Source organism: Actinomycetospora atypica (genome assembly GCF_042653685.1).
GTDB lineage: Bacteria > Actinomycetota > Actinomycetes > Mycobacteriales > Pseudonocardiaceae > Actinomycetospora > Actinomycetospora atypica.
Genome location: NZ_JBHSIV010000002.1, coordinates 55889 through 167376 on the forward strand (window position 1 = coordinate 55889; position 111488 = coordinate 167376).

Below are 111488 nucleotides of genomic sequence, written 5' to 3' on the forward strand. Positions count from 1 at the left end.
GGAACTCCATCCGGCAGCTCGTGGTGTCGATGTAGTCGAGCATCGCCTGCTGCTCGGCGCGCCGGGCCTTCGCGAGCCCGGAGTAGCGGCGCCCGTCGTACTCCCAGGGCTCGCCCGTGGCCTCCCAGCCGCCCTTGACGCGCTTCACGGCGCCGTCGGTGTCGAGCACCTTGAGCATCATCTCGAGGCGCCCGCGCGACAGCTCGACGCGCGGCTCGAGCGCCGCGGTGGAGAGTGCGCGCCCCGCGGCCGTGCTGTCCCTGAGCACCGAGAGCGCCACCCGCACCTGCGGCTCGGCGGGGAAGGCGAGCGAGGCGAAGTAGGCCCAGATGTCGCGGTCCTCCGGGCCGGGGAGCAGCAGCACCTCGGCGCGCTCCACGCCACGGCCGGCACGGCCGATCTGCTGGTAGTAGGCCACCGGCGACTGCGGGGCCCCGAGGTGCACGACGAACCCGAGGTCGGGCTTGTCGAACCCCATGCCGAGCGCGGAGGTGGCCACGAGGGCCTTCACGCGGTTGGCCAGCAGGTCGTCCTCCGCGCGCTCGCGCTCCGCCGGGTCGGTCTTGCCGGTGTAGGCGGCGACGGCGTGGCCGCGCTCGCGCAGGAACGCCGCCAGCTCGTCGGCGGCCGACACCGTCAGCGTGTAGACGATGCCCGAGCCCGGCAGGTCGTCGAGGTGCTGGGCGAGCCAGGCGAACCGGTCGGCCCCCTTCCAGAGCGGGAGAACGTTGAGGCGCAGGGACTCGCGGTCGAGCTCGCCGCGCAGCACCAGGGCCTCGTCCTGCGCCGTCCCGACCCCGAGCTGCTCGGCCACGTCGCTGGTCACCCGGTCGTTCGCCGTGGCCGTGGTGGCGAGCACCGGTACGCCGTCGGGCAGCTCGGAGATCAGCGTGCGCAGCCGCCGGTAGTCGGGCCGGAAGTCGTGCCCCCAGTCGGAGATGCAGTGCGCCTCGTCGACCACGAGCAGCCCGGCGGTCCGCGAGAGCTCGGGGAGCACCTGGTCGCGGAACTCCGGGTTGTTCAGCCGCTCGGGGCTGACGAGCAGCACGTCGACCTCGCCCGCCCGGACCTGGGCGTAGACCTCCTGCCAGCCCTCGGTGTTCGCCGAGTTCACCGTGACGGCGTGGATGCCCGCCCGGCCCGCAGCCTCGATCTGGTTGCGCATCAGGGCCAGCAGCGGGCTGACGATCACGGTGGGCCCCTTGCCGCGGGCGCGGAGCAGCGCGGTGGCGACGAAGTACACGGCCGACTTGCCCCACCCGGTGCGCTGCACGACCAGCGCGCGCCGGCCGTGCGCCACGAGCGCCTCGATGGCGCGCCACTGGTCCTCGCGCAGCACGGCCTCGGGACCGGCCAGGCGCTGCAGGGTCGCCTCGGCGTCGGCGCGCAGGTCGGACACCACGGAAGTCATGGTGACCACGAAAGCACAGGGGTCCGACACCGTGGGCCGGGATGCGGGCCCTTGACACCGTCCGACGAGCTGCATGCAATATATCGCATGCCGAGGTCGTCGTGTCCGGGCGATCGGCTCATCCCGACCTGGAGGATCCGTGTCCCTCGACGACTTCGACCGCTACCCGCTGCTCTTCGGGCCGAGCCCGGTGCACCGGCTCGACCGGCTCACCGACCACCTCGGCGGCGCCGCGGTCTGGGCCAAGCGCGAGGACTGCAACTCCGGGCTCGCCTACGGCGGCAACAAGATGCGCAAGCTGGAGTACATCGTCCCCGACGTCCTCGCGAGCGGCGCGGACACGCTGGTCTCGATCGGCGGCGTGCAGTCCAACCACACCCGCCAGGTGGCCGCGGTCGCGGCGAAGCTCGGCCTCAAGGCCCGCCTGGTGCAGGAGCGGTGGGTCGACTGGCCCGACAGCGTCAACGACAAGGTCGGCAACATCCTGCTCTCGCGCATCCTCGGCGCGGACGTGCGCCTCGACCCGGCCGGCTTCGACATCGGCCTGCGGGACTCCTACGAGCGGGCCCTGCAGGAGGTGCGCGACGCCGGCGGCGTCCCCTACGGCATCCCCGCGGGCGCCTCCGAGCACCCGCTCGGGGGGCTCGGGTTCGCCCAGTGGGCCCGTGAGGTGGAGGCCCAGGAGGCCGAGCTCGGCGTCTTCTTCGACACGATCGTCGTCTGCACCGTCACCGGCTCCACCCACGCCGGGATGATCGCCGGGTTCGCGGCCTCCGACCGGCCGCGCCGCGTGATCGGCATCGACGCCTCGGCGACGCTGCAGAAGACCCGGGACCAGGTCGGGCGCATCGCCCGGCACACCGCGGAGCTCATCGGGCTCGGGCGCGACCTGCGCGACGACGAGATCACCGTGCTCGAGGGCTGGGCCGGCGAGGAGTACGGCATCCCGGTCCGCTCCACCCGCGACGCGATCGAGCTGACCGCCCGCCTCGAGGGCGTCATCCTCGACCCGGTCTACGAGGGCAAGTCCATGGCCGGGCTCGTCGACCTCGTGACCGGCGGCGGCATCGACCGCGACTCCACGGTCCTCTACGCCCACCTCGGCGGCCAGCCCGCCCTCAACGCCTACGCGGGCGCCTTCGCCTGACGCGTCAGGTGTGCCAGGACGCTCGCGACGAGCACCGTCGCGGTGACCACCAGCAGGTACGAGGCCAACCAGACGTGCTTGGCCAGCTCGACGTACCCGTCGCCCACCACCGCGAGCAGCACGGTGCCGAGGGCGGCCGCCGCGAGGGCCCCGGCGACGCGCAGCAGGCCGGGCGCGGGGGAGCGCCGCCGGGCGGGGCGGGGGACGAGCACCGTCGCCGCGGCGGCGAGCAGGGCCGTCCCGACGACCGCCGGCGGCACCCACCGCCCCGGGAGACCGTCGAGGTACCGGAACGTCACGCCCATGCGCTGCGCGGCCTCGGGGAACTCCGGCACCGGCAGCGTGCCGCTCACGGTCCGCGGCCCGGCGGTGACGGAGACCAGGTAGGGGATCTGCGGGCGCAGGGTCGCGACGAGGCCCCGGTGCACCATCCGGGCGAGGACGACGGGGTGCTCCGCGAGCCAGGCCCGGGCCAGGGCCCGGGTCTCGACCGGCCGGGCCCCGATCGTGGTCTCCCAGCCCGGGACGCCCCGGCCCAGGTCGAGGTAGAAGTGCTCGCCGGAGTGCCGCCACGCCTCCGGGGGCAGGCCGACCGCGGGGAGGGCGCCCGGCCCGGCCTCGGGCAGGATCGCGGTGAAGATCAGGTCGTGGGTGTTGGGCGACGCGTAGAGCTCGTCCTGGTAGCGGATCCCCGCGAGCACCGGGGACGCGGCGAGCGCCACCACGACGACCGCCGCGACCAGGCCCGGCAGCCGCCGCCACGCCCGTCGGACCCCGACGGTGACGACCGCGCACGCCACGACCGCCGCCATCCCGACGGGCAGGAAGCCCGGCTTGGCGGTGGCCACGACGACGGCGCCGGCGGCGAGGAGGCCGAGCGCCGTCCCGCGGGCCGCGCGGTCGTCCGGACGGGTCACGGCGACCGCGAGCAGCCCCCAGGCGACCCACGCGGTGCCGAGGAGCCCGGCGGGCTCGCCGTAGGTCGACACCAGGAACCGGGTCCACCAGGGCACGACGAGCAGGGGGAGCAGCGGCGGGAGCACGACGAGCGCCGCCGCGGGGCCTCGTCGTCGGGACCCCGCCAGGGCCGCGGCGGCCGCGACCCCGGCGCCGAGGCCGAACAGGACGGCGTAGACCCCGGCGAGCCACTCGAGGCTGACGCGGGTGCTGCCGTCCGGGGCCGGTGCCGAGCGGTCGAGCCGGGCGGCGAGGGCGACGGTCGCCTCCAGGACCACGCCGCCGGAGGTGACCGGGGCGGGGACGCGGCACGGCGGGCCGCCGGTGCGGAACTCGGTGACGACGACGCCGTGCCCGCCCGCGCGACCGTCGGTGGCGTCGGGGGTGAGCCCGACGACGCAGAACAGGCGGGCGCCGTCGGCGTTGTCGGCCGCGCCGACGGCGTCGCCGCCCACGAGCCCGAGCCGCCCGACGAGCCCGGCGACGACCAGGAGGGCGACCCCGGCGGCGAGCACGAGGCGCAGGACCGGGCGCAGCGGGCGCGGCGTGGGAGCGGGCACGTCCGGCACCGACCGGACCTCGACGTCGGTGTCCCTCGCCGTCACCGGCGACAGGGTGCCAGGTGCGGCCTCCCGGTCAGCCGACCTCCTCCATCGCCTCGCCGGTCTCCCGGACGTCCGGCCGGCTCCGGTCGGAGGCGAGCACGTGTCCGGCGCCGAGGACGAGGGCGACCGGCCACTCCAGGAAGCCGAGCACGCCGAGGGCGGCGACCCCGCCGACGAAGGCCAGTTCGGGGCGCGACATCCGGATCGTCCCGAGCCAGGGCAGCGTGATGGTGGTGACGGGCGGGTCGACGGTCGCGGGGGTCATCCCCGGGGGATGGGCGTTCGCCGGCCCGCGCACACCCGCCATCGTCGGGAACGGGCGCAGTGGTGCCGCCCGCGATGCCGGGACAAGCGGACGATCAGCGGGCAGGATGCGGACCGTGGGCAGTGAAGCGACCAGGTGGGACTCGACCGGACGGGCGACCCTCTTCGACTCCGTCGACGACGTCGTGACGCGTCTCGCCGGCGTCGGCTACCTCGCCTCCACCGCGGTGGCGACGACGGTGTTCCTCGCCGACCGCCTCGGGAAGCCGCTGCTCGTCGAGGGTCCGGCCGGGGTGGGCAAGACCGAGCTCGCGCGGGCCGTCGCCGACGCGACGGGCGCGGGGCTCGTCCGGCTCCAGTGCTACGAGGGCATCGACGAGGCCCGCGCGCTCTACGAGTGGAACCACGCCAAGCAGCTGCTGCGCATCCAGGCGAGCCAGGGCGAGGCGTGGGACGACGCCCGCGACGACGTGTTCTCCGAGGAGTTCCTCCTCACCCGCCCGCTGCTCACCGCGATCCGGCGCGACGAGCCCACGGTGCTGCTCGTCGACGAGACCGACAAGGCCGACGTCGAGGTGGAGGGCCTGCTCCTCGAGGTGCTCGGCGACTTCCAGGTGACCGTCCCCGAGCTCGGCACGATCGTCGCCACCCAGCGCCCGTTCACGCTGCTGACCTCCAACGCCACCCGCGAGCTCTCCGAGGCCCTCAAGCGGCGCTGCCTGTTCCTGCACCTCGACTTCCCCGACGCCGAGCTCGAACGGAAGATCGTCGCGAGCCGGGTCCCGCAGCTCCCCGAGGCGCTCGCCGAGGAGCTCGTCCGGATCGTCGGGGTGCTCCGCGGGCTCGACCTGCGCAAGGCCCCCTCGGTGGCCGAGACGATCGACTGGGCGCGGACCGTGCTCGCGCTCGGCCTCGACACCGTCGACGACGACGCCGTCCGCCAGAGCCTCGGCGTGGTCCTCAAGCACCGCGCCGACCTGGTGAAGGCGTCCGCGGAACTGCGGCTCAACTGATGACCACCCCCGCCCGGGGCCTCCCGGCCCACCTCGTCGACTTCGTGCAGGCGCTGCGCCACCACCACGTCGACGTGGGGCCGGGGGAGACCGTCGACGCCGCGGCGGTGCTCGCCGAGCTCGACCTGCTGCGCCGAGACCAGCTGCGCGAGGGCCTGGCCGCCGCGCTGCTGCGCCGCTCCGGGCAGCGCCAGACGTTCGACGCGCTCTTCGAGCTGTGGTGGCCCCTCGGGCAGGGCGCCGCGCTGGGGGAGGTCGCGCTGCCCTACGCCGAGGACGGGTCGGTCGACGTGGACGCCCTGCGCGACCTGCTCGCCCAGCTCCTCGCCGACGGCGACACCGCGGCGCTCTCCGAACTGGCCCGGGCCGTCGTCGACGGGCTCGGCGCCCTCGGGGCCGGCCAGGGCAGCGGCAGCGGGGGACAGGGCAGCGGCGGGTCCGGCAGCGGGCAGGACGGGCGGAGCGGCTCCCCGAGCGGGTTCTCGTCCTACCAGGCGCTGAACAAGGTGCGACCCGAGACGCTGCTGGCGCGGGTGCTCGCCGAGCTGCGCAGCCGCCGCGGGGAGCAGGACAGCCCCTTCGCCGAGGAGGTCGCGCGCCGCGAGACCCGGGCCCGCATCGCGGAGTTCCGGTCGATGGTGCAGGCCGAGACCACGCGGCGCGGCAGCGAGATCCGGGGCCGCGAGGCCGCCGCCCGCACCGGGGTGCGCCGCCAGGCCGAGCAGACCGACTTCCTCTCCGCGAGCGCCGACACCCTCGCCGACCTGCGCCGCCGGGTCGCGCCGCTGGGCCGCCACCTCGCGACGCGGCTGGCCGCGCGCCGGCGCCGCGCCCACCGCGGGCCCATCGACATGCGCCGCACCCTGCGCCGCTCGATGGGCACCGGCGGGGTCCCGGTGAACCTCGTGCACCGCCGGCCCCGGCCCGGACGCCCCGAGCTCGTGCTGCTCTGCGACGTCTCCGGCTCGGTCGCCGGGTTCAGCCAGTTCACGATGATGCTGGTCCAGGCGCTGCGCGAGCAGTTCTCGCGGGTCCGGGTCTTCTGCTTCGTCGACGGGTGCGTCGAGGTCAGCGACCTCTTCGTCCCCGGCGCCGACCTCGCGGGCATCCTCACCGAGGTCCACACCCGGCCCGGGATCGTGGCCTGGAGCGGGCACTCCGACTACGGCCGCGCGTTCGGCCGGTTCGCCGAGCACTGGCCCGAGGCCGTCACCGAGCGCACCTCGCTGCTCGTCCTCGGCGACGCCCGCACCAACCACCAGGACCCGAACACGCGGGTCCTCGCGGGCATCGTCGGGAAGGCCCGGCACGCCCACTGGCTCAACCCCGAGCCGCAGCGGCAGTGGGGGACCGGCGACTCGGCCGCGCCCGAGTACGGCAGGGTGCTGCCCATGCACGAGTGCCGCACCGCGGCGCAGCTGGCCGGTGTGGTCGGCGGACTGCTGCCGGTCTAGGAGCCGCATGGACCACGTGAGGCGTGTCGGCGTGATGGGCGGGACGTTCGACCCGATCCACCACGGCCACCTGGTCGCCGCCAGCGAGGCGGCCAGCCGGTTCTCGCTCGACGAGGTCGTGTTCGTCCCCACCGGGCAGCCGTGGCAGAAGTCGAAGACCGACGTCACCCCGGCCGAGGACCGCTACCTGATGACGGTGGTCGCCACGGCGTCGAACCCGCGGTTCACCGTCAGCCGCGTCGACGTCGACCGCGACGGACCGACCTACACCGTCGACACCCTGCGCGACCTCGCCGCGATCTTCCCCGGCGCCGAGCTCTACTTCATCACCGGCGCCGACGCGCTCGACCAGATCCTGTCCTGGCACCGCGCGCACGAGATGTTCGAGCTCGCGCACTTCGTCGGCGTGACCCGCCCGGGCTTCGAGCTCGCCTCCGACCACCTCCCCCGCGGCGCCGTGAGCCTCATCGAGGTGCCCGCGATGGCGATCTCGTCGACCGACTGCCGCGCGCGGGTCGAGGCGGGCGAGCCGGTCTGGTACCTGGTGCCCGACGGGGTGGTGCAGTACATCGTCAAGCGGGGCCTCTACCGCGACGGCGGGGTGCCGTCGCGGCTGGAGTACCTGGGCTGATGGTCGACCAGCCCGAGCTCGTCGTTCCCGACGAGGCCGCCTGGCGGACCTGGCTCCACGAGAACCACGCCGACCCCACCGGGGTGTGGCTGCTGCTCGCGAAGAAGGCCGCCCTGGCGGTGCCCGACCCGCCGACCACCCTGACCTACGCGCAGGCGCTCGACGAGGCCCTCTGCTTCGGCTGGATCGACGGGCAGGCGAAGCGGCGCGACGAGCTCACGACGTGGCAGCGGTTCACCCCGCGGCGGGCCCGCTCGATCTGGTCGGCGCGCAACGTCGGCCACATCGCGCGGCTGACCGACGAGGGCCGGATGCACCCGGCCGGGTTCGCGGAGGTGCAGCGGGCGCGCGCCGACGGCCGCTGGGACGCCGCCTACGCCGGCCCCGCGACGGCCACGGTTCCCGACGATCTCGCGGTCGCCCTGGCGGCCTCCCCGGCGGCCGCAGCCGCCTTCGAGGGTCTGACCAGCCAGAACCGGTACGCGATCCTGCACCGGCTCGGTCAGCTCAAGACCGCGGCGGCCCGGGCTCGGAACGTGGAGAAGTACGTGGCGATGCTCGAGCAAGGTGCCTTCGGCCTGTGAGCACTACTCCGTGCCGGGACACGGAAAAGTGCTCACAGGCCTCCGCACCTCTAGCCGAACGCCAGCACCGACGCGGTGAAGCCGTGCAGGTGGTTCTTCGAGCCGACCGGGCCGATCTCGCCGTCGGCGAAGAAGCCGGCGACGCGCGGGGCGAGGCCGCGGCGGACCGCGCGGACGTCGTGGCTCGCGCCGCCGGCGGGGGAGCCGGGCTCGCCGAACATGATCCGCCCACGGCCGGTGCAGCTGAACAGGAGCGCGCCGCCGACCGGGCCGTCGCCGGCCGAGGAGGCCATCAGCGCGTCGAGGTCCTCGCCCGCGGTCGTCGCGTCGCGGACCTGGAAGCGCACGCTGCGCCCGACCTCGACGACGTCGCCCACCGTCACGGTGCCCGCGTCCCCGTCGGCGCCGACCACGCCGCGGATGAGGAAGTCGCCGCGCCCGTGGGAGTCGGCGTACTCGTCGATGGCGATGCCGAGGTGCAGCCCGCGCATCGCGAGCGCGCGGTCGTCGGGCTCGAGGTCGCGGAGGATCTCCTCGAGCTTGCGGTAGGCCGGCATCCCGGCGAGGCCGGTGAGCTGCGAGCCCGAGGAGCCGGTGACGGTCATCGTCGGGCCGATCGGGCGGCAGCCCTGGCTGACCAGGGTGCGGACCGCGACGTCGCCGCCGAGCAGCACGCCGACGGCGCCGCGCTCGTGCACCTCGCCGTCGAGGAAGAGCCGGGCCCCGCCGGGAGCCGGGCGGGCGGGGCCGAGCGCCGAGGTCCCCACCGGCGCCGTCGCGAGGCCGCCGACCAGCGGCAGCCCGGGCAGCGCCGCGTCCGACTGCTCGACGAAGCCCTGGGCGGGGAAGGTGAACGGGTCGGCCAGCAGCACGGCGACGGCGTCGTCCTCGGCGGGCACGGGCATCCCGGTCACCGAGATGCCGGTCTCGTGCCGGGCGGCCTGCAGGCGGAACGGGGTGGCGCGCACCCCGGGCAGCGAGGCCGCCCACACCGCGATCGCGGGGGCGTCCTCCACGCCGCGGCCGTCACCGATGACGCCGGAGGCCCGGCAGCCGATGACGGTCGTCGCGCCCGCGATCTCCATGGCGCGGCGGGCGGCGGCGCCGGCGACGTCGGGGTCGGGGTGGGTGACGAAGACGGTCATGAGGTCGGGCCGGCGGCCGTGCAGCGGGGCGGTGGCCGCCGCGACGGCCGTCTCGGCGGCCTCGGCCAGGTCGGGCCCCTGGGCCAGGCCGTCGCCGAAGTCGGCCGCGGGCCGGGTGGTGTCTGGCATCGCTCCAGTGTGCCGACGCGTGGCGCGGGGCGCCGGGTAGGCTTTCCGGTAATGGCCGCAACCGATAGCGCGCGCCGCCTGGCCGAGGTCGCGGCCCTGGCCGCCGCCGACAAGCTCGCCCACGACGTGGTCGCCATCGACGTGTCCGAGCGCCTGCCCCTGACCGACTGCTTCGTCATCGCCTCCGCGCCCAACGAGCGCCAGGTGCAGGCGGTCGTCGACAACGTCGAGGAGAAGCTCCGCGGCGAGGAGGTCAAGCCGGTGCGCCGCGAGGGCCGCCAGGAGGCCCGCTGGGTGCTGCTCGACTTCGGCGACGTCGTGGTGCACGTCCTGCACACCGACGAGCGCGAGTTCTACGGGCTCGAGCGCCTGTGGAAGGACTGCCCGCGCATCGAGCTGCCGGCCGAGGTCACGGCGGCGCCCTCCTCCGCGGAGTGACCGCGCCCGGGGGTGAGCCGATCACCCGTGTCGTCCTGCTGCGCCACGGCCAGACCGCGTGGAACGCCGAGCGCCGCATGCAGGGCCGCCTCGACCCACCGCTCGACGAGACCGGCGAGGCGCAGGCCGCCGCGGTCGCGCCCGTCGTGCAGCGCTTCGAGCCCGTGGTCGTGGTGGCCTCCGACCAGACCCGGGCCTTCCAGACCGCGCTCGCCGTCACCGAGGGCACCGGGCTCGAGCCCCGCAAGGAGCCCCGGCTGCGCGAGACCGACGTCGGCGCCTGGTCCGGCCTGGTCCACACCGAGGTGCAGGCCGGCTGGCCCGGCGCCCTCGAGCGGTGGGGCAACGACGCGTCGTTCGCCCCGCCCGACGGCGAGTCCCGCGTCGACGTGGCCGCCCGCGGGCTGCCGGTGGTGCACGAGCTCGTCGGGACCCCGGAGCCCGACGCCGAGGGCGCGACCGCCCTCCTCGTCGCCCACGGCGGCACCATCACCGGGGTGACCTGCGGGTTCCTCGGCTGGCCGGTGGAGCTCTGGCCGTCGCTGCAGCCCCTGGGGAACTGTCGCTGGTCGGTGCTGCAGTTCCGGCGCGACCGTTGGCGGTTGGCCGAGTGGGGCGGCGGGGCCTGACGATGCGGCTGCTGGTCCTCGGCGATTCGCTGAGCTTCCACGGCCCGCGCACGGCCCACCCCGTCGACGAACCGCGCCTCTGGTCGCACGTCGCGGCCGCCGTCCTCGGCGGCACCGCCGACCTGCACGCGGGCCTCGGCTGGACCGCCCGCCACGCCTGGACCGCAGTGCGCACCGACCCGCGCGTGTGGGCGTCGGTACGGACCGCCGACGCCCTCGTCCTGGGGATCGGCGGCATGGACTCGCTGCCCTCGCCACTGCCGACCGCGGTGCGGGAGCTCATCCCGGTGCTGCGTCCCCGGTCGCTGCGCGCCCGCGCCCGGCGGGCCTACCGCGACGTGCACGCGTCCGCGGTCCGGCTCACCGGCGGCCGGCCCACCGCCCTGTCCGCCGCCGACACCGTCGCCTGCCTCGAGCAGTGCCGGCTGGCGGTGACCACGCTGCGCCCGCACGCCCCCGTGGTCCTGCTGCTGCCCTCGGTGCACCGCTCGGCCCTCTACGCGGGTGTGCACACCGCACGGGAGGGCCACGTGGCGGCGATGCGGGCGTGGGCGGAGTCGTCCGGGGTGGCGACGGTGGACGTGGCGTCGCTGGTGACCGAGCACGTCCTGCTGGGCCGCGGCAACCCCGACGGCATCCACTGGGGCTGGCCCGCGCACCGGGCGGTGGGGGAGGCGGTGGCGGCGCTGCTCCGGGCGGAGCAGCCGGGTGTCCCCACCGGCACCGCGGACCCGGGTAGTCCACAGGGCGAGGCGCTGAGCTGGGAGGACGCGGTCCCGCGCTCCTAGCGTCGCGGTGTGCCCGACGACGTCCGCCTGCGGCTGCAGGCCCTCTCCGCTCCGGCGGAGCCGCCGCCCCCGGAGCCGATGCCGTCGCGGCGCGGCTGGCCGAGTGCGCCGCCCGGGACCCCTGGTGCCTCGTTGGCCTACGACGAGGACTGGGAGCCCCGCGAGCCGCTGGTCCGGGCTGCCCCGGCGCCGTCGGCGTGGGACCCGCCGCGGGGGCTCGCGCGGTGGCTGCCGGCGTCGTGGGTGGCGGCGCGGTGGGACCCGGGCCGGTGGGGCGCGATCGGGCTCGGGGCGGTCGCGGCGCTGGCGGCCGTGATCGCGGCGGTGGGGGTGTGGTCGGGGCGCCCGGTGGCCGAGCCGGTCCCGGACCTCCCGGCGGTGGCCGCACCGGCCCCCGCGCCGTCGGCCGTGCCGGTCGCGGCGGTGCCGGCGGGCGGACCGGTGATCGTGAACGTGGCGGGCAAGGTGCGCCGGCCCGGGCTCGTGACGATGCGCGAGGGCGCGCGGGTGGGGGAGGCGGTCGAGGCCGCGGGCGGGGCCCTCCCGGCGGTCGACCTGACGCCGCTGAACCTCGCGGCGCGGGTGGTCGACGGGCAGCAGATCGTGGTCGGCGCGCCCGCCCCAGCCCCATCTGCTCCCGAGGCGGCGGCCGCTCCCGCGGGGGGTGCGCCCGTTGCTGGCGGGAAGCTCGATCTCAACGCGGCGTCGCTCGAGCAGCTCGACGCGCTGCCCGGGGTCGGGCCGGTGACAGCCAAGAAGATCCTCGACTGGCGCACCCAGAACGGCCGGTTCGCCGCGGTCGAGCAGCTGCGCGAGATCCCGGGCATCGGCGACGCCCGGTTCGGCACCCTGCGCGATCTGGTGCGGGTCTGACCATGCCCGACGACGAGCCCCGCCCGCCGCTCGACGCCCGGCTCGTCCCGGCCGCGCTCGCGGCGTGGGCGGTGGTACTGGTCGCCCTCAGCCTGGGCTGGGGTCCGGGGGCGCTGGTGGTGGTGCTCGCCCTGGTCGGGGTCGCGGTCGCCGTGGTGCGCCGCGACCGGCGGTGGGCGGCCGGGGTGCTCGCGGCCGGCGCCTGCCTGGTGGCGGTGGGGGTGCCGGCGGTGGTGGCGGCGCACCAGGTGGCGGGTCACCCGCTGCGGACCGCGGCCGCGGCCGGGTCGGCGGCCACGGTCGAGGTGGTCCTCACCGACGACCCGGCGCCCCTGCGGAGCTCCGGCCCGGGCGGGGCGCCGCGGGTGGTCGTGCGGGCGGAGCTGGTGTCGGCGCAGGGGGGCGGGGGTCGATGGGTGGGGTCCGGGCGGGTGGTGCTGCTCGCGCCGGCCGAGGGCTGGGCCGGGCTCCTGCCCGGTCAGCGGGCGACGGCGAGCGGCTCGCTCGGGTCCTCCACGCGCGCCGACCTCACCGTCGCCGTGCTGCGCACCCGCGGCCCGCCCCGGGAGGTCGGGCCGCCACCGGGCGCGCAGCTGGTCGCCGGGGACCTGCGCGCCGGCCTGCGCGACGCGGCCCGCGCGGTGCTCGCCGAGGACCCGGCCGGGCTGCTCCCGGGTCTCGTCGTCGGCGACACCTCGGGTCTGCGCCCCGACCTGACCGACGACTTCCGCACGGCCGGCCTCACCCACCTGACGGCGGTCTCGGGCTCGAACGTCGCCTTCGTGCTGGGGGCGGTGCTGCTGCTGGTGCGGCTCGTCCGGCTCGGTCCCCGCACGGGAGCGCTGCTGGCGGTGCTCGCGCTGGTCGGCTTCGTGGTGCTCGCGCGGCCCTCGCCGAGCGTGCTGCGCGCCGGAGCGATGGGGTCCGTGGTGATCCTGGCGCTCGCCCTGGGCCGGCGCCGCTCGGTGCTGCCCGCCCTGGCCGCGACCGTGGTGGTGCTGCTGCTCGCCGACCCGGCCCTGGCGACCGACGCCGGGTTCGCCCTGTCGGTGCTCGCCACCGGCGCGCTGGTGCTGCTCGCCCCGGTGATCGTCGGGAAGCTGCGGGCCCGCGGGGTGCCGCCGGGGTTCGCCGAGGCGCTCGCGGTGCCGGTGGCCGCGCACGTGGTCACCGCGCCGGTGGTGGCCGGCCTGTCGGGGGAGGTCAGCCTCGTCGCGGTGCTCGCCAACCTGCTGGCGGCGCCGGTCGTCGCGCCGGCCACCGTGCTCGGGGTGCTCGCCGCCCTGCTCGCGCCGTGGTGGACGGGCGGTGCTCACGCCGCGGTGTGGCTCGCCGGGCCGGAGGTGTCGTGGCTGGTGTGGGTCGCCCGGCGCTGCGCCGGGGTCGACGGCGCGACGATCGCCTGGCCGGGCGGCGTCCTCGGCGGGCTCGTGCTCGCGGGGCTGGTGGTCCTGGGCCTCGTCGCGCTGCGATGGCGGCGGGTCCGGCTCGTGTCCCTGGCCGTCGCGGTGGGGCTGCTGCTCGTGCTGGTGCCGACCCGGGTGGTGCCGGTCGGCTGGCCGCCGCCGGGGTGGGCGGTGGTCGCGTGCGACGTCGGGCAGGGCGACGCGCTCGTCCTGGCGACGGGCGAGCCCGGCCGCGCCGTCCTCGTCGACGCGGGCCCCGACCCGGGCCCGGTCGACCGCTGCCTCGCCCGGCTCGGGGTGCGCTCGCTCGCGCTGGTGGTGCTCTCCCACCTGCACGCCGACCACGTGGGCGGGCTCGGCGGGGCGCTGCGGGGGCGGAGCACGGCCGCGGTGGCGGTGGGGCCGGTGCGGGAACCGGCCGACACCCTCGCCCAGGTGACGGCGCGGGCCCGGGAGGCGGGAGCGGCCGTCGTCGGGATGGAGCGGGGCGCGACCCTCCGTTGGCCGGGCCTCGCGCTCGAGACGCTCGGGCCCGTACACCCCGCCGCGCACGTCGACGCCGACGACGGGGCGGAGGTGAACGACACCTCGCTGGTGCTGCGTGCGACGACGCCGCTGGGGCGCGTGCTGCTGCCCGGGGACGCGGAGCGCTCGTCGCAGGACGCGCTGCTCGCCGCCGGTACCGACCTGCGGGCCGAGGTGCTCAAGGTGCCCCACCACGGGTCGCGGTCGTCGCTGCCCGCGTTCCTCACCGCGCCGGGCTCACGGCTGGCGCTGGTGAGCGTGGGGCAGGGCAACAGCTACGGGCACCCCAACCCGTCGGTCATGGGGCTGCTCGCCGGGACGGGGGCGCTGGTGCGGCGCACCGACCAGAGCGGGGACCTGGCGCTGGTGCCGGGGGAGCGGGGGCCCGCCGTCGTCGCGCGCGGCGACCCCCTGCCCGACCCACGGAAGCGCTAGAGACCCAGGACCTCAGAGGCCCAGGACCTCGCGGACCGCCTTCGACGTCGCCGGGATCGTCGCCTTCGGGCCCACCTGGTGCTCGATCGCGTCGAGGGTCTTGAGGCCGTCGCCGGTGATGAGCAGGACGGTGTCGGCGTCGGGGTCGAGCTGGCCCGACTCGACCATCTTCTTCGCGTTCGCCACGGTCACCCCGCCGGCGGTCTCGGAGAAGATGCCCTCGGTGCGGGCGAGCAGGCGGATGCCGTCGCGGACCTCGTCGTCGGTGACGTCGGTGATCGCGCCGCCGCAGCGGCGGACGGCGTCGAGCACGTACGGCCCGTCGGCCGGGTTCCCGATCGCGAGCGAGCGGGCGATGGTGTCGGGCTTCTGCGGGCGGACGACGTCGGTGCCCTCGCGGAACGCGGTCGACACGGGGGAGCAGCCGGCGGCCTGGGCGCCGAAGACCTTGTACTCGGCCTCGTCCACCAGGCCGAGGCTCATCAGCTCGCCGTAGGCCTTGTCGACCTTGGTCAGCTGCGAGCCCGAGGCGATGGGGATGACCGTCTGGGCCGGGATGCGCCAGCCGAGCTGCTCGGCGACCTCGTACCCGAGGGTCTTCGAGCCCTCGGCGTAGTAGGGCCGGACGTTGACGTTGACGAACGCCCAGTCCTCCTGCTCGAAGGCGAGCTCGGTGGCGAGGCGGTTGACGTCGTCGTAGTTGCCCTCGCAGGCCAGCAGCTCGGTGTCGTACACCGCGGTCATGAGGATCTTCGCGCGCTCGAGCGAGGCGGGGACGAGGACGACCGAGCGCCAGCCCGCGCGGGCGGCCGCGGCGGCGGTGGCGTTCGCGAGGTTGCCGGTCGACGGGCAGGCCAGCACCGTGAAGCCGAGCTCCCGGGCGGCGGCGAGCGCGACGGCGACGACGCGGTCCTTGAACGAGTGCGTCGGGTTGCCCGTGTCGTCCTTGACCCACAGGTTGCGGATGCCGAGCTCCGCGCCGAGGCGGTCGGCCTTCACGAGGCGGGTGAAGCCCGGGTCCATGTTGGGGTGCTGCTCGACGGTGCTCGGGACCGGCAGCAGGTCCTTGTAGCGCCAGATCGACTTCGGGCCGCGCTCGATCGACTCGCGGGTCACCTTCGGGAAGTCGTAGGCGATCTCGAGCGGGCCGAAGCACTGCGGACAGGCGAACTCGGCCGCGAGAGCGGTCCGGTGCCCGCACGCCCGGCACGAGAGTGCGGCGGCGGGGCCCAGGTCGTACGTCGTGGACGCAGTCGTCCCCGGGGCAGTCATGGTCATGAAGAGTGTCTCCTCATCTTCCCCGCGGCACGCGGGTCGGAATTGGCACCGGTCTTGCGTCCGCGTCGCGGAGGCCGCCGGTTGCCGGGGTGTCGTCGGGCCGTTCCCTCTACCCCTCTGGATGAGCCGTGTTCAGTTGTGTCCTGCTTCTCGGGCACGTTACGGCACCCCACGGACACCGGGCCACCGCACGACGACGTTGCGCACGCCACGGTGTCGGTGCCCGGTGGGAGGATTGCCGACGTGCCACCCCGCCAGCGCGCAGCCCCCGACGACGCCGCTCCCGTCCGTCTGGTGCTGGGCGACGAGGGGCTGCTGGTCGAGCGCGCCGTGTCGGCCGCGATCCTGGCGGCCCGTCGTCAGGACCCCGACGTGGAGGTCCGCACCCTCAAGGCCAACGAGATCACCGCGGGGGTGCTGGCCGAGCTGGTGAGCCCGTCGCTGTTCGCCGAGTCGCGGGTGGTGGTGATCGAGGCGGCGCAGGACGCGGGGGCCGACGTCACCACGGTGCTGGTCGAGTACGCGAAGGCGCCCACCGACGGGGTGGTGCTCGTCGCGGTGCACCCGGGCGGGGCGAAGGGCAAGGCGCTGGTCGACGGGCTGAAGAAGGCCGGCGCGGCGGTGGCCGAGGCGGCGAAGCTCAAGGGCTACGACCAGCGGTCCGACTTCGTGCGCTCCGAGGTCCGGCAGGCGGGCGGCTCGATCACGGGGGAGGCGCTGGGCCTGCTGCTCGACGCGGTCGGGGCCGACCTGCGCGAGCTCGCGGCCGCCGCCTCGCAGCTGGCGAGCGACTCGGGCGGGCAGATCGACGCCGACGCGGTGCGCCGCTTCCACCGGGGCCGGGCCGACGTCACCGGGTTCGCCGTCGCCGAGCGCGCCGTGACGGGCGACCGCGCCGGGGCGCTGGAGGCCCTGCGCTACGCGCTCGACACCGGGGTGGCGCACGTCCTGGTCGCCGACGCGCTGGCCGACGCGGTCCGGACGATCGCGCGGGTGTCGGCCGCCGGGCGGGGCGACCCCTACGCGATGGCGTCGGCGCTGAAGATGCCGCCGTGGAAGGTGAAGAAGGCCCAGGGACAGGCGCGGGGCTGGGACGGGCCCGGGCTCACCCGCGCGATGGCCCTGGTGGCCGACGTGAACGCCGACGTCAAGGGCGTCGCGGCCGACCCGTCCTACGCGCTCGAGCGGGCGACCGTGGAGCTGGCCGCGCTCGCGGGCCACGCGCGCCGGCGCTGACGCCACCCGGTGGAGCGAGCGGCACTTTCGTGCGCGTAGAAGCAGCGAGAGTGCCGTTCGCTCCGGGACGAGGGGACCCCGGAGACGACGAACGGCCGCCGCCCGGTCGGAACCGGACGACGGCCGTCGTCGGGAAGGACTACTTGTTGTCGACGCTGTGCCGCGTGGCGCGGGCAGCCATGCGCGACTTCTTGTTCGCCGCCTGGTTGCGGTGGATGACGCCCTTGCTCACGGCCTTGTCGAGCAGGCGGGAGGCCTCGCGGAGGCGCTCGTCGGCCGCGGCGGTGTCGCCGGACTCGACGGTCTCGCGGTAGCGACGGATCGCGGTCTTGATCCGGGACTTCGTCGCCTTGTTCCGCTGACGAGCCTCCTCGTTCTTGCGGTTGCGCTTGACCTGCTGCTTGATGTTCGCCACGGGGCTTTCGAACCTCTTGATCGCTGGGGTGTCTTCGTGCGGGCGCGCAACAGGCGTCTGCCCGCACGGCGCAATGAGCTTCAGGCTACCAACGGCCCACTCGCGCGATGTCGCTCGGGGTCCGTGGGACGATGGGGTGCGAACCGCCCGATCAGGAAGAGGACCTCGTTGACCGAGACCACCACCCCGCAGCCGACCGACGAGGCCGGCCGGCCGGGCACCGTGGGCTACGCCGACGAGACGTTCACGCCCCCGGACCGGATCCGGAACTTCTGCATCATCGCGCACATCGACCACGGCAAGTCGACGCTGGCCGACCGGATGCTGCAGCTCACGGGCGTGCTCGGTGACCGGGCCTACCGCGCCCAGTACCTCGACCGCATGGACATCGAGCGCGAGCGCGGCATCACCATCAAGGCGCAGAACGTGCGCCTGCCCTGGTTCTCCGCGGGGCCCGACGGCGAGATGCGGGACCACGTCCTGCACCTCATCGACACCCCCGGGCACGTCGACTTCACCTACGAGGTGAGCCGCTCGCTCGCCGCGTGCGAGGGCGCGATCCTGCTGGTCGACGCCGCGCAGGGCATCGAGGCGCAGACCCTGGCCAACCTGTACCTGGCCATGGAAAACGACCTCGAGATCATCCCGGTCCTCAACAAGATCGACCTGCCCGCCGCCGACCCGGAGCGCTACGCGGCCGAGATCGCCCACCTCATCGGCTGCGACCCCGACAGCATCCTGCGGATCAGCGCCAAGACCGGCGTCGGCGTGGGCGCGGTGCTCGACTCCGTGGTCCGCCGCGTGCCGGCCCCGGTCGGCGACTCCGACGCCCCGGCCCGCGCGATGATCTTCGACTCGGTCTACGACACCTACCGCGGCGTCGTCACCTACATCCGCGTGGTCGACGGCCGCATCACCCCGCGCGAGCGGATCAAGATGATGTCGACGGGCACCGTGCACGAGCTGCTCGAGGTCGGGATCATCTCGCCCGACCAGAAGCCCTGCCAGGGACTCGGGGTCGGCGAGGTCGGCTACCTCATGACCGGGGTGAAGGACGTCCGCCAGTCGCGGGTCGGCGACACCGTGACGTGGGAGCGCAAGGGGGCCACCGAGGCCCTCGGTGGCTACCGCGACCCGCAGCCGATGGTCTACTCCGGGCTCTATCCCATCGACGGCACCGACTACCCGCTGCTGCGCGACGCGCTGGACCGGCTGCGCCTCAACGACGCCGCCCTGTCCTACGAGCCCGAGACGTCGGCGGCGCTGGGCTTCGGCTTCCGCTGCGGGTTCCTCGGCCTGCTGCACCTGGAGATCACCCGCGACCGCCTCGAGCGCGAGTACGGGCTCGACCTGATCTCGACCGCCCCGAACACCGTCTACCGCCTCGAGCTCGACGACGGCCGCGAGGCGGAGGTGACCAACCCCGCCGACTGGCCGGAGGGCAAGGTCGCGACGATCTTCGAGCCGATCACCAAGGTGTCGGTGCTGGCGCCGTCGGACTTCGTCGGGCCGATCATGGAGCTCTGCCAGTCGCGGCGCGGGCAGCTCGACGGCATGGACTACCTGTCCGACAGCCGCGTCGAGCTCCGGTACACGATGCCGCTCGCGGAGATCATCTTCGACTTCTTCGACATCCTGAAGTCGCGCACCCGCGGCTACGCCTCGCTGAACTACGAGCCCGCCGGCGAGCAGGCGGCCGACCTGGTCAAGGTCGACATCCTGCTGCAGGGGGAGCCCGTCGACGCGTTCTCGGCGATCGTCCACAAGGACGCCGCCTACGCCTACGGCAACTCGATGGCCTCGAAGCTGCGCGAGCTCATCCCGCGCCAGCAGTTCGAGGTGCCGATCCAGGCCGCGATCGGTGCCAAGATCATCGCCCGCGAGACGATCCGTGCGATCCGCAAGGACGTCCTGTCCAAGTGCTACGGCGGCGACATCACCCGCAAGCGCAAGCTGCTGGAGAAGCAGAAGGAGGGCAAGAAGCGGATGAAGACGATCGGCAGGGTCGACGTCCCGCAGGAGGCCTTCGTCGCCGCGCTGTCCACCGACCAGAACGCCGTCGACAAGGCCAAGACGACCAAGAAGTGACCGGTCCCGCTCTTCCCCGTCCTGAGGGCGGAGCGGGGCTCTTGTAGGATGGTCATTGCAAGTGCCGAGCTGTCGGCCTGGGATTGGGACCGCGCGTGTGTCACGGGTCCGCGGACAGCTCGAACTAGTCCGACGTACCCCTCCCGAAGGAATCTGTGACCAACGCTGCTGTCCTGTCCGACTCCGACCTGCCGCTCGACCCGTTCCTCGAGCAGTCCTCGGCCGATGCCGAGGAGACCGGGAACGTGACCGACGCCGACGAGACCCCCGAGGAGACTCCCGACGCCTTCGAGGCGCTGGGCCTCGACGAGCGGGTCCTCGGCACCCTGCGCGAGCAGGGTTTCACCGTCCCCACCCCGATCCAGACCGAGACGATCCCGCTGCTGCTCGCCGGCCGCGACGTCCTCGGCCTGGCCCAGACCGGCACCGGCAAGACGGCCGCGTTCGCGCTGCCGCTGCTGGCCCGGCTCGACATGAAGGTCCGGGCGCCGCAGGCGCTCATCCTCACGCCGACCCGTGAGCTCGCGATCCAGGTCGCCGAGGCCATCGAGTCCTTCTCCGTCGGCATGCCCGGCGTCCACGTCGTGCAGCTCTACGGCGGCGCGCCCTACGGCCCGCAGCTCGCGGGCCTGCGCCGCGGTGCGCAGATCGTCGTGGGGACGCCCGGACGCGTGGCCGACCACCTCGAGAAGGGCACGCTCGACCTCACCGACGTCGGTTACTTCGTGCTCGACGAGGCCGACGAGATGCTGCAGATGGGCTTCCTCGAGGAGGTCGAGAACATCTTCGGCCTGCTCCCGGCCGACCGTCAGGTGGCGCTGTTCTCGGCCACCATGCCCACCGCGATCCGCCAGGTCAGCCGCAAGCACATGACCTCGCCCGAAGAGGTCTCGATCAAGGGCAAGACGACGACGGCGGCGAACACCCGCCAGCGCTACGTCGTGCTGCCCGACCGGCTCAAGGCCGACGCCCTCGCCCGCATCCTGCAGGTCGAGGACTTCGACGCCGCCCTGGTGTTCGTCCGCACGCGGCAGAACACCACCGACGTCTCCGAGGCCCTGAACCGCCGCGGCTTCTCCTCGGTCGCCATCTCCGGGGACCTCTCGCAGGTCCAGCGCGAGAAGACGATCGCCGACCTGCGCTCGGGCAAGCTCGACGTGCTCGTCGCCACCGACGTCGCGGCCCGCGGGCTCGACGTCGAGCGGATCACGCTCGTCGTGAACCACGACCTGCCGACCGACCCCGAGTCCTACGTGCACCGCATCGGTCGCACCGGGCGGGCGGGCCGCTCCGGCGACGCGATCTCCTTCGTCACACGCGGCCAGCTCCGGCTCATGCGCGCGATCGAGAACCAGACCCGGCAGAAGGCCGAGGAGATGTCGGTGCCGGGCACCGACGAGGTCAACGCGCGTCGCCGCGGCCGCTTCGCCGAGCGCATCACCGCCGCGCTCGAGGGCCAGGACGATGGCGGGGACGGCATCGAGGTCTTCCGCACGGTGATCGACGAGTACGTCGCCGAGCACGACGTCGACCCGCTGGCCCTCGCCGCGGCACTCGCGAAGATGGTCCAGGGCGGCAAGCCGCTGTTGGTCGACGAGCTGCCGACGCCCTCGGCGCGCGGCGACAAGCGCGTCCGCGACGACCGCGCTCCGGGCGACAAGCCGGCCCGCGGCCAGGGCAAGCGCCCCGCGGCCCCGTCCTGGACGGTCGGCTCGGGCACCGGGACCTACCGCATCGAGGTCGGGCACAACCAGCGGGTGAAGCCGGGTGCGATCGTCGGCGCCATCGCCAACGAGGCCGGCCTCGACTCGGCCCACATCGGCCACATCGACATCCGCACCGACCACACGCTGGTCGAGCTGCCCGCCGACGTGCCCGAGGCCGTGGTCAAGCGCCTCCAGCGCGCCCGCGTGGCCGGTCGCCCGATGGGGCTGAGCCGCTCCACGGAGACCGCCGGATCGGGCCCGCGGCCCGACAAGCGCGGCCCCCGCCGGGAGCGTCCGGCCCGCTAGACCGTCAGCACCGAGGGCCCCGCCGCGACCGCGGCGGGGCCTTCGTGCGTCCGGGGTGCCCAGGGTCGCCTCACATCCGGTGGCCGACCCGTCGGGGCGCGCCTACCGTCGGGTGGTATGACGCGCTCGGTGGTGATCGTCGGCGGGGGACCGCGCGGCACGGGGGTGCTCGAGCGGATCGTCGCGGGAGCACCCGGGGCGGGGGTCGACGCGGAGCACCCGCTCGACGTGCACGTCGTCGACCCGTACCCGGCCGGGGCGGGCCGCATCTGGCGCACGGCGCAGTCCGAGCTGCTCTGGATGAACTCGATGGCCGCCGACGTCACGATGTGGACCGACGACACGGTCCGCATGGACGGGCCGATCGTCCCCGGGCCCAGCCTCATCGAGTGGGCCGAGGCGGTCCGCGCCGCGGGGGAGGAGCCCGAGGGTCGCGTGGGCGAGGAGATCCGCGGCCTGCGCCCCGAGACGTTCCCGACGAGGCAGCTGCAGAGCTACTACCTCGCCGCGGTGCTCGACCGCGTGCTGGCCGACCTGCCGGCCGGGGTCCGCGTCCACGTGCACGAGGCCCGGGCGACGGGTGTCGTCGACGGCGACCTGCACCGGGTGTCGCTGAGCACGGGCGAGGTCCTCGACGCCGACGCGATCGTCCTCGCCTCCGGCCACCTCGACGCCGCCCCCACCGACGACGAGACCTCGCTGCGCCGGTGCGCCGACCGTCTGGGTCTGCGCTACCTCCCGCCCGAGCAGACCACTGACTCCGATCTCGACGCGATCCCGCCCGGTGAGGTCGTCGTGGCGCGCGGCATGGGGCTCGCGTTCGTCGACCTCATGGTGCTGCTGTTCGAGGGCCGCGGTGGGTCGTTCGTCCACGAGGAGGGCGACGACGACGGCTCCGGCCGCGGCCGGCTGCGCTACGTCCCCTCGGGCCGTGAGGTCTCCCTGCACGTCGGCTCCGGGCGCGGCGTGCCGTACCACGCGAAGACCGAGTACACCCTGATCGGACCGCGCCCCCCGCTGCCGATGTTCTTCGGGCCCGACCAGGTCGACGAGCTCGCCGGCCGGCAGGGCGGGGTGAGCCTGCGGACCGACGCGTGGCCGATGATCGCCAAGGAGATCGGCTGGGGCTGGTACCACGAACTCTTCCACGGCCACCCCGAGCGCGTCGGCACCGACTGGGACACCTTCGCCGCCGCCTACACCGAGCTCGACTGGTACTCGGCAGAGCGTGAGCGGCTCGTCGCCGAGTCCGTGCCCGACGAGGCCGACCGACTCGACTTCGAGCGGCTCGACCGGCCGCTCGACGGCGTGCGGACCGACCTCGAGACGCTGCAGAAGCAGTTGCGCGGCTACATCGCGGACGACCTCGCCCGGCACGTCGACCCGGCCCACACCGAGGAGCTGGGCGCCTTCACCGCCATGCTCAGCGCCTTCATGGTGTCGGTGGAGCTGGCGAGCCGCGGGGCGCTGACGGCGAAGTCGAAGGCCCGCGACCTCGGCTGGTGGCAGAACCTGTTCTCGTCGATGGCCAGCGGCCCGCCCGGGCCGCGGCTGCGCCAGATGCTCGCCCTGTCCCGGGCGGGATTCCTGACGTTCCTCGGGTCGGGTCTGTCGGTCGAGATCGACCAGGACGGGAAGTCGTTCGTCGCCACCGGCTCCGCCCTCGACGGCCCGCCCGTGCGCGCGACGACGTTCGTCGACGCCCGGCTGGCGTCCCCGAGCGTGCGGCGCTCGTCCGACCCGATGCTGCGGTCGCTGATGGCCGCCGGCGCGCTCGACGAGGAGACGCTGAGCTGGAACGCCTGCGGGCGCACCGACGACTACAGCGGCGTCGTCGAGCACGCCACCGGGCTGGTCCCGGTGGACGCGCGCGACCACCGCGTGCTCACCGGACCCGGGTTCGACGAGCCGCACCCCACGCTGTTCGCGATCGGGCCGCACACGACGATGCGCCTCCCCGGCGCGTTCACCCGGCCGCGGACCAACAACCTCAGCTTCCGGGCGAACGACGCGCTGGCTCAGGCGCTCCTGGCCACCGCGACCGGCTCACGCGACTGAACCCGGGGCTGGGACTGGGTCTGCTCGCGGACCCTCGCGCGCTCCCGCAGGCGCTCGAGGGTCTGCGAGAGCAGCCGCGAGACGTGCATCTGGGAGATCGAGAGCTGCGCGGCGATCTCGGACTGCGTCTTCTCGTGGACGAAGCGCAGCACCAGGATCTTCCGCTCCCGCTCCGGGAGGATGCCGACGAGGTCGCGCACCAGGGCCCGGGCCTCGACGTGGTCCATGTCGGGGTCGTCGGCGCCGAGGACGTCGGCCATCGTCGTGTCGGTGCCCTGCGTGAGCGTCGAGTCGAGCGAGTCGGGCCGGTAGGAGTGGTGCGCGGAGATCGCCTCGATGACCTCCTCGCGGTCCATCTGCAGGTACTCCGCGAGCTCGGTGGCCGTCGCGGCCCGCCCCAGCTGCTGGGAGAGCGTGGTGGAGGCGGTGCCCACCTGCAGATAGCGGTCCTTGATGCCCCGCGGCGTGCGGATGGTCCAGGCGGCGTCGCGGAAGTGACGCCGGACCTCGCCCATCATCGTGGGGACGGCGTAGGAGAGGAAGTCGCGACCCTGGGCCGGGTCGTAGCGGCGCAGGGCGTGCAGCAGCCCGATCAGCGCGACCTGCTCGAGGTCGTCGTGGGACTCCCCACGGCGGCCGAAGCGGCGCGCGATGTTGCGGGCGACGGGGCGGAAGGCGTCGGTCAGCTCGGCGGTCAGACGATCCCGACGCGGGTCGCCCGCGTCCAGAGAAGCCAGTTCTTCGAGATCGGGGGCGTACTTGTCATAGGCGCTCGTGCGTTCCGTCACAGGCGTACCTCACAGACTGCCTCAAGTGGCGGTCCGTGCGCGGCTACAGGGTGAACCAGCACGGTGGGGAGAACGCCCCACCGAGAACACAGGTGGGGGTCTGACCGGGACTGGTGACTCAACCCTCGAAACGTGGCGTTCCCCGGGGTGGGGGAGACGAAACCCGGGACGACGACGGGTCCTGCCGGGAGGACCCGTCGTCGCCCAGCGGTGCTAGCGCGTGAAGACGATCTTCCCGGCGGTCTCGCCGTCGAGCATCGACCGGAAGCCCGTGGCGGCGTCGGTCATGGGCAGCTCCTGCCCGATCTCCGGGCTGATCCCGGTGGTGGCGACGAAGTCGAGCAGGTCGCGCAGCTCGTCGAGCGTGCCCATGGTGGAGCCGACGAGGTTCTTCTGGAGGAAGAACATCTGGGCGAGCTCGGCGGGCGGCTGGTTGCCCGAGGTGGCGCCGGAGCAGACGATCGTGCCGCCGGGCACCAGGGAGCGCACCGAGTGCTTCCAGGTGGCCTCGCCGACGGTCTCGAACACGGCCTGGACCTTGCCGGGCAGCTTCGCGTTCGACTCGAAGACCTGGTGGGCGCCGAGGCGCAGCGCCAGCTCGCGCTTCTCGTCGGTGCGGCCCGTGACCCACACCTGCATGCCCGCGGCGCGCCCGAGAGCGATCAGCGCGGTCGACACGCCGCCGGAGGCGCCCTGGACGAGCATCGTCTGGCCACCCCGCAGCCCCGACTTGGTGAACAGCATCCGGTAGGCGGTCAGCCACGCGGTGCCCATGACGGCGCCGGCGACGGCGCTCATGCCCTCGGGGCGCGCCAGGGCGTTGCGCTTCGGCACCACGACGTGGTCGGCGAAGGTGCCCTGCGCCCACTCGGTGAGCATCTTGCGCTGCGGGTCGAGGGTCTCGTCGCCCTTGAAGTCGGGGTCGCCCATGAGCGAGTGCAGGACGACGGGGGTGCCGTCGTCGAGCGTGCCGGCGCCGTCGCAGCCCAGGATCATGGGGAACTGGTCGGGCTTGATGCCGACGCCACGCAGCGTCCACAGGTCGTGCATGTTGAGGCTGGCGGCCTCCACCTTGACCCGCACCCAGCCGTCGGGGACCTCCGGATCGGGCCGCTCGCCCACCACGAGGGCGGCGAGCGGGTCGTCGCTGTTGGGCTCGGACGCATAGACGGCGAACATGGTGACTGAACCTATCCCCGGTGGGGCGGTGCCGCGACGAGGCCGGGACCCTGCCGGGGCTGCACCGATCCCGCGCCGTACCGTGAGGGAGTGCTGCGCGCGGTGGCGACCTGGTGGGACGGAGTCGAGCTCTGGCTCACCCAGCTCGACTTCACGCTCCAGGTGATCATCGTCATCGGGGTGGTCGGGCCGGCCTGCTGGGCGGTCGCGGCCGTCGTCGACTCCCTGGTGGAGCGCACGGTCGCCTGGCGCCTGGCCGCCCTCGAACGCCGCGGGTCCACCCCGGACGGCGGGTAGGGGTGGACCGCCGCTACGCCCGGCTCTGGGTCTCCGGCACCCTGATCGCGCTGATCCTGCTCGTCGTCGTGCTCAACCTGCGCTAGTCCTACGGGGCCCAGCGCGGCGGGCGCTTCTCGGCGAACGCCGCCATGCCCTCCTGGGCCTCGTCGGAGGCGAAGTACTCGGCCGAGAGGCGCAGCATCGCGTCGAAGTCGGCGGCCATGTCGTCGGCCGGGACCCGGCGCAGCATCGCCTTGGTGCCGGCGAGGGCGGCCGGGGCGCCGAGGGCGAGCATCCCGACGAAGCGGTCCACCTCGGTGTCGAGGTCGGCCGGGTCGACGGCCCGGTTGAGCAGGCCGATCTCCGCGGCGCGGTCGGCGTCGAACACCTCGCCGGTGAGCATCAGCTCGTGCGCCGGGCGGGGGAGCAGGCGGGGCAGCACCGGGATCGAGATCACCGCGGGCACCACGCCGATGCGGACCTCGGAGAAGGCGAAGGTCGCGCCCTTCGTGTCGCCGCCGGCGCGGGCGGCCACCGCGATGTCGCACGCCGCCACGAGCCCGACCCCACCGGCGCGGGCGGGGCCGGCCAGCCGGGCGACCACGGGCTTCGTCGAGTTCCACAGCGTCTGCAGGATCCCGGGGAACTCGTGGACACCCTGGTCGTCGGATCCCGCCCCGCGCGACTCGCGCAGGTCCATCCCGGAGCAGAACACCGGTCCGGTGTGGGTCAGTACCACCACGCGCACCGCGTCGTCGTCGAGGGCCGCCTCGAGGTGCCCGCGCAGCTCACGCCGGAGCTGGGCGGACAGGGCGTTGCGGTTCGCCGGCGAGTCGAGGGTGACGGTCGCGCGGCCCGTGGCGGCGTCGACGTCGAGGTGCACGAGTTCGGTCACGGCGGCACCGTAACCGGCCGGCCCCCAGACCCGCGGGCCCGGACCGGCGGGCTCAGTGGATGACGCGGGCGCGCATCGCGAGGGCCACCATCTGCGCCCGGTCCCCGGTGCCGAGCTTGCGGCCGATGCGGGAGAGGTGGGACTTGACGGTGAGCGCGGAGAGCCCGAGCGCCTCGCCGATCTCGGCGTTCGAGCGGCCGTCGGCCACCGACTGCACCACCTGGACCTCGCGGGCGGAGAGCTCCCGCGGCGCCCCGTCGACGGCGGCCATGCGGGCGCTGCCGGTGGGGGTCGGGGCCGCCGTGTCGGCCTCGAGCACGTGGTGGACGCCGGGTCCCGAGGGCGAGCTCAGGTAGGCGAGCGCCCCGGCGCGGAAGGCGGCCTCGGCGACGGCGTGGTCGTCGGGACCGAGGACGACCGTGCGCCAGCCGTCGAGGCGCAGCTCGTTGACGAGCCCCAGCGCCCCGCCGTCGGGCAGGGTGAGCTCGACGACGGCGAGGTCGCACGGCGGGCCGTCGGACGCCCGGCGCCGGGCCTCGTCGGACGAGCCCACCTCGTGGACCGCGCCGGCGCCGGCCTCCGCGAGCGAGCGCGCCATGAGCTCCCGACGGCGGGCGTCGCCGTCGACGAGGAGCACGGAGAGGCGGGGCTGCTGCTCGCCGGCGGGCGCGAAGAGCTCGCTCGGTGCCATCCGGTCCCCGAGCGGCACCCGGGCGGCGGGGATCGTCGCCCGCCGGGTGTCCCTCGAAGGAGCGGCAGCCTCCGGACGGACGAAGGACTGGTGGTCGATGAGGGGGAACACACCACCCCATCGGCTGACCCCGATCGGGCCTTGAGTCCGGCCGATCGGGTTGACCTCGGGCCGGTGGTGATCACTGTCGGCAGAGCGTTCACCTCGCGCCGACCGACGCCGCCCCGACCCCGCCGGACGCCACCCACATGGTCGGTTCAGGAGCCGGACCGGGTAGCGGATGCGGCCATACGGACGTACGACGACGCCTTGAGGGTGAACTACACGGATGTGACCCGGTTCATGCGCCCCTGTCGGAGCGAACGGCACTCCCGCGCGCCTCGAGGCAGCGGACGTGCCGTTCGCTCCGACGGTGGGCCTAGGACCCCGCGACCGGCGTCCGGGCGCTCCGGCCCGTCGGCTCGAGCACCACGTCGTGCCGCGTGCCCCCGACGCCGATCGTCAGCGTCTCGGCCCGGGGGGCGTGCCCGGGGGCGGTGGCGATGAGCAGGGCGCTCCCCGGCCGCGCCGGCAGGGTGAAGCCGCCGTCGGCGTCGGTGCGGGTACGGCCGATCTGGTGCCCGCCCGAGTCGGTGGCGGTGAGCGTCGCGACCACCGGCGACCCGTCGGTCGTCGTGACCCGTCCGGTGACCACGCCCGCGGTGGCAGCGGGCGCGCGGTGGCCGTTGCTGCGAGCGGCCGTCGTCGGGACCGCGACGGGGCCGGTCGGGGCGGCGTCGTGGTCCACCGTCGGCGCCGGGAGGGCCGGACCGGCGGGGTCGCCCTCCGCCGGCTCCACCGAGTCCTGCCCGTGGACGTACTTCCCGCCCCGGAACAGCGACGCGACCGCGCCGACCAGCGACACCGCGATGGCCACCGCGAACACCACGACGAGGCCGTCGTGGAAAGCGCCCGTGACGAGGGTGGGGAAGAACTGCTTGCCCACCAGCGTCGCGGCGTTCCCGGGCGGGAGTGCGCCGAGCACCGTCGGGCCGAGGATCTCGGCCATCGGGTTGTAGCCGAGGAACGCCGCGAAGAGCGTGCCCACCGGCGGGAGCGCGGCGACGTTCTGCGCCACGTCGACGGGGACGTTCTGGGCGGTGAGCCCGCCGAGCAGGGCCGCGGGCATCGAGTTGGCGAGCCCGGCGATGAGCATCGAGAAGAAGATGCCGATCGAGAGCGCCATGCCCGAGTTCTGCAGCGTCGACATCATCCCGCTGCCCGCGCCGCGCTGGTCGGGCGGCAGCGAGTTCATGATCCCGGTCATGTTCGGGGAGATGAACAGGCCCGAGCCGATGCCGTTGACCAGCAGGATCGCGGCGAACCACCAGTAGTCGAAGTCGGTGGGCAGCAGGAGCAGCCCGACGAACGTGAGCGCCACGATGACGAGGCCGCCGGTGGCGAAGAGCCGCGCGCCGAACCGGTCCGAGAGGATGCCCGAGATCGGCGCCGAGACGAGGAAGCCGACCGTCAGCGGCAGCATGTAGATCGCCGACCACAGCGGGGTCTGCTCGTACTCGTAGCCGTGCAGGGGGAGCCAGATGCCCTGCAGCCAGATGATCAGCATGAACTGCAGGCCACCGCGCGACAGCGCGCTCATCAGCGTCGCGACCAGGCCCGAGGTGAACGCCCGGATCCGGAAGAGCTCCAGGTGGAACATCGGCTGCGTCACCTTCGTCTCGACGACGCAGAAGATCGCCAGCACGACGACGCCGCCGATGAGGCAGCCGAGGACGAACGGGTTCGTCCAGCCCTCGGCGTGCCCGCCGTAGGGCTGGATCGCGTAGATGACGCCGACCAGCAGCAGGATGAGCCCCACGCCGAAGGTCAGGTTGCCCCACCAGTCGATCCTGTGTTCCCGACGACCGGCCGGGTCGCGCAGCGTCTTGAAGGCCCAGACCGTCCCGAGGACGCCGAACGGCACGCTGACCCAGAACACCAGGCGCCAGTCGACCTCGGAGAGCACGCCGCCGACCAGCAGGCCGATAAACGAGCCGCCGATCGCGGCCACCGAGTTGGTGCCGATGGCGAAGCCGCGGCGCTCGGCCGGGAACGCGTCGGTGAGGATCGCGGTCGCGTTGGCCATGAGCATGGCGCCGCCGACGCCCTGCACCACGCGGATGAGGATCAGCCAGAGAGCGCCGGCCCCGCCGGAGAACGGGTCGAGGGCCAAGGCGATCGAGGCGACGGTGAAGACGGCGAAGCCCGCGTTGTAGATCTTCGCGCGGCCGTACATGTCGCCGAAGCGGCCCAGCGTGACCACCAGCACCGCGGTGACCAGCATGTAGCCCATGATCATCCACAGCAGGTAGCTGATGTTGCCGGGCTCGAGCGGGTTGATCCCGATCCCGCGGAAGATCGCCGGCAGCGAGATCAGGACGATCGACGAGTTCATCGTCGCCATCAGCACGCCGAGCGTGGTGTTCGACAGGGCGAGCCACTTGTACCCGGGATGGGACGGGTCGGTGCGCGAGAGCGGCGCGACGGCAGTCGTCATGGGAGAACCCCGTGATTGTTAGGTCGAGCAACGACAGTAGACGGTTGCATTGTGCACCTATCCGCCGGACGTGCCACCTGTGACGTCGTCGACTCGGGGGTCTAGGTTGACGGGACAACTGTTAGCAGTGCACAGGGAGTCCTCGTGAAGATCGGTATGGCGGTACTGCGGCTCGTGGTCGGGCTGCTGTTTGTCGGGCACGGCATGCAGAAGCTCGCGGGCTGGTTCGGCGGCGGCGGGGTGGAGGGCACGGCGCAGGGCTTCGACGCGATGGGCATCAAGCCGGGGCGCGACAACGCCGTGGCCGCCGGGGTGTCCGAGGCGGGTGGCGGGGCGCTGCTGGCGGCGGGCCTCGCGACGCCGCTGGCCGCGACGATGATCTCCGGCGCGATGGGGTCGGCGGTCTACCACGTGCACAAGAAGAACGGCCCGTGGGTGACGCAGGGCGGCTGGGAGTACAACGCCGTGCTCACCGCGGTCGTGTTCGCGGTCGCGGCGGCCGGGCCGGGCGAGCTCTCGCTCGACCACGCGCTGGGCATCGAGCGCTCCGGCCCGGCGATCGCGCTGGCCGCGATCGGTGCCGGCCTGCTCGGGGCGGCGGGCGTGGCGGCGCGCGCGAAGGCGCTGGCCTGACGATCGTCGCCAGGATCGGGGCCCGGGGGATCAGGGGCGCGCCAGCGCCGTGAGCAGGCGCGGTCCGTCCCAGGTCGACCCGACGAGGCTGCGGCGCAGCGTGAGCAGCGGCCTCGTCGGGTCCACCGCCTCGTCGGCGAGCTGGTAGCCCGAGACGTAGCCGGCCCGGTCGAGCATCCCGAGGTCCACGGGCGCCCAGGCGCCGAACGGGTACGCGAAGTGCCGGACCGGTGCCCCGACGAGCGCCTCCAGCTCGGCCCGCGGGCGCACCAGCTGGGTCTCGACGTTGGCGTCGGTGTAGCGGTCGGCCCGCTGGTGGTCGTAGGTGTGCGCGGCGATGGTGTGGCCCGCGTCGTGCAGGCGGCGGACGTCGTCGCGGCTCATCCAGCCCGCCTTGTCCAGCGGCACCGTCATGACGAAGAAGGCCGCGTGCATCGAGCGCCGGGCGAGCTCCGGGGCGGCCACGGTGATCTGGCTGCCCTGGGAGTCGTCGAACGTCAGCAGCACCGGCTTGGCGGGCAGCGGCGCGCCGGTGGTGAGGTGCGCGAGGTGCTCGTCGGGCGAGATCGGCGTGTAGCCGCCGCCCTGCAGGGCGTCGAGCTGGGCGCGGAACGCCGCCGGCGGGCAGATCAGCACCGAGCGGGAGTTCGCCGAGTCGTCGGGCCGCCAGTCGCGCAGCTGGTGCCAGCACAGGACCGGGACGTCCGTGACCCGCGCGAGGACCTCGGCGGTCGGGGCGGCGGTGTCGATCCGGGGCGGAACCCGAGGCGCCGCGGCGGGCGCCGGGGTGGGCGCGGCGGCGGGCGGGGGAGGGGACGCCTCCCCCCGGGCGCAGCCGGCGGCCGCCAGGCCCACCGTGCCGAGCAGGAAGGTGCGCCGCCGGAGATCCACGACGCGATCCTGCGCGACGAGCGCGGCCGGGCCCCCGGGACACGGGCTGGCAACGGGGTGAACCGCCGGCCGTGTCGTCCCTCTCCGGCGGGTCCGCGGCGTGCTCGCCCGCGGCGTCCCCGTCGACCTATGATCACCGGCCACGCCGACCCCGGAGGAACCCAGTGCAGCTCTTCGACCTCACCGGCAAGGTCGCCGTGGTCACCGGCGGGACGCGCGGCATCGGCATGATGATCGCCCGCGGCCTGCTCGACGCCGGGGCCCGCGTCTACATCAGCTCTCGCAAGGCCGCCGCGGGGGACGAGGCCGTCGCCGAGCTCTCGGCGCACGGCACGGTGACCTCGATCCCGGCCGACGTGTCCACCGAGGCCGAGTGCCTCCGGCTCGCCCGGGAGGTCGGCGAGCGCGAGGAGTGCGTGCACGTCCTGGTCAACAACGCCGGCGCCACATGGGGCGCGCCGCTCGAGGAGTTCCCGGCCGAGGCCTGGGACAAGGTGGTCGACCTCAACCTCAAGGCCCCGTTCTTCCTGACGAGGGCCTTCCTCCCGCTGCTCGAGGCCTCGGGCACCGCCGACGAGACGGCCAGCGTGATCAACATCGGCAGCATCGACGGGCTGCGCGTCACCCCGCTGCCCACCTACCCGTACTCGGCGACGAAGGCCGGCGTGCACCAGCTGACCCGGGTGCTGGCCGCCGAGCTTGGCCCCCGCAACGTGCGGGTGAATGCGATCGCGCCGGGGCCCTTCGAGTCGAAGATGATGGCCGAGACCCTGGCCCGGCGGGGCGACGAGATCGCCCAGAGCTCCGTACTCGGGCGCATCGGGCGGCCCGACGACATGGCGGGCGCCGCGGTGTTCCTCGCGTCGCGGGCGAGCGCGTACGTGACGGGCGCGATCCTGCCGGTCGACGGGGGGATCTGGGCGGCGAGGTGAACACATGTGAGCACTAGTCCGTGTCCGAACACGGATTAGTGCTCACGGGCCGGAGGCACCCCCGCCCGTGACCGACACGCAGCTCGAGGCCTCCCGCATCGTCGGGGCCCCGCCGGACAAGATCTTCGCCCTGCTCACCACCCCCGACCGGCACCCGGAGCTCGACGCCTCCGGGACCGTCCGCGGCTCGCGCACCCACCACCCGCTGGCCGCCGTGGGCGACGTGTTCGAGATGGAGATGCACGGCGAGGACATGGGCGACTACGTCGTCGACAACCACGTCGTCGCCTTCGAGCCCGACCGCGAGATCGCCTGGGCGCCCGCGACCCACGGCGGCGACCGCGGCGGCCAGGTGTGGACCTACCGGCTCGAGCCGCGCGACAGCGGCGGCAGCACGCTCGTCACCCACGTCTACGACTGGTCGGCCGTCACGCTCGAGCGGCTGCTGCCCTACCTGCCGGTGGTCGACGCCGACGGCCTCGACGCGACCCTGAAGCGCCTGGCCGCCGCCGCCGAGCTCTAGGACGGAGCGGATCAGCGCAGGATGGGGAACGTGACGACGGCGCGCACGGCGGCCCGCTCGGCCGCCGCGACCTACCGCGAGGTGCTCGCGCAGCCGGGGCTGCGGGCGCTCTACGCGGTGGGGTTCGCCGCCCGGCTCCCGCTGACCGCGACCGGGGTGGTGCTCACCCTGCACGTCGCCGTCGGCCTCGACCGCGGGTTCGCCGCCGCGGGGATCGTCGGCGGGGCGGTGACGCTGGGGACCTCGCTCGGCGCCCCGCTGCTCGGCCGTCTCATCGACCGGTTCGGGCTGCGGCCGGTACTGGCGCTGTCCGGGACCGCCGAGGTGGTGTTCTGGGGCCTCGCCCCCGAGCTCGACGTCGTCGTCCTGACAATCGCGGCGTTCGTCGCCGGGCTGCTGGCGCTGCCGGCGTTCTCGGTGATCCGGCAGTCGCTCGGGGCGGGGGTGCCCGAGTCGCGGCGGCGCCCGGCGTTCGCGCTCGACGCGATGTCGGCGGAGGTCTCGTTCATCGTCGGCCCGGCGCTGGGGACGGCCGCCGTGCTCGCGCTGCCCCCGGAGCCCGCGTTGTGGCTGGTCGGCGGCGGATTCGTGCTGGCCACGGCCGGGCTGTGGTGGCTCGACCCGCCGACGCGGGAGGCCAGCGCGGGGGACCGGGCGCCCGCACCGTCGATGCGCAGCTGGCTGGGGGCGCCGATGGTGACCGCCCTCGCCGGGGCCGCCGCGGCGGTGCTGCTCCTCAGCGCGACCGAGCTGGCCGTCGTCGCGGCCCTGACCGCCCGGGACGAGACGGCGTGGTTCGCCCTCGCCAACTCGGTCTGGTGCCTCGCGTCGCTCGTCGGGGGCTTCCTCTACGGCGTCGCCGCGCGCCCGCCGGCCATGCCGACCCTGCTCGCCGCGCTCGCGGTCGGCACGATCCCGGTCGCGTTCGGCGGCCCGTGGTGGCTGGTGACGCTGCTCGTCGTCCCCGCGGGGGCGTTCTGCGCGCCGGCGCTCTCGTCGTCGGCGGAGGCGGTCGGGCGGCTCGCCCCGGACGCGGCGCGGGGTGTCGCGACCGGCCTGCACGGCTCGGCGATCATGGGTGGGGCCGCCCTCGCCCAGCCGCTGACCGGGGTGCTGATCGACCGGGTGTCGCCGACCGCGGCCCTGCTGGTCGCGGTCGGGATCTGCCTGCTCGTCGCGCTGGGGGCGTTTCGCGCTCGTGAGCGGTAATCCGGGCCCGGACACGGAATAGTGCTCACGGGCGCATCGCGCACCCGACCGAATCGTCCGTCAGGAGCGTCCGTGAGCACCCTGCCCCCGCCCGAGCTGATCGAGGTCCCGCTCGTATGAGCCACTGGGTCACCTACCTCTCGCCGTCGGTCGCCCGCGAGCGGGCGGGCCTCGTCGTCGGGACCGAGGTCCACGGGTTCGACGAGTCGCTGCTCGCGCTGCTGGAGTCCGACGGCGGCCTGGCCGCGGCCGCGGGCCGGACCCCGGCCGAGACGCTGTCGCTCGCCCAGGTCACGCTGCGGGCGCCGATCCCGCGCCCGCCGTCGGTGCGCGACTTCCTCGCCTTCGAGGAGCACCTCCGCAACGCCCTGGCCGGCCTCGGGCGCACCGACGTCCCGGCCGTGTGGTTCGACCAGCCGGTCTTCTACTTCTCCAACCCCGCCGCGATCCGCGGGCCGGGCGTGACGATCCCGATCTCGCCCGGCAGCAGCCGCTTCGACTACGAGGTGGAGGTCGCGGCGGTCGTCGGGAAGGCCGGCCGTGACCTGTCGCCCGACGAGGCCGAGGGCCACATCGCGGGGTACACGATCCTGTGCGACTGGTCGGCGCGCGACCTGCAGGCGACCGAGTCGGCCGTCGGGCTCGGCCCGGCGAAGGGCAAGGACGGCGCGACGAGCCTCGGGCCGTTCCTCGTGACCCCCGACGAGCTGCAGCGCTACCGCTCCGGGCGCGGGTTCGACCTGCGGATGCGCGCGGTGGTCAACGGGCGCGAGTACGGCGGCGGGCTGTGGTCGTCGATCCACTGGTCCTTTCCCCAGATGCTCGCGTTCGCCTCGCGGGGCACCGAGCTGCGGCCGGGTGACGTGATCGGGTCGGGGACCGTCGGGACCGGGTGCCTGCTCGAGCTCTCCCACCTGCACGGGAGCGAGGCCTACCCCTGGCTGGCGGAGGGCGACCAGGTGTCGATCGAGGTGGAGCGGCTCGGGGCGCTCACGGCGCGGATCGGGTCGGCTCCGGCGGTCGTGCCGCTCTGAGGCCTAGATGCTGTCGCCGTACACGCGCTCGACGGTCATCGTCATGAGCACCCGGCGGTCGGCGACCATCGTGGCGCGGTAGTCGTCCCAGTCGGGGTGCTCGCCGCCGGACGCCGCACGGTAGTAGGCGACGAGGGCCTCGACCTCGGGCCCCTGCGGGTCGCCGCCGGGACCCGTGAGCGTGACCGGACCCTCCGCGGTGGCCCACGAGCGGCCGTCGGGTGCGGTGACCTCGACGGCGGCGCGGGGGTCGCGGCGGAGGTTCCTCGCCTTGGCGCGGTCCTCGGTCATGGAGACCTGCAGCGTGCCGGCCTCGGGGTCGTAGAACGGCTGGACCGGGGAGAGCTGGGGGAGTCCGTCGCGCTTGATGGTGGCGAGGATGCCGAGTCGGCTCGCGGCGAGCAGGGCACGGTGGTCGTCGGTCATGCGCCGAATCATCCCGGCCCGCGGTGGCGCCGTCGATCGTGATGACTCCGTGACCTGCTCCTCCGTGGTCACCTGCGCTTTCCCGGCTGTGACTGTCGGACCCTCGAACTAGTGTTCTATTCATGACGGTGACCGGGGAGTTCCTGCGCGAGGACGGGGTGTTCGACGAACTCCTGCCCGCCGCGCCCCTCGGGGATCCCGCCGAATGCGTCGGCCAGGACGCCGAGGCCGGGCTGGTGGCCTGGCACCGGGTGCTCAACCACGTGACGTGGCGGCGGCTGCGCTGGATCCGCGACACCGCCCGCGCCCGCGCCGACACGCTCGAGCGCTGGCCCGAGCCCGACCCGCGGATCATCGCCGCGGCGTTGGGGTGGTCGGTGGGCATGTCCGCGTCGCGGATCGAGCTGGCCGAGGGGGCCCTGGAGCGGATGCCGCGGCTGGGGGAGGCGATCCGTGACGGGCTGGTGGAGGAGTCGAAGGCCGGGAAGTTCGTCGTCGGGTTGCGGGATGTGGACGACGAGCAGGCCCGCACCGTGGTCGACGCGTTGATCGACCAGGCGCCGGGGCTGGGGGTGTTCGAGTTGGAGCAGAAGATCGCGGCGGCGGTGAAGGACGTCGACGCCGACGGGGCGGAGAACCGCCGCAAGGCCGCGGTCGCGCGGGCGCGGGTGCGGACGAGGACGGCGCCGTCGGGGGCGGTGGAGATCCACGGACTGGATCTGGACCCCGACATCGCGGTCCCCGCGTTCGAGCGGATCGCCGCGATCGCCGATGAGGTGTCCGGGCGGCTCACGGCCGCCGGGACCGATGTGCCCCTGTCGCGGGTGCAGGCGTCGGTGTATCTGCGGTTGTTGCACGGCTGCCCCGACGGCGACAACGACGACCTGGCGATCGCTGATTACGTCACCGAGGAACTCCTCGACCCACCCGCCCCCGACGACGAGCCCGGCGCGGACGGACCGGACGACCAGCGCCCGGACGACCAGCGCCCGGACGACCAGCGCCCGGACGACCAGGGCCCGGACGACGACGGCCCGGACGACAGCGGCCCGGACGACAGCGGCCCGGACGACGGCGGCCCGGACGACGGCGGCCCCGAGGACCAGGGCCCGACGGCCGGCGACGGTGGCCCCGGCCGCGACAGTCCCGACGAGCCCGACGTGAACGGTGGGCCCGGCGACGACGATGGCCCTTCAGGTGGTGGCCCGGACGACGTGAGGGCCCGCAGCTCCGCCACCCCGGCAGACCTGCCCGACCTCGACGCCGTGACCGCACGCCACCGACCCGACGACGGCGACCCCGACGGTCCCGGGACGCGCGCTGCCGAAGACTCCTCGAGCACGGGGGATCTCGCCGAGCCCGGTACGTCACCGCCGCCGTGGCAGCCCGGCGACCTCCCTCCGGACCCGCCCCCGGACGACACCCCGGACCCGACGATCCCCACCGGCCAGCCGCCACCCCCGCTGACCGCGCGGCTCACCGACCGCGGCCTGGAGTTCCGGCCCAGCACGCTGCGGACTTCGCTGCTCACCGTGCTCGGGCTCCACCGCGCCCACGGCCGGCTCCCCGTCGGCGCTCTCTGCGGCGGTGATGCGCACGCAATGGCGTGGGCGCGGACGTGCGCCCAGTTCCGGGTCCTGCTCCACGACGAGCACGGTGCCCTGGAGTGGGTGCTGCTCGTCCGCCCGCCGCACCGACCGGGCGCCGACCCCCGCTACCGCCGCCAGGTCGTCGAACTCACCGCCCACACCAGCGAACTCGACGCCCTCGACCCCGACACCCAGCTCGTCGGGCACTTCGCCGAACTCGCCCGCCGCACGAAAGCCGCCCTCGAGACACAGCGGGCCCGGCCATCCGAAGAGCATCCGGCGAGAACCACCGCTCAGGCCCACCAGCGGTTCCCCGGCGCCCAGCTCACCCGGTATGTCCAGGCCCGCGACCGGACCTGCCGGTTCCCGATGTGCACCGTCCCCGCCGTGGCCTGCCACCTCGACCACACCCACGACTGGCTCCTCGACGGCCCGACCCAGGCCGACAACCTCGGGGCTCTCTCCGTCGGCGACCACCTCCGCAAACACGACCCGAGAAGTGGCTGGACCGTCGAACAGCCCACCCCGGGCCGGTTCGTGTGGACCGCACCCACCGGCACCACCCACACCGTCGACCCCGAGCCCTACCGGCCGCTACGCCCGGTCCAGCGCACGCAGTTCGATCACGGCGTCACCGACACCTACGAACCGAAGATGCAGCGCCCGTGGCGCCCCCGCACCGACAAGCACGGCCACATCACCGACGCCGCCCGAGCCACCCTCGACGACCTCGACCGCCGACACCGCGAACGACACAACCAGCCGCCCGACCCCTTCGACGACGACCCACCCTTCTGAGTCAGGCCACCCGCGCCGACGCGTCCGTCGAGAAACTCCGACTGTCGGCCGGGCCCGGCGCATCACACCGGCTTGACCCCCGGCGGTCGGTGGTGTTCCGTCCTTCTCATGACGCCGTGGAGCTCGCTGGTCACTCGTGACCACGTCGACCTCTGCCGCGTGTGGTCCGCCGCCTGTCGTTGAGCTGCCGCTCCGTCACCTCCCGGCCGGAACCGTCGCGCAGCAGCCGCGCCTGCGCTCCGTCACCGAGTCCCGCCGGCTCGACGTCGGGTTCGCCCTCGCCGGGGACGCGCCCCTGATCCGGGCGGCCGGCACGAGGCTCCTGGCCGACGGCTCTGACGTCCGGGTCCTCGCCACAGGGGGCACCTCGCCCTCCGCGCTGCGCGCCCCCCAGGTCGACCCGCCCGAAGCGGCCTGACCTCCTCGTTCACTCCTTCACCCGGGAGACACCTGTGTCCTTCAGCCCCCGCGGCGCTGCCGTCGCCCTGTTCCTGACCCACCTCGACGCCGTCGTCCAGCGCGAGGTCTCCGCCGTCGACGCCGGTGCCGGCCGCTGGGAGCTCGAGGCCGAGCGCATCGCCGCCGAGGTCGCGAGCTCCCTCGCCCTGCTCCGCGCCGAGCTCCAGCGCCACCGCACCGCCTTCGCCGTCGACTGACCCACCACCACCACGAGGGGGAACACCCATGTCCGAACCCACGCCGCCCGAGGCCACCACGGATCGCCCGGGCGGGCTCGCCCGTCTCGGGGCCGACTGGATCGCAGTGATCGTCGCCGGGATCCTCGTCCTGCTCGCGGGCACCGGCCTGCTCCCGACGATCCCGTTCCTCATCAAATGAGCACCGCGGAGGAGACCACGACGACGGCCGGCCCGTCGGGCATCGTCCGGGCCGTCCCGGGGATCCTGCTGCTGGTCGTCATCGGGGTGATCGGGGTGGCCCTGCAGGCCGGGGTCCGCCAGCTCGGAACGACGGTCGGGACCCGCCTGCCCGACGTCGAGTACGTGCTCTGGGCGATCCTGCTGGGGTTGCTCGTGCGCAACACCCTCGGTGTCGCGAAGGTGTTCCGGCCCGGCGTCGCCACCTACGAGTTCTGGCTCAAGATCGGCATCGTCCTGCTCGGGGCGCGCTACCTGCTGGGCGACCTCGTGAAGCTCGGTGGCCTGTCCTTCGTGCTCATCCTCATCGACATGGCCGTCGCGACCACGGTGATCCTGCTGGTGGGCCGCTGGTTCGGGCTCGGAGGCAAGCTCTCGTCGCTGCTCGCGATCGGCACCTCGATCTGCGGGGTCTCGGCGATCATCGCCGGGCGCGGGGCGATCGGCGCCGACGACGAGGACTCGGGCTACTCCATCGCCGCGATCCTCGCGCTGGGCGCGGTGGCGCTGTTCAGCTTCCCGGCGATCGGCCACCTGCTGAACCTCTCCGACCTGCAGTTCGGCCTGTGGGCCGGCCTCGCGGTGGACAACACCGCCGAGACGACCGCGACCGGCGCCGCCTATTCGCCGGCCGCGCAGGACGTCGCCGTGGCGGTCAAGAACACCCGCAACGCGCTCATCGGCATCGTCGTGCTCGGCTATGCCGCCTACTGGGCGACCCGCGGCGGCCGGGCGATCGCGTCGACCGGCCGCGAGCGTGTCGCGTTCGTCTGGGCCACCTTCCCGAAGTTCGTCCTGGGCTTCCTCGCCGTGGCCGCGCTCGGCACCGTCGGGTTCTTCTCCGGGGCGGACAAGACGAGCCTGGGGAACCTGTCGAAGTGGGCGTTCCTGCTCTGCTTCGCCGGGGTGGGCCTCAACTTCGACCTGCGGGCGCTCGCCCGGAGCGGATGGCGGCCGCTGATCGTGGCGGCCGTGGGCCTCGTCGTCGTGGCGGCGTGCTCGCTCGGCCTCGTCCTGCTGGCCTCGCCGGCGCTCGGGAGCGCACCGTGACCGTCCGATCGGGCAGTGACCGCCCCCACGGCGGTGGCAACCCCGATCAGGGCATGGCAGGCTCCTCCGCATGAGTGCGTCCGGTCTGCGTCTCGTGGCTCGTCGCCACGTGGACTACGGGCGCGTGTTCAGCTCGGCCTGTCCGGCCACCTGACGCACCGCTGATCCCGGCCGTCCACGTGGTGGCGGCCGGCTGCAACGTGCCGTGATGCCCCGGCCGTCCCCCTTCCACGACCCCGCCGACCACCGTGCGGGGCCGCCCCCTGGAGAAACACACCCGTGACCAGCCCCCGTCGGCGCGGCCTGCTCGCCGCGCCCGTCCTGGTGCTCGCCCTCGCCCTGTCCGTGCTCGCCGGCTGCAGCCGTGCCCAGGAGTCCGCGCCCGCCCCGGCCGCCGACGCGGGCCCGGCGCCGGAGCTGCGGCTCGGCTACTTCCCCAACATCACCCACGCCGGCGCGCTGATCGGCGTGCAGAACGGTCTGTTCGCCCAGCAGCTCGGGCAGACGAAGCTCTCGACGCAGACGTTCAACGCCGGCCCGGAGGAGACGGGCGCGCTGCTCGGCAACTCCATCGACCTGGGCTTCATCGGCTCCGGTCCGGCGATCAACGCCTACAAGCAGAACCCCGAGGGCATCCGCCTCATCTCGGGGGCGACCTCGGGCGGCGCGCAGCTCGTCGTGCGGCCCGGCATCACGAACCCGCAGCAGCTCCTCGGGAAGAAGATCGCCACCCCGCAGCTGGCGAACACCCAGGACATCGCGCTGAAGAAGTGGCTCAAGGACAACAACCTGCCCGCGGGCACGGGCCCCGGCGCCGTCGAGATCGTCAACATCGACAACGCCCGGGCGCTCGACGCCTACAAGACCGGCCAGCTCGACGGCGGGTGGCTGCCGGAGCCGTTCGCGTCCCGGTTCGTGCTCGAGGGCGGCGCGGTGCCGCTGCTCGACGAGAAGGCGCTGTGGCCGAACGGCCAGTTCCCGACGACGGTCGTGATCGCCCGGACCGACTACGTCCAGCAGCACCCCGCCACCGTGGCCGCGTTCCTCAAGGGCCTCGTGGCCGCGGAGGACCTCGCCCGTACCGACCCGAACGCGGCCAAGGCCGCGGCCAACGCCGGACTCGGTGCCGCGGGGAGCAAGCCGCTCGCGCAGAACGTCCTCGACCGCGCGTGGGGAGAGGTCAGCCTGAACCCCGATCCGCTCGCGTCGACCTTCCCGACGCTGGCCCAGAACGCCGTGACGGCCGGGACGGCCCAGGCCGCGACGGACGTCAACGGCCTGTTCGACGTCGGCCCGCTCAACCAGGCCCTCAGCGCCGCCGGTCGCCCGACCGTCGACGCCGGCGGCCTGGACAGCAAGTGACCACCATCGCCAGGAGAGCAGTCATGACCGCCACGCTCGAGCGTTCCCAACCGGGACCTCGCACCGGACCGCCCGCCCTGGACGTCCGCGGGGTGTCGAAGGTGTTCGGCACCGGGCAGGACGCCGTCGTCGCCCTCGACGGGGTCGACCTCTCGGTCGCCCCGGGGGAGTTCGTCTGCCTGCTGGGGGCCTCGGGCTGCGGCAAGTCGACGCTGCTCAACCTGGCCGCCGGTCTCGACCGTCCCACCTCGGGCACGGTCGAGACCACGGCGGAGCGCCCGGCGGTGATGTTCCAGGAGGCGGCGCTGCTGCCATGGCTCACCGCCGGCAAGAACGTCGAGCTCCCGCTGCGCCTGTCCGGGGTCGGTCGGTCGGCGCGCAAGGAGCGGGCCCGGGAGCTGCTCTCCCTCGTGCGGCTCGAGGGCCTGGCCGACAAGCGCCCGCACGAGCTCTCCGGTGGCATGCGCCAGCGCGTCGCCCTCGCCCGGGCGCTCGCGGCGGCCACCGGCGTGGGTGAGGGCGGCGAGACCCGGCACGAGGCCGGGGTGCTGCTCATGGACGAGCCGTTCGGCGCGCTCGACGCGATCACCCGCGACGTCCTGCAGGCCGAACTGCTGCGGGTGTGGGAGGCCACCGGCACCACCGTGCTGTTCGTGACCCACGACGTCCGCGAGTCGGTCCGGCTCGCCGAGCGGGTGGTGCTCCTGTCCTCCCGGCCGGGACGGGTGGTCCGCGAGTGGGGCACCGACACCGACCACGTCGAGCTCCACGCCCACATCACCGGCGAGCTGCGCGAGGTGATCTCCGCCCATGCCCGCTGACTCCCCGGTCCTCGAGGAGGAGCGCCCGCCCAGGGACGCCGCCGACGTCGGCCGCGGGCTCGACGCCCTCGACACCCCCACCGAGCAGCGCACCCCGTTCTGGCGGCGGGCCGTGCGCGGCGTGCTGCCGCCGATCGTGGCGGTCGTGCTGTTCATCGTCCTGTGGCAGGTCCTCTGGGCCTCCGCGATCTGGCCGGAGTTCAAGCTGCCCTCGCCGGAGGCGGTGTTCGGCACGATCGGCGGCGACATCGCCGACGGCCGGGCGCTCTCGATCGTGTGGACGTCGATCAGCCGCGCGATCCTCGGCTTCCTGCTCGCCGTGGTGGTCGCGACCCCGCTCGGGCTGCTCGTCGCCACCGTGCCGCTGGTCCGGTCGGCCATCGGCCCGATCCTGACCGGGCTGCAGAGCCTGCCCTCGGTCGCATGGGTGCCCGCGGCGGTGCTGTGGTTCGGGCTGACCGACGCGACCATCTACTTCGTCGTGCTGATGGGCGCCGTGCCCTCGATCGCGAACGGGCTCGTCTCCGGGATCGACCAGGTCCCCCCGCTGCTGCCCCGGGTCGGGTACGCGATGGGGGCCTCGCGCGTCCAGTCCGCGCGGCTGATCATGCTGCCCGCCGCGCTGCCGGGATTCCTCGGCGGCCTCAAGCAGGGCTGGGCGTTCTCCTGGCGCTCACTCATGGCGGCGGAGATCATCGCGACCTCGCCGAGCCTCGGGTTCGGCCTCGGCGCCTACCTGAACGAGGGGCAGGCGCTCTCGGACATGCCGTCGGTGATCGCCGCGATCATCCTCATCCTGATCGTGGGGATCGGGATCGAGCTGCTGTTCTTCCGGCCCGCCGAGCTGCGCGTCCTGCGGGCCCGGGGCCTCGGCGGGGGGCCGTAAGCGCCGCTGCCTCCGGTGACACCGCCGGCCGACGCCACCGCCGTCGTCGGGCCGCCCGCCTCCCGCGACGAGGAGCACGCATGTCCGCAGGCCTCACCGTCCACCCGTCGTCCGTCCCCTGCGCCGGCGGCGCCACCGTCTGGCTGACCGGCCTGCCCAGCGCCGGGAAGTCGACGATCGCCGCCGGGGTCGCCGAGCGGCTGCGCACCACCCGGTGCGGGGTCGAGATCCTCGACGGCGACGTCATCCGCACCAACCTGTCCAAGGGGCTGGGCTTCAGCCGCGAGGACCGCGCGGTCAACATCCGCCGCATCGGGTTCGTCTCGGGGCTGCTCGCCCGCAACGGGGTGGTGGTCCTCGTGGCGGCCATCGCGCCGCACGCCGAGGTCCGCGACCAGGTCCGGGCCGACCACGACGAGCACGGCGTGCCCTACGTCGAGGTGCACGTCTCCACCCCGGTCGAGGTGACCTCCGAGCGCGACGTCAAGGGGCTCTACGCGAAGCACCGGGCGGGCGAGATCACCGGGCTGACCGGGGTCGACGACGAGTACGAGGTGCCGCAGCACCCCGACGTGGTCCTGCCGACCCACGAGCAGTCGGTGGACGAGTCGGTCGAGGCCCTGGTGGAGCACCTCGCTGCCCTGGGCGTCGTCGACCTGGGCGACGGGGAACGGACCCAGCCGCACCCCGCGCTGCGCGACGCCGCCCGCCGCACCGCCTGACGAAGGAGCCCCGTGAGCCGCATCGACCCCACCGGCGCCCCCCTGCCCGACGGGATCACCGGGATCGTCGTCGTCCCGCCGCCCGACGGCCGGCCCGGCACCTGGGCCGGCGCGCCCAGCGCGGTCCGCCACGACGGCGCGGTGTACCTCGCCTACCGCCTGCGCCGACCCGAGGGGGAGGGGCGCGGGTACGCCAACGTGGTCGCGCGGTCCACCGACGGCGTGACCTTCGAGGTGGTCGCGGTGGTGGAGAAGGAGCGGTTCTCCGCGGAGTCGCTGGAGCGGCCGGCGCTGGTGGTCACCCCGGACGGGCGGTGGCGGCTCTACGTCAGCTGCGCGACCCCGGGCACCAAGCACTGGTGGGTCGAGCTGCTCGAGGCCGACAGCCCGTCCGGCCTCTCGACGGCCCCGTCCACCACGGTCCTCCCCGGTTCCGCCGAGCTCGCCGTCAAGGACCCCGTGGTGCAGTCCCACGGCGGGACCTGGCACCTCTGGGCGTCGGTGCACCCGCTCGACGATCCCGACGCCACCGACCGCATGACCACCGAGTACGCCACCAGCGACGACGGCGTCGTCTGGACCTGGCAGGGCACCGCGCTCGCCCCGCGGCCCGGGCACTGGGACTCCCGCGGGGTGCGCATCAGCTCGGTGGTCGACCTCGGCGACCGGCTCGTCGCCACCTACGACGGCCGCGCGAGCGCGGGGGAGAACTGGGAGGAGCGCACCGGGACCGCGGTGGCCGACGGGGAGTTCGGTCGGTTCCGCGCCGTCGGCGACGAGAACACCCCGGCCGCGGAGGCGGGGCCGGCCGGCGGGGCCCGGGGCCTGCGCTACCTCGAGGTGCTGCCCCTGCCCGGCGGCGAGTACCGCCTCTACTACGAGATCACCCGGCCGGACGGCGCCCACGAGCTGCGGACCGAACTGGTCGGCGCCCTCGTGGAGGTCGGCTAGTGCTGCCCGACTTCCTGCTGCTGGGCGCCCCGAAGTGCGGGACGTCCGCCCTGCACAACGCGCTGCGCACCCACCCGCAGCTCTACCTGCCCACGGTGAAGGAACCGAAGTTCTTCCTCACCGACGGGCCGCCGCCCACCAGCGGCGGCGGGCCGGGCGACGTGGAGACCTGGGCCGAGCACGTGTGGCGCCGCGAGGACTACGAGGCCCTCTTCGCCGACGCACCGCCGGGGACGCTCCGGGGCGAGGGCACGGTCTTCTACCTCTACGACCGCGACGCCCAGCAGCGCATCCACGACCTCGTGCCCGACGCGCGCCTGGTCGCCGTGCTGCGCGACCCGGTCGAGCGCGCGCACTCCAACTGGGCCCACCTGCGGGAGGCCGGGCTGGAGCCGGAGGCGGACTTCCTCGCGGCGTGCGGGCTCGAGCCGCAGCGACGGGAGGCGGGCTGGGCGCACTTCTGGCACTACGTGGCGGCCGGGCGCTACGGCGAGCAGGTCGAGGACCTGCTCGAGGCCTTCGATCGCGAGCAGGTGCTGCTGCTGCGCTACCGCGACCTGCGCGACGAGCCCACGGCGACCGCCGACCGGGTGTGCGCGTTCCTCGGGGTGGAGACCGGGCTCATCAACGGGGTGCCGCGCCACCACGTGCGGGGCGACGTCACCGGCCGCACCAGCGGCCCGACGACGGCCGAGCGCGCGACGGCGCTGGAGTGGTTCGCCGACGACGTCGTCCGGCTCGAGGAGGTCACCGGCTGGGACCTCGCCGACTGGCGGCGCTGATGGCCGACTCGCGCTGGGTGCTCGCGCGGGAGCGCACGCAGCTGGCGTGGGCCCGGTTCTCGGTGGCCTGTTCGCTGGTCGCGATCGCCCTCGTGGTGTTCGTCCCCCGCGAGGTGCCGACGGTGCTCGTCGTGGTCCCCGGGGGACTGATCGCGCTCGGCGCCCTCGTCGCGGCGCTCCGGCTGTTCCGCGCCTAGACCAGGGGCGGCCCGGGCGGGTCGTTCGGCTCATGGCGCAGCGGCGGGCCGACCGCCGTCCGGGCGCCGGGGGTGCGACCGTGCCCCCAGCCCAGGGCCTCGCGGTAGCTGCCCAGCGCGACGTCGGCCTCGTCGGGCGGGATGGCCAGGGGAGCGCGTTCCGGTGCGACGAACAGGGCGTCGACCGGGCACCAGGCCTCGCACATGAAGCAGGTCTGGCAGTCGCCCTGCCGGGCGATCACCGGGTTCGCGCCGGGGACGCGGTCGAAGACGTCGGTGGGGCAGACGTCGACGCAGCGGTCGCACCCGATGCAGCGGTCGGCCGAGAGCAGCTCGATCACGCCGCCACCGCCGCCGGCGCCGCGGGGCGGACCCAGACGTCGTCGAGCCCACCGGTGTCGAGCCGGACGTGCCACGCCGGGTCGGCGCCCGGCCGGTCCTCCCGCTTGTGCATCCCCCGGGACTCCTCGCGGGCGAGCGCCGCGGCGTACATCCACCGCGCCGTGGCCGTCATCGCCACCGCCTCGCGGGCCCGCCAGGCCTCGCCGTCGACACCCTCCCGGACCTCGGCCCAGAGGGCGTCCAGGCGCCCGAGCGCCGGGGTGAGCCGCTCGCCGTGGCGCAGGAAGTTCTTCTCGTAGGGCAGCACCTCGTCCTGGACGGCGCGGACGACGTCGCGGGCGGCGAGCCGTCCACGCCCGGAGGGGGCCGGGACCGCGACGGGGCTCCCCGACGGCAGGGTGGGGAGGGCGCGTCCGGAGGCGGACGCGTACCGCGCGGCGGCGCGTCCGGCCCAGCTGCCCGAGGACAGCGCCCAGGCCGCGTTGTGGCTGCCGCCGCCGGTGAAACCGCCGCAGATGTACTCCCGGCTGGCGACGTCGCCGGCCGCGTACAGGCCCGGGACACCGGTGTCGCACTCGGTCGAGGCGAGCGCGAGGCCTCCCGTGCCACGCACGGTGCCCTCGGCGAGCAGCGTGATCTCGAACAGGTCGGCGAACGGGTCGATGCCGGCCCGGTCGAACGGCAGGAAGAAGTTGGGCTGGCCCCGGCGCATCGCCGCCTGCTCGGGGGGCCCGGCGTGGTCGAGGCGGCACAGGACGGGCTCGGACAGCAGCGTCCGCGCGATCACGGACCGACCGCGGGTGCTGCCCGCGCCCTCGAGCACCGTGCCGTCGGCGCGGTAGAAGGTGGCGTAGCTGTAGTAGGCGGTCTTGGTCACCGTGCTGTGCGCCGGCGCGATGGCGTAGGCGTTCGAGAACTCCATGCCCGACAGGTGCGCACCGACCTCGGCGGCGGCCAGGGTGCCGTCGCCGGTGTCGACGTCGCAGCCCAGGGCCCCGCTGGCGAACGCGCAGCCGCCGGTCGCCAGCACCACGGCCCGGGACCGGACCCGGTAGTCGACCCCGGCCTGGCGTCGGGTGCCGACGGCTCCGGCGACGCTCCCGTCGGCCGCGGTCAGCAGGCCGTGGAGGGGGGAGTGGTCGAGGATGCGCACCCCGGCGCGTCGCACGAGGGCGCGCATCCGGCGCATGTACTCCGGGCCCTGCACCCCGCGCCGGATCTCACGACCGGTGTCGTCGCGGGGGAACGGATAGCGGCCGCGGGCGGAGAGCTCGTTCATCCCGGCGTAGGTCTCGTCGAGGACGCGGGCCATCCAGCCCCGGTCGGCGAGGTAGCCGCCCAGGGCCTCGCGCGAGGCCATGGCGGTCTCGCGCGCCGCGGGATCGGGCTCGACGTACCAGACGCCGGTGCCGGCGGAGGCGGTCGCGCCACTGGCCCCGCACCATCCCTTGTCGACGAGGACCACGTCGGCCCCGGAGTCGGCGGCCCGCAGGGCCGCCCACGTCCCGGCCGGGCCACCCCCGGCCACGAGCACGTCGGTGTCGATCTCCAGCACGTCGGTGGTCATGCCGGCGGCCTCCCGGGTTCGGTGGTGTCCGGCCCACGCAGCGAGCGCAGGCGAGCGGTGAAGACCTGGTTCCGGTCGGCGACGCTGCCGGGGGCGCGCCCGTGGCCCCACCCGACGACGCGGCGGTAGGCCCCGAACTGGTCCGCCCGGGCCAGGACGTCCTCGTCGCGCAGCGGGGACCCCTCCGGGGCGGGGCCGGACAGGGGAGCGACGAACAGCGCGTCGGTCGGGCAGTAGGCCTCGCACAGGAAACAGGTCTGGCAGTCCGACTGGCGGGCGATCGTCGGGCGGCCCCGCTCGTCGGCGTCGAAGACGTTGGTCGGGCAGACGTCGACGCAGACGCCGCAGTCGATGCAGCGGTCCTCGCTGATCACCTCGATCACGACGCGACCAGCCCCTCGCGGCGACCGGTCGTCCCGGGCCGTACGACGATCTCGTCGAGTCCCGTCACGCGCAGCCGCCGCGCCTGCGACGGGTCGGTCGCGGGATGGTCGTCGCGACGGTGCATCGCCCGCGACTCCGGCCGGGCCAGGGCCGCGCGGTACATCCACCGGGCGTGCGCCACCATCGCGGCGGCCTCCCGGGCGCGGGTCCCGGGGCGGTCGTCGGGCGCGAGGCCGTCCACGACCTCCTCCCACAGCGGGTCGAGCACGGCGAGCGACTCCTGCAGGCCGCGGCCGGTGCGGAAGCGGTTGAGCTCGAGCGGCAGGACCCGGGCCTGGACGGTCGCGACGACGTCCGCCGCGCTGCGCCGCATCGTCCGGGTGGGGCGCAGGCCGGCCCGTCCCGCCGGCGCGACCCCGGTGGGGCGCGGGCGGCCGCGGGCGTGGCGGGCCGCGGCGTCGCCGGCCCAGCTCCCCGAGGAGATGGCCCAGGCGCCGTTGTGGCTGCCGCCGCCGGTGATCCCCCCGGTGACGTCCTCGCGCGAGGCGGCGTCCCCGGCGGCGTAGAGCCCGGGCACCGTCGTCGCGCACCCGTCACCCGGGACCGCGATGCCGCCCGTCCCGCGGACGGTGCCCTCGCAGACGGCGCGGATGCCGAAGCGCTCGCGGAAGGGGTCGATGCCCGCCTTGTCGAACGGCAGGAAGAAGTTCGGCTGCGAGGTGCGCATGGCGTCGCGGACCGCGGGTTCGGCGTGGTCGAGCCGCGCGTAGACCGGTCCCTCGAGCATCGCCCGGTGCAGCGCCGGACCGGCCATCGGAGGCAGGTCGAGGGCCGTCCCGTCGGCGCGGCTGTAGCTCGCGAACTGGTACATGAGGCCCTTGGTCTGGGCCCCGAAGGCGGGGGCGGTGCCGTACTGGGACGAGAACTCCATCCCGGAGAGCTCCGCCCCGACCTCGGCCGCCATCAGGGCCCCGTCGCCCGTGTCGACGTTGCACCCCAGGGCCCCGGAGAGGAACGCGCATCCGCCGGTGGCGACGACGACCGCCCCGGCCTCGACCGCCCACGGGATGTTGCCGGCCTGGCGGAGCACCCCGGCCGCCCCGACGACCGTGCCGTCGGCGTCGCGGTGCAGCTCGGTGGCGGGTGCGTGGTCGAGGACGACGACCCCCGCCCGGCGGACCCGGCGTCGTTGCACCCGCATGTACTCCGGACCCTGCAGGCTCCCGAGGTAGCGACCCCTCCCGTCCTGGTCGGGCGGGAAGGGGTAGCCCGCGGCGGCCAGTTCGTGCACCGCGTCCCAGGTCCGGGCGAGCGCCCCGGCCATGCGGGCGGGGTCGGCGAGGTACCCGCCCTCGCGCATCCGGGCCGCGATCGCCCGGTCCCGGGCGTCGCCGTCGGGCGGCACGAACCACAGGTTGTTGCCGCCGGCCGCGGCCGCGCCGCTCGTTCCGCACCAGCCCTTGTCGGCGAGGGCGACGGTCGCGCCCCGGGCGGCCGCGGCGAGCGCGGCCCAGGTGCCCGCGGGCCCGCCGCCCAGGACGAGCACGTCCACCCGCGGCGGGACCGCCGGCCGGGGCCGCCGGCTCACGCCCGACCCCCGGGCGCCACCCAGGAGCCGACGTCGAACGGAGCGGCGGCGAGCTGCTGGGCGACGAGGAAGTCGAGCGTGGCCCGGGCCGTGTCGACGTCGGCGCCGGTCACGGCGGGGTTGCCGAACACCGACGCCGGATAGGCCTGCTGGATGACCGGCAGCGGGAGGCCGGAGACGCGGGCGGCGAAGGCGTGGTAGGCGGAGGGGTCGCGGGACACCCCGGCGGCGGCCTCGGCGATCCCGGCGTTCCAGGCCTGGGCGAGCTGCGGGTACCTGGTGGCCGCGTCGGTGGCGACGGTGACGTAGCTGTTGCCGGGCAGACCGGGGTGGGACGCCGCCCTGTCGAGGACCGCGTAGCCGCGGGAGGCCAGCAGCGGGGCGGTCGGCACCGGCGCCGCGTAGGCGGCGATGTCGCCCTTGTCGAGGGCCTGCTGCGCGGCGTTCGTCAACAGGAAGGTGATCTTGACCGAGGACGCGAGGCCGCTCTCGTTCAGCAGCCCGACGAGGTAGCGGTGCATGTAGGAGCCCTGCTGGGTGGCCACCGTCTTCCCGCGCAGCGCCTCGAGCGAGGTGACGCCGGGGCCGCCGATCAGCCAGGCGTCCTGGCCGCGCACGCTGACCCCGGACAGCTGGGTCGGCAGGTTCGCGGCCCGACCGGAGACCGCCGGGGTGTCCCCGAGGACGCCCAGGTCGAGCGCCCCGCCCTTGAGCGCCTGGTTGAGGTTGGGGCCGTTGGGGAACGACGAGAACTCCACGGCGGTGATCCCGGCATCGCGCAGGTGCCGCTGGAGGATCCCCTGGTCGTAGGCCCAGCTGTCGATCCCGTAGCCCTCCTGGCTCCCGGTGACGATGATCCCCACCCGCAGCGTCGCGCCCTGCGGGGCGGAGGGATCGCCGGAGCTGCACGCGGCCAGGGCGAACAGCAGGAGGACACCGACGGCGAGACGGCGGAGACGGCGGGTCACGGGGTGGGCTCCTCGGTGGTGGGGACCTCGACGCCGAGCCAGGTCAGGAGCTGGTCGCGGCGGGTGCCGAACGCGGCGCTGCTGGGGTCGCGCGGGCGGTCGAGGTCGATCGGCAGGTCGTGGGCGAGCACGCCGTCCCGGAGGACGACGGCGCGGTCGGCGAGGGTGACGGCCTCGTCGACGTCGTGGGTGACGAGGACCGCGGCGAGGCCGCGGCGTGCGCAGAGGTCCGCGATCAGGCGCTGCATCCGCAGGCGGGTCAGGGCGTCCAGGCTGGCGAGGGGCTCGTCGAGCAGGAGCAGGTCGGGGTCGCGAACGAGAGCCCGGGCCAGGGCCACCCGCTGGGCCTCCCCGCCGGAGAGGGTCTTCGGCCACTGGTGCGCGAGGTGGGCGAGCCCGACCTCGCGCAGCGCCTCCGTCGCGCGGTCCCGGGCGTCCCGCCCGACGAGACCGAAGGCGACGTTGCGCCAGGCGCGGCGCCACGGGAGCAGGCGCGGCTCCTGGAAGGCCACCGACACCCGCCGCGGCACGCGGACCCGGCCCTCCGCGCCGGGGTCGAGCCCCCCGAGGACCCGCAGGAGCGTCGTCTTGCCGGAGCCGCTGGCGCCGAGCAGGGCGACGAACTCCCCGGGGCGGACCGTCAGGTGGATCCCGCGGAGGATCTCCCGGTCGCCGAAGCGGCGGCGGATGTCCCGGGCATCGACGACGAGTGCGTGCCCGGAGGTGGTGTCGGTCGGCAGGGTCGAGGTCATCAGCCGGCCTCCAGACCCTGGCGCCAGGTCAGCAGGACCCGCTCGAGACCGCGGACGATCAGGTCCGAGAGCAGCCCGAGCAGGGCGTAGACGACCAGGCAGACGACGATCCGGTCGGTCCGCAGGTTGTCCTGGGCCCGCAGCATCAGCGACCCGATCCCGCCGTCGGAGCTGATCTGCTCGCCGACCACGAGAGCGAGCCAGGCGATCCCGAGGGCGAGGCGGAGCCCGACGAGGATGTTCGGGAGAGCGCCGGGCAGCACGACGGACCGGACCACGTGCCAGTGCCCGGCCCCGAACGTGCGGGCCGCCTCGACCAGCCGCCCGTCGACGTTGCGGATGCCGACGAGGGTGTTCACGTACACCGGGAAGCAGACGCCCAGGAAGACCAGCGCGACCTTCGGGGTGTCGCCGATGCCGAACCAGAGGATCAGCAGGGGCGTGATCCCGAGGAACGGCAGGGTGCGCAGCATCTGCATCGGGCTGTCGACGAGGTCCTCGCCGATCCGGAAGAGGCCGGAGGCCAGGGCCAGGGCCAGCCCGACCGGGACTCCGAGGGCGAGGCCCCCGGCGGCACGCTGCAGCGAGGTGAGCAGCGCCTCGTCGAGTTCGCCGGAGCCGAACATCTCCACGGCGCTGCGCGCGGTGTCCAGCGGGGAGGACAGCGTGTCCGGGGAGAGCAGCCCCGAGGTGGAGGCGACCTGCCACAGGGCCACCAGCCCGACGACGACCAGCGTGCGCCGGACCGGATGGGGGAGGCCGCGACGCCGGCGGGCCGCGCGCAGGGGGAGCTCGTGCAGTTCGGGCGCCTCCTGGGACGGGCGGGAGGAGGCGAGGGGAGGTGCGGACACGGAGGCCCTTCGTTCGTGGTGGTGGGGTGCGCACGACGACGAGCCGCGACCGCCCGGGGGCCGGGCGGCGCGGACTCGGGGGACGACCGGTCAGCGACAGAGAGTGCTGGAGATGCGCTTGAAGTCGACGTGGCGGCGCCGGGAGAACGCGGGACGACGCACGGCGTTCTCCTCTCGGTGGGTCACCGGGGCACGCTCCGGATCACTTGAGCGTGTGATCCCGCTGCCCGAGAATCAAGGCCGGGGCCGCATCGAGTGGTCTCCGTCACCGGTCGGGTGGCACTCCGCCGGGCGGGGCGGTTCCGGCCCGGTGCCCGCCCCGGTCGCGACCTGCCACCAGGCCGGAGCGCACGTCGTCGCAGGTCCGGGGTGGTCCGTGGAGTCGTGGCTCGTCGTCGGGTTCGCCGCCGGTCTGGTCATCGCCGCGGTGACGAGCCCGGTCGGGGTGTCGGGAGCGGTATTCCTGCTGCCGGTACAGCTCTCCGTCCTCGCCGTTCCGAGCCCGGCGATCACCCCGACCAACCTGCTGTTCAACGTGGTGTCCGTCCCGGGTGCCGTGGTCCGGTACCTCCGCCGCGGCCAGGTCGACCGGGCTCTCACCGGAGCCCTCGTGGCGGGCACCCTGCCCGGGGTGCTCGCCGGGTCGGTGCTGCGGGTGTTCGTCGTTCCCGGGCCGGTGGTCTTCCGGTTGCTGCTGGGCGCGTTCCTGGTCCCGCTGGGCGTCCGGCTGTGTCTGCGGTCGTCCGGGCGACGTCGGCGGCGGGACTCGCCGCCGGGACGCGTGGTTCTCGTCGTGCTCGGGAGCCTGGCCGGCGCGATCGGCGGGGTCTACGGGATCGGTGGCGGGTCGCTGCTCGGCCCGCTGCTGGTCGGGCGGGGACTGCCCGTCTCGCGGGTCGCGCCGGCCGCGCTGATGACGACCCTGCTGACCTCGGTGGTCGGAGCCGGGGCCTACACGGTGATCTCGGTGCTGGTTCCCGGCACGGGTGCAGAACCGGAATGGGCGCTGGGACTCGTCTGCGGGCTGGGCGGGTCGATCGGCGGCTACCTGGGCGCGCGGGTGCAGCGGAGCGTCAGCGAATCCGCGCTGCGGGTCGTGCTGGGTGTACTGGCCGGTGCCCTCGGGCTCGCCTACGTGATCGACGCCCTGACGGGATGATCACCGACGCGTTCTCCGGACCGTCGGGACGGGCGGCCGCCGGCCGTGCGGGCACGGCCGGCGACGCCCCTCGGATCAGACCGAGGCCGGGATCTCGGCGCGGGTCCAGTTGTTCTCGAACTCCAGCCCGCTGCGCTTGAACAGCTGGGTGACCGGGCAGCGGCGCTCGGTCTCCGAGATCAGCTGCGCGAACTGCTCCTCGGTCGCGTCGGTCTCGATGGTGGCACGCACCTCGACGCGGTCGAAGTTGGCGTTGCCCTCGGCGCCGCCCACGAGAACGGCGGTGTCGAGGTCGCCGACGATGTCGAAGTTCCAGCTCGTGACCGTGATGCCCAGGTCCTTCGCGACGAGGCTGCCGGTCACCTGGTTGCACGAGGTCAGGGCGCCGAGCGCGTAGAACAGCGGGCTCGGGGCCGAGTCCTGGCCGCCGAAGGCGGGGTAGGCGTCGGTGTGGAAGACGTGGCCGCCCTCGCCGCCGGCGGTGAGGGTCTGGTAGACGCCCGTGCCCTCGCCGTGGACGGCGAACGGGACGACGGTCTCCTTGGGCTTGATGGCCATGCTGAGGGGTCTCCTGGTGCTCGATCGGTCAACCGCTCCGCGGGTCGCGGACCGGGAGTGCGGGGAGGGGCGGATCCTCGGACGTACGTCCGGGGTGCCTCCGGGGGTTCAGCCCGGGTGACGGGGGTCGCCCGTCACCGGGCGCGGTGCAGCCGGGCGAGGACGCGGGCCTGCACGTCGCGGTGGGCCTGCCGCGCCGCCGGGTCGAGCGGGACGCGGTCTCCGGCGACCTCCGCGAGCGCCACGGCGGCCGGGTCGACGACGGGCACGAGCACGGCGAGCAGACAGCCGAGGGCCGCCGGGTGCTGGTGGTCGGGCGGCTCGCCGGGAGCGCCGCCCAGCGCGTGGAGCGCGTCGCCGAGGGCCCCGTGGCGCGTCCGGTGCCGGTTCGTCAGTTGGGCCGCGGCCTGGCCGAGGAGGGCGAGGTCGGTGGTGTCGACCGACACCACGCGGAACCCGACCGGGCCGTCCCCGGCAGCCTCGCCGAGCACCGGGTGCAGCGCTGCACCGAGCCGGTGCAGGGCCCGGTGGGCGAGGCGCCCGGCCAGGGGCACCGGGAGACCCGCGCCGACGACCGCGCCGACGGGCAGGGTCGCCGGGTCGACCGAGGCGGCGATCGCCACGGCCCGCTCGGCGTGCTGGTCCTCCGCGCGTGCGCAGGCCGCGAGGACCCGCTCGGCGGCGCCGAGCAGGGCCGCGACCTCGCCGATGACGGGCACGAGGTACGCAGCGGTCGTGACCCCGGCGAGGGCCGGGCTGCGCTCCGGGCGGGTCATCGGAGCAGGTCCCGGGCGGTGAGCAGGGCCAGGTAGGCGTCCTCGAGGTCGCCGGCGGCGAGGTGGGCGCACGCGACGCGCACCGCGGGGACGGCCGCGACCGGACCGTCCTCGCCGACCCGTTCGACGGCGTCCCGGAGCGCCTGGTCGATCTGACGGCGCGCGGCGTGCCCGGCGGCACCGTCGACCTCCTCGAGGCGGATCACGGCCGCGACGACGACGCGCAGCAGGGAGGACGAGGGGTGGGCGCGCCGGGCATGGCGGGCGCGCGTGGGCTTGGGATCGGACAGCGGGGGATCGGACAGCAGGGTCACGTCGGAGCCGTTTCGTGGAGCGCCGCGGACAGCGGCGTCAGGGGAACGGCATCGTCGGGAAGTTCGCGGAGCGACGCCGTTCAGGACCGGGGGCGGCAGGGACCCGGCCGACAGGAGGTGCCGGTGAGGCGGCACAGGTCGACGTGGAGGCGTCGTACCAGCGTCTGCCCCACGGTCACGGGCTCCAGTCTGGTCGACGCGCGGCCGGAGGCCAAGACGGTCACAGCAGCGGGAGGACGCCCTCCCCGAACTGGTAGGCCTCCTCGAGGTGCGGATAGCCCGACATGACGAACTCGTCGATCCCCAGCTCGTGGTACTCGGCGATGCGTTCCGCGACCTGCTCGTGGCTCCCGACGAGCGCGGTGCCGGCGCCGCCGCGCACGAGCCCGATCCCGGCCCACAGGTTGGGGCTGATCTCGAGGTCGTCGGCCGAGCCGCCGTGCAGGGCGAGCATGCGCTGCTGGCCCACCGACTGGCTGGTGCGCAGCGCGGCCTGGGCGCGCTCGATCGCGGCGGGCTCGAGGGAGTCGAGCAGTCGCCGGGCCTGGGCCCACGCCTCCTCGGCGGTGTCGCGGGTGATCACGTGCAGCCGGATCCCGAACCGGACCGTCCGGCCCAGCTCGTCGGCGAGCTTGCGCACCCGCCCGATCTTCTCCGCGACCCCGGCCGGGGGCTCGCCCCAGGTCAGGTAGACGTCGGCGTGCCGGGCGGCCACCGGGAGGGCGGCGTCGGACGAGCCGCCGAAGTAGATCGGCGGCGTCGGGTCGGGCGGGGCGTAGGTGGACGCCCCGACGACGCGGTACTGGTCGCCGGAGAAGTCGAACGGCTCCGCGCCCCACGCGCCGCGGAGCACCGTCAGGAACTCGTCGGTGCGGGCGTAGCGCGAGTCGTGGTCGGCCCAGTCGCCGAAGCGCTGCTGCTCGACGGCGTCGCCACCGGTGACGATGTTGAGCATCAGCCGGCCGTCGGAGATGCGCTGGTAGCTCGACGCCTGCTGCGCGGCCAGGGTCGGCGAGATCAGGCCGGGGCGGAACGCGACGAGGTAGCGCAGCGTGCGGGTCTCGCGCAGAAGTGCCGCCGTGGTGATCCAGGCGTCCTCGCAGAACGACCCCGTGGGCGTCAGGACCCCGACGAAGCCGAGGTGCTCGGCCGCGCGGGCGACCTGGGCGAGGTAGTCGATGTCGGCGCCGCGGGAGGCGTCGTCCACGTCCCCGCGGTCGGCGTGGCGGCGCGCGACGATGCCGCGCGAGTCGCCGGAGGTCGGGAGGAACCAGTGGGGGGTGATCATGGTGTGCGCTACGCGCCCGAGAGCACTGATCCGTGCTGGAACACGGATCACTGCTCACACGGGCGTAGCCCACCTCCCTTCGAATCGGCGGTCGATCACGTCGGCGAAGCGCACCCGCCCGGGGATCACCCCGGCGTCGGAGAAGGCGTCGGCGAGGTCCTGCTGGGAGGAGACGAGACGCTCGTCCATCGGCACGGGCAGGTCGGGGCCGCGGTTCGTGGCGGCCGTCGTCACCGCGATCGGGAGCTTGGTCTCGGCGCTCCATGACCGCGCCCGCTCGTCGCGGTGGGTGTCGGAGTAGCGCATGGCGGCGTCGACGCGGCGGACGTAGTCGGCCAGTGCGGCCTGCTGCCGCGGGTCGGCCAGGGTGGCGTTGCTCGCGACCTGGAACGAGTAGCCGTTCGCGGTGCCCGTGCCGTCGGCGATCACCCGCGCGCCGGTCTCGAGCTGGGCCTGCGACACGTAGGGGTCCCACACCGCCCACGCGTCGATCTGTCCCTGCTTGAACGCGCCGTAGGCGTCGGCGGGGGAGAGGTAGGTGGGGTCGACGTCGTCGATCGACATGCCCGCCTGCCGCAGGGTCAGCAGCAGCTGCCCGTGCGCCGAGGTGCCCTTGCCGACCGCGATGCGCGCGTCGCGCAGGTCCTCGACCCGGCGCAGCGGCGAGTCGCGCGGCGCCAGGATCGCGTCGCTGACGACGTTGCCCTGGGCGGCGGCGACCAGCTGGACCCGCGCCTTCGCCGCGGCCGCGAAGATCACCGGGGTGTTGCCGGTGTAGCCCACGTCGATCGCCCCGGCCCGCGCCGCCTCGATCAGCGGCGGGCCGGCGCTGAAGGTCGTCCACTCCACGCGGTAGGGAGCGCCGGCCAGCCCGTTCGCGGCCTTGAGCAGCGACTGGATGCCGCCCTTCTGGTCGCCGACCCGCAGCACCACGCCGGTCGGGTCGGCGGCCGGCTGCACCGGCGGCCGCGAGATCGGGACCGAGGAGCACCCCGCGGCGACCGCCGCGAGCGGCGCGAGGGCGAGGAAGCTACGCCGGCGCATCGATCACTCCCAGCTCGCGGAGCACCGTGGCGCGGAGCGCGCCGACGTCGGTGCGCGGGCGGGGGCCGGGGGCGTGGTCGGCCACGATGCGGCCCTCGTCGAGCACCAGCACCCGGTCGGCCAGCGAGATGGCCTCGTCGACGTCGTGGGTCACCAGCAGGATCCCCGGGCGGTGGCGCTCCCACAGGTCGAGCACGAGGTCGTGCATCGCGATCCGCGTCAGCGCGTCCAGGGCCCCGAAGGGTTCGTCGAGCAGGAGCAGTTCGGGTTCCCGGACGAGGGCCCGCGCGAGCGAGGCGCGCTGCGCCTCCCCGCCGGAGAGCGTCAGTGGCCACGCGTCGGTGCGCTCGGCGAGGCCCACCTCGGCCAGCGTGTGGTCGACGTCGGCGTCGGTACGCAGGCCCAGCGCGACGTTCTCCCGGACGCTGCGCCACGGCAGCAGCCGCGGCTCCTGGAAGGCGACCGCCACCGACCCCGGGACCTCGACGGTGCCCGAGACCTCCGACGACGAGGTGTCGTCCAGCCCCGCCAGCACGCGCAGCAGCGTCGACTTGCCCGAGCCGCTGCGCCCGAGCAGCGCGACGAACTCGCCGGCGCCGACGGTCAGGTCGAGGTGGTCGAGGACCCGGCGCCCGGCGAACTCCCGGACGAGGCCGGCGACCCGTGCGGCGCTCACGCCTGCACTCCCCGCCACCGCAGGGCGCGCCGCTCGATGCGCCGCACCAGCGCGTCGGTCCCGAGCCCGAGCAGGGCGTAGACGACGAGCCCGACGACGATCACGTCGGTCCGCAGGAACTCCCGCGCGTCCATGATCAGGTACCCGAGCCCGGAGTCGGCCGACACGGTCTCGGCCACGACGAGCGAGAGCCAGGCGATCCCGAGCGAGAGCCGCAGCCCGGTCAGCGCCGAGGGCAGGGCGCCGGGGATGACGACGTGGCGCAGCACCTCGCGCCGGTCGAACCCCGACACCTGCGCCATCTCCAGGAGCTTCGGGTCGACGCCCCGCACCCCGGCGTGGACGTTGAGGTAGATCGGGAACAGCACCCCGAGCGCCACCAGCAGGATCTTCGGCGTCTCCTGCACCCCGAACCACAGGATGAACAGCGGGACGAGCGCGAGGTGCGGCAGCGTCCGCAGCATCTGCACCGGCGGGTCGATCAGCAGCCCGCCCCAGTGCGAGAGCCCCGACCACACCCCGAGGACCACGCCGAGGACGGCCCCGAGGGCGAACCCGACGATCACCCGCCCCAGCGAGACGAACAGTCCCTCGGGCAGCTCCCCGCTGACGGTGACGTCCCACGCGGCCTGCACCACGCGCAGCGGCGAGGCGAGCTCGTCCTCCGCGAGCAGGCCGGTCGTGGACGCGAGCTGCCAGAGCACGAGGATCGCCACCGGCGAGATCCAGCGTTTCCAGGCGACGCGTTCCCGACGACCGCCCGGTGCGGGGCGGGCGTCGACGGGTGCGGTGGCGCGCGCGGGCGCGCCGGACAGGGTGGTGGACACACGGGCTCCGGAGGTCAGGGACGAGGGGCGTGCGGCTTCCTCTATCCCTGACAGGTGCAGGAATCGGTGCGCATGAGGTCGACGTGGCGACGCCACGCGAACGACCAGCCCCGAGTCACACCCCGATCGTGCGCAACCGGGCGCCGCATTGCAACCCGATGTGAGGTGCCTACAGGTCGACGACGGGCCGCAGTGCCCGGGTGGCGACGACGCTGATGACCGCCGTGAGCACGAGATAACCGCAGGCCAGCCACGGCGAGCCGCCCGCGAGGGCGAGCAGCGAGGTGAGGATCAGCGGGGTGAGACCGGAGGCGTAGATGCCGGAGCCCTGGTAGACGAGCGACATCCCGGTGTAGCGGGTGCGGGTGGGGAAGAGCTCCGCGAACAGCGTCGACTCCGCGCCCGACTGGACGCCGTAGACCGCGCCGAGCATGAGGACGAGCACGATGACGACCACCGTCAGCGAGCCGGTGCCGAGCCCGAGGAACGCCGGGTAGACACCGACGCCGAACGCGGCGCAGCCGGCGGCGAACACCGCGCGGCGCCCGAAGCGGTCGGCGAGGAGCCCGGCGAGCGGCACCACGGCGGCGCTGGCCAGGCCGGCGATCGTCACCGCGACCAGGATCCCGGTCCGCGGCATCCCCACCGTCATGACGGCGTAGGTCAGGACGAACACGCCCCAGGTGTTGAAGGCCGCGCCCTCCGCCCAGCGGGCGAGCAGCCCGAGCACCAGGTTGCGACGCGAGGGGGCGTCGCGGACCACCTCGACGACCGGCACCCGGGCGACGTCGGCGTCCTCCTGCATCTTCCGGAACGCCGGCGTCTCGAGGACCTTGAGCCGCACGACGAGCCCGACCACCACCAGGAGCAGGCTGACGAGGAACGCGATCCGCCAGCCCCAGTCGAGGAAGGCCTCGTCGTCCATCGCGGAGCCGAGCAGGGCGAACGCGCCGGTGCCGAGGGCGAGGCCCAGGCCGAGGCCGATCTGCGGGCTCGATCCCCACAGACCCCGCCGGCCCGGCGGGGCGTACTCCACGGCCATCAGCACGGCGCCGGCCCACTCCCCGCCGAGGGCGATGCCACCGAGGACGCGGAAGAGGACGAGCAGCAGCGGCGCCCAGATGCCGATCGAGGCGTAGGACGGCAGCACGCCGATGAGCGCGGTCGCGACCCCGGCCAGGGCCATCGTCGCGACGAGGGTCGCCTTGCGGCCCACCCGGTCCCCGAGGTGGCCGAACAGGATCCCACCGATGGGTCGCGCGACGAAGCCGACGGCGAAGGTGGCGAAGGAGAGCAGGGTCCCGACGGTCTCGTTCCCGGCCGGGAAGAAGAGCTTCGGGAACACGATGCTCGCGGCGGTGGAGAAGAGGAAGAAGTCGTACCACTCGATCGTCGTGCCGATCAGCGACGCGGCCACGACCGTCCGGGCCTGGTCCGGGGTGTCGCTGCGTTCGGTGTCGGTGGTGTCGGTCGTCGTCATGGGGTGTCCTCGCAGGACGGGGCCCGTCGCGGCAGCGGGACGGGGGACGGGAGGGGGACACGTGCGCGGGCGCGGCCGGGCTGCCCGCCGGACGGCGGGAGCGGCGCATGCGTCAGCGGCGACAGCCCTGGGTGGTGAGGCGGCCCTGGTCGACGTGCCGACGCCACACGAGGGGCACGCGGGGGAGGACATGGGGCGCACGACGCAGCGGCGCGACCCCCCGGGACATGAGGGCAGAGTGCCCAGCACGCGGTCTCGTGACACGGCGGGACGGAGTCCACCGGGCCCGACGCCCCTCTCGGAGGTCGACGACCTCCGAGAGGGGGTAGGTCACATCAGCTGGTGGTCGGCGCCGGCAGCTTCGGCAGCGCGGTGTTGGGGTCGAACCCGAGGGCCCGGGGCAGCGGGACCGGCAGGCCGGCGGGGTTCACGAGCAGGGGGACCGGGACGCGGTAGATGCGCTCGCAGTTCGAGAACTTGTCGCCCGGGTCGCCGAAGCAGGTGTCGTTGCCGGGGCCGCCGTCGACGATGTCGTCGTTGCCCAGGTCGGAGGCGTTGAGGACGTCGTTGCCCGGCCCGCCGTACTCCTTGTCCTGGTCGTTGAGGAACGGGTCGTTGATCAGGTCGTCGCCCTCGTCGCCGTAGAGCGTGTCGCTGTCGAAGATGCCGTCCATCGAGTCGTTGCCCCGGCCGCCGTGGACCGTGTCGTCGCCCGGTCCGCTGGTCAGCGCGGCCTCCGGGTCGACGAACGCGGTGAACTCGCAGGGCACGTTGTCGTCGCCGTCGTCGCCGAACTGCAGCGAGTTGCCGCCACCACCGTCGATGCAGTCCCGGCCCGGGCCGCCGTGGGCGTCGTCGCTGGCACCCTGCAGGAAGATGAGGTTCTGCTCGATGTCGTCGTCCCCGGCCCCGCCGAAGATGTGGTCCACCAACTGGCCACCGATGAGGGTGTCCGACTGCGGGGTGCCGTTGCACGTACCGCCCTGCAGGTTGTTGCAGAGGATGACGGGCTTGAGCGGGTTGGTCGGCGGGATCACCGGCGCGGCGGAGGCCATCGCGCCGGCCGCGGTGAGGGGGATGACGATCGTGGTCGCCGCGACCGCGATCCATCGCTTCTTGATCATGGGATGTCCTTCGGGGAGCAGGGATGACCGGACGCGACGGTCCGACACGAGCGGACGGCGATGCCGCCCGTGCCGTGGACAGGCGCGCCGGGACTCGGGGGAGGTGCATCGAGCGGCGCCGTTCCGCGCGGGGAGACGCCGGGAACGGACGACGATCAGGCAGCGGCCGGGCGAGATGCCCGTGCCGGGATGCCGTCGGGCGAGCGCGGGCGCAGTGCCCCGCCCGTCAGTGCAGCGCTGCGGTCACCGGTCGTCGTGGGTGGCGACGCCGGTGCCGGGTGCGGCCCGGTCGGAGATCACCGACAGAGCGCGCTGCAGGTGCGCAGGAGATCCACGTGTCGCCGCACGGCGGCGAACAGGAGGTGGATGCGCACGAGGAGAACGGTCGCAGGTGGACGAGAAAGGGTCAAAGCGGCGTAAGGACTGAGCCGGTCGTACCAGTCCGGACGACCGTCCGGACGTGTGATGTGAGTCATCGAGAGATCGCCCGACCAGGGTCTTCCCGGCGGCGGCGCTCCCGGCGTGGTGACCGGCGACACAGGTGCGTACCCGTCCGAACGGACGGCCGAGGAGAGGGCCGCGCCGTCGTCGGTCAGGGCGTCGCGGTCTCCAGCGCGGCCGCGAGGTCGGCGAGGAGGTCGTCGGGATCCTCCAGGCCGACCGAGAGCCGCAGGTGCCCGTAGCGGCGGAACTCCTCGGGCCAGTGGGCGGCCCGGGCCCCGTGGGGTCCGACGTGCACGATCAGCGACTCGTCGTGCCCCACCGACACCGCCGAGGTGATCACGCGCAGGTCCGCGACGAAGCGGTTCTGCCGGTCGGCGTCGCCGTCCAGCGCGAAGGCCATCACGGCACCGGGCGGCTCGCCCGCGAACAGCCGCGCGGCGAGCTCGTGCTGGGGGTGCCCGACGAGGCCCGGGTAGGCCACGTAGGCGACCTCGGGTCGCGAGGCGAGGAACTCCGCGACCCGTCGCGCCGACGCGAGGTGCTGGCGCAGGCGCAGCGGGAGCGTGATCGCGCCCCGGGAGATCAGCCACGCGTTGAACGGTGAGATCACCCCGCCGACGTCGACCATCGCGTCGGCGCGCAACGGGTCGAGCAGCTCGGTCGCGCCGATCACCACCCCGCCCATGGCGTCGCCGTGGCCGTTCACGAACTTCGTCAGGGAATGCACGACGAGGTCCGCGCCGGCGGCGAGCGGCCGGTACAGCGGCGGCGGCGTGAAGGTCGAGTCGACCGAGAGCAGCGCGCCCGCCGCGTGCGCGATCTCCGCGAGGGCGCCGATGTCACACACCCTCGTCGTGGGGTTCGCGACCACCTCGGTGTGCACGAGCTTCGTCGTCGGGCGGATCGCCGCGCGCACCGCGTCGGGGTCGGAGGTGTCGACGAACGTCGCCTCCACCCCGTACCGCGCGGGCAGGATGTCGGCGAAGAGTCGCCACACGGCCTCGTAGGTGACGTCGGAGACCACCGCGTGGTCGCCGGTGCGCAGCAGCGTGAAGAACACCGCGTGCAGGGCGGCCACCCCGGAGGCGAGGACCACCGCGTCCTCGCCGCCCTCGAGCCGGGCGAGCTTGCGCTGCAGGGCGAGCTGGTTGGCGCCGGAGTTGCGGGTGTAGAGCGGGGTGTCGAACGACGACCAGGACAGCTGCGAGGGATCGTCGGGCAGCGCGTAGGAGTTCGCGAGCACCAGCGGCGTGCGGATGGCGCCAGTGCCCGGGTCGACGGCGTTGCCGGCGTGCACCGCCTGGGACGCGACCGCGAGGGTCTCGGGCCGTTCCTTGTCCGGTCGCGTGCTCACCCGGCCAGTCTGGGGCAGTGCACGACGAACGCCCGGCCCCACCGGGTGGTGGGGCCGGGCGTCGTCGGGAAGGCGATCAGTTGTCGGTGCTCTCCGAGCTCGAGGAGCCGCTCTCCGAGCCGGTGCCCGACTGCTCGCTGCTCTCGGAGCCGCCGGTCGAGCCGGAGCCGTCCGAGCCGCTGGAGGAGGAGTCGACCGGGCCGGTCCCGACCTCCGTGGTGCCGGCCGGGGCGGTGTCGGCGGAGCCGCCGGTGGGGCAGATCGGGGCCTGCTGGGCAGAATCGGTGACGACCTTCTGGCAGACGGCGGTCACCGGGGCCTGGCCGGTGGCGGGCTCGGGGTCCGTGGCCGGGGCTCCCTGCGGGGTCTGGCCGTCGGTGCCGGCGGGGGTCTGGCCGTCGGTGCCGGCAGCGGCCTCGGCGTCGACTCCGGCCGGGGTCTGGGCGTCCGGGCCGGCGACGGTCTCGTCGTCCTTCTTCGACGCCGACTTCTTCGCCGAGTCGTCGGCCGCCTGCTTGGCCTTCGCGGCGTTGTCCTCGGCGATCTTGGCGACGTTCTCGTCGTTGCGGGCCTTGGACTCGGCGTTCTTGAGCTGGCTCTCGGCGGTGTCGGCCTCCTCGTCGGCCTTGCTCGCGTCGTTGCGGGCCGTGATCAGTGCGGTGGCGGCGTTCGCCTGCTCGGCCTTGGCGGCCGCGAGGGCCGCCTGGGCCCGCTCGACCTTCGCGCGGTCCGGCGGGAAGGAGAGGAAGGCGTCGTTCAGGTCGGTCTGTGCCTTCGCCGCGGCTCCGTTCGCCGCATTGGCCCGCGCCGTCGCCGTCGTCTCGAGGCCGGCGAGGCGGTCGGCCTCGCCGCGGAACACCCGGGCGTTGACGCCGAGGCTGTCGGCGTTCGCGCGGGAGTCCGTGGCTTCCTGGCGGGCCTGGTCGGCGAGCTTCTTCTGCTCCTCGGCCTTCTTGACCAGGGCGGGGTCGGGGGTCGGGACCGTGACCGGCGGCTTGTTGGGGCCGGGGACAGGCTTGGGGTCGGGCTTGCCGGGGATGACGACGACGCGGCTGTTGTCGATCGAGGTGAAGCGGTAGTTCGTGATCTGCCGAGTGGTGGGGACGACGGTGACGGCCGCGGCGGTCTGCGGGCCGGCGGAGAGCGGGTTGCCGTTGAAGCACTTGACGGTGGGCTCGCCGTAGGAGTTCACGAGCACCGCGGTGCCGGCGGCGAGGACGACGGGCTCCTCGACGAAGGCGCCCTCCCGGAAGGGGTGGTCGGTGACGCTGGTGGCGGCACGCAGGACGACCGGGGAGAGGGAGTCGACGAAGGCGGGGACGTCGGCGGCGTCGAGGCCGAACACCCCGCCCCAGGCGGCGAGCTTGGCGGGGTCGGCCTGGAGCTGGACGAGGAAGGCGGCGTCGTCGCAGCTCGGCGGGGTGGTGGCGGCGTAGAGGCCGGCGGTGTCGCCGGATCGGGGGCCGTCGGCGGCGACGGTGGCGACCTGCGGGGCGTCGGTGCCGAAGGGGCTGGTGGTGGGGTCGGCGCCGGCGAAGCTGGTGGCCTGCAGGGCGGGGGAGGAGGAGCCGGAGAGCGAGTACCACGCACCGGCGCCCCCGACGACGAGCCCGGCGGCGACGAGCCCGGCGATGATCTTCCCGGCGACCGGACGCTTCTTCGGCAGCGGCGCGGCGGGCGGGGGCGGCACCGGGCCGTGGAACTGGTGGCCGGGGAACTGCTGATCGGGGAACTGCTGACCGGGGAACTGCTGCCCGGGGAACTGGTGCCCGGGGACCAGCTGCGGGCCGACGCCCCGTCCGAACGGCCGGCCCCCGACCTGCGGAGCGCCGACCTGCTGGGCCGCGTATCGGGGAGCCCCGAACTGCGGGCCGCGCTGCTGCTGCTGGTGGTGGACGTTGCGGGGGGCGAAGGACGTGGTCATCGGGGGCTCCTCGGTCCGGCGGGGCCTCGGCGACCCCGTCCTGCTGATGGGAGAAGCCTGTCGCGATCGGGCGCGCGCAACGATCGTGCGAACCCCCGAGCCACCCGGGGACGACCCACCTCCTCACGTAGGGACAGCCCTACCCGGAAGGGGCACGATGGTGAGCATGCGCAAGCTCGTGGCTCTCGAGGAACACATGGTCACCCCGGCGATCGCCGAGGCCTGGCGGACGGCGCCGACGTCGGAGCGCGAGCGCGCCGACGCGACCGGCGTCATGGACTCCCCGCTCGGGGACCTGCTGCTCGACCTCGGTGAGGGCCGGCTCGCCGCGATGGACGACCAGGGCATCGACGTGCAGGTCCTCTCGGTCACCACCCCCGGCGTCCAGAACCTCGAACCGGGGCGTGCGGTCCCGCTGGCCACCGCGGCCAACGACGCCATCGCCGGCGCGATGGCCGCCCATCCCGGCCGGTTCGACGGCTTCGCCACCCTGCCGACCTCCGACCCGGAGGCCGCCGCCGCCGAGCTCCGCCGCGCGGTCACCGATCTGGGGCTCGCGGGGGCAATGCTCTACGGCCGGACGGGCCTGGTGAACCTCGACGACCCACGCCTCGAGCCGATCTGGGCCGCCGCGGCGGAGCTCCACGCCCCGATCTACGTCCACCCCCAGCAGCCCGTCGAGCCGGTCCGCGACGCCTACTACACCGGGTTCGACCCCACCACCGACTCCGTCCTCGCGAGCGCCGCGATCGGCTGGCACTACGAGACCGGCATGCAGGTGCTCCGCCTGATGCTGTCCGGCGCGTTCGACCGGCACCCCGACCTACAGCTGATCGTCGGCCACTGGGGCGAGGTCGTGCTGTTCTACCTCGACCGCATCGCGTTCGCGTCCGGCCGCTTCGGCGTCGACCTGCGCCGCCCGCTCACCGACTACTTCCGCGAGAACCTCTCCTACACGGGCAGCGGCAGCACCACGCAGCGCCTGCTGCGCTGGACGATCGAGATGGTGGGGGTCGAGCGGGTGATGACCGCGGTCGACCACCCCTTCATCGACAACTCCGGCGGGGCCGCCCGGCGATTCCTCGACGAGGCCGACCTCACCGACGCCGAGAAGGACGCGATCGGGTCCGGGAACTGGGAGGCCCTCCGTCCGCGGCGGTAGACCGCCCACGACGAGACCCCCGGTGCCGATCGGCACCGGGGGTCCCTGCGCTGAAGGTGTCAGCCCGCGTCGCCCTGGGCCTCACCACCGCTCGCGGACCCGCTCTCCGACGACGAGCCGGTCGACGACGATCCCTCCGACGAGGAGCCCTCCGAGGAGCCTCCGGTCGTCGACCCACCGTCCGTCGAGGTGCCGGCCGGGGCCTGCTCGACCTGCGGCTGGACGGGCGAGGGGTCGGTGTCCGTCGGGCAGGTCTCGGCGATGACGCCGGTTCCGCAGACCCGGCCATCGATCCCGCCCTGGGGAGTGGCCGGCTTCTGAGCGATGCCGTCCTGGTTGAGCACCGTGCCGTCGGGCAGCGTGGTCGTCCCGTCGGGGTTGAGCACGGCGCCGTCGGGCAGGTTCGTCGGGCCCTGACCCGACGTGCGGATCGAGCCGTCGGGGTTGAGCACCGTGCCGTCGAGCAGGGTGACGTTGCCCTTGGCGTCGACGACCGCGCCCTCCGGGAGCTTGGTGGTGTCCACGGTCCCGTCGGCCTTGAAGGCCAGGCCCTTGCCTGCGAGCGCGTTCCCGTCCACGCCCCCGTTCTGCGCAGCGTCCTTGTTCTCGACGAGGGCGTTGACGTTGCCCTTCGTGCCGGCCTCCGGCGTGACACCGCCGTCGGTGCCGATGGTGCCGACCCCCGGCACGGTGGTCGGGGTGCGCGTCGAGCCGTCGGGGTTCTTGACCTGCCCGGTGACGGGGTCGATGACCGACCCGTCGGGCTGGACGACGCTCCCGGTCGGCACCGGGACGGTCGACTTGACCGTGCCGTCCCGCCCGATCGTCAGGACCGGCGAGGTGCTGCCGGGCCGGAAGACGGTGAAGGTGCCGTCGAAGTTCCACTGGACCACCCGCCCGGGCTTGGCGGGGCTGATGGTGCCGTTCGCGTTGATGGTGACGTCGCCGAGTCCGGGGATGTTGCTCTTGACCGGCAGGCGCTCGGTCCCGTTGATGTTGAAGATCTTGCCGTCGGGGTGCTGGACCGCACCGTCGGGGAAGGTCCGGCTGTTCGGCGGGTGCTTCACGTCGACCTCGGGCTTGATGACGTCCCCGTTCTTGTCGAGGATGCGCCCGTCGGACAGGCGGATGGTGCCGTTGTAGTTCCGGGTCGCGGTCAGCGCCAGCTGGCCCTGCGGATTGGTCGCGGGCGCCGGGTTCGGGGTGTTCGGACCCGGCTGCGTCTTGACCGGCGCCGGGGCCGGCGCGTTCGTTCCCGGACTGACGACCGTCAGCGTCCGCTGCGGCGCCGGGGCCGGCGTGACCCGGATCGTGCGCTCGGCGGTGAAGCCGCTCCACGCGGTCCCGACGACGGTGCCGGTGTCGTTCGACGAGGTCGCCGCACCCAGCGGGTTGCCGTTCTGGCACTTCACGGTGGGCTCGCCGTAGCTGTTGACCATCACCGCGGTGCCGGCCTGCAGCACCGCCGGGTAGGGCTGGAACGCGCCCTGGGAGAAGCCGTACTCGGTGACGGCGATGTCGGCGCGCAGGGTCACCGTGGTCAGGCTCGTGACGTAGGCGCCGATACCGTTCGGCTCGACGTTCAGCGGACGGCCCCAGGCCGCCGCCTTGGCCGGGTCGGCCGTGAGCTGGGCGATCAGCGCCTGGGTGTCACAGGCGGGCGCGGCCGGGTCCTGGGCGTAGAGCCCGCCGGTGTTGCCGGCCTGCGGGCCGGCGGCGTTCTCGGGACTGGCGACGTTCTGCACGTCGTCGCCGACCGGGGCGGTGAACGGCATGGCCCCCGCGGAGGACACGCTCTCGAGCTGCACCTGCGCGGTCCCGGCGTCGGCGCTCCCGGAGAGGCCCACCCAGGCGACGGCGCTGACGGCGACGATCGCGGTCGCGGCTCCGACCTTGAGGCGCCAGGTCGGGCGCCGCTGCCCGGGGGCGCGGGGCCCGCGGAGGGCCTCGGGAAACGGCTGGTCGATCGGCGGCTGGGGGAAGGGGTGGCCGTGGTGCGGGGGCATCGGCTGGTGCGGCACACCCGGGCCGTACGGCGGACGGGCGGCGGTCGGGTGAGCGACGGGGAACCGCGGGTAGGGGTGCTGGTCGGCGCGCATCGGAGTCTCCAGGGTCTCGGTGCCGGTCCCCGGTGGGACCGGGTGTTGCGGACTGGAGAAACCATCGCGTTCTTCGGGCGCCGTGCCATTGAGGTCATCCCTCCACCCGAGGGGGAGACGCCCCGCGTCTCGGGGTGGGGGTGCCCCTACCGGCCCGTGCGCACTAATCCGTGTCCAGGCACGGATCAGTGCTCACAAGCGCGTCAGCGCACCTCTCGTGACCAGGCCCGCCAGCCGCCCGTCCCGCACGACGTGGAACACGGAGGCATCGTCGGGAACGCGGGCGAGGGCGTCGGCGGCGGTCTCGCCGACGCCGACCCCCACCGGCGGGGTCGGCGCCGGTCCCACGACGCCGGAGCCGGTCAGCTCGTCGGCGGTGAGCAGGGCGAGCACCTCGCCCGCGGCGGGCGGGAAGCGGTCGGAGCGTCCGGCGAGCACCACCGGCAGGGCGGGCTGTCCCGACGATGCGAGCGCCTCCCGTGCCTCGGCGGCCGGCGTCCCCACCGGCACCGTGACCACCGGGGAGACGAACGTGTCGAGGTCGCCGTCGAGGAAGCCCTGGCGGCGGCACCACGTGTCCGAGTGGTACTTCGAGAGGTAGGCGCGCCCGGAATCGGGGAGCAGCACGACGACGCAGTCGCCGGTCACCTGCCGGGCCACCGCGAACGCCGTGCCCGACGAACCGCCGACCAGCAGCCCCTCGGTGCGCGCGAGCGAGCGGCACGCGTGGACGGAGTCGCGGTCGGGGACCGAGAAGATCTCGTCGACGACGTCGCGGTGGTAGGACTCGGGCCACAGGTCGTCGGCCGTCTGCGGGTGCACGTAGTGCCCGGCCGCCTCCACCGCGAACGGCGAGCCGTCCCCGCCGCCGTAGGCCGAGGTCACGGGGTCGGCGCCGATCACCCGCACCCGGCCGCCGGAGGCCTCCTTGAGGTACCGGCCGGTCCCCGAGATCGTGCCGCCGGTCCCGATGGTCGCCACGAAGTGCGTGACTCGCCCCTCGGTGGCCTCCCAGATCTCCGGGCCCGTCGTCCGGAAGTGCACCGCCGGGTTGGCCGGGTTGTCGTACTGGTCGGCCCGCCACCCGCCCGGGCGGTCGTCGGCGATCCGCTGGGCGTACCGCATGACGTGGTTCGGATGTTCTCGCGGCAACGCCGACGGGGTCAGCACCACCTCGGCCCCGTACGCCCGCAGGGCGTCGAGCTTCTCGACCGCGGTCTTGTCGGGCAGCACGCACACCATCCGGTAGCCGCGTGCCGCCGCGACCTGGGCGAGGCCGAGGCCCGTGTTGCCCGAGGTCCCCTCGACGATCGTCCCGCCCGGCCGCAGCGCACCCGAGGCCTCGGCGTCGAGCACCATCGACAGCGCCGCCCGGTCCTTCACCGAACCGCCCGGGTTGAGGTACTCGAGCTTCGCGTGGACGGCCGTGTGCTGCAGCCGGACCAGGGGCGTGCCGCCGACGAGGTCGAGGAGACCGGTCACGACTGCGACAGCGCCCGGACCGGCTGCAGGCCGAGGTTCTCGCGCAGCGTCGTCCCCTCGTACTCGGTGCGGAACGAGCCCCGCTCCTGCAGCAGCGGCACCACCTTCTCGACGAACGGGTCCATCCCGCCGGGCGTGATGTGCGGGACCAGGACGAAGCCGTCGGAGGCGTCGGACTGCACGAAGTCGTCGATCGTCTCGGCCACGCGCTCGGGGGTCCCGACGAAGGTGTGCCGCCCGTTCTTCGCGATCACCACCTCGCGCAGCGACCAGCCGTTGGCCTCGCCGAGCTCGCGCCACTCGCGCGCGGTCGCGACCGGGTCGCGGTACATCCGCACGCTCGCGCGGCCCTTCGAGAAGTGCTGGCCGGAGTCGACGTCGTCCTCGGTCTTCGGGTCGAAGGCCGGCACCGGCCCGTCGGGGTCGACGTCGGAGAGGTCGCGGTTCCACACCTGCTCGGCGAACGCGATCGCCGTGGCCGGGCTGACCTGCTGGTACTGGACCTCGCGGGCGTTCTCGGCGGCCTCGTCCTCGGTGTCGCCGAGCACGAACGTCGCCGCCGGCAGGATCTTGAGGTCTTCGTGACGACGGCCGAACTTCGCCAGCCGGGCCTTCACGTCCGCGTAGAACTCCTGGCCCGCGGTCTTCTCCGCGTGCCGGGTGAAGATCGCGTCGGCGCTCGCCGCGGCGAACTCCCGGCCGTCCTCGGAGTCCCCGGCCTGGATGATCACGGGGTGGCCCTGCGGGCTGCGCGGCAGCGGGAAGCGGCCGGTGATGTCGAACTGGTCGGTGTGGATGTCGAACTCGCCGCCGTCGGTGTCCCAGAGGCGCTTGATGACGTCGAGCATCTCCTGGGCGCGCAGGTAGCGCTTGTCCTTGGGCAGGTAGCCGCCGCGGCGGAAGTTCTCGCCGGTGAACTCGTCCCAGCTGGTGACGACGTTCCAGGCGGCCCGGCCGTCCGAGAGGAAGTCGAGCGAGGCGAGCTTGCGGGCCACGTCGAGCGGCTCGTTGAACGTCGAGTTCACCGTGCCGGCCAGACCGATGTGCGAGGTGACCGCGGCCATCGCCTGCAGGATCGAGAGGTTGTCGGGGCGCCCCATCACGTCGAGGTCGTAGATCTTGCCGCCCTGCTCGCGCAGGCGCAGGCCCTCGGCGAGGAACAGGAAGTCGAACAGGCCCCGCTCGGCGGTCTGCGCGAAGTGGCGGAACGACTCGAAGTCGATGTGGCTGCCCGACGCCGGGTCGCTCCAGACCGTCGTGTTGTTGACGCCCGGGAAGTGCGCGGCGAGGTGGATCTGCTTCTTGGTCATCGGACGGCTCCGGCGTAGCGGTCGGCGGGCTTGTCGAGGCCGAGCAGCCCGCGCAGGGTGTCGGCCTCGTACGCGGTGCGGGTCAGGCCGCGGCGGGCAAGCTCCGGGGCGAGCTCGCGGGTGATGCGGGGCAGGTCGTGCTCGGTGACGGCGGGTCGCAGGCGCGCCCCGTCGAGTCCTGCCGCGGCCCAGGCCTCGAGCCGGTCCGCGACGTCGCTGACGGTCCCGGCGAGCACGGCGGCGTCGGTGCGCAGGGTCTTCTCGGCGTCGAGGCGCGACCACCGGGTCTGCGCCGTGGTGGCGTCGTCGTCGAGGAACACGAGCAGGTCGCCGAGGACCTTCGTCGGGACCTCTCGCCCGATCTCGGCCTCCGCCGCGCGCACGGCGCGCAGCGTGGTGCCCGCGTCGCCGGTCGGGCCCTCGTGGCCCTCGCCGTCGGGGGTCGTGAACACGACGTCCGCCGCCCGCGCACCGAGCCGGTAGGCGCGCTGCACGTGGGCGAGCGCGGTGACGATCGGCTGCCCCTGCGGCGGGCGCGGGGTGATCGACGGGCCGCGGACGGCGAAGTGCGGGCCGACGAAGTCGATGTAGTGCAGCTTGTCGCGGTCGACGAAGCGGTTGGTCGCGGCGTCGCGGATCTCGGCGTCGTCCTCCCACGAGTCCCACAGCCGCCGCTGCACCTCGACGTGGTCGGAGGCCTCGTCGAACAGCGACTCGCCCGACTCCTTCTCCGTGTCCCGCCGCCCGAACAGCGCGGCCTCGCCCGGGTCGGCCGAGACCTTCACGCGCTCCCCGGCCCGGCCCTTCGTCACCCAGTCCAGCGTGGCGATCTGGGTGGAGACGTGGAACGGCTCGGTGTGGGTGGTGATCACCGTGGGGACGAGCCCGACGTGCGAGGTCACCGGGCCTGCCCGCAGCGCGATCAGCACCGAGTCGAGACCGGGGCGGGCGAAGCCGTCCTCGAGGGTCACGAGGGTGGCGAGCCCGCGCTCGGCCTCCTGGATCTGGGACACCCAGTGGTCGGCGCCGTACACGTCGCCCGACGGGGACGCGGGATGCCAGCCGGTGCCATTCAGGGCGACGGCGAGGTGGAACGTCATGAGTTCTCCTGGGGGGCTCGAACAGCCGTGAAGCTCGGCCGCGCCCGCAGCTGGAAGCCGAGCTGGGAGTAGAGCCGGATCGCGGTCGTGTTGTCGGCGGCGGCGTGCAGGAACGGGGTCTCGCCGCGGGTGCGGATGCCGGCGGCGACGGCGAACACGAGCTGCGTCGCCAGCCCGTGGCCGCGCATCGCCGGGTCGGTGCAGACCGCGCTGATCTCGCAGGCGCCCGGCGGGTGCATCCGCTCTCCGGCCATGGCGGCCAGGCCGACGAGCGGATCGCGGATGCCCAGGTAGAGACCGAGTTCATGCGTGCGGCGCGCGAACGGCCCGGGCTTCGTGCGCCCGACGAGGGCGAGCATCTCGTCGACGTCGGGGTCCCCGAGGCGCACGACGCCCGCGTCCCCGGCGACCGGCGCCGGGACCTCGTCGGGAAGGACCATCTGGACCCCGGGCAGCTCGCGCTCGAGGGTCCACGTGGAGGGCACCTCGAGCGGCGCCGCCGAGCGGACGATGACGACCCCGCCCGGTCCCGCGAGCACCGCGGCGTCGTCCCACTCCGCGGCGTCGCGCGGCGGGGCGAGGAACGGGGCGACGTCCGGGTGGTAACGCACGGCACTGCCGTGGCGCACCGCGAGGTGCGACTGCGGGCCGTCGAGCGCGGCGCGCAGCGGGTCGTCGAGGGTGGTGCTGGTGGGTGCGTTCACCCGGGGGTCCTCCCTGCCGGTTCGGGGGCGACGGGGGACCGGGACTACAGCCCCGACGGGGACCCGCGGTCGTCGAGCCAGTGGCGCGAGACGAGACGGATCACGGGCTTCACGGTAACCACCAACAGCGGCCGGTGCCGCCACCATTCCCGGTGATCGCGACGACGGTCACGCGGACGGGCCGGTCACTTGTCCTTCTTCTTGCCCTTGTCGGACCCCTTGCCCTCGTCCGATCCCTTGTCCTTCTTCTCGGGTCCCCTGCCCTCGGACCTGTCGTCGTCCGCGGGCCCACCGACACCGCGACCCTCGTCGGACTCGCCCCCGCCCCTCGGCCCGACCCGATCGCGGGCGGGCGCGGGACTCTCCGCGGCCGGGTCCGCGGCCGGGTCCGGGCGGGCGGAGGCCGGCGAGACGGCGTCCTGGACGGCGGCTGCCACCGGACCCGGAGGTGCCGGAGGGACGATCGCGGCGCCCACCGCCGGCAGGGCCGGTGCCGGTGCCGCGGGCGTCGGAACCCCGTCGGACCCGGACCCGCCGACGACGGCGACCGTCGCCAGGCCCGCCAGCAGGAACGCGCCGGCCGCGGCCCCGGCGAGGCGGGGCCACGTCCACGTCACTGCTGCGGGTCGGGACACGCCGGCGACCGTAACCCGTCCGGGAGGCCGGGCGGACCGGACGGCACGGGTGGTGCGGCAATCGGTGGGACGTGCGCCGCCGGAGCACACTTCTCGGTCATGACCACCCCCGCCCCCGAGATCGAGGCCGAGGAGGGGCGCCTGCGGCGCCACCTCGGGGTCTGGGCGCTGACCGCGATCGGCTTCTCGAACATCGTCGGGTCGGGGTGGCTGTTCTCCGCGATGTACGCCGCGCAGATCGCGGGCCCCGCGGCGCTGCTCGCGTGGGTCGCGGCCGGGATCCTCGTCTCGCTGGTGGCGCTGGTGATGGTCGAGCTCGGCGCGTCGCGGCCCGAGGGCGGCGGGACCGTGCGGTGGCCGCTCTACGCCAGCGGCCGCCTCACCGGCACGGTCATCGGGTTCTCGGTGCTGCTCTCGATCGGCGCGACCTCCGCCGAGCTCACCGCGATCGTCCAGTACGCCGGGTACTACCTGCCGTGGCTCTACGCCGACGACGCCCTCACCGGCGCCGGCGTCGCCGCCGCGGTGCTGCTCTCGTTCGTGCTCACCGCGCTCAACTGGTTCGGCGTCCGCCTCTTCGGCCGGGTCAACACCGCGGTCACGGTGGTCAAGGTCGCCGTCCCCGTCCTCACCGTGGTGCTGCTGCTCGCGTCGGGCTTCGACGGGTCGCGCCTGACCTCCCCGGAGCTCGGCGGCTTCGCCCCCTACGGCTATGCCGCCGTGCTCTCCGCGCTCGCCGGCGGCGGGATCGTCTACTCGCTCAACGGCTTCCAGGCGCCCGTCGACTTCTCCGGCGAGGCCCGCAACCCGCGCCGCACCGTGCCGCTCGCGGTGCTCGGATCGATCGGCGCGGCCCTGCTCCTCTACCTCGGCCTGCAGCTCGCGTTCCTCGGCGCCGTTCCCGACGATGCCCTCGTCGCCGGCTGGCAGGGGGTGAGCTTCGAGTCGCCCTTCGGGCAGCTCGCGGTGGCGCTCAACCTCGGCTTCCTCGCCGCCCTGCTCTATGGCGACGCCGTGCTCTCGCCCGGCGGGTCGGCCTTCGTCGGGGTGGCGGTCGACGCCCGGCACACCTACGCGCTCGCCAAGAACCGGCTGCTGCCGCGGGCCCTGATGCGGGTGCACGCCGCCTCGGGGGTGCCGCGACGCGCGCTGCTGCTCAACCTCGCCGTCATCGTCGTGTTCCTGCTCCCGTTCCGCGGGTGGCAGGAGATCGTCTCGGTGATGGGCACGCTGTACCTGCTGCTCTACCTCTCGGCCGCGGTGGCGGCGGAGGTGTTCCGGCGCCGCGAGCCCGAGCGCCTCTCCGGGTGGGTGCCGGGGCTGAAGGTGATCGCGCCCGTGTCGTTCGTGCTGGCGACCCTGTTCGTCTACTGGTCGGGGTTCGACGACCTGCGACTCGCGCTGCCACTGACCCTGATCGGCGTCCCGCTGTTCGTCCTGTTGTGGCGCACCGACCGCAGCACCCCGCTCTGGCCGGAGCTGCGCCGCGGGGCGTGGCTGGTCGCGCACCTCGTGGTGCTGACGGTGCTCTCGGGCCTGGGCTCGTTCGACGGGCTGTCGGTGATGGCGGCGCCGTGGGACACGCTCGTCGTGGCGGTGTGGGCGCTGGTCGTCTTCCCGGTCGCGGTTCGTTCCGGGGTCCGGGACGGCGGCGTCAGCCGGGGCTGAAGACGTCCTCGAGCGTGGTCGCGGTGAGGGCCCGGTCGCTCCAGGTCTCGAGCTGAGAGAGGTCGGAGCAGCCGGTGATCCGCGTGCGGGCCTGGTCGGTGATCTCGAGGCCGCGTCGGTCGAGGATGCGTAGGAGAATCGCGGCGCGCCCGTGCGCTTCTCCTTCGGCGCGCCCGTGCGCTTCTCCTTCGGCGCGCAGAGTGCGGCCCAGGTAGGTGTCGTGGATTCGCGCGTACACGTCGGATCGACTGGACAAGAGGTCCTCCAGGAGTGCTCGGCGGCCGGCGGGAAGCGCATCGAGGACGAGAGCAGCGTACTCGACCTGGCGGTCGTCATCGATCGTCGCGAGCGCGTCGACGAGGACGGCGAGGGTGGCCTCGGTGCTGTCGTCGGGGTGGGCGAGGGCAGAGAGCACTGCGAGCTCGGGGGAGCGGCTGGCCGTTGCGAGGTCGTCGACGACGGGGACCAGGTCGGGTCCGAGCACCGCGGGCCGGAGGGCCATACCGGGACCGAGGTCGACGCCCCGGGCGGCCCATCGGGCGACCGGCCCGGACGGGCAGACGACCAGCAGCACGGTGGGCACCTTCCACTGCCTGTGCGTCGAGGCGACGTAGAGCGGCCACGTCCACCGCTTCTCCTCCTCGACCCGGAGCTGGATCTCGACGATCACCGCGCCCACCGTGCGCGCTCCGTCCCGGAGGAGGACCACGGCGTCCGCGTAGTGCTCCGTCGGCCGCACGGAGGGTGCGACGGTCGGCCCGGCCCGTGCCTCCCCGAACCGTGGAACGTCGATCCCGAGGACGTCCGACAGCACCTCGGCCGCGAACGCCGGCCGGTGCCGGAACATCTCGGTGAGCGTCGCGTGGAGGTGGGAGAGCACGGGGCGGACGGTAGGTGAGGGGGCCGACAGTCTCGAGATCCTTGCGGTCCGCAGGCGACCTGCTACTTTTCCGGACAGGTCACGAGTACCAGCGCGAAGCCCCGGCTCGCTGGTCGGCAACCCTCCTCCGCGGTGGGGTGCCCCGGGTGATGACCAGGCCGACGCGACACCCGCCGTCGGCAAGCGCGGACCCGCACCGTCGGGTCCCCGACGGTCACGGAGAACCGTCATGACTGCTGTCCTGAGCACGTCCCTGCCCGCCTGCGTCGGCGCCGATCTCGAGGTGCCGCTGGTCGACGGCCGCCGGGTCGTCCACGCCGACCTCGACGCCGCGGCGAGCGCGCCGCCGCTGCAGGCCGTCGCCGACCACGTCGCGGAGGTGCTGCCCTACTACGCGAGCGTGCACCGCGGTGCCGGCTACACCTCGCGGGTCTGCACCTCGCTGCTGGAGTCGGCCCGGGACACCGTCGCCCGGTTCGTCGGCGCCCGGGGGGACGACGTCGTCGTCTTCACCCGCAACACCACCGACGCCCTGGCGCTGCTCGCCCGCGCCGTGCCCGGCCCGGTGCTGACCCTCGACCTGGAGCACCACGCGACGCTGCTCGCCTGGCGGCACACCGACCACCACGTGGTGACCGCCGCCGGCACCGTCCGCGCCACGGTCGAGGCACTGCGGGCCGGGGTCGCGGCGCACCGGCCGGCCCTCGTCGCGGTGACCGGTGCCTCCAACGTCACCGGCGAGACGCTGCCGCTGCGCGAGATCGTCGAGCTCGCGCACGCCGCGGGCGCCCGGGTGGCCGTCGACGCCGCCCAGCTCGCCCCGCACCGCCGGGTCGACCTCGCCGCGATCGGCGCCGACTACCTCGCCCTGTCCGGGCACAAGCTGTACGCGCCCTACGGCGCCGGGGTACTCGTCGGTCGACGTGACTGGCTCGACGAGGCCCCCGCCCACCTCGCCGGCGGGGGAGCGGTGCGCTCGGTGGCGGTCGTGGACGGGGCGACCGACACGGCGTGGCTGCCCGCCCCGCAGCGTCACGAGGGCGGCACCCCGAACCTGCTCGGCGCTGTCGCGCTCGCCGCTGCCTGCCGGGCCCTCGAGCCGGTCATCGACACCGCGGTCCCGGCGCACGAGCGCGATCTCGCCGACCGGCTGCGCGCCGGGCTCGGTGCGATCCCTGGGGTGCGGCTGCTGTCGCAGTTCACCGACGCGCCCGACCGCGTCGCGGTGGTGGCCTTCGAGGTCGCGTCGCTGCCGGCCGGCCTCGTCGCGGCGGCGCTCTCGGCCGAGCACGGCATCGGGGTCCGGGACGGCCGCTTCTGCGCCCACCCGCTGCTGGCGCGTCTCACCGAGGGCCGGGACGCGGTGCGGGCGAGTCTCGGTCTCGCGTCGACGGCCGCCGACGTGGACCGCCTGGTCGCGGCCGTCGCGCAGCTGGTCGCGCGGGGGCCGGGCTGGACCTACGCGCAGCGCGAGGGCCGCTGGGTGCCGACCCCCGACCCCCGCGACCTGGACCCGCTGGACGTCGGCACCCGCGAGGGGCTTCCCGGCTGCGATCGGTGAGGTGGGCGGAGCCCTCATGAGCATTATAGGGGGCTATAGCCCCCCTGAGTGCTCACGAGCGCGGAGCGCACACCTACTTCGTATCCGCTAGCGCGAACCCGACGGCGAGCGTGACCTGCGTGTGCGCCACCTCGCCGTCGGTGACGTGGCCGCGGATCTCGACGACCTCGAACCAGCTGATCTCGTCGAGGGTCTTCGACGCGCGGGAGATGGCGCCGCGGATCGCGTCGTCGACGCCCTTCTCGGACGTCCCGACGATCTGGGTCTTGCTGTAGACGGTGTCGGCCATGGGTTCCTCCTGGGGTCGGGTGGTGCTCAGGAACGCGCGGCACTCCGGCCGGCGATGGCGCCGAGCAGGGTGCGGGTGTACTCGTGCCACGGGTCGTCGAAGATCTCGGCCGTGGGGCGGAGCTCGAGCAGCCGGCCGCCGCGCATCACGCCGACCCGGTGGGCGACGCGGCGGACGACGGCGAGGTCGTGGGAGATGAAGAGGTAGGCCAGCCCGTCGCGCTCCTGCAGCTCGCGCAGCAGCTCGAGCACCTGGGCCTGCACCGACACGTCGAGGGCCGACACCGGCTCGTCGCACACGACGAGGTCGGGCGACAGGGCGAGCGCCCGGGCGATGGCGACGCGTTGCCGTTGCCCGCCGGAGAGCTCCACCGGCCGTCGCTCGAGCATCGACGCCGGCAGCCGCACCCGGTCGACCAGCTCGGCGGCGAGGGCCGCCTGCTCCTCGCGGGTCCCGACGCCGAACGCCCGCAGCGGCTCGGTGATCACCTCCCGCACTCCGAAGCGGGGATCGAGCGAGGCGTACGGGTTCTGGTAGACGAGCTGGGCCCGGCGGCGCAGCGCCCGCCACGCCGCGCCGCGGACGGTGGTGATGTCCTCGCCGTCGAGGAACACCTGCCCGGCGGTGGGGTCGGCGAGGCGCAGCAGGAGCCGCGCGGTGGTCGACTTGCCCGAGCCCGACTCCCCGACGAGCGCCAGGGTCTCGCCACGCGCGATGGAGAACGACACGTCGTCCACCGCCCGCAGGTGCCCCCGCCGCCACGAGCCCCGGGTGCGGGGCAGCGGGAAGTCCTTGACGAGGCCCCGGACCTCCGCGATCGGCCCGGTGCCGGGGGCGACGGCCGGCAGCGGCGGCGGGTCGACGACCGAGAGCCCGGGCGCGGCCGCCAGCAGCTCGCGGGTGTACTCGTGCGACGGGGCGGCGAGGACCTCGGCCGTCGGGCCCTGCTCGACGATGCGGCCCTGCGACATCACGACGATGCGGTCGGCCCGGTCGGCGGCCACGCCGAGATCGTGGGTGACCAGCAGCAGGGCGCTGCCCGTCTCCGCGCGCAGGGTGTCGAGGTGGTCGAGGATCTGCCGGGCGACGGTGGCGTCGAGCGCGCTGGTCGGCTCGTCGGCGATGAGGAGGGCGGGCGAGGCGGCGATGGCGACGGCGATCAACGCCCGTTGGCGCAGACCCCCGGAGAGCTCGTGCGGGTACTGGCCCGCCCGTACCGCGGCGTCGGGGATGCCCGCGCGCTCCAGCAGCTCCACGGCCCGGGCCGGGGCGGAGCGCCGGTCGGCCAGGGCGTGGACCCGCAGGACCTCCGCGACCTGGGCCCCGACCTTCTGCACCGGGTTCAGCGAGACCCCGGGGTCCTGCGGGACGAGGCCGATCCGGGCTCCGCGCACCGAGCGCAGAGCACGCTCCGAGCGCCCGAGGAGCTCCTCGCCGTCGAGCGCGACCCGGCCGGCGCGCACGGCGCCGTTCGCCGGGAGCAGCCCGATGACGGCCTGCGCCAGCGTCGACTTCCCGGAGCCCGACTCGCCGACGACGGCGACGACCTCGCCGGCGGCCACGTCGAGGTCGATCCCCCGCACGGCCGCGACGGTCCCGGGGCCGACCCGGTAGTCGACCTGCAGGTCCCGCACTTCCAGGAGTGCACTCACCGGTCCCGCCCCCACTCGCCGTCGAGCGCCTTCGAGACGCGGTTCACCGAGAGCACCGTCGCCGCGATCGTCAGGCCGGGCATCGCACACATCCACCAGGAGGTGGCGAGGTAGTTGCGGCCCTCGGACACCAGCGACCCCCACTCCGGGGCGGGCGGCGGCGCCCCGTAGCCCAGGAACGACAGGGACGACACCGCGAGGATCGCGAGGCCGAACTCCAGCACCGCCAGCACCAGCACGGGGCCCGCCGCGTTCGGCAGCACGTGCCGGCCGAGCGACACCCACCACCTCGTCCCCACGGCCCGGGCCGCCTCGACGTAGACGGTGCCGCGCACGCGCAGGGTCTCGGCGCGCATCACCCGGGCGAACTGGGCGACGCTCGCGACGCCGACGGCGATCGCCACGTTCGTCGTGCCGAAGCCCAGGGCGGCGATCAGCGCGAGGGCGAGCAGGATCGGCGGGATCGCCATGAGGACGTCGACGACGCGCATCAGCACCTCGTCGACCCAGCCCCCGACGAAGCCGGCCAGCAGCCCGATCAGGCCGCCGACGACGAGCGCGACGGCCACCGCGGTGACGGTCGCCTGCAGTGACAGCGACGTCCCGTGGACGACGCGGCTCCACATGTCGCGGCCCAGGTAGTCGGTGCCGAACCAGTGCCCGGGGCCGGGGGGCAGCGAGCGCTGCCGGGGCACCGCGAGGTTCGGGTCGCCCGGCGCGAACAGGCTCGGGAACAGCGCCGAGACCAGCACGAACACGATCACGAGGACCGCGACGACCAGCCCGGGACGGCGGCGCAGGAAGCGGCCGAGCCGGGCGCGCCCCTGCGCCGGCGGATTCGACGACGAGGCCGACGCCGGCGCCGGGGCGTCGGGGCGGGGATCGAGCAGTTCGGTCATGCGGGCACCGCCTGGGTGACGCGGGGGTCGAGCAGGGGATAGAGCAGGTCGACGGCGAGGTTCACCAGGACGAACACGACGGCGGCGAAGAGCACGACGCCCTGGACCAGCGGGATGTCCTGGTCGGCGACGGCCGAGACGGTGGTGCGGCCCAGACCGGGGCGGGTGAAGACGGTCTCGACGACGACCGTCCCCGCGAGCAGGTTGCCCGTGACGTAGCCCAGCACGGTGAGTGCCGGGATCGCCGCGTTGCCCAGCGCGTGCCGGAGGTGGACCGCGAGCGGGCCGACCCCCTTGGCGCGCGCGGTGGTCACGTAGGGCTCGGCGAGCGCCTGCCCCATGCTCTTGACGAGCACCTGGGCGATCAGCGCACCCGTCGGGAGCGCGAGGGTGACCGCGGGCAGGATCAGGGCCTCCGGCCCGCGGGCGCCGACCGCGGGCAGCCAGCCGAGCCGGAACGAGAACAGCTGCACGAGCATGAGGCCGACCCAGAACACGGGCAGCGACACCGCCAGCGACGGCAGGCCCATGAGCGCCTGCGCGAGCCAGCGGCTGCGGGTGTAGGTCGCGGTCAGGGCGACCCCGGCGCCGAGCACCACCGCGAGGACCAGCCCCGCCGCCGCGATCTGCAGCGTGGGGGGCAGGGACTCGGCGATGGTGCGGCCCACGGGCTGGCCGCTGACGAAGGACCTCCCGAGGTCGCCCTGCAGTGCCGCCCCGAGCCGATCGAGGTACTGCACCGGCACCGGCTGGTCGAGCCCGTAGCGCGCCTTCAGCTCGGCGAGCTCGGCCGCCGTGACGGCCGACCCGTCGGACGCCCGGGCGACGAGCGTCGCGACCGGGTCGGCCAGCAGGTACAGGACGGCGAACGAGACGGTGTACGAGGCCCACAGGACGAGGACCGCGAAGCCGAGCCGGCGCAGCAGGTAGATCACTGCTCGGACTTCCAGGTGTCGTGGAGCTGGATGCGCGACGAGGCGTCGAACGCGACGTCGTGCGCCCGCGGGCCCACGCCCAGGGTCGTCGTGAGCTCGGCGACCGGGATGACGAGGTGCTGACCGACCAGCTGCTGCTGGGCCTGCGCCACCTGCTGCGTGCGCTGGGCGGGGTCGAGCGTCCCCGCCTGCGCGGCGAGCAGGGCGTCGACCGGCGTCCCCGCCGGGAAGCGGAAGACGTTCGAGCCGGCGCTCCCGAACTGGTTGCGCAGGATGTCGGGGTCGGCCCGGCTGACGTTGAACCAGGCGGCCGTGAACTGGCCGCTCTGCTGGATCGCCGCCGTGTCCGAGATCGGCCGTTCCTGCAGCTGCAGGTCGATGCCGACCGCGCGCAGCTGCTGCTGGACGAGCTCCAGCGCCGGCCGGTTCGTCGCGATGACCGGCGCGTAGAGCAGCGGCAGGGTCAGCCGCGCCCCGGCCCTCGTCCGGATCCCGTCGGGACCGCGGACCCAGCCGGCGGCGTCCAGGACCGAGTTCGCCCGCGCCGGGTCGAAGCCGAGCAGGGCGGACTGGTCGGCGAAGTCCGGCGTCGTCGACGCGAGCGCCGACGTCGCCGGCTTCGTCTGCGACGTGTAGACCGCCGACACGACCTCCTGCCGGTTGATCGCGGCCGAGACGGCCTCGCGGACCGCGGCGTCCTGCCCGAGCGGCGTGGCGAGGTTGAACACGATGCCGAACGGCACCCCGGGGTTCGCCCGCGACGGCAGGTCGATGCCGGCCCCCGAGAGCGGGGCCTCGTCCTGCGGGCCGATGCTCGCGATCGCGTCGACCTCGCCGGACTGCAGGCTGCCGGTGCGCACGCCCGACTCCGGGACCACGCGGAACTCGGCGCGGTCGAGGTAGGCCTCGCCGGGGTGGGTGAACAGGGACGATCCCCAGGTGTAGCCCGCCCGCCTCGTTAGGACGGTGGCCTGGTTCTTGACGTAGGACTGCAGGACGAACGGCCCCGACCCGACGACGCCCGCGCAGCGCTGGTCGTCGGTCTGCGCGGCGCTGGCGGGGGAGAGCAGCCCGAGGCTGTGGGTCGAGGTGCCCTGGAGGAACTGCACGTTCGGCTGGGCGAAGCGCACGGTGACCGAGGTCGGGCTCGTGACCGTCGTCCCCTGGTAGCCCGCCAGGTAGCCCTTCGGCAGGGTGCCGCGCGCACCGAGGGAGGGGACACGGTCGAAGTTGGCCTTCACGGCGTTCCCGTCGACCGGAGTGCCGTCGGAGAACGTGGCCCCCGGCCGGAGCTGGAAGGTCCACTCCGTGGCGGTCGGGTTCGACGACCACGAGGTCGCGAGCCAGGGCTTGATGTCGCCGCTGGCCGGGTCCTGGTCGGTGAGCGAGTCGACGATCTGGCGCATCGAGTAGATCGAGTCGTTGCTGGCGACCTGCTGGGGATCGGCGCAGCCCGCGTCGCTCGAGACGGCGAAGACGAGGTCCCCGCCCGGCCGCGGCGGCCCGGCGTCCTGCCCGGCGCCGCCGCCCGAGCCGCCGCACGCCGCCAGGGCGAGCAGGCCCGTCGTCAGGACGGCCGCGGCGAGACGGTGCTTCACGAGGCCACCGACCCGGCGCCGGGGTGACGCTCGCCGAAGCGGGCCGGCGAAGCCAGCCCGAGGTTGTCGCGCAACGTGCCTCCTGCGTAGTCGGCGCGGAAGACCCCGCGCTCGGTGAGGATCGGGACGACCTGCTCGACGATCTCGTCGAGGCCGGACGGGCTGACGTGGCTGCCGAGGTTGAAGCCGTCGCACGCGTCGGCCTGCACGTAGCGGTCGATCTCGTCGGCGACGTGCTCGGGGGTCCCGACGAAGACCGCGCGGTCGAACACGTGCTTGACCACCTCGCGCAGCGACAGGTCCTTCGCCTCGCCGATCTCGCGCCACGCCCTCGCGGTGGCGTGGGCGTCCTGGGTCAGCGGCGCGCGGCCGCGGATCCACGTCGGCGCCTCGGGGGTGGGGTCGACGTCGGGGACCGGGCCGTCGGGGTCGAAGCCCGACAGGTCGCGGTTCCACACCATCTCGGCGAGCACGATCGCGGTCCACGGGTCGACCTGGCGGTCGTGGATCTCGGCGTGCCGCTCCCGGGCCTCGGCCTCGGTGTCGCCCAGGATCACGGCGGCCGAGGGGAGGATCCGCACCTCGTCGGGGTTCCGACCGGCCTTCGCGACGCGCGCCTTGACGTCGTCGTAGAACGCGCGGGCCTCGTCGAACTTCTGGTACCGCGAGAAGATCGCGTCGGAGTTCGCGGCGGCGAAGTCGCGTCCCGCGGGCGACTCCCCGGCCTGCAGGATCACCGGGTGGCCCTGCGGGCTGCGCGGCACCGTGAAGCGCCCGGCGATGTCGAACTGGTGGCCGTGGACGGCGAAGTCGCCGACGTGGCCGTCGCGCAGGAACCGCCCCGCGGCCTGGTCGGCGACGACGGCGTCGGATCCCCACGAGTCCCACAGCGCGCGGACCGCGGCGAGGGTCTCGCCGGCGCGCTCGTAGCGCTGGTGGTGCCCGAGGTAGCCGCCGCGCCGGAAGTTCTCCCCGGTCGGGGCGTCCGAGCTGGTCACGACGTTCCACGCGGCGCGGCCGCCGGAGAGGTGGTCGAGCGTGGCAAACTTCCGCGCGAGCTCGTAGGGCTCGTTGAACGTGGAGTTGATCGTGCCCGCGAGCCCGATGTTCTCCGTGACCGCCGCCAGGGAGGCGAGCACCGTGAAGGTGTCGGGGCGCCCCACCACGTCCTGGTCGAAGAACTCCTCGCCGCGGGTACGAATGCGCAGCCCCTCGGCGAGGAAGAGCAGGTCGAGCTTCCCGCGCTCGGCGGTGCGGGCCCAGTGCTCGAACGACGAGAAGTCGATGTGGCTCCCCGAGGCGGGGTCGCTCCAGACGGTGTCGTGGTTGACGCCGGGGAAGTAGGCGCCGAGGACCACCTGCTTGCGACTCATGCGGGGCTCCCCACGGTGGCGTAGCGGCTGGCAGGACGGGCGAGGCCGAAGCGTCCGCGCAGGGTCGACTCGCCGTAGGCGGTGCGGAAGGCGCCGCGTCGCTGCAGCTCCGGGACGAGGTCGCCGACGATGGCGTCGAGGTCGGCGGGCAGGACGGCGGGACGCAGCCGGAAGCCGTCGAGGCCCGCGCGCTGCCAGGCCACGAGCAGGTCGGCGAGCGCCGCCGGCGTGGTGGCGAGGACCGCCGCGTCGCTGGACAGGGGCGCGATCCCGTCGAGGCGGGCCAGGTGCGCGCGGGCCGCGTCCTCGGTCTCGTCGACCAGCACGACGAGGTCGGCGAACACCTGCAGCGGAGCCCCCTCGCGCCCCACGTGACGCTCGGCGTCGCGGACCTCGGCGAGGATCGTCGTGACCTCGTCCTCGTCGTGCGGCGTGATGAACAGGACGTCCCCGCCACGGGCGGCCAGCCGGTAGGGCTCCCACGCGTGGCCGAGGGAGACCACCAGCGGCTGGCCCTGCGGGGGGCGCGGCACGATCGAGGGGCCGCGCACGGCGAAGTGCTCGCCGGTGAAGTCGACGTGGTGCAGCTTCGAGCGGTCGAGGAACTTCCCGCTCGCCGCGTCGCGCACCTCGGCGTCGTCCTCCCACGAGTCCCAGAGCCGCCGGACCACCTCGATCACGTCGGCGGCCTCGCCGAAGAGCTCGGCGACCAGGGCGCGGGCCTCGGGGGTGTCGAGCTCGCCACGGCGCAGCGGGGGGACGGAGCGGCGGCCGAAGTGCCGGGCCTCGTCGGGACGGACCGACGTCTGCACCCGCCAGCCGGCGCGGCCGCGGGAGTCGTGGTCGAGGGTCGCGAGCGCCGAGGCGACGTGGAAGGGCTCGGTGTGCGTGGTGGTGACGGTCGGGACCAGGCCGATGTGGGTGGTCAGCGGCGCGACGAAGGCCGCGATCAGCTCGGCGTCGAGCCGGCCCTGCAGGAGGTCGGTCCGCCGGTCGGGCTCGGCGAGGTGGTCGCCCGACTGCAGGCCGAGGGCGTCCTCGATCGTCACGAGGTCGAGCAGGCCGCTCTCGGCCGTGCGGACGAGGTCGGCCCAGTAGCGCGCGGTGAACACGTCGCGGGGGCGGGCGCCGGGCTCGCGCCAGGCGGCGGGGTGCCAGCCGGCGCCGTCGAGCGCGACGGCGAGGTGGAGCGCAGGGGTGTCCGGGGACATGGGTGTGCCGCTTCCTGCGGCGCGGGGCCGCGAGGTGGAGGGGTCTGTCGGGGGCCGTCAGGCCGGACAGACCGCGCTCGCGACCCGCTGCAGGTCGACGTGGCGGCGGTAGCACCCGACGAAGGACGAGCGCGTGCAGCGCAGGGCAGGGGCCTGCTCGCACTCGCGCATCGTGTCCTCCATCGGTTCCCGGCATGAGCACCCTCGCCCGCGGACGGGGGGTTGCTGCGGCGTCGTCGAGCCAGGTCTCTCGGCCGCTCGGGATGGTCGAGGTGGAACTCTAGGGAGCCCGACCCGTGAGCTGTCAACCGATCCGGGTGCCGCGTGACCCACGACGCGACGCCCCGTCCCTGCACGCGCCGGTGACCTGCGTGACGAGCGGCGCCCGGTCAGGGCATGGATCGACTAGGTTGCGCCGCTGTGTCGGGTTCGCATCGTGACGTGGGTGGAGAGCTGGTCGGTCGCGCCTGGCTCGACCTCGCCTACGCCACGAGCGCCGCCTGTCCGCCGGGGTGACCGCGCCGAACCGCCCCGCCCCGGACAGGACTCCATGACCGCCCCGCACCACCTCTCCGCCGTGCCCGTCGACCTCGTCGGCGTGGCGCGCGCCTTCGGCACCGGCGTCGAGCGTCGAGTCGTCCTGCGTGACGTCGACCTGCGCGTGGAGGCCGGGGAGGTCGTCGCGCTGCTCGGCGCCTCCGGCTGCGGCAAGTCGACGCTGCTCCGCCTCGTCGGCGGGCTCGACCTCCCCACCGGCGGCGAGGTCCGGCTCGACGGCGTGACCGTCACCGGGATCGACCACCGGGCCGCCGTCGTGTTCCAGGAGCCGCGGCTCCTGCCGTGGCGCACGGTCACGGAGAACGTCGCCCTCGGGCTGCCCGACGGCACACCCCGCGACGACGGCCGCGCGCAGGTCGCCCGGGCCCTCGGGACGGTCGGGCTCACCGACGCCGCCCGCCGTCGCCCCCGCGAGATCTCCGGCGGGATGGCGCAGCGGGCCGCGCTGGCCCGCGCCCTGGTCCGCCGTCCCGGCGTCCTGCTGCTCGACGAGCCGTTCGCCGCCCTCGACGCCCTCACCCGGCTGCGGATGCAGGACCTCGTCGACGACCTCCAGCGCTCCTCCGGGGCCACGGTCCTGCTCGTCACCCACGACGTCGACGAGGCGCTCGCGCTCGCCGACCGGGTGGTGGTCCTCGGGCCCGTCGACGACCGCCCCGGCGCCACGGTCGCGCACCACCTCACGGTGCCGACCCCCCGCCCGCGCGACCGCGCCGACCGCGCGCTCGCCGACCTCCGCGTCGACCTGCTCGACCGCCTCGGCGTGCCCCGCCACGCGCCCGCCCGCTCCTGACCCGGCCCCCCGCCGGACCCCCACCCTCCCCATCGCCCGGAGCTGCCCCGATGCGTCCTCTGCCGTCCCCACGTCCCGGCGTGCTCGTCGCCCTCGTCGCGGTCCTCGCCGCACTGCTGTCCGGCTGCGTGTCGGGGGAGAACACCGACGGCTCGGTCGGTGCGCCGCCCCCGGGCGGCACGACCGTCAAGCTGGACTACGCCTACTACAACCCGCTCAGCCTGGTGATCAAGGAGCAGGGCTGGTTGGAGCAGGAGTTCGGGCCCGGCTCGGTCCAGTGGGTGCTGTCCCAGGGCAGCAACAAGGCGAACGAGAACCTGCGGGCCCGCGTGATCGACATCGGGTCGACGGCCGGCACCCCGGCGCTGCTCGCCCGGGCCAACGGATCCCCGATCAAGGCGATCGACGTGTACAGCCGGCCGGAGTGGTCGGCGATCGTGGTGCGCGCGAACTCGCCGATCACCCAGCCCGCCCAGCTGCGGGGTCTGCGCGTCGCGGCCACCCAGGGCACCGACCCGTACTTCTTCCTCCAGCAGACCCTCGCCGGCGCCGGCATCCCGGCCGGCGGGACCGAGATCGTCAACCTCCAGCACGCCGACGGCCGGCAGGCGCTCGAGCGCGGCGACGTCGACGCGTGGGCCGGGCTCGACCCGCTGATGGCCCAGTCCGAGCTGCAGGCCGGCTCGAAGCTGATCTACCGCAACCTCGACTTCCAGTCGTACGGGCTGCTCAACGCCGACGAGCGCTTCCTCGCCGAGAAGCCGCAGGTCGCCGCCTCGGTGGTCCGCGCCTACGAGCGGGCCCGCGCCTGGATCCGGGAGAACCCGCAGGCCGCGGTCACCACGCTGGCCAGGGCCGCGAACATCCCGCCGCAGGTCGCGAGCCGGCAGCTGCTCGAGCGCACGCAGATCGACATCGACCCGGTGCCGGGCGACCCGCAGCGCGCCGTGCTCGGACGCCTGGTCCCGCTGCTGGTCTCCGGCGGCCAGGTCCGCTCCGAGGCCGAGGTCCGCACCGCCCTCGACACCCTGTTCGAGCCGACCCTGGCGACCCAGGCCCGCGGGACGACCTCGGCCGGGACCCCGTCGTGACCGTGCTCGACGACCGCGAGGTCGCGGCCGCCGAGGACGACCGCCCGAGCGGCGGTCAGCGCCCCCGGCGTCTGCGGACGCTCGGGCTCGGCCTGATCGTGCCCGTGCTGTTCGTCCTCGCCTGGCACGCGGCGGCCACCTCGGGCGCCTACTCGCCCTCGCAGCTCCCGACCCCGCTGTCCGTGCTCGGGGCGCTCGGCGACCTCCTCGCGCGCGGCGAACTCTGGCAGAACGTGGGCATCAGCGTGCAGCGGGTGCTCGCCGGGTTCGCCGTGGGCGCCGTCGCGGGCGTCGCCCTCGGCGGCCTCGTCGGGCTCTGGCGGCCCGCCCGGGACCTGCTCGCCCCGTCGGTGCAGGCCCTGCGGGCGGTGCCCTCGCTGGCGTGGGTGCCGCTGCTGCTGCTCTGGCTGGGGATCGGGGAGACCCCGAAGATCGTGCTCGTCGCGATCGGCGCCTTCTTCCCCGTCTACACGACCGTCGCGGCCGCCCTCGCCCACGTCGACCCGCACCTCGTCGAGGTGGGGCGGGCCTACGGCCGGCGCGGTCTCCGCCTGTTCCTCACCGTCCAGCTGCCGGCCATCGCCCCGGGCACCATGGCCGGGCTGCGCCTCGGACTCGCCCAGGGCTGGCTCTTCCTCGTCGCCGCCGAGCTCATCGCCTCGTCGATCGGGCTCGGATTCCTCCTCATCGACTCGCAGAACACCGGCCGGACCGACGTCCTCCTGCTCGCGATCGTCCTGCTGGCCCTGCTCGGGAAACTGACCGACGGGGTCCTCGGGCTGGTCCAGACCCGGCTGCTGCGTCGCTGGACGTGAGCCGCCGGGAGACGATTGACAGGGGTGGCGTCGGAGGTTGACGCTGCAAGCGTGCTCCGCCCGTTGACGCGCCGTCGTCACGTGGACCTGTGCCGGGTGACGGCCCAGGGGTGTCGCTGACCGTCCGGTCCGCGTCCCCCGTCGGCACGTCCCCTGCTGGGAGCACCCGTGAAGTTCCAGGTCCTCGACATCGTCCCGCACGCCCCGCACCCGGTCACCGGCGAGATCATCCCGGTCCACGAGCGCCTCGAGCGCGTCGTCGAGACCGCGGTCCGCGCGGAGGCGCTCGGCTTCGACTCCTACGCGGTGGGGGAGCGCCACGCCGGGGAGTTCGTCTCCTCGGCGCCCACCGTGCTGCTCGGCGCCCTCGCCCAGGCCACCGACCGCATCCTGCTCTCCACCGGGGTCACGGTGCTCTCGCTGCTCGACCCCGTGCGCGTGGCCGAGGACTACGCGACGGTCGACCAGCTCTCCGGCGGCCGGCTCGAGATCGTCATCGGCAAGGGCAACGAGGACAGGCACTTCCCGATGTTCGGCCTCGAGATCGGCAGGCAGTACGAGTACCTCACCGAGAACTACGAGCTGCTGCGCCGGCTGATCCGCGACGAGCACGTCGACTGGCAGGGCACCCACCACGCCGACCTGCACGACGTGACGACCTTCCCGCGCCCGTTCGCCGGGCCGTTCCGCATCTGGCACGGGTCGGCCACGTCGACCCACGCGGTCGACCTCGCCGCGAGGTGGGGCGACCCGCTGTTCACGGCGAACGCCCTGCAGCCCCGCGAGGCCTACCTCGTGCTCATCGAGCGGTACCGGGAGAAGCTCGCGGAGCACGGGCACGACCCGTCGGTCGGCTACGTGGGCTCCGGGTCGGGCGGGCTCTTCCTCGCCGACACCGACGACGAGGCGATCGCCCAGTACCGCCCGATCTACGAGGCGATGGCGGCGAAGCTGAACCAGGCGCACGCCGGCGACCCCCGCAAGGGCAAGACGATGTCCTTCACGACGATCGAGGACGCCGTCGCCCACGGCCCCGCGCTGGTGGGGACGCCGGAACGGGTCGCGGAGAAGATCCTCGACTACCACAAGGCCTACCGCCACGACCTCCAGTCGGTGTCGATCAACCCCGTGCTGCCCTACCCGCAGCAGCAGGAGGTGCTCGCCCGGTTCGCCGAGGAGGTCGTCCCGCTGGTCCGCGACGAGGTCCCGACGACGCTGTGGGGTCCCGACGACGCGCGGCGCGCACGTGAGCGGGAAGTGGGGCTATGACCCCACTTTCCGCACACATGCCGCAGCTCAGGCGGCGCTGAGCGTCTCCACCCCGCGGGCGCGGCCCTCGGCCTCGCGGCGGGCGACCCCCTCGCGGACGAGCGGGATGACCTCGCGGCCGAACTCCTCGGCGTCGGCGAGCAGGTCGTAGCCGCGCGCGGACATGATGTCGACGCCGATGTCCCAGTAGTCGAGCAGCGCCTCGGCCACGGTCTCCGGCGTCCCGACGAGCGCGTTCGAGTTGCCGCCGCCCCCGGTCGCCTTCGCGGTAACCGTCCAGAGCGCCCGGTCGAAGCGCTCGCCCCGCGCGGCGACGGCCAGGAGGCGCTGCGAGCCGGCGTTCTCGGGGTCCTGGAGCTTGTGGCGGTTGGTGAGGGGCTTCGTGCCGCCCTGGGTGCGCTCCTCGATCCGCGCGACCGTGGCGTAGGCCTTCTCCCAGGCCGCCTCCTCGGTGGCGCCGAGGATCGGTCGGAACGCGACCTGGATGCGGGGCATCGTCGTGCGGCCGGCGGCCCGGGCCGCGGCGTGCACGGTGCGGATCTGCTCGGCGGTGTCGGCGAGCGGCTCGCCCCACAGCGCGTAGATGTCGGCCTCGGCGCCGCCGACCGCGTAGGCGGCCTGCGACGAGCCGCCGAAGGACAGGTTGATCCGCGGGCTCTGGGCGGGGCGCACGTCGGCGACGAAGTCCTCGAAGGAGTAGTGCTCGCCCGCGTAGTCCCAGGCCTCGGTGCGGGTCCAGGCCTGCTTGAGGATCTGCATGTACTCCCGCGTGCGGCCGTAGCGGTCGTCCTTGCCCAGCCGGTCGCCCTCCCGGGCCTGCTCGTGGTCGCTGCCGCCGGTGATGACGTGGATGGTGACCCGCCCGCCGCCGATCTGGTCCATCGTCGCGAAGGTCTTCGCCGCGAACGTCGGGATCGACAGGTTCGGCCGGTGCGCGACGAGCAGCTGGAGGCCCTCGACGTGGTCGAGGATGTAGGTGGCGGCCTGCGCGGGGTCGGGGCTGCCGGACGAGTAGGCCGTGAGCACCCGGTCCCAGCCGTTCTCGGCGTGGGCGCGGGCGAGACGCAGGGTGTAGTCGGCGTCGAAGGCCGGGCCGCTGCGGGCCCCGATCTCCGAGCCGTCGTTGGTGGCGGCGATACCGAGGAACTCGACGGGCATGGCAAGGCTCCTGAGGGGGACGGTCGACGGGGGTCGGGGCGGGGTCGCGTCAGAGCGCGGAGCACACCCGTCCGAGGTCGATGTGGCGCCGGGACGTCAGGAGCGGCACGCCCTCCACCGTCCACCTCCGTCCGGTCGCGGTCAACGTGACGTCGTGGGCGCTTGCGGGTGGGCCGCAGGCCCGGGTAGGCAGAGAGCCGTGCGATCGGGAGGCGGGGCCGCGTCGGCGTTCCACGGCACCCATCGGCGGCACGTCGACCTGGTGCGCACGGCGAGTGCGGTGTGTCCGGAGGTTCGCCCCGGACCCGTCCCGCCCGCACCCCAGGAGGCCTCGCCGTGCCCCCGTCCGTCCCGCTCTCCGTCCTCGACCTCGGGCCCGTCCCGGCCGGCGGCACCGCCGCCGAGGCCCTGAGGGACTCCCTCGACCTCGCCCGCGCCGCCGAGGCGGCCGGCTACCGGCGCTACTGGGTCGCCGAGCACCACCTCAACCCGGGCGTCGCCTCGTCGTCGACCCCGGTGCTGGCCGCGCTCGTCGCGTCGGCGACGAGCACGATCCGGGTCGGTTCGGGCGCGGTGCAGATGCCGATGACCCCGCCCCTGCAGATCGCCGAGCAGTTCGGGACGGTGGCCGCGGTCCACCCCGGGCGGGTCGACCTCGGGCTCGGGCGGTTCGACATCCACAAGATCCTGGCCATGCTCCGGGCACGCGCGGCGCCGCCCGCCGACGCGCCGCCCCCGCCGCCGTCGCGCCACGTCGACGGGCTGCTCATCCCCAGCCCGGGGCGCGTGCCCGGCGCGGACTTCTCGACGTTCGCGACGCTGGCCGAACGCTTCGGCATCCACGGCGACCCCCCGGACCACCGGGCCCAGGTCCTCGAGATCCTCGGCTACCTGCGGGGGACCGCCACCCGCGACGACGGCGTCCCGCTGCACGCCCTGCCCGCCGAGGGCGCCGACCTCGACGTGTGGGTGCTCGGCTCCAGCCCCGGGGTGAGCGCGCGGACGGCCGGCGAGCTCGGCCTGCCGTTCGCGGTGAACTACCACACCCTGCCCACCACGGTCCTCGAGACGGTGGCCGCCTACCGGGAGGCGTTCGTCCCCTCCGAGCGGCTCGAGCGCCCGCACGTGATGGTGTCCGCCGACGTCGTCGTCGCCGACTCCGACTCCGCGGCCCGTGAGCTCGCCGCCCCCTACGGCCAGTGGGTGCTCGACATCCGCACCGGCCGGGGCGCCCACCCCTACGTGACGCCCGAACAGGCGCGGGCACGCGCGTGGAGCGACGCCGAGCGGACCGGGGTCGCCGACCGGGTCGACACCCAGTTCGTCGGCTCGCCCTGCACGGTCCGCGCCGGCCTCGCGACGCTGGTGAACGCGGTCGGCGCCGACGAGCTGCTGGTCACCACCATCACCAGCAAGCACGCCGACCGCGTCCGCAGCCACGAGCTCCTGGCGGACGCGTTCGCCTGAGCCCGCCCCGATCCCTCCCGGCGTGAACCCGCCGGCCCTCCGCTCCGTGTACCCGGGCAGGAACCCCGAGCAGAGGACGTGGCGATGACCCACAGCACCCGCACCGCGGAGACGTCGGACCCCGGAGCCCGCACGACGAGCCCCTCGGCGGGGCTCCTCCGGGCGGTGCAGGTGACGGCGGTGCTCTCCGTGCTCACCCTGGCCGTCCAGTTCGTCACCGCCGGCCAGATGCTCCCGCGCGGCGGGCCGGTCGCGATCCACGCCACCGGCGCGATCGTCCTGCACGTCGTCACCGGTCTCCTGACGATCGCCGCGGTCCTGTACGCCCGGGCGCACCGGGGTCCGTGGTGGCCGGCGGTCCTCGCCGCGGTCGTCTTCGTGCTGAGCTTCGTGCAGGCCTACGACGGCAGCCACACGAATCTCGCGCTGCACGTGCCGGGCGCGCTGGTGCTCACCCTCGGCTCGGTGTGGGTCACGGCCTGGTCGTTCACGCGCGCCGTGCGACGCTGAGCCGGTGGCGGGGCGCCGGTCGGGGGAGCGGGAACCGGACGTGCGGGAGTCGGGGGACGCGGAGCTGATGCGCGTGCTGCACGAGCAGCACGGCGCGGCCCTGTGGGCGGTCGCGCTGCGCACCACCGCCGACCGCGGCCGCGCCCAGGACGCCGTGCAGGAGACGCTCCTGCGCGCCTGGCGCCACCCGGCCGCCCTCGACCCGAGCCGCGGCGATCCCCGGCCCTGGCTGCTGCGCACCCTGCGCAACGTGCTCATCGACGAGTGGCGGTCGCGCTCGGCCCGCCCGGAGCTGCTGTCCGACGACCCCGTGGGCGCGGAGTCGGGGACGGCTCCGGGCGGGTACACCGTGGCCCACCACGCCGAGGCCGCCGTGCAGGCCTGGACCGTCGCCGCCGCGCTCGAGCGGCTCTCGGCCGAGCACCGCGCCGTCCTCGTGGAGTGCTACTACCGCGGCCGTACCGTCGGCGAGGCCGCGGCGACGTTGAACGTCCCGGCGGGCACGGTGAAGTCCCGGGTGCACTACGCGCTGCGGGCGCTGCGCCTCGCGCTGGAGGAGATGGGGGTCGGGTCGTGAGCTGCCCTCGCCGCTTCGACGTCGGCGTCTACGTCCTCGGGGCGCTCGACCCGGCCGAGCGGGACACGTTCGAGGCCCACCTCGACGGGTGCGCGTCGTGCACCGCGGAGCTCGCCGCGGTCGCCGGCCTGCCCGGACTGCTCGCGCGGGCCGAGCTCCCCGCCCGCGTCCCCGACCGGGCCCCGCCTCCCGACCTGCTCGCGGGCACCCTGCGACGCGTGCGGCGTCGCCGTCGGGTCGCGCTGCTCGCCGCCGCGGCCGCCGTCGTCCTCGCGCTCGTCGGCGGTGCCGCCGTGGCGTGGTGGACCACGCCGGCCGCGCCCGACACCGTCGTCGCGGCCCCGGTCCGGGAGGTCGCGCTCCCGGGCGTCACCGGGTCGGAGTCGTCCGGTCTCGCCGGCCTCACCGCCCGGCCGTGGGGGACCCAGGTGGCGCTGACCTGCCTCTACCGGGGCGGGCCGCGCCCGCCCGCCCCGCCCGACGCGCCGCGCACGACCTACGTGCTCGTCGTCCGCGGCGCCGACGGGCGCGTCGAGCAGATCGCCAGCTGGAGCCCGCCCCCCGGGCAGGACGTGCGGGTCGCCGCCTCGACCGACCTGCCCCCCGACCTGGTCGCGGGACTGGAGGTCCGGACCTCGTCGGGAAGCGTGGTGATGCGGTCCTGAACGGGGGACCTACTCCGCGAACGGCACCGACGCCTCGGGTGCGGTCAGGGCCCGGGCGGCCTCGGACCCGGCGGCGGGCTCCCACAGGCCGCGTCGCCCCAGCTCGGCGAGCGGGCCCTCGCCGACCCAGTAGGCCTCCTCGAGGTGCGGGTGCCCGGAGAGCACGAACTCGGTGATGCCGAGGGCGTGGTACTCGGCGATGCGGTCGGCCACCTCGGCGTGGCTCCCGACGAGGGCCGTGCCCGCTCCGCCGCGCACCAGGCCGACCCCGGCCCACAGGTTGGGGGAGATCTCGAGATCGGCGGCGGTCTTGGCCCCCTCGCCGTGCAGGCTCCGCATGCGCTGCTGGCCGACCGACTCGGACTTCGACAGCCCGGCCTGGACCTGCTCGATCATCCCGTCGGGGATGCCCCGCAGCAGCTCCTCGGCCTGCGCCCAGGCGGCGTCGGACGTGTCGCGGGTGATGACGTGCAGGCGGATGCCGAACCGGACCTCGCGGCCCTCGTCGGCGGCGAGCTTGCGGATCCAGGTGATCTTCTCGGCGACCTGCTCGGGCGGCTCGCCCCAGGTCAGGTAGACGTCGACGTGCTTCGCGGCGACCTCGCCGGCCTTCGGCGACGAGCCGCCGAAGTAGATCGGGGGCACCGGGTCGGGCAGCCGCTGCAGCTGGGCCTCCTCGACGTGGATCTGCTCGCCGTCGAGGGTGACCCGCTCGCCGGCCCACAGCCGGCGCACCACGTCGAGGAACTCACCGGTGCGGGTGTAGCGCTCGTCCTTGTCGAGGAAGTCGCCGTAGGCGCGCTGCTCGGCAGGCTCGCCGCCGGTGACGACGTTGACCAGCAGCCGCCCGCCGGAGTGGCGCTGGAAGGTGGCGCCCATCTGCGCGGCGAGGGTGGGGGAGGTGCCGCCCGGGCGGAACGCGACGAGGAACTTCAGCCGCTCGCTCTCGGCCGCGAGCATCGCGGTGGTGAGCCAGGCGTCCTCGCACCACGCGCCGGTGGGGGTGAGGGCGCCCTCGAAGCCGACGGTCTCGGCGGCGCGGGCGATCTGGGCGAGGTAGCCCAACGACGCCTCGCGGGGAGCGCCGGCCGCGGCGGTGGCGACGCCGTGACCACCCCCGACGAGGCCGCGGGAGTCCCCGTAGGTGGGCAGGAACCAGTGGGCGGTGATGGGAGCCAAGACAGATCCTTCGCGGGCGACGTCGGACGGGGACGAGGTCAGCCCGGACAGCGCTGCGAGGTGACGCGCTTGAGGTCGACGTGGCGTCGACGGGTCAGCATCACACCGGTCATCCTGCGGTCCGCGGGCGTGGTCGACAACAGCGCGGGGAGTCTCGTCACGCCTACAGCCCGACGGTCGCGCGCACCCACTCGATCACACCGAAGTGCTGCAGCGCCCACACCCCGACCACCACGGCGACGATCCCGCCCACCGTGATCGCGATCGAGCTGACGGGGTGGCGCTTCGCGTGCTCCCAGGCCTCGCGGCCCTTGACCTTGAAGCGCAGGAAGAGCCGCTGCGCCCAGGCGAACTCGGTGGACCAGATCCACAGCCCGACGAGGACCGGGGGGATCGTCAGGGGGCCGGGCAGCACCGACAGGGCGATGCCCCCGGCGATGAACAGGAGCCCGACGACGAAGACGAGCACGCGGTAGAACGTGCGCGTGGCGGGGTTGCTGCGCAGCCGGTACCGCAGGCTGCCGCGGGGCACCGCCGCCGGCTCGCCCAGCGGCTCGGGCTCCGCGTCCCCGGGCCCCGTGGCGACGGGCTCCGTGGCGACGCGCTCGTCGTCCGTGCTCACCTGGGGGTCTCCCGTCCTCGCCTGCCCACGGAGAGCCTGTACCCCGGATCCGGCGCCTACTCGCGCAGCTGGCGCCGCCGGCGGTACTGGTCGACGATGCCGTACGGCAGCGGACCGCTGGAGGACACGGGGAGACCCTGCTCGCGGGCCCACATGCGGGCGGAGGCCACGAAGCCGGCGACGGTGCCCTTGCGGGCGGGTTCGTCGGCGTCGTGGCGGGCCAGGGGCCTGGTCGGTTCGCGCTTCTCGGACATTGGGTCCACCTCCGGAGGTCCCCGCGGGTGCGGGGACCTCCAGGACTACCCCTGTGACCGGAGTCTCACAAGGTGGATCGTCAGGCGTTCTGCTCGGCGCGCTTCGGCAGGACCCAGCCCGGGCGCACGAAGTGGCAGGTGTAGCCCCAGGGCTGCTTCTGCAGGTAGTCCTGGTGCTCGGGCTCGGCCTCCCAGAAGTCCCCGGCCGGCTCCACCTCGGTGACGACCTTCCCGGGCCAGAGGCCCGAGGCGTCGACGTCGGCGATGGTGTCGAGCGCGACCTGACGCTGCTCGTCGGAGGTGTAGTAGATCGCCGACCGGTAGCTGCGCCCGAGGTCGTTGCCCTGGCGGTCCTTCGTCGACGGGTCGTGGATCTGGAAGAAGAACTCGAGGATCTCGCGGTAGGAGATCACGTCGGGGTCGTAGACGACCTCGACGGCCTCGGCGTGGTCGCCGTGGTTGCGGTAGGTCGCGTTCGGCACGTCGCCGCCGGAGTAGCCGACGCGGGTGGAGACGATGCCGGGGCGCTTGCGCAGCAGCTCCTGGGCGCCCCAGAAGCATCCGCCGGCGAGGATCGCGGTCTCGTGGGCCATGGGTTGGTCCTCCTTGGAATCGACACCGGCTGCAACAGCCCGGGCGGGTGGGCTATGCCCTCGTCAGAAGTACCCGTTGGCGGGCAGGGGCTGGCCGGCGATGCGCAGCCGGCCCAGCGCGGCCGCCTTGTACGAGGCCGGGTTGTGCAGGGTGATCGTGCGCAGGTTGCGCCAGTGCCGGTCGAGGTTCTTCGCGGTGCTCGACGCCGACGCGCCGCCCACGTCGAACAGCGCCGTCGCCGCGTCGGTCGCGACCCGGTCGAGGTGCACCTTCACCGCGCTCACCGCGTACGACGCGGCGGGCCCGGCCGCCTCGTCGTCCTCCGCCGCGGCGACGGCGTCGGCGGCGGTGAGCACGGCCGACTCGGCGACCCACGCGGTCGCGGCGAGGCGCCCGACCGTCTCCTGCAGGATCGGGTCGTCGACCGGGCTCGGGGCCGGGGCGTGGTCGAACGTCCGGGTCCGCGACCGGACGAGCCCGGCCGCGTCGGTGACCACCGAGCGCAGCACCCCGGCGACCACCGCGTGCAGGTAGAGCTGCAGGAACGGCACGTCGGACGCGGCGCGGCGCTCGTGGCGCGGGCGGACCGACAGGAACTCCTCGGGGTGCACCGGCACGCGCTCGAACCGCGTCGTCCCGGTGCCGGTCCGCCGCTGGCCCATGCCGTCCCAGTCGTCGACCACCGAGACGCCCGGCCGGTCGGCGGGCACGAGCACCGTCGCCACCCCGCCATCAGGTCCGTAGGTGGCGCCCTCGGCGCGGGCCGCGACCGAGATCCAGTCCGAGTAGAGCGTGCCGGTGCTGTAGTACTTCACGCCGTCGAGCACCCACCCGGAGCCGGAGGGCTCGAGCGTCGTCGTGAAGTCGTGGTTGCCCGCCGACACCGTGCCGGTCTCGGAGATGGCGTTGCCGAACACCTTCCCGGCGCGGACCTCGTCGAGCCAGCGGCGCCGAAGGTCCGGGTCCTCGAGGCGGAGGAACCGCAGCACCTGGCTGTAGTGGGTGCGCAGCACGTGGGCGACGATCGGGTCGGCCTCCGCGAGGTCGATCACGAAGGCGAACAGCTCGCGGATCGACGCGCCCCGCCCACCCTCCTCGACCGGCAGCGACAGTGCCGTGAGCCCGGCCCGCGCGACCGCCGCCACCTGGTCGAACGGGCCCTCGTCGCTGCGCTCCCGCTCGGCGGCACCCTCCGCGATGCCTGCGAGCAGGTCGGTGATCTCTGGGGAGGACATCGGCTCCATCGTGCCGAATCAGGCCGGGACCTGCTCGCGCCGGGCGACCTCGTCACGCACCAGCGGCAGGAGGTCGCGTCCGTAGGCGGCCGTGTCGTCGAGCGGGTCGTACCCGCGCAGGAGGAACGTGGTCACGCCGAGGTCGACGTAGTCGAGGAGCGCGGCCGCCACGGTCTCCGGGGTCCCGACGAGCGCCGTGGAGTTCCCGGCGCCCCCGCTCGCGGCCGCCGTCGGGGTCCACAGGCACCGGTCGTGCAGCTCGCCGCGCTCGGCGGCGGCCATCAGCCGCTGTGAGCCGACGTTGGTGCGCGTGGCCTCGTGGCCCGCGCGGTGGGTGGTGCGGCCGGTGAACGAGCCCCCGCCGCCGCCGTTCGCGACGATGCGGTCGAGCACGTCGTGCGCGCGCTCCCACGCCTGGTCCTCGGTGGCTCCCAGGACGGGGCGGAACGAGACGCTGATGCCGGGCATCGTCGTGCGACCCGCTGCGCGCGCGGCCTCGTGCACCGCCGTGATCTGCTCGGCGGTCTCGGCGAGCGGTTCGCCCCAGAGCGCGAACACGTCGGCGTGCTTCCCGCCGACCCGGTAGGCGTCGGCCGACGAGCCGCCGAAGTACACCGGGATCCGGGGCTGCTGGAGGGGGCGCGCGGCGGCGTGCACGTCGGTGACGTCGTAGAACTCGCCGCGGTGGTCGAACGGCTCCTCGTCGGTCCAGGTCCGCTTGACGACCTCGAGGTACTCGTCGGTGCGCCGGTAGCGGGCCGCCTTGTCGACGTGGTCGCCGTCGCGGGCCTGGTCGGCGTCGCTGCCGCCGGAGATCGTGTGCATGGCGACCCGGCCCCCGGAGAACCGGTCGAGGGTCGCGAACGCCCGGGCCGCGAGGGTGGGGGCCATGAACCCGGGGCGGTGCGCGACGAGGTAGCCGAGCGAGTGCGTGTGCGCCGCGGCGAAGGCGGCGACCTGCAGCCCGTCGGGGCCCGACGAGCTGTGCCCGACCAGCACCTTGTCGAAGCCGGCCTCCTCGTGCACGCCGACGAACCGGTACAGGAAGTCGGGGTCGATCGCCGGCCCGGAGGGCGGGTGGATCTCCGAACCGTGCCGGGTGGCGACCTGACCGATGAACTCGACGGGCATGGTGGGGGGTGCCGCAGGCCCGTGCGCACTAATCCGTGGTGGGCACGGATTACTGCTCACAGGCCAGACATGGCACTCTATGCGCATGTGCGCAGGTGGACTCGACGCCTTCTGGCCGAGCCGCCGCGTCCAGGAGTTCGATCAGTGGTGTCGCCGGGCCGCGTGAGCCCGCGCCCTCCCTGCTCCCCGCGTGTGACTCCGCGGCCGGTCCGTGCCGTCCACCCCGAACTCCAGCCGAAGGACCCCACATGTCGGTCACCGACGAGTACCTGAAGAACAACGAGAGCTACGTCGCGAACTTCCCCGGCGAGCTGCCGCTGCCGCCCGCCCGCAAGACGGCCGTCGTCGCCTGCATGGACGCCCGCGTGAACCCCTACGGGGCGCTGGGTCTCAAGGAAGGCGACTCGCACGTCATCCGCAACGCCGGCGGCATCGTCGCCGACGACACGATCCGCTCGCTCGCGATCAGCCAGCACCTCCTCGGCACCGAGGAGATCATCCTGATCCACCACACCGACTGCGGCATGGTGACCTTCACCGACGAGCAGTTCGCCGACATCCTCGAGAAGGAGGCCGGTCAGCGCCCCTCGTGGACGGCCAACGCCTTCCCCGACGCCGAGCAGGACGTCCGCGACTCGATCAAGCGCATCACCGACAGCCCGTTCATCAAGAACAAGGGCTCGGTGCGCGGCTTCGTCATCGACGTGGCGACCGGGAAGCTCAACGAGGTGGCGTAAGCCTTGTGAGCATTAGTCCGTGTCCAGGCACGGATTAGTGCTCACAAGTGCTCACTTCCCGACGAGGCCCGCCGCCAGGGTGTCGCCGGCCTGCGGGTCGATGACCAGGAACGAGCCGGTGGCGGCGACGACGTCGTAGTCGTCGAGCGGCAGCGGCTCGGCCACCGTGATCGCGACGTGCCCGATGTCGTTGATCTCCAGGGTGCCCGGGTCGGCGTCGAGATCGAGGGTCTGGATGTCGAGCCGGTCGGTGATCCCGGTGATCATCGCCTGCACCGTGTGCGTGCCGTGCTTGACGAGCAGCCGTCGTCCGGGAACGAGGGGCTTGTCGTGCAGCCAGGCGAGCGTCGCGGTGAACTCGGTGACGGCCTCGGGAGCCGAGCCGGCGGCCGCGAGGAGCGCGCCGCGGGCGATGCCGAGGTCGTCGGCGAGGCGCAGCACCACGCTCTCGCCCACCGATGCCGACTGCTGCTCGCCCTCGAACCGGTCGATGCCCGCGACGGTGGTGCGCTGCCCGTCGGGGAGGACGACGACCTCGTCGCCCACCGACACCGTGCCGGCGGCCACGAGGCCCGCGTAGCCGCGGTAGTCGGGGAGCTCGGCCGAGCGCGGCCGGATCACGGTCTGCACCGGGAACCGGAACGGCGCGGCCTCGTCGGGAACGGCCACGGGCACCGTCTCGAGGTGGTCGAGCAGGGTCGGCCCGTCGTACCAGGGGGTGCGCTCGGAGGGGAGCACCACGTTGTCGCCGACCTTGGCCGACACCGGGATCGTCACGACCTCGTCGTCGGAGTAGCCCAGCGCCGTCGTGTGGTCGCGGAACTCCTTCGCGATGCGGGTGTAGACGCCCTCGTCGTAGTCGGCGAGGTCGATCTTGTTGACCGCGAGCACGATCCGCGGCACGCGCAGCAGGGCCATCACCGCGGCGTGGCGGCGGGTCTGCTCGACGACGCCGTGGCGCGCGTCGACCAGCAGCACGGCGAGCTGCGCGGTGGAGGCGCCGGTGACCGTGTTGCGGGTGTACTGGACGTGGCCGGGGGTGTCGGCGAGGACGAACGAGCGGCGCGGCGTCGCGAAGTAGCGGTACGCCACGTCGATCGTGATGCCCTGCTCCCGCTCCGAGCGCAGGCCGTCGACCAGCAGCGACAGGTCGGGCTCGCCGTCGGCCGACCGCGAGGCGCGCTCGACGGCCTCCATCTGGTCGGCGAGGACCGACTTGGTGTCGTAGAGCAGGCGCCCGACGAGCGTGGACTTGCCGTCGTCCACGGAGCCGGCGGTGGCGAGACGCAGAAGGTCGGTCACGTCAGAAATACCCTTCCTTCTTGCGGTCCTCCATGGCGGCCTCGGAGAGCCGGTCGTCGGCCCGCGTGGCGCCGCGCTCGGTCAGCCGGGACTCCCGGACCTCGGCGAGCACCTCGTCCAGCGACGTCGCGTCCGACTCGACCGCGCCGGTGCACGACCCGTCGCCGACGGTGCGGTAGCGCACGGTCTTCCGGACGACCTCCTCGCCGTCGCGGGCCCCGCCCCACGGCCCGGAGGTGAGCCACATGCCGTCGCGGAGGAAGACGTCACGGGTGTGCGCGTAGTAGATCGTCGGGAGCTCGATGCCCTCGCGGGCGATGTAGCGCCAGACGTCGAGCTCGGTCCAGTTCGACAGCGGGAACACGCGCACGTGCTCGCCGGCCTTGTGGCGCCCGTTGTAGAGGTTCCACAGCTCCGGGCGCTGCCGCGAGGGCTCCCAGGCGCCGAACGCGGTGCGCAGGCTGAAGATGCGCTCCTTGGCCCGGGCCCGCTCCTCGTCGCGCCGGCCGCCGCCGAACACGGCGTCGTGGCGGTGCTCGGCGATGGCGTCGAGCAGGGGAGTGGTCTGCAGCGGGTTGCGGGTGCCGTCGGCGCGCTCGGACAGGCGCCCGTCGTCGATGTAGTCCTGCACGCTCGCGACCTCGAGGGTGAGGCCGTAGCGCTCGACCACCTGGTCGCGGAACTCGATGACCTCGTCGAAGTTGTGGCCCGTGTCGACGTGCAGCACCGGGAACGGGACCGGCGCCGGCCAGAACGCCTTGCGCGCCAGGTGCACCAGCAGCATGGAGTCCTTGCCGCCGGAGAACAGGATCGCGGGGCGGTCGAACTCGCCGGCGACCTCGCGCATCACGTGGATGGCCTCGGACTCGAGGGCGTCGAGCTGGTCGACCTGCTTGGCCGGGGACGCGGGGCGGGTGGTGACGTCGAGGCTCATCCGTGCAACCCGCATTCGGTCTTGGTGAAGCCCGCCCAGCGGCCGCTGCGCGGGTCGGCGCCGGGCGCCGGCTTGGCCGTGCAGGGCTTGCAGCCGATCGACGGGTAGCCCTCGCCGACCAGGGGGTTCACCAGGATCGCGTTCTCGGCGATGTAGGCGTCCATCTGCTCGTCGCTCCAGTGGGCGATCGGGTTGACCTTGGCCAGCCCGTGCTTCTCGTCCCAGGTGACCAGCGGGGTGTTGGCGCGGGTCGGGGCCTCGACGCGGCGGACGCCGGTGACCCAGGCGTCGTAGAGCGCGAGCGTCTTCTTCAGCGGCTCGACCTTGCGCATATTGCAGCACGACGCGGGGTCGGAGGCGAAGAGGTCCTTGCCGAACGTCGCGTCCTGCTCGGCGACCGTGAGCTCGGGATGGGCCTCGACGATGTTCACCCCGTAGACCTGGGCCACCGCGTCGCGGGTCCCGAGGGTCTCCGCGAAGTGGTAGCCGGTCTCGAGGAAGAGCACGTCGACCCCGGGCCGCGCCTCGGCGCCGAGCTTGACGAGCACCGCGTCCTGCATGTTCGACGCGACGATCAGCCGGTCGCCATAGGTCCGCGCCGCCCACGCGAGGATGTCGTGGGTCAGCTCGACGTGGTCGGTGGAGTCCTCCAGCGCCGCGAAACGCTCGCCGGCCGCCAGGGCGTCGGCCCTGGTCACGCTTTCCGTGCTCGTCATGCGACCACTCCTGTGACGACGAAGGTGCTACGGCAGTCGGCGCACTCCCACGCGTTCTCCGGGGTCTCCCGGGGGCGCAGGTCCTGCTCTCCGCAGTACGGGCAGTACTGGAGGGCCAACCTCATTGGAGCTGACCTTCTTCCGCCCGCACGACCCACTGGGCGAAGCGCTCGCCCTCGGCGCGGTTCTCGACGAAGGCCCGGACGAGCCGCTCGACGTAGGGGCCGAGGTCGTCGGAGAGCACCTTGTGGCCGCGGAGCTTCCGGCCGAACCCGGAGTCGAGGCCGAGCCCGCCGCCGAGGTGGACCTGGAAGCCGGCCGCGGGGTTGCCGTCGGCGTCGTTGACGATCTGGCCCTTGAGCCCGATGTCGGCGACCTGGACCCGCGCGCACGAGTTGGGGCAGCCGTTGAGGTGGATCGAGATCGGGTCGTGCAGGTCGCCCGCGACGTCGGCGCAGAGCTTCTCGAGCTCGCCGACGAGGTCGCCCGCGCGGTTCTTCGTGTCGACGAAGGCGAGCTTGCAGAACTCGAGCCCGGTGCAGGCCATCGTCGCGCGGCGGAAGACGCTGGGCCGGGCGGGCAGGCCCAGGTGGTCCAGCGCGTTCGTCAGGGTCTCGACCCTGTCCTCGGCGACGTCGAGCACCAGCAGCTTCTGGTACGGCGTGAGGCGGACCCGGGTCGAGCCCACGTCCTCGGCGGCCTTCGCGACCCCGACGAGCGTGGAGCCGCTCGTCCGGCCGGCCGGCGGCGCGACCCCGACGAACTTGCGGCCGTCGGTCTGGTCGTGGATGCCGACGTGGTCGATGGTGCCCGCGATCGCCTCGGGCGCCGGCCCGTCGATCAGCTTGCGGTGGAGGTACTCGTCCTCCATGACCTGGCGGAAGCGCTCGGGGCCCCAGTCGGCGATGAGGAACTTGATGCGGGCGCGGGTGCGCAGGCGGCGGTAGCCGTAGTCGCGGAAGGTCTGGACCACCGCGTGCCACACGTCGGGGACCTCCTCGAGCGGGACCCAGGCGCCGAGGCGGACCGCGAGCTTCGGGTTGGTCGAGAGCCCGCCCCCGACGTGGATGTCGAAGCCGGGGCCGTGCTCGGGGTGCACCACGCCGACGAAGCTGACGTCGTTGACCTCGTGCGCCACGTCCTGCTGGCCCGAGATCGCGGTCTTGAACTTGCGGGGCAGGTTCGACAGCGACCGGTCGCCGATGAACCGCTCGACGATCTCGGTGATCGCCGGGGTGCCGTCGATGACCTCGTCGGCGCTGATCCCGGCGACGGGGGAGCCGAGGACGACGCGGGGGCAGTCGCCGCAGGCCTCGGTGGTGGAGAGGTTCACGGCCTCGAGCCGGCGCCAGATCTCCGGGACGTCCTCGACGCGGATCCAGTGCAGCTGGACGTTCTCGCGGTCGGTGATGTCGGCGGTGTCGCGGGCGAAGGTCTGGCTGATCTCGCCGATCACGCGCAGCTGCTCGGTGGTGAGCGCCCCGCCGTCGACCCGGACCCGCAGCATGAAGTAGGAGGCGTCGAGCTCCTCCTCCTCGACGTGTCCCGTGTCGGTGCCGGGGAAGCCCTCGGCGCGCTGGGTGTAGAGGCCCATCCACCGGAAGCGCCCGCGCAGGTCGGCCGGGTCGATCGAGTCGAACCCGCGGTGCGCGTAGATGTTCTCGATGCGCGCCCGCACGTTGAGCGGGTTGTCGTCCTTCTTGGACTGCTCGTTCTTGTTGAGCGGCTCGCGGTAGCCCAGCGCCCACTGGCCCTCGGCCTTGCCCTTGCGGGCGCGCTTCGGGGCGGGCTTCACCGGCGTCTCGTCGATGTCGCCGCGCAGGCCGAGCGGGGTGGTCTCGGCGTAGGACTCCTCGGGGGTCGAGGCACCTTCGCTGGACGGGGCGCTGGTCATCGGTGGTGCGTCCTCCGGGGAGCGGGCGCACGCGTCCGCCCGGAGCCGGTCGCGCACACCCGCTGACGATCGTGGTGGTGGGTGCCCTCGTGGGCGTCAGCGGTGCTTCAGCAAGCCCGGCAGAGTGCGCTGGCGACACGCGCGAGATCGACGTGGGGTCGACCGACGAGCATCGGGTCCAGGGAACGCACGAGCGCCAACACTGCCACGTCGGGCAGCGTGATTCCACCGGCGCCCGTAGGGGACTCGTCACCTGGTTGTGCACTGCACGCTCGTGAGCACGTCGAGGGGCCATGGCCCCGCCGACTGCTCACCAGCGCGGAGCGCACACTGGAGGCGTGCCCTCCGTGCCTCCCGGCGGCGAACCCGCCCCGGCCGACGGCGCGCTGCCCCCCGACGCCCTGACCGGGCTGGGCTCGCGCCCGTTCGGCGTCTACGTCCACGTCCCGTTCTGCGCAACGCGCTGCGGGTACTGCGACTTCAACACCTACACCGCCTCCGACCTGGGCCTCACGGGTTCCGACGACCCGGCGTCGCCCGCGTCCTGGCTCGAGGGCCTGCGCCGCGAGCTCGACCTCGCCGCGCGCGTGCTCGGCTCGCCGCCGGCCGCCGACACGGTGTTCCTCGGCGGCGGCACCCCGTCGCTGCTCGGCGCCGAAGGTCTGGTCGCGGTGCTCGACGCCGTCCGGTCGTCGTTCGGGCTCGCCCCCGGTGCGGAGGTGACCACCGAGGCCAACCCGGAGTCGACCACCCCGGAACTGCTCGCCGCGATCGCCGACGCCGGCTACACCCGGCTCTCGCTGGGGATGCAGTCCGACGTCGACCACGTGCTCGCCGTCCTCGACCGCCGCCACACGCCCGGCGCGGCCGTCTCGGTGGCCTCGGCCGCTCGCGCGGCGGGCCTGGAGCACGTCAACCTCGACCTGATCTACGGCACGCCCACCGAGACCGACGACGACCTGCGCCGCTCCCTCGACGCCGTGCTCGCCTCGGGCGCCGACCACGTCTCCGCCTACTCGCTCATCGTCGAGGACGGCACGGCGCTGGCCCGCCGCCTCGCGCGCGGCGAGCTGCCGATGCCCGACGACGACGTCCTCGCCGACCGCTACGAGATCGTCGACGACGTCCTCGCGGCCGCCGGGTTCGGCTGGTACGAGGTGTCGAACTGGGCGCGCTCCGAGGCCGCCCGCTGCCGGCACAACCTCGGCTACTGGTCGGGCGGCGACTGGTGGGGCGCCGGGCCGGGCGCGCACTCCCACGTCGGCGGGGTCCGCTGGTGGAACGTGCGCCATCCCGCCCGCTACTCGAAGCGGCTCGCCGCGGGGGAGTCCCCGGCCGAGGCCCGGGAACTGCTCACGGCGGCCGACCGGCACGTCGAGCAGGTGCTGCTGGCGCTGCGCACCGTCGAGGGCCTGGCCACGGCGGTGCTCGACGAGGCCGGCCGCACGGCGGGGGAGCGGGCGGTGCACGACGGCCTGCTCGACGAGGGCGGCTGGGCGCGCGGGCGCGCGGTGCTCACCGACCGCGGGCGGCTGCTCGCGGACGGCGTGGCGATCTCGCTGACCGGCTGACCTCAGCTGCCGAACGACATGTACCGGTGCCCGCGCTGGGCGAGGGCGATCAGGACGCCGCCGGCCACGAACAGGCACGCCCCCACCGCGGGCTGACCGAGCACGAGCCCGGTGAAGCCCCCGGCGAGCACGACGATGACGAGCAGGTCCCGGAGCGCGCGCAGCACGCCGGTACTGTCGCGCGCCGCGAGGCCGGCCGCCATTCCGACACGTCGGGCGTCACCCGCCCGGGCCGAACCCCGCGGCGCCGTCGGTGTCGGCGCCCCGGTACTCCCGCGCCGTGCCGCGGAGCCCGTCGCCGAGCGAGCCGAGGGCGCCGGCCTCCCGCTCGAGCGCCGCGAGCCCCTCGGCGGCCTTCCGGTCGTACTGCGCGGCGAACGCCCGGCCCTGCTCGTCGCCCCCGAGCGGGTCGCCGGCCAGTGCGGCGCGCAACGCCGCCGCGGCCTCGGCGGCGATCCGGGCGGCCTCGTCGAGCCGTCCGGCCGCGGCGTCGAGCTCGTCCGGGTGGGTTCCGAAGCCTCCGCTCACGGCGTCGACGGTAGGCACGGGCGTGCGGCCGTGGGTGCCGTTCGCGCGGATCAGGGCCAGAAGACGCTGACGTCGCCGTCGAACACGAACTGCACCGACGACGGCAGCTCGAGCCCCTCGGCCCGGGCCCGCAGCACCGCGGCGACCAGGCCCGCGCCGCCGACCTCGACGTCGAGCCCCACCGCCCGCCCGTCGACCAGCAGCTCGCCGGTGCCCTGCCGGGCGAGGCGCCCGCTGGCCTCCAGCACCGCGGCCTCCACCGCCTCGGCCGTCGGGACCTCGGGCTCGGTGATCTCGACGACGCGGCCGCGGTCGGCGGGGTCAGTGCGGACGAGCGCCCCCGTGTCGGTGCGGGCGTGGACGCTGAAGCCCTGGTCCTGAAGCAGCCGGGCGCCGGGGAGCTGGTGCGGCGCGAACGACGCGGCCGGCGTCTCGTGCACCCCGGCCCGGAACAGCGGCCCGAGCGAGCCCCGGCCGGCGGGGTCGAGCGCGACGGAGATGCGGCCGTCGAGCTCGCCCAGGTCGTGGGCCACGGACGGCCGGGCCGGTCGCGCCAGCCCGCCGACGACGCCCCCGAGGACCCCGCCGAAGAGGCCCCCGGTCGCGGCGGCCCCCGCGGTCTCGGCCGCCGAGTAGCCGCCGTGCCCGAACCCCTCGACGCGCACGGGCTGGGTCACCGCGAGGTCGACCGCCGCCGCCTCCGCCGCCCCGAACACGGCGCCCACCACGACCCCGCCCACGATCGCCGCCGCCGTGGCCGAGAGCTCCACCCCGATCGCCGCGGCGGCCGCGACCAGCCCCGCGCTCACCCCGGCCGCGGCCGCCGCCGACGCCCCGAAGGTCAGCCACGCGAGGCCGACCCCGGCGACGATCGTCGCGCCGGCCGTGATCGCCAGCTCCCGGACCCGCGCCTTCGCCTCCCCGGCGGCCGCGGCGTAGCGGCGCAGGGCCTCCGCGAGGGCGCGGCAGCCGACGGCGTCGTCGTGCAGGGCGGTCTCGTGGCCGGTCCATGCCGCGGTGAACCGGTCGGCCGCCTCGCCGCTCCACCCGGTCCGCGCCTGCACCGCCCCGGCGCGCCCGACCTCGGCGGCCCGGTCGAGCTCGCCGGCCGCCCGGTCCCACGCCGCGGCGGCCGACTGCAGCGCCTCCTCGTCGGCGGCGGGCCACCACAGTCCGACCTGCGAGACGACCTCGTCGAGCGCCATCAGCGCGGCACGGCCTGCGCCGCGACGGGCCGCGCCGTGACGACCTGCCCGTCGCCCGCCGACAGGACCACGACCACCTCGCCGGTGTGGATCCAGGTGTTCGAGCGCTCGTCGTAGACCGGCGGCTCCGGGCTCGCGAGCGTGCGGGCGATCGCCTCGAGCGAGACCGTGCGCCAGTCGATGCGCCGGAAGCCGTAGTAGCGGGAGCCGCAGAGCAGCGCCGACTCCCCGGCGCCGCGGGCGAACACCCGCACCACCTCGTCCTCGGCGGTGTGCGGGCCGCAGACCTCGCGGGGCTCGGCGGACGCGGGGAGCGGGACGAGCAGCAGGCTCGCGGCGGCGAGGGCGAGCAGCAGCGGACGACGGGACACCGGGACCTCCTCCAGCAGCGGGTCCTGACGACCAGGACCCCTCGTCCCCTTGGAGTGCGCCCGCGCGCGATCGGTTCCCGACGATTCAGCGGCGGTCGATCAGGGTCGTGATCCGCACCCACGAGGGCGCCGTGGGGGTCGACCCGAACCCGAAGTGCACCGCCGGCGACACGGGCCGCAGCCCGCCCTGGTCGGCGCCGTCGAGGTCGGTGCGGGCGGCGACGATGCGGTGCAGGTCGCGGGCGCCGTAGTACTCGGTGCGCCCGTTCCCGGCACTCCCCACCGTGCGGACGCCGGGCAGCACCCGGCGGGCGATCGCGTCGATCGTCGCGATCCAGCGCGGGCTCGTCGCGAGCCGGGGTGGCACGGCGCGCAGCAGGAACCCGAGCGGCGACCGGCGCCCTACGCGGAAGCGTGAGGTGAGGCCGCCCGCGGTGAGGACGAGGTCGTCGTCCTCGCTGTACAGCTCGACGGGTACCAGTCGGACCTCGTCGAACGTGTACGTGGTGCCGACGAAGTCGGCGACCTCCTGCGAGGGCGCCAGCAGCACGCGGTGCCCGCCGGGGTGCTCGAGCATGACGTCGGTGAACGGGCCCAGCGGGGAGTGCGGCCAGTGCCCCACCACGAGCCGCAGCCCCGCGTCGGTGCCGATCCCGCCGATCCAGCCGTCGAAGTGTTCCATCGGGCGGCGGCTACCCGGTCAGGTCGACGATCACGATGCCTGCCGTGACGATCACGGCCGCGACCGTGCGCCGCCACCCGAAACGCTCGCCGAGGAACAGCGTCCCGATGACGGCGCCGATGACGATGCTGGTCTCGCGCAGGGCGGCGACGGCGGCGGTCGCCCCGCTGGTCTGGGCGACGAGCACGAGCCCGTACGCCGCGAGCGACACGAGCCCCCCGACGAACCCGATCGCGAGCGTCGCCGGCCGCACGCGCAGCAGCCCCCGCCCGCGCCGCGCCACCGCGATCAGGGGCAGCACCGGGCCCTGCACCAGGAACATCCACGACGCGTAGAGCAGCACCGGCGTCCGCGCGACGGCCCCGGCGTCGACGACGGTGTAGCCCGCGATGAACACCCCGGTGGCCACCGCGGCGCCGAGCGCGGGCAGCGTCGCCCGGGTGAGCCGGCCGCCGTCGAGGGCGAGGCTGACCAGCCCGAGCGAGATCACCGCGACCCCGACGAGCTGCAGCGCCGGCAGCCCGTCGCCGAACGCCACCTCGTAGAGCGCGACGACCCACGGCGCCGTCCCGCGCGCCACGGGGTAGACCTGACTGAACTCGCCGAGCTGGTAGCTCCACCACAGCAGCAGCGTGTAGACGACGTGCAGCCCGGCCGAGCCGAGCACGGCGGGCCACGCGTCGGCGGGCGGCAGACCGAGCACGAGCGCGCCGGCCCCGCCGACGACGACGTAGGACAGCCCGATCAGCGCGAAGCCGACGAGGCGGTCGTCGACCCCGTGGGCGATGGCGTTCCACACGGCGTGCAGCACGGCCGCGAGCAGGGTGATGGCGATGACGGAGAAGGACACCGGACGGCTCCTGGGCGTCGGGCCCGCTCCGGGAAGCGGGCACGTCGGACGTGGAGCCCTCGGGGTTTCTCTCCCGTCAGGTGTCGGCAGGGGTGCTGCCGTGGCGCCGCTCGGTCCAGACCCCGGTCGCCCTGGTTGTGGGTCAGGAGACGGGCGGCGGACGGAACCCTAGGCGCAAGCGGGAGCGACCCTACGCCGTCCGGTCAGTCGCGGGGGTGCCGACGACGGCCCTCGTCGAGCATGTCGGCGGAGAGGTCGCGGGCGTCCGGGTCGGTCCGCGCGTCGAGCCGGCGCGCGATGGTCAGCAGCTCCTGCAGGTTCGCCCACACCTGGTCGGTGCCCGTCTCCGCGCGGGCCGCGCCCCACACGACGGCGGCGAGCCGGCGGTCGGGGTCGACCAGCGCCCCGCCCCAGGCCCGGGTCCCGGCGAGCCGTTCGGCGAGCCCGCAGATCTCCAGGACGGTCGGGTCGGTGACGTCGACGGACGGGCCCGCGCCGCAGTGGGTCTCCCGGTAGGTGCGGCGCGGGTCGTCGTGGCGCACCGCGATCCACCCGCCCGCCGCCACGACCACTCCGGCGACGAACCACAGGACGTGCCCGACGATGCCGCCGCCGAGCGCCCACGAGGCGCCGACCCCGGCGGCCACGACGCCGAGCAGGGCGATCACGTCCGCGGCGGAGCCGTGCTGCACCACGAGCCGGCCCCGGGACTCGTCGAGGTCGCCCCGGGCCGCGACGACGTCGGGATCGAACACCCGGTAGCCGGTCGGCGTCGCGACGAGCTGCGGCAACGGCGTCCGCCGGTCCTTCGCGTCCATGGTTCCCTCCGCGGTCGAGGGGCCCGAGTGCAGTGCACGCCGACCGCGGCGGGATCCGTGGTCCTACTCGGGTCCTCCCTCGAGCAGCGCCTCCGGGACGTCGACGACCCGGCTGCGCAGGTACTCGCCGAGCCCCTTGGCCTGCGGGTCGGGCCGGGTCGACGACGCGACCCCGTCGCCCAGGATCCCGTGCACCACGACGTTGAGGGCGCGCAGGTTCGCCAGCTCGTGCACCTCGATCTCCAGCTCCGCGGCCTCCGGCCCGAGCAGCTCGCGCGCGCGATCGATCGTCAGGAACCCGCGCAGCCAGGCGTAGGCCTCGTCGGTCCGGGCCCAGACGCCGATGTTCGCGTCGCCGCCCTTGTCGCCGGAGCGGGCGCCGACGACTCGCCCGAACGGCGCGCGAGTCGTCGG

Annotated in this window: 111 protein-coding genes, 1 pseudogene and 3 riboswitches (2 of these 115 running past the window's edge); of the genes and pseudogenes, 45 read left to right on the forward strand and 67 right to left on the reverse strand. The window is 74.3% G+C overall.

Features of this window, described 5'->3' with window-relative positions; translation table 11 throughout:
- Positions 1–1411 carry the 5' portion of a RecQ family ATP-dependent DNA helicase gene (locus ACFPBZ_RS01995; RefSeq protein WP_378034320.1) on the reverse strand. 725 nt of this gene lie to the left of the window's left edge, so only the first 1411 of its 2136 coding nucleotides appear in the window; the start codon lies at positions 1409–1411; the stop codon falls past the left edge of the window.
- A 139-nt stretch (positions 1412–1550) separates the two neighbouring features.
- Here ACFPBZ_RS01995 and ACFPBZ_RS02000 point away from each other — a divergent pair, with 139 nt between their 5' ends.
- Positions 1551–2558 carry a 1-aminocyclopropane-1-carboxylate deaminase gene (locus ACFPBZ_RS02000; protein WP_378034321.1) on the forward strand — a complete coding sequence of 336 codons (1008 nt, stop codon included), beginning with the start codon at positions 1551–1553 and terminating at the stop codon, positions 2556–2558.
- Here ACFPBZ_RS02000 and wsfD read toward each other — a convergent pair.
- Together wsfD and ACFPBZ_RS02010 are read right to left on the reverse strand one after the other, a co-directional pair.
- Complete coding sequence (wsfD, locus tag ACFPBZ_RS02005; RefSeq protein ID WP_378034322.1) at positions 2537–4120, reverse strand: glycan biosynthesis hexose transferase WsfD; 1584 nt, start codon at positions 4118–4120, stop codon at positions 2537–2539. The two genes, ACFPBZ_RS02000 and wsfD, sit on opposite strands and share 22 nt — an antisense overlap.
- A gap of 31 nt (positions 4121–4151) precedes the next feature.
- Positions 4152–4385 carry a hypothetical protein gene (locus ACFPBZ_RS02010; protein ID WP_378034323.1) on the reverse strand — a complete coding sequence of 78 codons (234 nt, stop codon included), beginning with the start codon at positions 4383–4385 and terminating at the stop codon, positions 4152–4154.
- Positions 4386–4500: 115 nt separating this feature from the next.
- Between ACFPBZ_RS02010 and ACFPBZ_RS02015 the strand changes: the two genes are divergently transcribed.
- The 4 genes from ACFPBZ_RS02015 to ACFPBZ_RS02030 are packed head-to-tail and all read left to right on the forward strand — an operon-like array spanning position 4501 to position 8066.
- Positions 4501–5397: an AAA family ATPase gene (locus tag ACFPBZ_RS02015; protein ID WP_378034324.1), complete on the forward strand. Its 897-nt coding sequence runs from the start codon at positions 4501–4503 to the stop codon at positions 5395–5397.
- Complete coding sequence (locus tag ACFPBZ_RS02020) at positions 5397–6851, forward strand: VWA domain-containing protein (RefSeq protein ID WP_378034325.1); 1455 nt, start codon at positions 5397–5399, stop codon at positions 6849–6851. Before ACFPBZ_RS02015 ends, ACFPBZ_RS02020 begins: the two co-directional genes overlap by 1 nt.
- 7 nt (positions 6852–6858) lie before the next feature.
- Complete coding sequence (gene nadD / locus ACFPBZ_RS02025; protein WP_378034326.1) at positions 6859–7482, forward strand: nicotinate-nucleotide adenylyltransferase; 624 nt, start codon at positions 6859–6861, stop codon at positions 7480–7482.
- Positions 7482–8066 carry a YdeI/OmpD-associated family protein gene (locus ACFPBZ_RS02030; RefSeq protein ID WP_378034327.1) on the forward strand — a complete coding sequence of 195 codons (585 nt, stop codon included), beginning with the start codon at positions 7482–7484 and terminating at the stop codon, positions 8064–8066. Before nadD ends, ACFPBZ_RS02030 begins: the two co-directional genes overlap by 1 nt.
- 50 nt (positions 8067–8116) lie before the next feature.
- On the opposite strand, the gene ACFPBZ_RS02035 is transcribed toward ACFPBZ_RS02030, so the two are convergent.
- On the reverse strand, positions 8117–9340 hold the full coding sequence (locus ACFPBZ_RS02035; protein WP_378034328.1) for an FIST signal transduction protein: 1224 nt from the start codon (positions 9338–9340) through the stop codon (positions 8117–8119).
- A 51-nt stretch (positions 9341–9391) separates the two neighbouring features.
- Between ACFPBZ_RS02035 and rsfS the strand changes: the two genes are divergently transcribed.
- The 5 genes from rsfS to ACFPBZ_RS02060 are packed head-to-tail and all read left to right on the forward strand — an operon-like array spanning position 9392 to position 14434.
- Positions 9392–9778 carry a ribosome silencing factor gene (gene rsfS, locus ACFPBZ_RS02040; protein WP_378034329.1) on the forward strand — a complete coding sequence of 129 codons (387 nt, stop codon included), beginning with the start codon at positions 9392–9394 and terminating at the stop codon, positions 9776–9778.
- On the forward strand, positions 9775–10407 hold the full coding sequence (locus tag ACFPBZ_RS02045; RefSeq protein ID WP_378034330.1) for a histidine phosphatase family protein: 633 nt from the start codon (positions 9775–9777) through the stop codon (positions 10405–10407). The genes rsfS and ACFPBZ_RS02045 overlap by 4 nt, the downstream gene beginning before the upstream one ends.
- Positions 10408–10409: 2 nt before the next feature.
- A complete protein-coding gene (gene octT / locus ACFPBZ_RS02050) occupies positions 10410–11195 on the forward strand; it encodes a diglucosylglycerate octanoyltransferase (RefSeq protein WP_378034331.1) in 786 nt (261 codons plus the stop codon).
- Positions 11196–11204: 9 nt separating this feature from the next.
- Positions 11205–12068: a ComEA family DNA-binding protein gene (locus ACFPBZ_RS02055; protein WP_378034332.1), complete on the forward strand. Its 864-nt coding sequence runs from the start codon at positions 11205–11207 to the stop codon at positions 12066–12068.
- Between the two features lie 2 nt (positions 12069–12070).
- Positions 12071–14434 (forward strand): ComEC/Rec2 family competence protein, encoded by a 2364-nt coding sequence (locus ACFPBZ_RS02060; protein ID WP_378034333.1) that lies wholly within the window; start codon positions 12071–12073, stop codon positions 14432–14434.
- A 12-nt stretch (positions 14435–14446) separates the two neighbouring features.
- Here ACFPBZ_RS02060 and thrC read toward each other — a convergent pair whose 3' ends face one another.
- Positions 14447–15712, reverse strand: coding sequence for a threonine synthase (gene thrC / locus ACFPBZ_RS02065; protein ID WP_378034334.1), 1266 nt, complete (start codon positions 15710–15712; stop codon positions 14447–14449).
- A 10-nt stretch (positions 15713–15722) separates the two neighbouring features.
- Positions 15723–15840, reverse strand: a riboswitch (SAM riboswitch).
- Between the two features lie 115 nt (positions 15841–15955).
- On the opposite strand from thrC, the gene holA reads away from it, so the two are divergent.
- Entirely contained in the window at positions 15956–16948 is a 993-nt protein-coding gene (gene holA / locus ACFPBZ_RS02070) for a DNA polymerase III subunit delta (protein WP_378034335.1), read from the forward strand.
- Between the two features lie 139 nt (positions 16949–17087).
- Here the strand turns inward: holA and rpsT are convergent, their stop codons facing one another.
- Complete coding sequence (gene rpsT / locus ACFPBZ_RS02075; RefSeq protein WP_378034336.1) at positions 17088–17363, reverse strand: 30S ribosomal protein S20; 276 nt, start codon at positions 17361–17363, stop codon at positions 17088–17090.
- Positions 17364–17585: 222 nt separating this feature from the next.
- On the opposite strand from rpsT, the gene lepA reads away from it, so the two are divergent.
- The 3 genes from lepA (at position 17586) to ACFPBZ_RS02090 (ending at position 23521) form a co-directional block, all read left to right on the forward strand.
- A complete protein-coding gene (gene lepA / locus ACFPBZ_RS02080; RefSeq protein ID WP_378034552.1) occupies positions 17586–19451 on the forward strand; it encodes a translation elongation factor 4 in 1866 nt (621 codons plus the stop codon).
- Between the two features lie 155 nt (positions 19452–19606).
- Positions 19607–21463 carry a DEAD/DEAH box helicase gene (locus tag ACFPBZ_RS02085; protein WP_378034337.1) on the forward strand — a complete coding sequence of 619 codons (1857 nt, stop codon included), beginning with the start codon at positions 19607–19609 and terminating at the stop codon, positions 21461–21463.
- A gap of 117 nt (positions 21464–21580) precedes the next feature.
- On the forward strand, positions 21581–23521 hold the full coding sequence (locus ACFPBZ_RS02090; RefSeq protein ID WP_378034338.1) for an FAD/NAD(P)-binding protein: 1941 nt from the start codon (positions 21581–21583) through the stop codon (positions 23519–23521).
- Here ACFPBZ_RS02090 and ACFPBZ_RS02095 read toward each other — a convergent pair.
- Together ACFPBZ_RS02095 and ACFPBZ_RS02100 are read right to left on the reverse strand one after the other, a co-directional pair.
- Positions 23482–24309, reverse strand: a complete 828-nt coding sequence (locus ACFPBZ_RS02095; protein WP_378034339.1) for a SigB/SigF/SigG family RNA polymerase sigma factor — start codon at positions 24307–24309, stop codon at positions 23482–23484. The genes ACFPBZ_RS02090 and ACFPBZ_RS02095 overlap by 40 nt on opposite strands.
- A 213-nt stretch (positions 24310–24522) precedes the next feature.
- A complete protein-coding gene (locus ACFPBZ_RS02100; protein ID WP_378034340.1) occupies positions 24523–25488 on the reverse strand; it encodes a zinc-binding dehydrogenase in 966 nt (321 codons plus the stop codon).
- Between the two features lie 90 nt (positions 25489–25578).
- Here ACFPBZ_RS02100 and ACFPBZ_RS02105 point away from each other — a divergent pair, with 90 nt between their 5' ends.
- On the forward strand, positions 25579–25785 hold the full coding sequence (locus tag ACFPBZ_RS02105) for a hypothetical protein (protein ID WP_378034341.1): 207 nt from the start codon (positions 25579–25581) through the stop codon (positions 25783–25785).
- A gap of 88 nt (positions 25786–25873) precedes the next feature.
- Here the strand turns inward: ACFPBZ_RS02105 and ACFPBZ_RS02110 are convergent, their stop codons facing one another.
- The 4 genes and pseudogenes from ACFPBZ_RS02110 to ACFPBZ_RS02125 form a co-directional block, all read right to left on the reverse strand.
- A complete protein-coding gene (locus ACFPBZ_RS02110) occupies positions 25874–26662 on the reverse strand; it encodes an enoyl-CoA hydratase-related protein (RefSeq protein WP_378034342.1) in 789 nt (262 codons plus the stop codon).
- Positions 26663–26714: 52 nt separating this feature from the next.
- Entirely contained in the window at positions 26715–27353 is a 639-nt protein-coding gene (locus ACFPBZ_RS02115) for a LuxR C-terminal-related transcriptional regulator (protein WP_378034343.1), read from the reverse strand.
- 418 nt (positions 27354–27771) lie between these two features.
- Complete coding sequence (locus tag ACFPBZ_RS02120) at positions 27772–28191, reverse strand: carboxypeptidase-like regulatory domain-containing protein (RefSeq protein ID WP_378034553.1); 420 nt, start codon at positions 28189–28191, stop codon at positions 27772–27774.
- 12 nt (positions 28192–28203) lie between these two features.
- Positions 28204–29889: pseudogene (locus ACFPBZ_RS02125) on the reverse strand (MFS transporter); the annotation flags it as partial.
- A 144-nt stretch (positions 29890–30033) separates the two neighbouring features.
- Here ACFPBZ_RS02125 and ACFPBZ_RS02130 point away from each other — a divergent pair.
- Positions 30034–30522 carry a DoxX family protein gene (locus ACFPBZ_RS02130; protein WP_378034344.1) on the forward strand — a complete coding sequence of 163 codons (489 nt, stop codon included), beginning with the start codon at positions 30034–30036 and terminating at the stop codon, positions 30520–30522.
- A 30-nt stretch (positions 30523–30552) separates the two neighbouring features.
- Here the strand turns inward: ACFPBZ_RS02130 and ACFPBZ_RS02135 are convergent, their stop codons facing one another.
- On the reverse strand, positions 30553–31413 hold the full coding sequence (locus tag ACFPBZ_RS02135; RefSeq protein ID WP_378034345.1) for a polysaccharide deacetylase family protein: 861 nt from the start codon (positions 31411–31413) through the stop codon (positions 30553–30555).
- A 164-nt stretch (positions 31414–31577) separates the two neighbouring features.
- Here ACFPBZ_RS02135 and ACFPBZ_RS02140 point away from each other — a divergent pair, with 164 nt between their 5' ends.
- The 4 genes from ACFPBZ_RS02140 to ACFPBZ_RS02155 all read left to right on the forward strand — a co-directional run bounded on the left by ACFPBZ_RS02140 (position 31578) and on the right by ACFPBZ_RS02155 (position 35111).
- Positions 31578–32345, forward strand: coding sequence for a glucose 1-dehydrogenase (locus ACFPBZ_RS02140; protein ID WP_378034346.1), 768 nt, complete (start codon positions 31578–31580; stop codon positions 32343–32345).
- Positions 32346–32412: 67 nt separating this feature from the next.
- A complete protein-coding gene (locus tag ACFPBZ_RS02145; protein ID WP_378034347.1) occupies positions 32413–32868 on the forward strand; it encodes an SRPBCC family protein in 456 nt (151 codons plus the stop codon).
- A 30-nt stretch (positions 32869–32898) separates the two neighbouring features.
- Positions 32899–34077, forward strand: coding sequence for an MFS transporter (locus tag ACFPBZ_RS02150; protein ID WP_378034348.1), 1179 nt, complete (start codon positions 32899–32901; stop codon positions 34075–34077).
- Between the two features lie 116 nt (positions 34078–34193).
- Positions 34194–35111 carry a fumarylacetoacetate hydrolase family protein gene (locus ACFPBZ_RS02155; protein ID WP_378034349.1) on the forward strand — a complete coding sequence of 306 codons (918 nt, stop codon included), beginning with the start codon at positions 34194–34196 and terminating at the stop codon, positions 35109–35111.
- Between the two features lie 3 nt (positions 35112–35114).
- On the opposite strand, the gene ACFPBZ_RS02160 is transcribed toward ACFPBZ_RS02155, so the two are convergent.
- Positions 35115–35537: a PPOX class F420-dependent oxidoreductase gene (locus ACFPBZ_RS02160; protein ID WP_378034350.1), complete on the reverse strand. Its 423-nt coding sequence runs from the start codon at positions 35535–35537 to the stop codon at positions 35115–35117.
- Between the two features lie 122 nt (positions 35538–35659).
- On the opposite strand from ACFPBZ_RS02160, the gene ACFPBZ_RS02165 reads away from it, so the two are divergent.
- The 11 genes from ACFPBZ_RS02165 to ACFPBZ_RS02215 all read left to right on the forward strand — a co-directional run bounded on the left by ACFPBZ_RS02165 (position 35660) and on the right by ACFPBZ_RS02215 (position 45570).
- Positions 35660–37924: an HNH endonuclease signature motif containing protein gene (locus ACFPBZ_RS02165; protein ID WP_378034351.1), complete on the forward strand. Its 2265-nt coding sequence runs from the start codon at positions 35660–35662 to the stop codon at positions 37922–37924.
- Positions 37925–38376: 452 nt separating this feature from the next.
- Positions 38377–38580, forward strand: a complete 204-nt coding sequence (locus ACFPBZ_RS02170) for a hypothetical protein (RefSeq protein ID WP_378034352.1) — start codon at positions 38377–38379, stop codon at positions 38578–38580.
- A gap of 28 nt (positions 38581–38608) precedes the next feature.
- Complete coding sequence (locus ACFPBZ_RS02175; RefSeq protein ID WP_378034353.1) at positions 38609–38761, forward strand: hypothetical protein; 153 nt, start codon at positions 38609–38611, stop codon at positions 38759–38761.
- Positions 38758–39849, forward strand: coding sequence for a YeiH family protein (locus tag ACFPBZ_RS02180; protein ID WP_378034354.1), 1092 nt, complete (start codon positions 38758–38760; stop codon positions 39847–39849). Before ACFPBZ_RS02175 ends, ACFPBZ_RS02180 begins: the two co-directional genes overlap by 4 nt.
- Before the next feature lie 279 nt (positions 39850–40128).
- Complete coding sequence (locus ACFPBZ_RS02185) at positions 40129–41211, forward strand: ABC transporter substrate-binding protein (RefSeq protein WP_378034355.1); 1083 nt, start codon at positions 40129–40131, stop codon at positions 41209–41211.
- A 23-nt stretch (positions 41212–41234) separates the two neighbouring features.
- Complete coding sequence (locus ACFPBZ_RS02190) at positions 41235–42032, forward strand: ABC transporter ATP-binding protein (RefSeq protein WP_378034356.1); 798 nt, start codon at positions 41235–41237, stop codon at positions 42030–42032.
- On the forward strand, positions 42022–42918 hold the full coding sequence (locus tag ACFPBZ_RS02195; RefSeq protein ID WP_378034357.1) for an ABC transporter permease: 897 nt from the start codon (positions 42022–42024) through the stop codon (positions 42916–42918). The genes ACFPBZ_RS02190 and ACFPBZ_RS02195 overlap by 11 nt, the downstream gene beginning before the upstream one ends.
- An 80-nt stretch (positions 42919–42998) precedes the next feature.
- Positions 42999–43640 carry an adenylyl-sulfate kinase gene (gene cysC / locus ACFPBZ_RS02200; protein WP_378034358.1) on the forward strand — a complete coding sequence of 214 codons (642 nt, stop codon included), beginning with the start codon at positions 42999–43001 and terminating at the stop codon, positions 43638–43640.
- Positions 43641–43652: 12 nt separating this feature from the next.
- Positions 43653–44591 (forward strand): glycoside hydrolase family protein, encoded by a 939-nt coding sequence (locus tag ACFPBZ_RS02205; RefSeq protein ID WP_378034359.1) that lies wholly within the window; start codon positions 43653–43655, stop codon positions 44589–44591.
- Positions 44591–45373 carry a sulfotransferase family protein gene (locus ACFPBZ_RS02210; protein ID WP_378034360.1) on the forward strand — a complete coding sequence of 261 codons (783 nt, stop codon included), beginning with the start codon at positions 44591–44593 and terminating at the stop codon, positions 45371–45373. Before ACFPBZ_RS02205 ends, ACFPBZ_RS02210 begins: the two co-directional genes overlap by 1 nt.
- Positions 45373–45570, forward strand: a complete 198-nt coding sequence (locus tag ACFPBZ_RS02215) for a DUF202 domain-containing protein (protein ID WP_378034361.1) — start codon at positions 45373–45375, stop codon at positions 45568–45570. Before ACFPBZ_RS02210 ends, ACFPBZ_RS02215 begins: the two co-directional genes overlap by 1 nt.
- Here the strand turns inward: ACFPBZ_RS02215 and ACFPBZ_RS02220 are convergent.
- The 7 genes from ACFPBZ_RS02220 to ACFPBZ_RS02250 are packed head-to-tail and all read right to left on the reverse strand — an operon-like array spanning position 45567 to position 52022.
- Positions 45567–45911 carry a 4Fe-4S dicluster domain-containing protein gene (locus ACFPBZ_RS02220; RefSeq protein ID WP_378034362.1) on the reverse strand — a complete coding sequence of 115 codons (345 nt, stop codon included), beginning with the start codon at positions 45909–45911 and terminating at the stop codon, positions 45567–45569. The two genes, ACFPBZ_RS02215 and ACFPBZ_RS02220, sit on opposite strands and share 4 nt — an antisense overlap.
- On the reverse strand, positions 45908–47479 hold the full coding sequence (locus ACFPBZ_RS02225; protein WP_378034363.1) for an FAD-dependent oxidoreductase: 1572 nt from the start codon (positions 47477–47479) through the stop codon (positions 45908–45910). Before ACFPBZ_RS02225 ends, ACFPBZ_RS02220 begins: the two co-directional genes overlap by 4 nt.
- On the reverse strand, positions 47476–47862 hold the full coding sequence (locus ACFPBZ_RS02230) for a 4Fe-4S dicluster domain-containing protein (RefSeq protein ID WP_378034364.1): 387 nt from the start codon (positions 47860–47862) through the stop codon (positions 47476–47478). Before ACFPBZ_RS02230 ends, ACFPBZ_RS02225 begins: the two co-directional genes overlap by 4 nt.
- A complete protein-coding gene (locus tag ACFPBZ_RS02235) occupies positions 47859–49451 on the reverse strand; it encodes an FAD-binding protein (RefSeq protein WP_378034365.1) in 1593 nt (530 codons plus the stop codon). Before ACFPBZ_RS02235 ends, ACFPBZ_RS02230 begins: the two co-directional genes overlap by 4 nt.
- Positions 49448–50419: an ABC transporter substrate-binding protein gene (locus tag ACFPBZ_RS02240; protein WP_378034366.1), complete on the reverse strand. Its 972-nt coding sequence runs from the start codon at positions 50417–50419 to the stop codon at positions 49448–49450. The genes ACFPBZ_RS02235 and ACFPBZ_RS02240 overlap by 4 nt, the downstream gene beginning before the upstream one ends.
- On the reverse strand, positions 50416–51171 hold the full coding sequence (locus tag ACFPBZ_RS02245; RefSeq protein WP_378034367.1) for an ABC transporter ATP-binding protein: 756 nt from the start codon (positions 51169–51171) through the stop codon (positions 50416–50418). The genes ACFPBZ_RS02240 and ACFPBZ_RS02245 overlap by 4 nt, the downstream gene beginning before the upstream one ends.
- On the reverse strand, positions 51171–52022 hold the full coding sequence (locus tag ACFPBZ_RS02250; RefSeq protein WP_378034368.1) for an ABC transporter permease: 852 nt from the start codon (positions 52020–52022) through the stop codon (positions 51171–51173). The genes ACFPBZ_RS02245 and ACFPBZ_RS02250 overlap by 1 nt, the downstream gene beginning before the upstream one ends.
- 376 nt (positions 52023–52398) lie before the next feature.
- Between ACFPBZ_RS02250 and ACFPBZ_RS02255 the strand changes: the two genes are divergently transcribed.
- Positions 52399–53181, forward strand: a complete 783-nt coding sequence (locus ACFPBZ_RS02255; protein WP_378034369.1) for a TSUP family transporter — start codon at positions 52399–52401, stop codon at positions 53179–53181.
- 75 nt (positions 53182–53256) lie between these two features.
- Here ACFPBZ_RS02255 and ACFPBZ_RS02260 read toward each other — a convergent pair whose 3' ends face one another.
- The 11 genes from ACFPBZ_RS02260 to ACFPBZ_RS02310 form a co-directional block, all read right to left on the reverse strand.
- A complete protein-coding gene (locus ACFPBZ_RS02260; protein WP_378034370.1) occupies positions 53257–53739 on the reverse strand; it encodes an OsmC family protein in 483 nt (160 codons plus the stop codon).
- Between the two features lie 134 nt (positions 53740–53873).
- The gene (locus ACFPBZ_RS02265) at positions 53874–54515 is read right to left on the reverse strand and encodes a hypothetical protein (RefSeq protein ID WP_378034371.1); all 642 of its coding nucleotides are present in this window, start codon (positions 54513–54515) and stop codon (positions 53874–53876) included.
- Positions 54512–54829, reverse strand: a complete 318-nt coding sequence (locus tag ACFPBZ_RS02270) for a hypothetical protein (RefSeq protein ID WP_378034372.1) — start codon at positions 54827–54829, stop codon at positions 54512–54514. Before ACFPBZ_RS02270 ends, ACFPBZ_RS02265 begins: the two co-directional genes overlap by 4 nt.
- Before the next feature lie 220 nt (positions 54830–55049).
- On the reverse strand, positions 55050–56117 hold the full coding sequence (locus ACFPBZ_RS02275) for an LLM class flavin-dependent oxidoreductase (RefSeq protein WP_378034373.1): 1068 nt from the start codon (positions 56115–56117) through the stop codon (positions 55050–55052).
- A gap of 54 nt (positions 56118–56171) precedes the next feature.
- Complete coding sequence (locus ACFPBZ_RS02280) at positions 56172–57161, reverse strand: ABC transporter substrate-binding protein (protein WP_378034374.1); 990 nt, start codon at positions 57159–57161, stop codon at positions 56172–56174.
- On the reverse strand, positions 57148–57837 hold the full coding sequence (locus tag ACFPBZ_RS02285) for an ABC transporter ATP-binding protein (RefSeq protein WP_378034375.1): 690 nt from the start codon (positions 57835–57837) through the stop codon (positions 57148–57150). The genes ACFPBZ_RS02280 and ACFPBZ_RS02285 overlap by 14 nt, the downstream gene beginning before the upstream one ends.
- Complete coding sequence (locus ACFPBZ_RS02290) at positions 57834–58664, reverse strand: ABC transporter permease (RefSeq protein ID WP_378034376.1); 831 nt, start codon at positions 58662–58664, stop codon at positions 57834–57836. Before ACFPBZ_RS02290 ends, ACFPBZ_RS02285 begins: the two co-directional genes overlap by 4 nt.
- A gap of 169 nt (positions 58665–58833) precedes the next feature.
- Positions 58834–60144, reverse strand: a complete 1311-nt coding sequence (locus ACFPBZ_RS02295) for an MFS transporter (protein WP_378034377.1) — start codon at positions 60142–60144, stop codon at positions 58834–58836.
- A gap of 335 nt (positions 60145–60479) precedes the next feature.
- Positions 60480–61268 carry a calcium-binding protein gene (locus ACFPBZ_RS02300; protein ID WP_378034378.1) on the reverse strand — a complete coding sequence of 263 codons (789 nt, stop codon included), beginning with the start codon at positions 61266–61268 and terminating at the stop codon, positions 60480–60482.
- A 592-nt stretch (positions 61269–61860) separates the two neighbouring features.
- Positions 61861–63066 (reverse strand): trans-sulfuration enzyme family protein, encoded by a 1206-nt coding sequence (locus tag ACFPBZ_RS02305; RefSeq protein ID WP_378034379.1) that lies wholly within the window; start codon positions 63064–63066, stop codon positions 61861–61863.
- A 76-nt stretch (positions 63067–63142) separates the two neighbouring features.
- The gene (locus tag ACFPBZ_RS02310; protein ID WP_378034380.1) at positions 63143–64990 is read right to left on the reverse strand and encodes a DUF6777 domain-containing protein; all 1848 of its coding nucleotides are present in this window, start codon (positions 64988–64990) and stop codon (positions 63143–63145) included.
- 166 nt (positions 64991–65156) lie between these two features.
- On the opposite strand from ACFPBZ_RS02310, the gene ACFPBZ_RS02315 reads away from it, so the two are divergent.
- Positions 65157–66152 carry an amidohydrolase family protein gene (locus ACFPBZ_RS02315; RefSeq protein WP_378034381.1) on the forward strand — a complete coding sequence of 332 codons (996 nt, stop codon included), beginning with the start codon at positions 65157–65159 and terminating at the stop codon, positions 66150–66152.
- Positions 66153–66211: 59 nt separating this feature from the next.
- On the opposite strand, the gene ACFPBZ_RS02320 is transcribed toward ACFPBZ_RS02315, so the two are convergent.
- The 6 genes from ACFPBZ_RS02320 to ACFPBZ_RS02345 all read right to left on the reverse strand — a co-directional run bounded on the left by ACFPBZ_RS02320 (position 66212) and on the right by ACFPBZ_RS02345 (position 73482).
- A complete protein-coding gene (locus ACFPBZ_RS02320; RefSeq protein ID WP_378034382.1) occupies positions 66212–68251 on the reverse strand; it encodes a DUF6777 domain-containing protein in 2040 nt (679 codons plus the stop codon).
- 192 nt (positions 68252–68443) lie between these two features.
- Entirely contained in the window at positions 68444–69733 is a 1290-nt protein-coding gene (locus tag ACFPBZ_RS02325; RefSeq protein WP_378034383.1) for a pyridoxal-phosphate dependent enzyme, read from the reverse strand.
- Positions 69730–71043 (reverse strand): LLM class flavin-dependent oxidoreductase, encoded by a 1314-nt coding sequence (locus ACFPBZ_RS02330; RefSeq protein ID WP_378034384.1) that lies wholly within the window; start codon positions 71041–71043, stop codon positions 69730–69732. The genes ACFPBZ_RS02325 and ACFPBZ_RS02330 overlap by 4 nt, the downstream gene beginning before the upstream one ends.
- Positions 71040–72143, reverse strand: coding sequence for an LLM class flavin-dependent oxidoreductase (locus ACFPBZ_RS02335; RefSeq protein ID WP_378034385.1), 1104 nt, complete (start codon positions 72141–72143; stop codon positions 71040–71042). The genes ACFPBZ_RS02330 and ACFPBZ_RS02335 overlap by 4 nt, the downstream gene beginning before the upstream one ends.
- Positions 72140–72847: a GNAT family N-acetyltransferase gene (locus ACFPBZ_RS02340; RefSeq protein ID WP_378034386.1), complete on the reverse strand. Its 708-nt coding sequence runs from the start codon at positions 72845–72847 to the stop codon at positions 72140–72142. The genes ACFPBZ_RS02335 and ACFPBZ_RS02340 overlap by 4 nt, the downstream gene beginning before the upstream one ends.
- A gap of 185 nt (positions 72848–73032) precedes the next feature.
- On the reverse strand, positions 73033–73482 hold the full coding sequence (locus ACFPBZ_RS02345) for a hypothetical protein (RefSeq protein WP_378034387.1): 450 nt from the start codon (positions 73480–73482) through the stop codon (positions 73033–73035).
- A gap of 99 nt (positions 73483–73581) precedes the next feature.
- Here ACFPBZ_RS02345 and ACFPBZ_RS02350 point away from each other — a divergent pair, with 99 nt between their 5' ends.
- Complete coding sequence (locus ACFPBZ_RS02350; RefSeq protein WP_378034388.1) at positions 73582–75150, forward strand: APC family permease; 1569 nt, start codon at positions 73582–73584, stop codon at positions 75148–75150.
- Here ACFPBZ_RS02350 and ACFPBZ_RS02355 read toward each other — a convergent pair.
- Positions 75137–76030 carry a hypothetical protein gene (locus ACFPBZ_RS02355; protein WP_378034389.1) on the reverse strand — a complete coding sequence of 298 codons (894 nt, stop codon included), beginning with the start codon at positions 76028–76030 and terminating at the stop codon, positions 75137–75139. The genes ACFPBZ_RS02350 and ACFPBZ_RS02355 overlap by 14 nt on opposite strands.
- A gap of 77 nt (positions 76031–76107) precedes the next feature.
- Positions 76108–76222, forward strand: a riboswitch (SAM riboswitch).
- Positions 76223–76259: 37 nt separating this feature from the next.
- Between ACFPBZ_RS02355 and ACFPBZ_RS02360 the strand changes: the two genes are divergently transcribed.
- Positions 76260–77591, forward strand: coding sequence for an aminotransferase class V-fold PLP-dependent enzyme (locus tag ACFPBZ_RS02360; RefSeq protein ID WP_378034390.1), 1332 nt, complete (start codon positions 76260–76262; stop codon positions 77589–77591).
- Between the two features lie 73 nt (positions 77592–77664).
- Here the strand turns inward: ACFPBZ_RS02360 and ACFPBZ_RS02365 are convergent, their stop codons facing one another.
- The 8 genes from ACFPBZ_RS02365 to ACFPBZ_RS02400 are packed head-to-tail and all read right to left on the reverse strand — an operon-like array spanning position 77665 to position 85719.
- On the reverse strand, positions 77665–77880 hold the full coding sequence (locus tag ACFPBZ_RS02365; protein ID WP_378034391.1) for a dodecin: 216 nt from the start codon (positions 77878–77880) through the stop codon (positions 77665–77667).
- 26 nt (positions 77881–77906) lie between these two features.
- On the reverse strand, positions 77907–79532 hold the full coding sequence (locus ACFPBZ_RS02370) for a dipeptide ABC transporter ATP-binding protein (protein ID WP_378034392.1): 1626 nt from the start codon (positions 79530–79532) through the stop codon (positions 77907–77909).
- A complete protein-coding gene (locus tag ACFPBZ_RS02375; RefSeq protein WP_378034393.1) occupies positions 79529–80431 on the reverse strand; it encodes an ABC transporter permease in 903 nt (300 codons plus the stop codon). The genes ACFPBZ_RS02370 and ACFPBZ_RS02375 overlap by 4 nt, the downstream gene beginning before the upstream one ends.
- Positions 80428–81366: an ABC transporter permease gene (locus tag ACFPBZ_RS02380; protein ID WP_378034394.1), complete on the reverse strand. Its 939-nt coding sequence runs from the start codon at positions 81364–81366 to the stop codon at positions 80428–80430. The genes ACFPBZ_RS02375 and ACFPBZ_RS02380 overlap by 4 nt, the downstream gene beginning before the upstream one ends.
- Positions 81363–82964 carry an ABC transporter substrate-binding protein gene (locus ACFPBZ_RS02385; RefSeq protein WP_378034395.1) on the reverse strand — a complete coding sequence of 534 codons (1602 nt, stop codon included), beginning with the start codon at positions 82962–82964 and terminating at the stop codon, positions 81363–81365. The genes ACFPBZ_RS02380 and ACFPBZ_RS02385 overlap by 4 nt, the downstream gene beginning before the upstream one ends.
- Positions 82961–84337 (reverse strand): NtaA/DmoA family FMN-dependent monooxygenase, encoded by a 1377-nt coding sequence (locus tag ACFPBZ_RS02390; RefSeq protein ID WP_378034396.1) that lies wholly within the window; start codon positions 84335–84337, stop codon positions 82961–82963. The genes ACFPBZ_RS02385 and ACFPBZ_RS02390 overlap by 4 nt, the downstream gene beginning before the upstream one ends.
- Positions 84334–85548 (reverse strand): LLM class flavin-dependent oxidoreductase, encoded by a 1215-nt coding sequence (locus ACFPBZ_RS02395; protein ID WP_378034397.1) that lies wholly within the window; start codon positions 85546–85548, stop codon positions 84334–84336. The genes ACFPBZ_RS02390 and ACFPBZ_RS02395 overlap by 4 nt, the downstream gene beginning before the upstream one ends.
- Positions 85549–85605: 57 nt before the next feature.
- A complete protein-coding gene (locus tag ACFPBZ_RS02400) occupies positions 85606–85719 on the reverse strand; it encodes a putative leader peptide (protein WP_378034398.1) in 114 nt (37 codons plus the stop codon).
- Positions 85720–85724: 5 nt separating this feature from the next.
- Positions 85725–85818, reverse strand: a riboswitch (SAM riboswitch).
- Between the two features lie 280 nt (positions 85819–86098).
- Here ACFPBZ_RS02400 and ACFPBZ_RS02405 point away from each other — a divergent pair.
- The 4 genes from ACFPBZ_RS02405 (at position 86099) to ACFPBZ_RS02420 (ending at position 90074) form a co-directional block, all read left to right on the forward strand.
- Entirely contained in the window at positions 86099–86899 is an 801-nt protein-coding gene (locus ACFPBZ_RS02405; RefSeq protein WP_378034399.1) for an ABC transporter ATP-binding protein, read from the forward strand.
- 80 nt (positions 86900–86979) lie between these two features.
- Positions 86980–87990: an aliphatic sulfonate ABC transporter substrate-binding protein gene (locus ACFPBZ_RS02410; protein WP_378034400.1), complete on the forward strand. Its 1011-nt coding sequence runs from the start codon at positions 86980–86982 to the stop codon at positions 87988–87990.
- Positions 87987–88805 carry an ABC transporter permease gene (locus ACFPBZ_RS02415; protein ID WP_378034401.1) on the forward strand — a complete coding sequence of 273 codons (819 nt, stop codon included), beginning with the start codon at positions 87987–87989 and terminating at the stop codon, positions 88803–88805. The genes ACFPBZ_RS02410 and ACFPBZ_RS02415 overlap by 4 nt, the downstream gene beginning before the upstream one ends.
- A 168-nt stretch (positions 88806–88973) precedes the next feature.
- Positions 88974–90074: an LLM class flavin-dependent oxidoreductase gene (locus ACFPBZ_RS02420; RefSeq protein ID WP_378034402.1), complete on the forward strand. Its 1101-nt coding sequence runs from the start codon at positions 88974–88976 to the stop codon at positions 90072–90074.
- A gap of 27 nt (positions 90075–90101) precedes the next feature.
- On the opposite strand, the gene ACFPBZ_RS02425 is transcribed toward ACFPBZ_RS02420, so the two are convergent.
- On the reverse strand, positions 90102–91232 hold the full coding sequence (locus ACFPBZ_RS02425) for an LLM class flavin-dependent oxidoreductase (RefSeq protein ID WP_378034403.1): 1131 nt from the start codon (positions 91230–91232) through the stop codon (positions 90102–90104).
- Between the two features lie 336 nt (positions 91233–91568).
- On the opposite strand from ACFPBZ_RS02425, the gene ACFPBZ_RS02430 reads away from it, so the two are divergent.
- The 4 genes from ACFPBZ_RS02430 (at position 91569) to ACFPBZ_RS02445 (ending at position 94451) form a co-directional block, all read left to right on the forward strand.
- Positions 91569–92699: an LLM class flavin-dependent oxidoreductase gene (locus ACFPBZ_RS02430; RefSeq protein ID WP_378034404.1), complete on the forward strand. Its 1131-nt coding sequence runs from the start codon at positions 91569–91571 to the stop codon at positions 92697–92699.
- An 84-nt stretch (positions 92700–92783) separates the two neighbouring features.
- On the forward strand, positions 92784–93209 hold the full coding sequence (locus tag ACFPBZ_RS02435; RefSeq protein ID WP_378034405.1) for a hypothetical protein: 426 nt from the start codon (positions 92784–92786) through the stop codon (positions 93207–93209).
- 4 nt (positions 93210–93213) lie between these two features.
- Positions 93214–93786, forward strand: a complete 573-nt coding sequence (locus tag ACFPBZ_RS02440) for a sigma-70 family RNA polymerase sigma factor (RefSeq protein ID WP_378034406.1) — start codon at positions 93214–93216, stop codon at positions 93784–93786.
- Positions 93783–94451, forward strand: coding sequence for an anti-sigma factor family protein (locus ACFPBZ_RS02445; protein WP_378034407.1), 669 nt, complete (start codon positions 93783–93785; stop codon positions 94449–94451). Before ACFPBZ_RS02440 ends, ACFPBZ_RS02445 begins: the two co-directional genes overlap by 4 nt.
- 9 nt (positions 94452–94460) lie before the next feature.
- Here ACFPBZ_RS02445 and ACFPBZ_RS02450 read toward each other — a convergent pair whose 3' ends face one another.
- From ACFPBZ_RS02450 to ACFPBZ_RS02475, 6 genes are all read right to left on the reverse strand, one after another.
- A complete protein-coding gene (locus ACFPBZ_RS02450; RefSeq protein WP_378034408.1) occupies positions 94461–95630 on the reverse strand; it encodes an LLM class flavin-dependent oxidoreductase in 1170 nt (389 codons plus the stop codon).
- A gap of 163 nt (positions 95631–95793) precedes the next feature.
- A complete protein-coding gene (locus tag ACFPBZ_RS02455; RefSeq protein WP_378034409.1) occupies positions 95794–96252 on the reverse strand; it encodes a PGPGW domain-containing protein in 459 nt (152 codons plus the stop codon).
- 56 nt (positions 96253–96308) lie between these two features.
- Positions 96309–96506: an Lsr2 family DNA-binding protein gene (locus ACFPBZ_RS02460; protein ID WP_378034410.1), complete on the reverse strand. Its 198-nt coding sequence runs from the start codon at positions 96504–96506 to the stop codon at positions 96309–96311.
- 80 nt (positions 96507–96586) lie between these two features.
- Positions 96587–97099 (reverse strand): peptide-methionine (S)-S-oxide reductase MsrA, encoded by a 513-nt coding sequence (msrA, locus tag ACFPBZ_RS02465; protein WP_378034411.1) that lies wholly within the window; start codon positions 97097–97099, stop codon positions 96587–96589.
- Between the two features lie 63 nt (positions 97100–97162).
- Positions 97163–98335: an acyl-CoA dehydrogenase family protein gene (locus tag ACFPBZ_RS02470; RefSeq protein WP_378034412.1), complete on the reverse strand. Its 1173-nt coding sequence runs from the start codon at positions 98333–98335 to the stop codon at positions 97163–97165.
- Positions 98336–98353: 18 nt separating this feature from the next.
- Positions 98354–99466: an LLM class flavin-dependent oxidoreductase gene (locus ACFPBZ_RS02475; protein WP_378034413.1), complete on the reverse strand. Its 1113-nt coding sequence runs from the start codon at positions 99464–99466 to the stop codon at positions 98354–98356.
- Between the two features lie 248 nt (positions 99467–99714).
- On the opposite strand from ACFPBZ_RS02475, the gene ACFPBZ_RS02480 reads away from it, so the two are divergent.
- The gene (locus ACFPBZ_RS02480; RefSeq protein ID WP_378034414.1) at positions 99715–100203 is read left to right on the forward strand and encodes a beta-class carbonic anhydrase; all 489 of its coding nucleotides are present in this window, start codon (positions 99715–99717) and stop codon (positions 100201–100203) included.
- 51 nt (positions 100204–100254) lie between these two features.
- Here ACFPBZ_RS02480 and ACFPBZ_RS02485 read toward each other — a convergent pair whose 3' ends face one another.
- The 5 genes from ACFPBZ_RS02485 to ACFPBZ_RS02505 form a co-directional block, all read right to left on the reverse strand.
- Positions 100255–101505: a sulfate adenylyltransferase subunit 1 gene (locus ACFPBZ_RS02485; protein WP_378034415.1), complete on the reverse strand. Its 1251-nt coding sequence runs from the start codon at positions 101503–101505 to the stop codon at positions 100255–100257.
- A gap of 1 nt (position 101506) precedes the next feature.
- Entirely contained in the window at positions 101507–102439 is a 933-nt protein-coding gene (gene cysD, locus ACFPBZ_RS02490; RefSeq protein WP_378034416.1) for a sulfate adenylyltransferase subunit CysD, read from the reverse strand.
- A complete protein-coding gene (locus ACFPBZ_RS02495) occupies positions 102436–103155 on the reverse strand; it encodes a phosphoadenylyl-sulfate reductase (protein ID WP_378034417.1) in 720 nt (239 codons plus the stop codon). The genes cysD and ACFPBZ_RS02495 overlap by 4 nt, the downstream gene beginning before the upstream one ends.
- Before the next feature lie 121 nt (positions 103156–103276).
- On the reverse strand, positions 103277–105049 hold the full coding sequence (locus ACFPBZ_RS02500) for a nitrite/sulfite reductase (protein WP_378034418.1): 1773 nt from the start codon (positions 105047–105049) through the stop codon (positions 103277–103279).
- A gap of 107 nt (positions 105050–105156) precedes the next feature.
- Positions 105157–105492, reverse strand: coding sequence for a putative leader peptide (locus tag ACFPBZ_RS02505; protein ID WP_378034419.1), 336 nt, complete (start codon positions 105490–105492; stop codon positions 105157–105159).
- Here ACFPBZ_RS02505 and hemW point away from each other — a divergent pair.
- A complete protein-coding gene (gene hemW / locus ACFPBZ_RS02510; RefSeq protein WP_378034420.1) occupies positions 105388–106620 on the forward strand; it encodes a radical SAM family heme chaperone HemW in 1233 nt (410 codons plus the stop codon). The two genes, ACFPBZ_RS02505 and hemW, sit on opposite strands and share 105 nt — an antisense overlap.
- Positions 106621–106622: 2 nt before the next feature.
- On the opposite strand, the gene ACFPBZ_RS02515 is transcribed toward hemW, so the two are convergent.
- From ACFPBZ_RS02515 to ACFPBZ_RS02550, 8 genes are all read right to left on the reverse strand, one after another.
- Positions 106623–106787 (reverse strand): hypothetical protein, encoded by a 165-nt coding sequence (locus ACFPBZ_RS02515; protein WP_378034421.1) that lies wholly within the window; start codon positions 106785–106787, stop codon positions 106623–106625.
- A 52-nt stretch (positions 106788–106839) separates the two neighbouring features.
- Positions 106840–107148, reverse strand: a complete 309-nt coding sequence (locus ACFPBZ_RS02520) for a PE domain-containing protein (protein WP_378034422.1) — start codon at positions 107146–107148, stop codon at positions 106840–106842.
- Between the two features lie 50 nt (positions 107149–107198).
- Positions 107199–108353, reverse strand: a complete 1155-nt coding sequence (locus tag ACFPBZ_RS02525; protein ID WP_378034423.1) for a WXG100-like domain-containing protein — start codon at positions 108351–108353, stop codon at positions 107199–107201.
- Positions 108353–108724, reverse strand: coding sequence for a hypothetical protein (locus tag ACFPBZ_RS02530; RefSeq protein ID WP_378034424.1), 372 nt, complete (start codon positions 108722–108724; stop codon positions 108353–108355). The genes ACFPBZ_RS02525 and ACFPBZ_RS02530 overlap by 1 nt, the downstream gene beginning before the upstream one ends.
- 85 nt (positions 108725–108809) lie before the next feature.
- Positions 108810–109406 carry a hypothetical protein gene (locus tag ACFPBZ_RS02535; protein ID WP_378034425.1) on the reverse strand — a complete coding sequence of 199 codons (597 nt, stop codon included), beginning with the start codon at positions 109404–109406 and terminating at the stop codon, positions 108810–108812.
- A 10-nt stretch (positions 109407–109416) separates the two neighbouring features.
- Complete coding sequence (locus ACFPBZ_RS02540) at positions 109417–110256, reverse strand: EamA family transporter (RefSeq protein ID WP_378034426.1); 840 nt, start codon at positions 110254–110256, stop codon at positions 109417–109419.
- Positions 110257–110459: 203 nt separating this feature from the next.
- Positions 110460–111074: a hypothetical protein gene (locus ACFPBZ_RS02545; RefSeq protein ID WP_378034427.1), complete on the reverse strand. Its 615-nt coding sequence runs from the start codon at positions 111072–111074 to the stop codon at positions 110460–110462.
- Positions 111075–111137: 63 nt separating this feature from the next.
- Positions 111138–111488, reverse strand: partial view of an acyclic terpene utilization AtuA family protein gene (locus tag ACFPBZ_RS02550; RefSeq protein WP_378034428.1) — the end only. 1374 nt of this gene lie beyond the right edge of the window; the window shows 351 of its 1725 coding nt (coding positions 1375–1725); the start codon falls outside the window, past its right edge; it ends in the stop codon at positions 111138–111140.

Bases quoted from the DNA above. Each gene is read 5' to 3' on its own strand.
- ACFPBZ_RS02405 (WP_378034399.1), top strand. From the start codon at position 86,099: ATGACCGCCCCGCACCACCTCTCCGCCGTGCCCGTCGACCTCGTCGGC.
- ACFPBZ_RS02395 (WP_378034397.1), bottom strand. From the start codon at position 85,548: ATGTCCCCGGACACCCCTGCGCTCCACCTCGCCGTCGCGCTCGACGGC.
- ACFPBZ_RS02425 (WP_378034403.1), bottom strand. From the start codon at position 91,232: ATGCCCGTCGAGTTCCTCGGTATCGCCGCCACCAACGACGGCTCGGAG.
- ACFPBZ_RS02330 (WP_378034384.1), bottom strand. From the start codon at position 71,043: ATGACCAAGAAGCAGATCCACCTCGCCGCGCACTTCCCGGGCGTCAAC.
- octT (WP_378034331.1), top strand. From the start codon at position 10,410: ATGCGGCTGCTGGTCCTCGGCGATTCGCTGAGCTTCCACGGCCCGCGC.
- ACFPBZ_RS02020 (WP_378034325.1), top strand. From the start codon at position 5,397: ATGACCACCCCCGCCCGGGGCCTCCCGGCCCACCTCGTCGACTTCGTG.
- ACFPBZ_RS02480 (WP_378034414.1), top strand. From the start codon at position 99,715: ATGTCGGTCACCGACGAGTACCTGAAGAACAACGAGAGCTACGTCGCG.
- ACFPBZ_RS02265 (WP_378034371.1), bottom strand. From the start codon at position 54,515: ATGACCCGCCCGGAGCGCAGCCCGGCCCTCGCCGGGGTCACGACCGCT.
- ACFPBZ_RS02275 (WP_378034373.1), bottom strand. From the start codon at position 56,117: ATGATCACCCCCCACTGGTTCCTCCCGACCTCCGGCGACTCGCGCGGC.
- ACFPBZ_RS02160 (WP_378034350.1), bottom strand. From the start codon at position 35,537: ATGACCGACGACCACCGTGCCCTGCTCGCCGCGAGCCGACTCGGCATC.
- ACFPBZ_RS02225 (WP_378034363.1), bottom strand. From the start codon at position 47,479: ATGACCACCGACGTGCTGGAGATCGACACCGACGTGCTCGTGGCCGGG.
- ACFPBZ_RS02475 (WP_378034413.1), bottom strand. From the start codon at position 99,466: ATGCCCGTCGAGTTCATCGGTCAGGTCGCCACCCGGCACGGTTCGGAG.
- ACFPBZ_RS02460 (WP_378034410.1), bottom strand. From the start codon at position 96,506: ATGTCCGAGAAGCGCGAACCGACCAGGCCCCTGGCCCGCCACGACGCC.
- ACFPBZ_RS02115 (WP_378034343.1), bottom strand. From the start codon at position 27,353: ATGGCACCGAGCGAGCTCTTCGCGCCCGCCGGCGAGCAGCAGCCCCGC.
- ACFPBZ_RS02400 (WP_378034398.1), bottom strand. From the start codon at position 85,719: ATGCGCGAGTGCGAGCAGGCCCCTGCCCTGCGCTGCACGCGCTCGTCC.
- ACFPBZ_RS02300 (WP_378034378.1), bottom strand. From the start codon at position 61,268: ATGATCAAGAAGCGATGGATCGCGGTCGCGGCGACCACGATCGTCATC.
- cysC (WP_378034358.1), top strand. From the start codon at position 42,999: ATGTCCGCAGGCCTCACCGTCCACCCGTCGTCCGTCCCCTGCGCCGGC.
- thrC (WP_378034334.1), bottom strand. From the start codon at position 15,712: ATGACCATGACTGCCCCGGGGACGACTGCGTCCACGACGTACGACCTG.
- ACFPBZ_RS02155 (WP_378034349.1), top strand. From the start codon at position 34,194: ATGAGCCACTGGGTCACCTACCTCTCGCCGTCGGTCGCCCGCGAGCGG.
- ACFPBZ_RS02545 (WP_378034427.1), bottom strand. From the start codon at position 111,074: ATGGACGCGAAGGACCGGCGGACGCCGTTGCCGCAGCTCGTCGCGACG.
- ACFPBZ_RS02315 (WP_378034381.1), top strand. From the start codon at position 65,157: ATGCGCAAGCTCGTGGCTCTCGAGGAACACATGGTCACCCCGGCGATC.
- nadD (WP_378034326.1), top strand. From the start codon at position 6,859: ATGGACCACGTGAGGCGTGTCGGCGTGATGGGCGGGACGTTCGACCCG.
- ACFPBZ_RS02365 (WP_378034391.1), bottom strand. From the start codon at position 77,880: ATGGCCGACACCGTCTACAGCAAGACCCAGATCGTCGGGACGTCCGAG.
- ACFPBZ_RS02180 (WP_378034354.1), top strand. From the start codon at position 38,758: ATGAGCACCGCGGAGGAGACCACGACGACGGCCGGCCCGTCGGGCATC.
- ACFPBZ_RS02010 (WP_378034323.1), bottom strand. From the start codon at position 4,385: ATGACCCCCGCGACCGTCGACCCGCCCGTCACCACCATCACGCTGCCC.
- ACFPBZ_RS02295 (WP_378034377.1), bottom strand. From the start codon at position 60,144: ATGACGACGACCGACACCACCGACACCGAACGCAGCGACACCCCGGAC.
- ACFPBZ_RS02350 (WP_378034388.1), top strand. From the start codon at position 73,582: ATGACCACCCCCGCCCCCGAGATCGAGGCCGAGGAGGGGCGCCTGCGG.
- ACFPBZ_RS02390 (WP_378034396.1), bottom strand. From the start codon at position 84,337: ATGAGTCGCAAGCAGGTGGTCCTCGGCGCCTACTTCCCCGGCGTCAAC.
- ACFPBZ_RS02090 (WP_378034338.1), top strand. From the start codon at position 21,581: ATGACGCGCTCGGTGGTGATCGTCGGCGGGGGACCGCGCGGCACGGGG.
- ACFPBZ_RS02360 (WP_378034390.1), top strand. From the start codon at position 76,260: ATGACTGCTGTCCTGAGCACGTCCCTGCCCGCCTGCGTCGGCGCCGAT.
- msrA (WP_378034411.1), bottom strand. From the start codon at position 97,099: ATGGCCCACGAGACCGCGATCCTCGCCGGCGGATGCTTCTGGGGCGCC.
- ACFPBZ_RS02195 (WP_378034357.1), top strand. From the start codon at position 42,022: ATGCCCGCTGACTCCCCGGTCCTCGAGGAGGAGCGCCCGCCCAGGGAC.
- ACFPBZ_RS02245 (WP_378034367.1), bottom strand. From the start codon at position 51,171: ATGACCTCGACCCTGCCGACCGACACCACCTCCGGGCACGCACTCGTC.
- ACFPBZ_RS02310 (WP_378034380.1), bottom strand. From the start codon at position 64,990: ATGACCACGTCCTTCGCCCCCCGCAACGTCCACCACCAGCAGCAGCAG.
- ACFPBZ_RS02190 (WP_378034356.1), top strand. From the start codon at position 41,235: ATGACCGCCACGCTCGAGCGTTCCCAACCGGGACCTCGCACCGGACCG.
- ACFPBZ_RS02035 (WP_378034328.1), bottom strand. From the start codon at position 9,340: ATGCCAGACACCACCCGGCCCGCGGCCGACTTCGGCGACGGCCTGGCC.
- ACFPBZ_RS02375 (WP_378034393.1), bottom strand. From the start codon at position 80,431: ATGACCGAACTGCTCGATCCCCGCCCCGACGCCCCGGCGCCGGCGTCG.
- ACFPBZ_RS02165 (WP_378034351.1), top strand. From the start codon at position 35,660: ATGACGGTGACCGGGGAGTTCCTGCGCGAGGACGGGGTGTTCGACGAA.
- ACFPBZ_RS02495 (WP_378034417.1), bottom strand. From the start codon at position 103,155: ATGACGAGCACGGAAAGCGTGACCAGGGCCGACGCCCTGGCGGCCGGC.
- ACFPBZ_RS02100 (WP_378034340.1), bottom strand. From the start codon at position 25,488: ATGTTCGCCGTCTATGCGTCCGAGCCCAACAGCGACGACCCGCTCGCC.
- ACFPBZ_RS02335 (WP_378034385.1), bottom strand. From the start codon at position 72,143: ATGACGTTCCACCTCGCCGTCGCCCTGAATGGCACCGGCTGGCATCCC.
- ACFPBZ_RS02470 (WP_378034412.1), bottom strand. From the start codon at position 98,335: ATGTCCTCCCCAGAGATCACCGACCTGCTCGCAGGCATCGCGGAGGGT.
- ACFPBZ_RS02260 (WP_378034370.1), bottom strand. From the start codon at position 53,739: ATGGCCATCAAGCCCAAGGAGACCGTCGTCCCGTTCGCCGTCCACGGC.
- ACFPBZ_RS02500 (WP_378034418.1), bottom strand. From the start codon at position 105,049: ATGACCAGCGCCCCGTCCAGCGAAGGTGCCTCGACCCCCGAGGAGTCC.
- ACFPBZ_RS02060 (WP_378034333.1), top strand. From the start codon at position 12,071: ATGCCCGACGACGAGCCCCGCCCGCCGCTCGACGCCCGGCTCGTCCCG.
- ACFPBZ_RS02215 (WP_378034361.1), top strand. From the start codon at position 45,373: ATGGCCGACTCGCGCTGGGTGCTCGCGCGGGAGCGCACGCAGCTGGCG.
- ACFPBZ_RS02320 (WP_378034382.1), bottom strand. From the start codon at position 68,251: ATGCGCGCCGACCAGCACCCCTACCCGCGGTTCCCCGTCGCTCACCCG.
- ACFPBZ_RS02435 (WP_378034405.1), top strand. From the start codon at position 92,784: ATGACCCACAGCACCCGCACCGCGGAGACGTCGGACCCCGGAGCCCGC.
- ACFPBZ_RS02030 (WP_378034327.1), top strand. From the start codon at position 7,482: ATGGTCGACCAGCCCGAGCTCGTCGTTCCCGACGAGGCCGCCTGGCGG.
- rsfS (WP_378034329.1), top strand. From the start codon at position 9,392: ATGGCCGCAACCGATAGCGCGCGCCGCCTGGCCGAGGTCGCGGCCCTG.
- ACFPBZ_RS02525 (WP_378034423.1), bottom strand. From the start codon at position 108,353: ATGGCGCTCGACGAGGTCGTCTCGCAGGTCGGACTGTGGTGGCCCGCC.
- ACFPBZ_RS02280 (WP_378034374.1), bottom strand. From the start codon at position 57,161: ATGCGCCGGCGTAGCTTCCTCGCCCTCGCGCCGCTCGCGGCGGTCGCC.
- ACFPBZ_RS02535 (WP_378034425.1), bottom strand. From the start codon at position 109,406: ATGGAACACTTCGACGGCTGGATCGGCGGGATCGGCACCGACGCGGGG.
- ACFPBZ_RS02175 (WP_378034353.1), top strand. From the start codon at position 38,609: ATGTCCGAACCCACGCCGCCCGAGGCCACCACGGATCGCCCGGGCGGG.
- cysD (WP_378034416.1), bottom strand. From the start codon at position 102,439: ATGAGCCTCGACGTCACCACCCGCCCCGCGTCCCCGGCCAAGCAGGTC.